The organism is Nocardioides perillae (assembly GCF_013409425.1).
In the GTDB taxonomy this organism is placed as follows: Bacteria; Actinomycetota; Actinomycetes; order Propionibacteriales; family Nocardioidaceae; genus Nocardioides; species Nocardioides perillae.
In genome coordinates, this window is the sequence record NZ_JACCAC010000001.1 from 340784 (window position 1) to 456126 (window position 115343).

A 115343-nucleotide genomic window follows, 5' to 3' on the forward strand; every position below is an offset into this window, starting at 1 on the left:
CTCGACCGGCTCCGCCGCCGCCCCGCGGCCCCCGACGAGCGGCACCCCCTGCGCCAGCAGGTGCAGGCCTACCCCTCCCTCCTCGACCAGGTGCTCGGCTCCGCGCTCGAGCCCGACTACGTCGCCGCCGCCCGCCGGCGCGACGAGCGGGCGCGCGAGGCCGCCACCGGTGCCCCCGCCGACGACGCGGCGACCGGCGGCGGTGCGGAGCGGCGTACGCCGGGGCGCGCGCGCCTCGCCTCCGTGCTGGTCCTCGCCGTCTTCGCCGTGCTGGTCGCCACCGCGGTGCGGGAGACCGCCGCCGACGCCCCGACCGATGCGCTCGTGCGCGAGACGCTCGTGCGCGAGGCGGGCGAGCGGCGCACGGAGCTCGCCGAGCTGCAGAGCCTCGTCGCCGAGACCCGCCGCGACAACGCCGAGCTCTCCTCGGAGCTGCGGCAGGCCCGTGCCCTGCGCAGCGAGGCGGTGGGCGACCTGCGGGCGCTGGCGGCCGCGGCGGGCTTCCAGGCGGTGTCGGGCGAGGGGCTGCGGTGGACCGTCCGCAACGAGCCCGACGAGCTGGGCGGCGACCTGGTCGCGGCCAACGAGCTGGCCTACCTCGTCAACGGGCTGTGGGAGGCCGGCGCCGAGGCGATCGCGGTCAACGGGCAGCGGCTGACCGCACGCAGCGCGATCACCCAGTCGGGGCGCGGCATCAACGTCAACGGCTCCCCGCTGACGGCGCCCTTCGTGGTGTCGGTCGTCGGCGACCCCCGCACGCTCGAGTCGCTCTTCGCCGAGACCCGGTCGGGCTACCTCTGGCTGCTCACCGTCGACACCCTCGGCTTCCCCGTCACCGTCGAGCGCGACGACGAGCTGCTGTTGCCCGCGGCCCGCGAGGGCCTGCTCGCCACCTGCGGCTCCTGCGACCCCGAGGAGCAGGTCGCCCCCGGTGGCCAGACCGACGACTGACGACCCGGCCCTGCGCGGGGCCGACGACACGACGACGAAGGACGAGGAGCACGCGTGCACGGAGTGGTGGAGGAGACCACGCGGCTGACGCCGTCGATGGTGCGGGTGGTGCTGGGCGGCGACGGGCTCGCCGACTTCCGGCCGGCCGACGGCACCGATGCCTACGTCAACCTGGCGTTCGCGCCGGAGGGCGCGCCGTACGGCCCGGTCTTCGACCCGCGCGCGGTGCGCGACGAGCACGGGGCGGCGTGGGCGCCGGCACGCCGGCGCTACAGCGTGCGGGCGTGGGACGAGGCGACCCGGCGACTCACGCTGGACTTCGTGGTGCACGGCGACACCGGCGTGGCCGGGCGGTGGGCGACCCACGCGCAGCCGGGTGACGTGCTGGTGCTGGAGGGCCCGAGCAGCGGCTACCGGCCCGACCCGGACGCCGAGTGGCACCTGATGGTCGGTGACGAGTCCGCGCTGCCCGCGATCGCGGCCTCGCTCGAGGCGGTGCCGGAGGGGCGGCCCGTCGTCGTGCGGCTCGTCTGCGACGACGCCGACCACGAGCTGCCGCTGACGACCCCCGGCGACCTCGACCTGGTGTGGCTGCACCGGGCCGGGGCCGACGACCCGACCTCGCTGCTCGCCGACTCGCTCGCCGCGCTCGAGGCGCCCGCCGGCACGGTGCACGCCTTCGTGCACGGCGAGGCCGACGAGGTGCGCGCGGCGCGCCGGCACCTGCTCGGCGAGCGTGGGCTCGAGCGCGCGCAGATGTCGTGCTCGCCCTACTGGCGCCGCACCCTCACCGACGAGGCGTGGCGCGCGCAGAAGAAGGCCTACGTCGCGCAGATGGAGTCCGACGTGCCCTGAGACGGGCCGGTGACCCCTCGCCGAGGGGTCAGGCGGGTGGCGGGAAGTCGCGCGCCAGGGCGACGACGCGGTCGTTGGCCTCGGCCTCCCCGATGCTCACGCGGGCGCCCTCGCCGGCGAAGGGGCGCACGACGACGCCGCGCTCGTCGGCCGCGGCAGCGAAGTCGAGCGTGCGCTCCCCGAGCTCGAACCACACGAAGTTGCCCTGTGCGTCGGGCACCCGCCACCCGGCCTCGCGCACCCCGGCCAGCACCCGGTCGCGCTCGGCGACCAGGGCGTCGACCCGCTCGAGCAGCTCCGCCTCGGCGGCCAGCGAGGCGATGGCCGCGGCCTGTGCGACGGTCGACACGCCGAAGGGCAGCGACACCGCCCGCAGCGCGCCGGCGACCGGCTCCGGCGCCACCGCGAAGCCGACCCGCAGCGCCGCGAGGCCGTAGGCCTTCGAGAAGGTGCGGGTGACCACGACGTTGTCGTGGCGGGCCTGGGTGGCGACGCCGTCGACGGGGTCGGGCGTGCGCACGAACTCGGCGTACGCCTCGTCGACGACGACCAGCACCCGCTGCGGCACCTGCGCCAGGAAGGCGTCGAGCTCGGCCTGGGTCACCGCCGGGCCCGTGGGGTTGTTGGGCGTGCAGACCAGGACGACCTTGGTGCGCTCGGTGACGGCCGCGGCCATCGCGTCGAGGTCGTGGCGACCGTCCGCGAGCACCGGCACCCTGACCGAGACGGCGCCGGCGGCGGCGATCGCGATCGGGTAGGCCTCGAAGGAGCGCCACGCGTGCACGACCTCGTCGCCCGGGTCGCAGAAGGCGGCGAGCAGCTGGTAGATCAGCGCCACCGACCCGGTGGCGACGCTGAGCCGCTCGACCGGCACGTCGAAGCGGTCGGCGAGCGCGGCGTACAGCGCGGTGCTGCCCATGTCGGGGTAGCGGTTGACCTGCCCCACCGCCGCGACCGCCGCCTCGAGCACGCCGGGGAGCGGGGGGTAGGGGTTCTCGTTGGACGACAGCTTGAAGGTCGTCATCCCCTCGCGCGCCGTCGGCGGTCGGCCGGGCACGTAGGCGGGGATCTGCAGGACGTTCGGGCGTGGCTGAGGGTGGGCCATGGGGCGCAACCTACCGCCGGCGCCACGGGCGCAGCGCCCAGGCGGCGAGCAGCCCGAGCAGCGCGCCGAGAGCGGCCCCGGCCACGTTGTCGACGAGGTCGGTGACGTCGCAGGCGCGGTCGAGCCGCGCCAGCACCAGCTGGGCGGCCTCGATGCCCACCGAGTACGCCGCCAGGGCGGCCACCACGACCGGCACCGTGACGACCACCGACCGGGCGTCGCGCCACCGCGCGAGGGCGAGCACGCCGAGGGCGCCGGACGGCACGAACAGCACGGCGTTGAGGGCGCGCTGCCCACCGGGGAACAGCCAGAAGCCCTCGGGCGCCGGGCCGCCGTAGTCCAGCGAGCAGGCGGTCTGCGCCTCCTCGGCCGGCACCCACCCCGGCGCGCCCTGCGCCGGCACGAGGGTCACCAGCGCGACCACGACGAGCGACCACAGCAGGCCCGCCCACGCCCACCCCGCCACCGGCCCGAGGCGCCGCGCGAGCCCCGCACCGGCGGGCGCGGCCAGCAGCCCGGCGAGCACCGCGCCGAGCAGCATCACGCCCACGCCGCCGAAGGGGACCACGGCGCCACGCTACGAGTGCCGCCCGCCGAGCCGTCCCCCGCCCCCGACCGATCAATTGCTGGGTTGTCGCCCGCTTACTGACTGGTAACCGGGCGACAACTCAGCAATTGACGAGCAGCGGCGCCCGACCCCAACGACGCGGGGGTCGCTCCTAGGGTGGGACCCATGAGGTTCCTGACCTGGCTGCTCACCCACGCGGCCGCGCTGGCGGTCGCGACGTGGCTGCTCGACGGCATCCGCATCGTCGGGCCGCGCTCGGGCACCGCCGAGCTGCAGGAGAAGCTGCTGCCGCTGCTGCTCGTCGCGCTGATCCTCGGCGTGGTGACGGCGGTGGTGAAGCCGGTCGTCACCTTCTTCTCGATCCCCTTCATCGTGCTCACCCTGGGGCTCTTCCTGCTCGTGGTGAACGCCGCGATGCTGCTGCTGACGGGGTGGATCGCGGAGCAGGCGGGCCTCGGCTTCCGCGTCGACGGCTTCCGGACGGCGGTGCTCGGCGCCGTGGTCATCACGCTGACGACCTGGGCCGTCGACGGGCTGGTGGGCCGCCGTGACTGACACCGCCGCCGCGGCCACCCCGGTCTCCCACCCGCTGCCCCCGGCGCCCGCCCCGCGCGCGCCGGGAACCTACCGCGTGGCCCTGGTCTGCCTGGGCAACATCTGCCGCTCGCCGATGGCCGACGTCGTGCTGCAGGAGCGCTTGGCCGACCTCGGCCTCGCGGAGCAGGTGCGGGTCCGCAGCGCCGGCACCGGCGGCTGGCACGTCGGTCGCCCGATGGACGACCGCGCGGCCGCGACGCTGCGCCACCACGGCTACGACCCCGACCGCCACCGCGCGCAACAGGCCGACGCCGCCTGGCTCGACGACGACCTCGTGCTGGCGATGGACGAGACCAACCTCGCCGACCTCCGGGAGCTCGCGGCCGGCCCCGGCGTGCCCGACCCCGCGCGGCTGCGCCTCTTCCGCGACTTCGACCCCGTCGAGCCCGGTGTCGCCGTCGCCGACCCGTACTACGGTGGGGACGACGGCTTCGGGGAGGTGCTGGCGGTGGTGGAGCGCACGTCCGCGGTGCTGGCCGCGGCCATCGGCCGGGCCCTCGGGTCGGCGCCGGAGCACCCGGGGCAGCCGTGACCCGCCAGCCGCTCGTGGCCCGGCACGTCGAGGAGCTCCTCAGTGCGGCCGTCGTCTCGACCGCCCCCGTGGCCGGCGGCGACGTCTGCACCGCCACCCGGCTGCGGCTCTCCGACGGCCGGGTCGCGCTGGCCAAGACCCACCCGCACGCCCCCGAGGGGTTCTTCGAGGCCGAGGCCCGCGGGCTGCGCTGGCTGGCCGAGGCGACCGACCAGGGTGGGGTGCCCGTGCCCGAGCTGCTCGCCGCCGACGCCTCGTGCGTCGTGCTGCGCTGGGTCGAGCCGGGCAAGCCGACGGCCGACGCGGCGCTCGCCTTCGGCGCGGCGCTGGCCGCCACCCACCTGTCGCTGCCCACGGCGGCCGGGGACCCGGCGTACGGCGCGGAGCAGGACGGCTTCGTCGGCCGGCTGCCGCTGCCCAACCGCACCGCCCCCAGCTGGGCGGAGTTCTGGGCCACGCGGCGCGTGCTGCCCTACCTCAAGCTCGCCCGCGACCGCGACGCCGTCACCGCCGACGAGGCCCGCGCGGTCGAGGGGGTGGTGGGCCGGCTCCCCGCGCTGCTGCCCGACGAGCCGCCCGCGCGCCTGCACGGCGACCTGTGGAACGGCAACGTGCTGTGGGGTCACGACGGGGTGAGCGTCGTCGACCCGGCGGCCTACGCCGGTCACCGCGAGGTCGACCTCGCGATGCTGCTGCTCTTCGGCTCGCCCCACCTCGACCGCGTGCTGGAGGGCTACGCCGCCGCGTCGGCCGAGCGCGGCCGGCCCCTCGACGACGCCTGGCGCGACCGCGCGGGCGTGCACCAGCTCTTCCCGCTGCTCGTCCACGCCTGCACCTTCGGCGGCGGCTACGGCGCGCGGGCGGCCGACGTCGCGCGCCGCCTCGCCTGAGGCCCGCGACCGATCTTCAGCGCCTGCTCAGGCGGGGGTGGGATCATGGGACGCGTGAGTGCCGAGACCCGACCCCGCGTCCTGGTCGTCGACGACGACAAGGCGGTGCGCGAGTCGCTGCGCCGCTCGCTGGAGTTCAACGGCTACACGGTGTCCCTGGCCAGCGACGGCGCGGAGGCGCTCGCGGGCATCGGGTCGGGGCCGGGCACCCCCGACCTCGTGGTGATGGACGTGATGATGCCGCGCCTCGACGGGCTCGAGGCCACCCGGGCGCTGCGCCAGGCCGGCCACGACGTGCCGATCCTCGTGCTGACCGCCCGCGACGCGGTGGGCGACCGGGTCGAGGGTCTCGACGCCGGCGCCGACGACTACCTCACCAAGCCCTTCGCTCTGCAGGAGCTGCTGGCGCGCATCCGGGCGCTGCTGCGCCGTGCGGTCCCCCACGACGACGCCGACGAGGTGCTGACCTTCGCCGACCTGTCGATGGACGTCGCCTCGCGCGAGGTGCGCCGCGGCGAGCGCGCGATCGAGCTGACCCGCACCGAGTTCACGTTGCTCGAGATGTTCCTGCGCCGACCGCGCCGGGTGCTCGAGCGGGCGTTCATCCTCGAGGAGGTCTGGGGCTACGACTTCCCCACCACGGCCAACTCCCTCGAGGTCTACGTCGGCTACCTCCGCCGCAAGACCGAGGCCGAGGGCGAGGCGCGGCTGATCCACACCGTGCGCGGCGTCGGCTACGTCCTGAAGGAGGCCTGAGTGCGCGCCGCGGCCGCTCCCCCCTGGTGGGACCCCCGCGGCTGGCGCCACGGCCGCTCGCTCGCGAGCCGCGTCACCCTGCTCACCACCTTCGCGGTCGGCCTCGCGGTCACCGTGGTCGCGCTCGCGGTCTACGTCACCGTGCGGGTGCAGATGCAGTCCACGCTCGACGAGTCGCTGCTCTCCCGCGCCGAGCAGGCCGCCGACAGCCTCGCGCTGTCGCGGCTCTCGGTGCCGTCCTGGGCGCTGGGCGCCGCCGACGTGCGCATCCTCTTCCTCACCTCCGACGGGTCGGCCCGCTCGGCCGACGAGCTGCCGGCCCTGCGCCTCGGCCGCCCGGAGCTCGAGGTGGCGGCCGGGCTCTCGGCCAGCTCGGTGCGCACCGTCGACTCCGGCAACGAGCGCTACCGCGTCGTGGCGGTGCCCTCGGTGCCCGGCGAGGCCCTGGTGATCGCGCAGTCGCTCGCGCCGCAGGAGCTCGTGCTCGCCAAGCTCGGCGTCGTGATGCTGCTGGTCGGCGCGGCGGGCGTGCTCGCCGCCGGCCTCGCCGGCTGGGCCGTGGCCCGCAACGGGCTGAGACCGGTGCGACGGCTCACCACCGCCGCCGAGGAGATCGCGCGCACCGAGCGGCTGGTGCCGCTGCGCGTCGAGGGCGAGGACGAGATCGCCCGGCTGGCCACCGCCTTCAACGAGATGCTCGTCGCCCTCGCCGCGTCGCGCGACCGGCAGCGTCAGCTCGTCGCCGACGCGGGCCACGAGCTGCGCACCCCGCTGACCAGCCTGCGCACCAACATCGACCTGCTGATGCAGGCCGACCGCGCCGACCGCGACGGCTCGGCGCTGCACCTGCCCCCGGAGGCCCGCGACGAGCTGCTCGAGGACGTGCGCGCGCAGGCCGAGGAGCTCACGACCCTGGTCGGCGACCTGGTCGAGCTCGCCCGCGAGGAGGCACCGCGGCAGCACATCGCACCCGTCGACCTCGCCGAGGTGGTCGACCGCGCCGTGGCCCGGGTGCGACGCCGCGCGACCGACAAGGCCTTCGACGTCGAGACCGCCTCGTGGTGGGTCGTCGGCGACGCCGCGTCGCTCGAGCGAGCCGTCACCAACCTCCTCGACAACGCCGCGAAGTGGGGCTCCGAGGGCGGTGTGGTCGACGTGCGCCTGCGCGACGGGCTGCTCGTCGTCGACGACGACGGCCCCGGCATCGCCGAGGCCGACCGGCCCCACGTCTTCGAGCGCTTCTGGCGCTCCCCCGAGGCCCGCGCGCTCCCCGGCTCCGGGCTCGGCCTCGCCATCGTCGGGCAGATCGTCGCCCGCCACGCCGGCACCGTCGAGGTCTCCGCCTCCCCGTCGGGCGGGGCTCGGCTGGCCGTCCAGCTGCCCGGCACCGCCGTCGCCCCCGCCGAGGCCGACGAGCCGGGCGGCCCGGCCCCGACGGCACCTGCCGCCGACCCGCGGGCCGACGGCGGCCGCGAGCCCGAGGGCGCGGAGGCCCCTCGGGGCCAGGACGTCGACGGGGCCGCGCAGCCCGCCGTACGCCGTCGGCTGGCCTCGGCGCGCCGGCAGGGCGCCGACCGCTCCTAGCGGTCGAGGCTCCGCGGGCCTAGGTTGCGGTCATGACGACCCTCGTGCTCGCACCGCTGGCCGCCGTGGTGCTGGCGGTGCTGGCCCTGCTCGTGCTCTACGCGGTCGTCCGGGTGGCCGTGCACCACGGCGTCCGCGACGCCGACCGCAGCCGGGAGCGGGACGCGCTCGGCCGCGACGACGGCGCCGCCCTGCGGGCCTCGATCGCGCGGGCGCAGCGCCGCGTGCCCGACGACCCGCTGGCCTGACCTCCCGGCCGCGTCGGCACCGCCCGGACGCGCCCGGGCGCGTCGTGACGGTGCCACCGGCAGCGTCGACCGGCTCAGCCGAGCACCCCGAGCAGCCGCTCGGCCTTCCAGCGCGTCTCGGCCCACTCGTCCTCGACGGTCGAGCGCACCGTGACCCCGCCACCCGTGCCCACCTCCCACGCGCCGTCGCCGGCCGTGACCAGGGAGCGGATGACGACGCCGAGGTCGGCGCGACCGTCGGCGGAGAGCCAGCCGAAGGCCCCGGCGTACACCCCGCGGGCGTCGGCCTCGACCGCCTCGACCACCTGCATCGTGCGCAGCTTGGGCGCGCCGGTCATGGAGCCGGCGGGGAAGAGCGCTCGCAGCGCCGCGACGGTCGAGACGTCGTCGCGCAGCCGGCCGCGGACCGTCGAGACCAGCTGGTGGACGGTCGCGTAGGACTCGCAGGCCATCAGCGCCGGCACCGTCACGCTGCCCGGCTCGCAGACGCCGGCGAGGTCGTGGCGCAGGAGGTCGACGACCATGAGGTTCTCGGCGCGGATCTTGGGGTCGGCCAGCAGGTGGGCACGCGCCGCCTCGTCCTCGGCCCGGCCCGCACCGCGCGGAGTGGTGCCCTTGATCGGCTTGGTCTCGAGCAGCCGCCCGCCCGCCCCGTCGGGGGTCACCAGGGCGTAGCGCTCCGGCGAGCTGCTCAGCAGCCAGACCCGCTGCCCCGCCCCGGGGTCGCCGACGTCGTGCTGCAGCAGACCGGCGTACGGCGCGGGGTTGGCCGCGCGCAGCCGCAGGTAGGCCTCGACCGGGGTGAGCGCCGACCGGGCCCGCAGCCGGTGGGTCAGGTTGACCTCGTAGGTGTTGCCCGCCCGCAGCTCCTCCTGCACCCGCGCGAACCGCTCCGCGTAGTCCGGAGGCGGGGTGCCGGCGGGGGTGCCGGTGGTTGGTGCGGCGGTGAGGCCGGGGGTGCGAGTTCCGCGCAATTGTGTTGAGACACGCCGGGAGCGGCCCGGATCCTCGGCGTGTCGCGGGCCGGATCCGCGCAATTGTGCCGGACTCGCCGGTGACGGGCGCGGCACCCCACCCACCGGAGGCGGGTCCGCGGCCGCCGGGTGCTCGACCATGCGCACGTGGGAGGGCCGCATCCACACCGCGTCGGGCACACGGCCGGGCGCGCCGGCGGGGACGACGGCGGCCGGGAGGTCGGGGCGGCAGGCGTAGCCGAGGTAGCCGAACCACGCGGCGTCGGCCGGGCCGGCGGCGAGCTCGGCCTCCAGCACGGCGAACGGGTCGTCGCCGACCACCTCCGCACGACCGCCCCCGTGGCGCACGACCTCGCGACGCGCCGCGTCGTAGGTCAGCGAGACGTCGTCGGGGTCGCACCACGCAACGACCGAGCGCCGCCCGGACCACGCGCGCGCACCACCGCCGTCGAGCCAGACGCAGCGGGGGTGCTCGGACGCCACCGAGCCGACGAACGCCTCGAGGTCGTCGGGCCGCAGGCTCACGGCGCCGCCTCCGCGTCCACCAGCCGCAACCCGTGCGCGACGATCGACGCGCCGTGCTCGCTGAGCACCGACTCGGGGTGGAACTGCACCCCCTCGAGCGGCAGCGTGCGGTGGCGCACGCCCATGACGGTGCCGTCCTCGGCGCGCGCGGTCACCTCGAGGCAGTCGGGCACCTCGACGGCGGCCAGCGAGTGGTAGCGCACCGCCGCGAAGCCCTGCGGCAGCCCGGTGAAGGCGCCGCGGCCGTCGTGCTCGACGCGGGCGACCTCGCCGTGGGCGGGCTCGACGCGCGCGACCCGACCGCCGTACGCCGTGACGAGGCCCTGCATCCCGAGGCACACGCCCAGCACGGGCACCGTGGCGGCGCGCAGCACCGCGGCGCCGACGGCGAAGTCGGCAGGGTCGTCGGGCCGTCCGGGCCCCGGCGAGAGCAGCACCCGCTCGTGCCGGAGCACGGCCGCGGCGTCGACCTCGTCGTGCTGCACCACGTGGGGCAGCACCCCCGTCACCGACGCGACGAGGTGCACGAGGTTCTGGGTGTAGGAGTCGTGGTGGTCCACGACCACGACGTCGCCGCTCACACCAGCAGCGCCCGGACCAGCTCGTGGATCAGGTCGTGGCCGCGCTCGGTGAGGATCGACTCGGCGTGGAACTGGATGCCGCGGTAGTGCGGGCCCGCCACCAGGTGCACGTCGCCGGTCGCCGGGTCGGTCTCGACGCTCACACCCGCGGGCAGCGCGTCGCCGTCGCCGACCCGGGCGACGAAGGTGTTGTAGAAGCCGACCCGCTCGGTGCGCCCGCCGATCGACACGGGCGACTGCGTGCCCTGGAAGACGATGTCCTTGTAGGCCAGCGGCAGCCCCAGCGTGCGGCACAGCGCCTGGTGCCCGAGGCACACCGCGAGGAAGGGCTGCTCGCGCTCCAGCAGCCGCGCGACCGCGGCGCGCAGCGTCGCCATCTTGGGGTCGTCGTCGTCGCGCGGGTCGCCCGGGCCGGGACCGACCACGACGAGGTCGGCGTCGTCCAGCGCGCCCGGGGCGTAGTCCTCGTGGCGCAGGACCTCGGTGCGCAGCCCGACCACGCCGAGCACGTGGCGCAGCATGTTGACGAAGTCGTCCTCGCCGTCGAGCACCACCGCGCGCTTGCCGACGAGCGCCGGGTCGGGCACGGCGTCGCCCTGGTCGGTGAGCCAGAAGGACGACAGGCGCCGGTTGCGCGCGTGGAGCGCGAGCAGCACGTCCTCGTCGGCGACGAGCTCGGCGAGGTCGACCGACGGCACCGGCGCGGGCGGCACGAGACCGAAGGCCGACAGGATGCCGCCCGCCTTCGCGTGGGTCTCGGCCACCTCGTAGGCCGGGTCGCTGTCGCGCACGAGCGTCGCGCCCGCCGTGACCTTGAGCCGGCCCTCCAGGTCGACATCAGCGGTGCGGATCACGATGGGGCTGTCGACCACCGGGCCGCCCTGCGCGTCGCGCCCGAGCACGGCCAGGGCTGCGCCGTAGTAGCCGCGTCCCTCGGTCTCGTGCTTCGCGATCAGCCGGCAGGCGTTCTCCACGGGCGAGCCGGTGACGGTCGCGGCGAACATCGTGTCGCGCAGCACCTCGCGGGGGTCACGGGTGGTGCGGCCCGCGAGGAGGTACTCGGTGTGCACGAGGCGGCTCATCGGCTTCAGGAACGGCCCGAGCACCTGCCCGCCCTCGGTGCAGATGTCGCACATCATCTTGAGCTCCTCGTCGACCACCATGAAGAGCTCGTAGACCTCCTTCTCGTCGTGCAGGAAGTCGAGCAGCCGCTGCTTGGTGTCGCCGCCCTCCGGGATGCGGAAGGTGCCGGAGATGGGGTTCATCCGCACGTCGCCGCCGTGGATCGACACGTGCCGCTCGGGGCTCGCGCCGACGAGGTAGCGGTCGCCGGTGAAGAACACGTAGGTCCAGTAGGCACCGCGCTCACGCTCGAGCAGCCGCTTCAGCACGGTCAGCGCCGCCGCGTGGCCCCAGCCGTCGAGCTGGGCGCGGTAGTGGCGGGCGACCACGAGGTTGGCGCCCTCCCCCTGCCCGATCTCGTCGTCGATGACGGTGCGCACGAGGTCGGCGTACGCCGCGTCGTCGGTGTCGAAGCCGCCGGTGTCGGCGAAGTCGACCGGCACCTCCTCGATCGCCGCGACGACCTCCGCCACGCTGAACTCCAGCTCGGTCTCGACGTCGACCACGACCAGCGGCGCGCCGTCGTCGTGGGCCTCGAAGCCGCGCTCGCGCACCTGGCGGAAGGGCACCGCCAGCAGCCGGTCGGCGAGGTGGCCGTCGGCCGGCGGGCCCTCCTCGAGCGGCACGTCGAGCAGCGACTCGACCACGCTGCGGCGGCCGCCCACGAGCCCGACGGTGTCCTTGTCGCCCGCGCGGGTCGAGCGGCGGATGACCGCCCACGCCTCGTGCCCCACCAGCGCCTCGAGGGCGGCCCGGGCGTCGCGGCCGCGCTCGGCGGCCTCGCTCCCGGCGGGGCGGGCGGGGGTCTCGGTCATGCCGGGAGCCTACGGGTGCGGGCGCGCCCTCAGCCCACGGTGGTCAGCAGCTGGGTGGCACGCGTGAGCACGACGTAGAGCGTGGCACGGCCGGTGGCCGACTCGTCCTCGATCTCCTGCGGGCGCACGACGACGATGCCGTCGAACTCCAGGCCCTTGGTGTCGAGGCCGGTCAGCACCACCACGCGGTCCTCGCCCGAGGGCGCCACGGCGGAGTCGACCGCCGCGCGGGCCGACGGGGCGTCGCCCGCGACCTCCGGCCACGAGGCCAGCCAGGCGTTGACCTCGGAGCGCCGCGCCACCGGCACGACGATGCCGACGGTGCCCGCGACCTGCGCCGCGACCTCGGCGACCGCCTCGCGGACCGCCGCCTCGAGGTCGGCGTCGCCGACGCCCTCGAGCACCACCGGCTCCACCCCGGTCGAGCGGACGGCGGTCGGGAGGTCGGCGTCGAGGCCGACCCGCTCGGCGTACGCCGCGGCGTGGGCGTAGATCTCGGAGGAGTTGCGGTAGTTGGTCGAGAGGTGGAAGGCGTGCACCACCTTGCCCTCGACCGCCTCGGCGCGGGCCGCCTCCGCCTCCGCGCGCACCGGCCACGACGACTGTGCGGGGTCACCGACGATCGTCCAGGTGGCGGTGCGGCCCCGGCGCCCGACCATGCGCCACTGCATCGGGGTGAGGTCCTGCGCCTCGTCGACCAGCACGTGGGCGAAAGGGTCGTCCTCGAGGCGGTGGGTGGGCGGGGCCCAGGCGCGGCCGGTGGGGGCGAACTCGCGGTCGGAGGCGGTGGTGAGCTCCTGCAGGTCGACGCCGCCCTCGGCCACCGACAGCGTGTCGTCGAGGTCGTGCGCCTCGTCGGTGCGCTGCGGCACGTCGCCGAGGAGGTAGCGCAGCTCGTCGACCAGCGGGACGTCCTCGATGGAGAGCGTGCGCTCGTCGACCTCGCCCGACCACGACTTGCCGAGCAGCCGCTGCTCCTCGGCGCTCAGCACGCCGTCGGCGACGCGGGCGAGCAGCTCGGGGTCGCGCAGCCAGCCGAAGACCTCGAGCGCGGTCAGCGGCGGCCACCACGCGGCGGCGAAGTCGACGAAGCGGCGGTCGGAGAGCAGGTCGTCGTCGAACTGCTCGCGGCCACGCTCGCGACCGCGCTCGCTGCGCACCTGGCGCCACAGCTGGTCGAGCAGCGCGCGCGGCGCGCGGGTCAGCTGCCGGTTGCGCCGGCCCTGGGAGACCAGCTGGCGCCGCACCCGGCCGAGCGTGCCGCGGTCGAGCACGAGCCGGTCGTCGCGCCAGAAGACGGAGAACTCGCGCGGGCTGCCCGGCGCCTGCTGGCGCGCGAGCCGGCGCAGCACCTCGGCCATCCGTGCGGAGCCCTTGACGTCGGCGACCGCGGGCTCGTCGTGGCGGGTGGTGCGCAACCCGTCGACGACCTCGCCGAGCGAGCGCAGCGCGACGGCGGTCTCGCCGAGCGAGGGCAGGACGCGCTCGATGTAGCGCATGAACACGCCGCTCGGCCCGACCACGAGCACGCCGCCGGACTCGTAGCGGCGGCGGTCGGAGTAGAGCAGGAAGGCGACGCGGTGCAGCGCCACGACCGTCTTGCCGGTGCCGGGACCGCCGGAGATCGCGACGACGCCCTTCGCGGGCGCGCGGATCGCGCGGTCCTGCTCGGCCTGGATGGTCGCCACGATCGAGTGCATCGTGCGGTCGCGGGCGCGCGAGAGCTGCGCCATGAGCGCGCCCTCGCCGACGATCGGGAGCTCGCGGCCCTCCGCCAGCTCGTCCTCGTGGGCCTGCGCGTCGAGAAGCTCGTCCTCGACCCCCACGACCCGTCGGCCGGTCGCGCGCAGCACGCGGCGGCGTACGACGCCCGTGGGCTCGGCGGCCGTCGCCTGGTAGAACACCGCGGCCGCGGGCGCCCGCCAGTCGATGAGCAGGGTGTCGCGCTGCTCGTCGCGCAGGCCGATGCGGCCGATGTAGCGCGGGGCGGGGTCGAGCGCGCTGCGCAGGTCGAGCCGACCGAAGACCAGGCCCTCGTGCGCGGCGTCGAGCTGGGCGATCCGCTTCGCGGCCTGGAAGACCATCGCGTCGCGCTCGACGAGGCCGCCCTCGTGGCCCAGGCGGCCGCGGTCGTGGCCCTCCTTCGCCAGCGCCTGCGCGGCCTGCGTCGAGGTGGCGAGCCGGGCGTAGACGGTGTCGACGAAGGCCTGCTCGGCGGCGACCTCGCGGGTCGCGACGTCGCCGCTCACGTCGGTCGTCACCTGGGGGTTCTGCTCGTCGGACACGCTGCTCCGCTCCGTGCTCGGCCCCCGGCCCGTGCGCCGGGAGGCAAGGTCACGACTTTACCGACCGCGACCGGGCAGCGAGCACCGATCCCGCGTCACGCTGGGCGCCGTCCCCCGCCCTGTCCCATCAATTGCTGGGTTGTCGCCCGTCTACTCACGGGTAACCGGGCGACAGCCCAGCAATTGCCGGCGACGGGGGGTCAGCGGTCGCGGGAGAGGAAGGCCGCCATCGCCTCACGGGCCTCCTCGGAGCCGAAGAGGCGGGCGGAGGTGGCCGCGACGTCGTCGGCCTGCGCCTCGAGGCGGGCGAGCAGGTCGCGCGCGAGGAGCGCCTTGGTCTCGCGGATGCCTTGCGGCGCACCGGTGGCGAGCGAGGCGACCAGCGCGGTGGCCTCCTCCTCGAGCCGCTCTCCGGGGACGGCGCGGGTGACGAGCCCCCAGCGCTCGGCCTGGGCAGCGTCGAAGACCTCGCCGCCCAGCGCGGCGAGCGCGGCGCCGCGGGAGGTCATGCGCGGGAGGACCGTGAGCGAGATGACCGCCGGCGCCAGGCCGAGCTTGACCTCGGTCAGCGCGAGGGTGGCGTCCTCCGCGGCGAGCACGACGTCGGCCGCCGCGACCAGCCCGATGCCGCCGGCGCGCACCGGACCGCCCAGCACCACCACGACCGCCTTCGTCGAGGACACGATGCGGCGCTGCAGGTCGACGATGGCGCGGGTGCCCTCCTCCATGCCGCCCTCGCGGGCCTCCGACATGTCGGCGCCCGAGCAGAAGACGCGACCGGAGGAGCGGAGCACGACGACGCGGACGGCCGGGTCGGCCTCCGCCCGCTCCAGCGCCTCGCGCAGCCCGGTGAGCAGGCGGCGCGAGAGGGCGTTGCGGTTGTGCGGCGAGTCGAGGGTGACGGTGGCGACGGTGCCGGGGAGCCCGTCGGGACCCCCCACCTCGTAGCGGACGAGCTCGGCCTCGGGTGCAGTGGAGTCGGTCACGCCGGGCATCCTGCCAGCCGTCGGCGCCCATCCGGAGCGGTGACCGCGACGAACCACGGACATGGCCTCACCCCTGCAGTCCCGCGCCCTCCACGCCCTGGTCGGCGTGCTCGCCACCGTGACCGGCATGGCCGCCGGGCACCTCGTGGCGGCCCTGCTCGACCCGTCGGCCTCCCCCGTGGTCGCGGTCGGATCGGAGGTCATCGACCGCACGCCGACGCCGGTGAAGACCTGGGCGATCGACCAGTTCGGCAACGCCGACAAGCCCATCCTCATCGGCAGCGTCATCGTGGTGACCCTGATCCTGGCCGCCGTCGCCGGCATCCTGGCCCGGCGGCGCCGCGCCGCGGGCACGGTCCTGCTCCTGGTGCTGGTCGGGGCCGCCGGAGCCGCCGCGATGCTGCGCCCCACCGCCACCGTCGTCGACCTGCTGCCCGCGCTGGCCACCGCCGCGGTCGGCGTCGGCGTCTTCTGGCTGCTGCTCGCGCGGATCCCCGCGCGTCGAGCGCCGGACGCCGCGGCCGACGCCGCACCCGCCGCCGACGCCTCGCCCGGCGCCCCGGTGACGAGCGACGCCGGCGCCACCCCCGCCGCGCGCCCCGACGTGATGGTGCCCGGCGGCGCCCGCCGGGCGGAGCGGCCGTCGGCGTCGCGCCGCGGCTTCCTCGTGCTGGCCGGTGCCACCACCGCCGCAGCCGCCGTGATGGCGGGAGCGGGCGAGCTCATCGGCCGGGCGGGTCGCGCGATCAGCGTCGCGCTGCCGCGCCCCGCCCAGCCGATCCCCGCACTGCCCACCGGCCTGGAGGAGCGCTTCGAGGGCATCAGCCCCTTCCAGACCCCGCGCGAGGACTTCTACCGCGTCGACATCAACCTGACCGTGCCGGTCGTCGACGAGTCGACGTGGCGGCTCACGGTCGACGGCGACGTCGAGGAGCCCTACACCCTCAGCTTCGACGAGCTGCTCGAGATGCCGCTGGTCGAGCGCGACATCACGATGACCTGCGTCAGCAACAACGTCGGCGGACCGTACGTCGGCTCCGCTCGGTGGCTGGGCGTCCCGATGCGGGAGATCCTCGCGCGTGCCCGACCCAGCGGCAGCGCCGACGCGGTGCTCTCCACCGCGGTCGACGGCTTCACCATCTCCACCCCGCTCGACGTGCTCACCGACCCGGGCCGCGACGCGCTGGTCGTCGTGGGCATGAACGGCGAGCCGCTGCCTCGCGAGCACGGCTTCCCGGTGCGGATGATCACGCCGGGCATCTACGGCTACGTCGGCGCCACGAAGTGGCTGGAGCGCCTGACGGTCACCCGCTTCGACGAGGTGGAGGCCTACTGGACCGAGCGCGGCTGGGACGTCGAGGCCCCGATCAAGATGTCGAGCCGCATCGACACCCCGCAGTCACTCTCGCGCATCCCCGCGGGCGAGACCGTCATCGGCGGTGTGGCCTGGGCGCAGCCGGTCGGCGTCGCGAAGGTCGAGATCGCCGTCGACGGCGGCGAGTGGCAGGAGTGCGAGCTCGGGCCGGCCGCCGAGACCGACGACAACCCGGGCGACTACTGGCGCCAGTGGTTCCACGTCACCCAGCTCGACGAGGGCCAGCACCGCTTCGTGGTGCGCTGCACCAACGACGACGGCCAGGTGCAGACCGACGTCAAGGCCGACGACTTCCCCAACGGCTCCTCGGGCCTGCACAACATCCTGGTGATCGCCGAGTAGTCCGGACGCCGACCGCCGCGCGCACGGAGCCGCCGTACCCCTCGGGTGCGGCGGCTCCGTCGCGTCCGGCGGTCTCGACACGCGCGCTGCGCCGGGTGACCCGGGCCACAGAAAAACCGGCACATCCACCAATCCAGGCGAACAGCAGACCCGAACTACCGACGTACGTTCCCCCACGACCGGAAGGTTGCACTGACATGAAGCGCACCACGCTCCGCAAGACCAGCGGTCTCGCCGCTGTCGCCCTCTCCCTCTCCATGGGTCTCGCGGCCTGCTCCAGCGAGGAGGAGCCCGCCGACACCGCGTCGGAGGACACCACCTCGGAGGAGACCCCCGCCGAGGAGCCCAGCGAGGACGCCGGCGAGATGGACCCGGCCGCGCAGGTCTTCGGCCCCGCGTGCAGCGCCGTCCCGCAGGACGGCGAGGGCTCGCTGACCGGCATGGTCGACGACCCGGTCGCCACCGCCGCCAGCAACAACCCGCTGCTCTCCACCCTGGTCACCGCGGTCCAGGCCGCCGACCTGGTCGAGACCCTCAACACCGCCCCGGCCCTGACGGTGTTCGCGCCCTACAACGACGCGTTCGCCGCCATCCCCGAGGCCGACCTCAACGCGCTGCTCGAGGACAAGGAGGCCCTGACCAACGTGCTCGGCCACCACGTCCTCGGTGAGCAGGTCGCCCCGGAGAACCTCTCGGGCGAGTTCGAGACCTTCGTGGGCACCACCCTCACCGTCAACGGTGAGGGCGAGGCCGCCACCATCGGCGACGAGGAGGCCGCGATCCTCTGCGGCAACATCCCCACCGCCAACGCGACGGTCTACGTCATCGACACCGTCCTGATGCCCTGATCGGGTTCTCTTCCCCCGATCTTCAGGTTCATCCGGGATAGTCATGTCCGTGGACCAGATCAGACCGGGCTCGGCCGGCGTCCCCTCCCCGGAGGGGACGCCGGTCGGCGGTCCGGCAGCCGACGCCCAGCGCCTCGCCGCGCTCCTGACCCGCAGCGGTCAGGGTGACGAGCGAGCCTTCGCCGAGCTGTACGACGCGGTGTCCGGCCGCGCCTACGGCCTGGCCGTGCGGGTCCTGCGCGACCCGAGCCAGGCCGAGGAGGTCGTGCAGGAGGCCCTGCTCGAGGTCTGGCGCACCGCCCCGCGCTACGACGCGGAGCGTGGCAGCGCCACCTCGTGGATCCTCACGATCGTGCACCGCCGCTCCGTCGACCGGGTCCGCTCGGCCGAGGCGAGCACGCGTCGCGACACCAGCTACCACCAGCAGAACCACGCGGTCGCGCACGACGCGACCGCGGAGGCCGCCCAGGCCTCGCTCGAGGCGCACCGGGTCCGCAAGGCCCTGACCGCCCTCACCCCGGTCCAGCGCGAGGCGCTCGAGCTGGCCTACTTCGGGGGCCTCACGCACACAGAAGTGGCGAGCACGCTCGGCCTCCCGGTCGGCACCGCCAAGACCCGCATCCGCGACGGACTGATCCGGTTGCGCGACACGATGGGAGTGGGCCAGTGACGAACCCTGCGCCTGCCGACGTCCACGCTCTCGTGGGCGCCTACGCGATCGACGCCCTCGACGGCGACGAGCGCACCGACTTCGAGGCCCACCTCGCCGCGTGCGGCGAGTGCCAGGCCGAGGTCGCCAGCCTGCGGGAGGCCGCCTCCGCGCTCCCGGCGACCACCGAGCTGCGTGCCCCCGCGCAGGTCCGGGCCCGCCTCCTCGCCTCCCTCGGCGCGCAGGACCCCGCTCCCGTGCGCACCGCCGCTCCTGCTGCAGGCGCCCGCGCTGCGGGCACGACCGTCGCGAGCACCCCTGCCGCGACGGCCCCGGTGGTCCAGCCCGTGGCGACCCACGAGGTGCCGCTGCCCGCCGCGACCGCCTTCGGCGACGACGTCGTGGTGCTGCCCAAGCGCAAGGTCCGCCTCGCCGCCCTCGCCGTCGCCGCCTCGATCGTCGCGGCCGCGGCCGTCGGCTCCACCATCGTCGACGAGCTGCAGCACGACGACCCGCCGCCCGCCGCCGCGCCGTCCCTGGCCGACCGCATCCTCGCCGCCGAGGACGCCGAGGAGGTCGCCATCACCTTCGACGACGGTGCCAAGGCCACGGTGGTCCGCTCCAGCGCGCTCGGCCGCGCGCTGATCGTCACCGAGAACATGCCGGCCCCGCCGCCCGACTCCGTCTACCAGCTGTGGTTCGAGGACAAGGAGGAGGGGATGGTCTCGGCCGGGGTCATGCCGACCGTCTCCGACCAGACCTTCCTGCTCCAGGGCCGCGCCCAGGACGCCAACGCGGTCGGCATCACCGTCGAGCCCGCCGGTGGCTCGGTGCTGCCGAGCACGCAGCAGACGGTCGCCCTGTTCGAGTTCGACCCGGCAGGGGCGTGAGCACCCCCCGGCCGGAGCGTGTCGCCGTCGTCGGGTCGGGCGTCGCGGGTCTCCTCGCGGCGCACGTCCTGGCGAAGCGCTGCCACGTCACGCTCTTCGAGGCCGACTCCCGGCTCGGCGGCCACGCGGACACCCACGTCGTCGACGGCATCGCGGTCGACACCGGCTTCATCGTCCACAACGAGCGGACCTACCCGCACCTGCTGCGGCTCTTCCGCGAGCTCGGGGTCGACACCCAGGACTCCGAGATGTCGATGTCGGTGCGCGACGACGTCCTCGGCCTGGAGTACGCCGGAGCCTTGGGTCCTGCTGGTCTGTTCCCCACCCGGGCAAACCTCATGCGCCGTGACTACCTGCGAATGCTGGTGGAGGTCCCGCGCTTCCACCGCATGGCCCGGCGCCTGCTCGAGACCGACGAGACCGGTGACGGCCTCGAGACGCTCGGCGCGTTCCTCGACCGCGGCCGCTTCACCCCCCTCTTCCGCACCCACTTCGTGGAGAGCCTCGTGGCCTGCGTGTGGTCGTGCGACCCCGCGCTGGCGCTGGACTACCCCGCGCGCTACCTCTTCACCTTCCTGCAGCACCACGGCATGCTCGCCGTCTTCGGCTCGCCGACGTGGCGCACGGTGACGGGCGGCTCCCACGAGTACGTCCACCGCGTCGCCGCCGGCCTCCACGACGTCCGCGTCGGCACCAAGGTGACCTCGCTGCTCGAGCGCCCCGACGGCGTCGAGGTCACCGACGGCAACGGCGAGGTCACGACCTTCGACGCGGTGGTCGTCGCCACCCACCCGCACCAGGCGCTGGCGATGCTCGCCGAGCCCACCGCGGTGCAGCGCGAGGTGCTCTCCGCGATCACCTACTCGCCCAACACCACGCAGCTGCACACCGACGAGTCGCTGCTGCCGAGCGCCCCGCGTGCCCGCGCATCGTGGAACTACCTGCGCCGCCCCGACGACGACCCGCTCGGCGCCGTGACCGTCACCTACGACCTCACCCGCCTCATGCGGCTACCGTCGCCCACCTCGGGCCCGCACGCCGGCAAGCGCTTCCTGGTCACCCTCGGCGGCACCGACCTCGTCGACCCGGCCACCGTGATCGACACGATGGAGTACGAGCACCCGCTCTACACCCCCGCGTCCGTCGCCGCCCAGCGCCGGCTGCCCGAGTGCGACTCCGACCGCGTCGTCTTCGCCGGCGCCTGGCACGGCTGGGGGTTCCACGAGGACGGCGCCCGCTCCGGCGTCGCGGCCGCCGCGCGCCTGGGCGTGACGTGGGACGACGCGGCTCCCGTCGGGGCTGGCCCTGCGGGCCACCTGCGCGAGGGCCCCCGAGAGCCGAACCACCCCTCTCCGCTCGTTCCTCGCTCCGAGGGGGGCCAGGCCCATCCACGGCTCCCGAGGACCCTCGCTCCGGCGTCCCTCCGGGCCGGGTCCGGCGGGCGTCGCACGGCCCTGCACACCCCGGCGCTCTACGACGCGTCGATCGTCCACGTGCGCCGGAGGCCTCTCCTGCGTCGTTTCGAGCAGCGCTCGACGGTGTGGCTGGTCGACCTCGACGCGCTGCCCGACCACGGGGTGCTGGGGCGCTTCGAGGCGCGCGACCACCTGGGCGACCCGGGCCGCTCCATCCGCGACAACGTCGCGCACTTCCTCTCGCTGCACGGCATCGCGCTGGACAGCGAGGAGCGCGGACGCGGGCGGGTGCGGATGGCCGCCAACGCGCGGGCGCTCGGCTTCTGCTTCAACCCGATCAGCGTGCACTGGTGCCACGCCGGCGACGGCGAGCTGCTGGCGGTCGTCGTGGAGGTGCACAACACCTACGGCGACCGCCACGCCTACCTCGTGCACCCCGACGAGCAGGGCCGGGCGCAGGTCGACAAGGCGATGTACGTCTCGCCGTTCCACGGCACCGACGGGCACTACGAGGTGGCGGTGCCGCTGCCGGGCGAGCGGCTCGACGTGGCCGTCACGCTCCACTCCGACGACGGTGCCGTCTTCAGCGCGAGGCTCTCGGGCGCGCGGGCGGCGCACTCCCCTCGCAGGGCGGCCCCCGCGGCCCTGCGCGGCTGGCTGCAGATCCACGCCCACGGCGTCGCCCTCTGGGCGCGGCGCCTGCCGGTGCGGCCGCGACCCGAGCACCCACGACAGGAGGGCGTCCGATGACGACCGACTCCCGCACCCCCGCCCCGCAGGCCGCGACGGGACTCGAGCCCGCGCCGGGCACCCGCCGACCCGCCGGGCTGCCCGCGGGCGACCCGCGCCCCGACCCGGCGACCTGGCAGGTGCTCGGCCCCGTGCCGCGCGGGCCGCGGGCAGCCGTGGCCGCCCGCATCGCGCGCCGCATCTTCCGCGCGGCCGTGAGCCGCCTGCACGTGACGGTCCACCTGCCCGGCGAGACCCTCGGCCGCGGCGGCCCGTCGATGGTCGTGCGCCGCCCCGACGAGTTCTTCGCCCGCCTCGGGAGCGACGGCCTCATCGGCTTCGGCGAGGCCTACATGACCGGCGCCTGGGAGTCCGAGGACGCCGGAGGCTTCCTCGCCGTGCTGGCCGCGCAGATGGGCGAGCTCGTGCCCGAGCCGCTGCAGCGGCTGCGCGCGGCCTACGTCCGGCGACCCCCGCGGCACCAGCAGAACACGCAGGACAACACGCGCGGCAACATCTCGCACCACTACGACCTGTCGAACGCGATGTTCGAGCTGTTCCTCGACCCGACGCTCACCTACTCCTCCGCGCTCTTCGACACCCGCGTGCTGCCCTCGCCGACCGACCACCGCGCCGGCGGCGTGCAGGTCGCGACCCCGCCGGGCCCGCAGCCGGTCGACGACGCGCTGCTCACCGAGGCCCAGGGACGCAAGATCGAGCGGCTGCTGGACGCCACCGGCGTGACCGCGGGCATCCGGGTGCTCGAGATCGGCACCGGCTGGGGCGAGCTGGCGATCCGCGCGGCGCGCCGGGGCGCGACCGTGCACTCCGTGACGCTCTCGACCGAGCAGCAGGCGCTGGCGCAGCAGCGCATCGCGGCCGCCGGGCTCGCCGACCGGGTCACCGTCGAGCTGTGCGACTACCGCAGCGTCACCGGCACCTACGACGCCGTGGTCTCGGTGGAGATGGTCGAGGCGGTGGGCTGGGAGTTCTGGCCGACCTACTTCGCGACCATCGACGCCCGCCTCGCGCCGGGCGGCCGCGCGGGGGTGCAGGCGATCCTCATGCCCCACGACCGGATGCTCGCCACCCGCCGCACCTGGACCTGGATCAACAAGTACATCTTCCCCGGCGGCTTCCTGCCGTCGGTCGAGGCGGTCGACGAGGCGGTGCGCGAGCACACCTCGCTGCGCCTGACCGGCCGCACCAGCTTCGGCAGCCACTACGCCGAGACGCTGCGCCAGTGGGACGTCCGCTTCCTCGCCCACGCCGACGACGTGCGAGGCCTCGGCTTCGACGACACCTTCCTGCGGATGTGGCACCTCTACCTCGAGTACTCCCGCGCCGGCTTCGCCTCGGGCTACCTCGACGTCGAGCAGATGATCTTCACCCGACCCGAGGAGACCCGGTGACCAGCACCGCCGACGCCCCCGCCGACGCGCCCGCCACGGGCACCCCCACGACGTACGGCGTGGCGCAGCGTCTCGCGGAGGCCCTGCGGCCGGTCGTGCGCGGGGAGATCCCGGTGCGGCTGCGCGCGTGGGACGGCTCCGAGGCCGGCCCGGTCGACGCCCCGCTGGTCGAGGTGCGCACCCCGCGGGTGCTGCGCCGGCTGCTGTGGGCGCCGGGCGAGCTGGGCGCGGCCCAGGCCTACGTCACCGGCGAGCTCGAGATCCACCACGACGTCGACGAGGCGCTGACCCACGTGTGGGCCGTGGCCGCCGAGCGCGGGCTGAAGGGCACGAAGCCGTCGCCGGGCGCCATGGTGCAGGCGGTGCGCGCGCTCGCGTCGCTGGGCGCGGTCGGGCCCAGGCCGGCCAACCCGGCGTCGCAGGCGCGGCTGCCTGGTCGGCTGCACTCCAAGCGCCGCGACTCCGAGGCGATCAGCTTCCACTACGACCTCTCCAACGAGTTCTACTCGCTGATCCTCGAGGACTGCATGGCCTACTCCTCGGGCTACTGGACGCGTCCCGACGACGCCGACTACACCGCCGAGGACGCCCAGCGCGACAAGCTCGACCTCGTGTGCCGCAAGGTCGGCCTCGACCAGCGGCCCGGCATGCGCTTCCTCGACGTCGGCTGCGGCTGGGGCTCGCTGTCGCTGCACGCCGCCGAGCACTACGGCGCGCAGGTCACCGGCGTGACGATCGCGGCCGAGCAGAAGAAGTTCGTCGACGCCCGCGTCGCCGAGCGCGGTCTCGGTGACCTGGTCGACATCCGCCTGCTCGACTACCGCGACGTGCCGGCGACCTTCGGCGAGGGCGCCTTCGACGCGATCGGCTCCATCGAGATGGGCGAGCACGTCGGCGAGGGCAACTACCCGACCTACGCCGCGGTACTGCGCGACAGCGTCCGTCCCGGTGGCCGGGTGCTGGTGCAGCAGATGTCGCGCTCCGGCAAGCACCCCGGCGGCGGCCCCTTCATCGAGCACTTCATCGCCCCCGACATGACGATGCGCCCGGTCGGGGAGACCGTCGCGTTCTTCGAGCGTGCGGGCCTCGAGGTGCGCGACGTGCACATGATGCGCGAGCACTACGTGCGCACGGTGGCGGCCTGGACGGAGCGCTTCGAGGCGCACCTGCCGCGGCTGACCGAGCTGGTCGGCGAGGAGGTCGTGCGCGTGTGGCGGCTCTACCTCGTCGGCGGCGCGATGGCCTTCCGCGACGGCCGGATGGGCGTCGACCAGCTGCTCATGGTCAAGCCCGGGGCGGCGCACACGCTGCCCTGGGAGCGGGAGTGGTGAGCGCGGTCGACATGACCTCGACCGGCCTCGGCGACCTGCTGGGCGCCTGGTGGCCGCTGGCGCTGACGGCGCTGCTCGTCGTCGCGGCCGCGATGACCGTCACCGCAGCGGCCGCCTGGCGCTCGTCGCGGGTCGCCGTCGTCGACGTCACCTGGGGCGTGGGCTTCGTGCTGGCCGCACTCGCGGGTGCGGTGGTCGGCGTGGCGGTCGACGGCAGCGACGGTGCGCGTCGCTGGCTGCTCGCCGCCGTCGTCGCGGTGTGGGGCCTGCGCCTGGCCTGGCACATCCGCGGCCGCGCGCAGGGTCACGGCGAGGACCCGCGCTACGCCGAGCTGATCGGCGTGCGCCCCGAGGAGGACAGGCGGGCCTGGTTCGTGCTCGGGGTGCGCAAGGTCTTCGTCGTGCAGGCCGTCGCGCTCTGGCTGATCTCGTGGCCGGTGCAGGTCGGTCAGGCGCTGCCGGTCGCCTCCTGGTGGCTGGTCGGCGTCGGCGTGGCCGTCACGGCGGTCGGCGTGGTCTTCGAGGCGGTCGGCGACGCCCAGCTCGCGGCGTACAAGCGGGTGCCGAAGGCCGAACGCCCGCCGGTGATGGACACCGGGCTGTGGCGGTACACGCGGCACCCGAACTACTTCGGCGACGCGTGCGTGTGGTGGGGGCTGTGGCTGGCCGGCGGCCTCGCGTCGGGCTGGGTGCCCGGCCTGGCGACGCTGGTCGCGCCCGTCGCGATGACCTGGTTCCTCGTCTTCGCCACCGGCGCGCGGCTGCTGGAGCGGACGATGGCGCAGCGGCCGGGCTACCCGGAGTACGCCGCGCGCACCTCGATGTTCGTCCCGCTGCCACCGAAGCGTCGCTGAGGCCGGGCGGGCGTCGTGGGTGCCGTCGGGGAGGATGGACGCGTGCTGCCCAGCCCGTCCGACACCGTCCCCTCCCCGCCCGAGCTGCCCGAGCTCGGCTCGGTCGACAACCTGCGCGACGTGGCCGGCTCCGGTGAGGGCTACCCCACCCGCGACGGCGGCCGCGTGCGCCGCGGGGTGTTCTACCGCGCCAACCTGCTGCGGCCCGACGACGACGACCTCGCGCTGCTGACCGGTCTCGGGTTGCGCGTCGTGCACGACCTGCGCCGCGCCGACGAGGTCGCAGCGCACCCCGACCGCGAGCTGCCCGGCGCCGAGTGGCGCCACGTCGACGTGCTCGGCGTGGCGGCCGACGACGCGCTCGGCTTCACCACGCCGGAGGAGTCGCGGCGGATGATGGAGGCCGTCTACCGCGACTTCGTGCACCGGCCCTCGGTGCGCGATGCGCTCGCGCGGGTGCTGCGCGACCTGGCGAGCGACCCGCTGCCGCAGCTCTTCCACTGCACCGCCGGCAAGGACCGCACGGGGTGGGTGGCGGTGCTGCTGCTCCACCTCGCCGGGGTCGAGGAGCCGACGATCCGGGCCGACTACCTGCTGTCGAACGAGCGCACCGCCGCCAGCCGGGCCCGCTACGAGCGGATGATCGTCGAGGGCCTCGGCGAGCAGATGCTGCCGGTGCTCGAGCCGGTGCTCGTGGTCACCGACGACTACCTCGACCTCGCGCTGGGCGAGGTCGCGGCGACGTACAGCGACCTCGACGGCTACCTCCGCGACGGCCTCGGCCTGCCCGACGACGTGCTCGACGCCCTGCGCGAGCGCCTCGTCGCCGCCTGACGGCCGGAGCCGCCCGGAAGGGTGGGGGTGGGACACGGGCCACGGGGCACCTCCGGAGGTGGCACCGCGCACCATGCTCAGCACCGACCTGCCGTCGACCTCCGGGTCGGGCCTCGCCGACCCGGTCGCGGACGCGTTCGCTGCCACGCCTCGCTGCGACTTCCTGCCGCCGGAGCAGCAGCGACGGGCCGGCGACGACCGCCCTCTCGACATCGGCCACGGCCAGACCTGCAGCCAGCCGCGCACGGTCGAGGTGATGCTCCGCCTGCTCGACGTGCACCCCGGCCACCAGGTGCTCGACGTCGGCAGCGGCTCGGGGTGGACCACCGCGCTGCTGGCGCACCTCGTCGGGCCCGACGGGCTCGTGCACGCCGTCGAGCGCGAGCCCGCGCTGGCCCAGCGCGCGGCCGCGGACGTCGCGGCACTCGGCCGGTGGTGGGTCTCGGTGACCACGGCGGTGCCGGGTGTGCTCGGCCTGCCCGACGAGGCGCCCTACGACCGGGTCCTGGTCTCCGCCGACGGCGGCCGCCTGCCCCACGAGCTCGTCGACCAGCTCGCGGACGACGGTGTGCTGGTCGCTCCCGTCGCCGGTGTGCTCACCCGCGTGCGGCGCCACGGCCGGGGGTTGCTGCGCAGCGAGCACGGGCACTACCGCTTCGTGGCCCTGCGCTGACTCAGCCCTCGCGGCGACCCAGCTGCTCGGCCGGCCCGGATCGCCCGGGCTCAGTGGTCGGCGCCGCCCGAGGTCTGGCGGCGCGTCGTGCCGCCGTGCCAGTCGAGCACGAGCATCGTGGCGTCGTCGTCGGGGTCACCCACGTGGTCACGGAAGGCGTGGGCCACCTCCTGCACCGCTGTGCGTGGGTGGAGGTCGGCGGCCTTGAGCAGCGCGGCGTCGAGGTCGAAGTCGTCGGCCGACCCCTCGTACATCCCGTCGGTCAGCAGCACCAACCGGTCGCCGGGCTGCAGCTCGACCTCGTGCGCCGCGAAACGGTGGGCGACCCCCGGCAGGTCGAGACCGAAGGGGAGGTCGGCGGGCAGCTCCACGGAGCGCACCTCGCCGCCGCGCATCAGCCGCATCGGGGGGTGGCCGGCGTTGACGACCCGGGCAGCGACCCGACCGTCGCGGGCGGTCCCGTGCTCGGGTGCGGAGGTGGAGTCGAGCGGGAGCTCGAGGAGGAGACCGGTGGCGTACTGCTCGGGTGAGGCGTGGCGGGCGAACGCCTCGTGCACCGCGTGGCCCTGGGCCGTCACGTCACCGCCGGCCCGCCGCGCCCCGCGCAGCGCGTTGACGGCGAGGGTCGCGAGCAGGGCGGCCTCCACGTCGTGGCCGACCGCGTCGGTCAACGTGACGGTCAGGCGGTCGTGGGAGGCGATGTAGTCGAAGGTGTCGCCGCCCGCCTTCGAGCTCGGCTCGAGCCACCCGGCGAGGGTGAAGGAGCCCCCCTCGCAGACCCACGCCTGCGGCAGGAGGCGGCGCTGCACCTCCATCGACAGGGCGAACGGCTCCGAGCGGCGCGCCTCCTCGTAGGCGTCGGTGTGCAGCTGGTTGGCGACGAGGAGGTAGCCGAGGGCGTGACCGACCCCTTCGAGGAGCGCCGCGATACGGCCACGGTCCTCGGTCAGGTCACCACCGTCGGGGAAGGTCACCTGCAGGACGCCGTGGGCGTCACCGCGCACGGTCACGGGCACCCACCAGTCACGCTCGTCGTCGACCAGGCGCTGCTCGAGCCAAGCCGTGCCGGCGGCGCTGCCCGTGATCGGGAGGCGGTCGCGTCCCGGCGCCGAGAGGAGCCGCCGGCCCGCCGCGTCCGCGATCCAGTAGCAGACCCCCTCGGCGTCGAGCCGGGCGCGCAGGTGGTCGGCCGCGGCCGTCACCGCCGAGGCAGGCGACACGTCCTCGGCGGCGACGAGCAGCTCGGCGAGGTCGAGCGAGGGGACGTCGTCAGTCACAGCACTCCGGCTCGGGGTCACGGACGGGCAGGGTCAGCCCTCTGTCGTCCTACCACCCCGCCGGGGGGCCTCAACCCTCCTTCCGGACGGGGCCGCGTGCCGGGCTCGCGTCGAGGGGTCGCGCGCTGCTCTGGTGTCGAGGGGTCACGCGCTGCGCACGTGTCGAGGGGTCGCGCGCTGGGCTGGCGGCGAAGGGTCACGCGCTGCTGATCCGTCGAGGGGTCAGGCGCTGGGCTCGTGTCGAGGGGTCACGCGCTGGGGCGCTCGGGTCGTCCGGGGAGGCCCGCAGAGGCCGTCTCGAGCCGGCTGGCAGAGCCTGGTCTGCGCCACTTCCCGTCCACAGGCGACCGTCGTGGATCCGTTGTCCACAGCGCAATCCGGACAGTCTCGAGGCGGGCGCCACTGTCGGTGGTCGGTGGTTGAGTAGGCGGCATGGCAGACCACCGCGACCACGCCCCGCAGCATCCGCTGCTGGTCGCGCTGGCCTGCCTCGACACCGACCTCGACCACGCCTCGGGTACGCCGACCTGGTCACTCACCGCGAGTGAGGCAGAGGCGGCGTTGGTCGAGCTCGCCAAGTGTCGTGCCCGCCTGACGGCGCTCGAGCTCACCACCGTCGCCGCTGCGGATCGGGCGGATGTCGGTGACGCCACGGGTGCGACGTCCACGGGGGCGCACTGGGCCAAGCTGGTCCATCAGACCCGCGCCAAGTCCGTCGCCACTGTCCGTCACGCTGCGGCGCTGGAGGCACGTCACGGCACCGTCCTGGCCGCGATGGCCGCCGGGGTGGTGCTGCCCGAGCAGGCCGAAGTGATCTGCAAGGCCGTCGACGCCCTGCCGGCCGATCGGGTCGGGGTGGAGGTGGTCGACGCTGCCCGCGCCCACCTGCTGGAGCTGGCCGCCATGTTCGATGCGGTCGAGCTGGGACGGCTCGGTGACCGGATCCTCGACGTCGTCGCCCCAGAGGTCGCCGAGGACGTGGAACGCGACCGCCTCGAACGCGAAGAAGCAGCAGCCCAGGCCGCGGCCAGCTTCACGATGACCCGCGACGGACACGGGAAGGCCCACGGGCGGTTCACCATCCCCGTCGCGGAAGCCGACATGCTCACGGCCGCTCTCGATGCGTTGACCGCACCCCGACACCACCACGCCACCCACGGTGCTGAGCCGGTGCCGGTCGACCAGCACGGCGACCGGGTCCCCCGACCGCTACGGCGCGGGCAGGCGTTCTGCGAGTACATCCGCACCCGCCACCACGCCGCCGCCACCGCCGCGACCCAGGCCGGTGGGGTCGACGCCACCGTCACCGTCACCCTCGACCTCGCGCAGCTCACCGCCACCGGCCCCGGCGCCGACGTACCGGCCACCTTGTCGACCGGGACCCGCATCACCGCCGCGAAAGCCAGGTTGTGGGCGTGCGGCGCCGGGATCGTCCCCGTCGTGCTCGGTGGCGCGTCGCAGCCCCTCGACGTCGGACGCACCCGGCGCTACTTCACCAAGACCCAACGCCTCGCCCTCGCCCGCCTCCAAGGCGGGTGCACCGCCGACGGGTGTGACTGGCCACCCTCGATGTGCCACGCCCACCACCGCACCCCCTGGCATGCCGGCGGCAAGACCGACCTCGACCAGGGCTACCTGCTGTGCCCCAGACACCACGCCCGCGCACACGACCCCGCCTACGAGACCACCTACCACCGCCACCGCGTCACGTTCGCCCGCACCCGACCCCTGCGGACCTGAGCCGAGGCGACGCAACCAGACCCACCAACGCCGACACCGCGTACCCGCGCACGGCTGTGCGAACGGTCCAATTCGGCACGGGCCGCCGACCCCCTAGACCACCAGCCCGCTGCCAGCGCGCGACCCCTCGGCGCATGCCCAACACGCGACCCCTCGACACGTGCCTAGCGCGCGACCCCTCGGCGCGTGGCCAGTGCGTGACCCCTCGACGGCAGCCCAGCGCGTGACCCCTCGTCGCGTGCCCAGCGCTCGACCCCTCGGCGCGAGCCCAGCGCGCGACCCCTCGACGGCAGCCCAGCGCGTGACCCCTCGTCGCGTGCCCAGCGCTCGACCCCTCGACACGAGCCCAACACGCGACCCCTCGACGCCAGCCCAACACGCGACCCCTCGACACGAGCCCAACACGCGACCCCTCGACGCCAGCCCAACACGCGACCCCTCGACGCCAGCCCAACACGCGACCCCTCGACGCCAGCCCCACACGCGACCCCTCGCTGCTCCACCCGTGAGGCGGCCGGCTCAGTAGGACTTGGGCAGCCCCAGGCTGTGCATCGAGACGAAGTTGAGGATCATCTCGCGGCTGACCGGGGCGATCCGGCCCACGCGGGTGGCGACGAGGAGGCCGGCGATGCCGTACTCCTGGCTCGCGCCGTTGCCGCCGTGGGTCTGCACCGCGCGGTCGACGGCGTCGCACGCGGCCTCGGCCGCGGCGTACTTCGCCATGTTGGCGGCCTCGCCCGCCGCCATCTCGTCACCTGCGTCGAAGAGCGCGGCGGCCTTCTGGTTCATCAGCCGGGCCAGCTCGATCTCGATGTGGCTCTGCGCGAGCGGGTGCGCGATGGCCTGGTGCGCGCCGATCGGCTGGCCGAAGACGGCGCGCTCCTTCGCGTACGCCGTGGCGCGGTCGAGCGCGTAGCGCGCGAGCCCGAGGGAGAAGGCCGCCGCCATGATCCGCTCCGGGTTGAGGCCGGCGAAGAGCTGCACGAGCCCGCCGTCCTCGTCGCCGACCAGGGCGTCGGCCGGGAGCCGGACGTCGTCGATGAAGACCTGGAACTGCTTCTCGGGCGAGACCAGCTCCATCGGGATCGGGTTGGCGGTGAACCCCTCGGCGTCGGTCGGCACGACGAAGAGCACCGGCTTCACCTTGCCGGTGCGGGCGTCCTCGGCGCGGGCGACGACGAGCACGTTCTGCGCCTCGTCGACGCCGGAGATCCAGACCTTCTGCCCGGTCAGCACCCAGCCGTCGCCGTCGCGGCGCGCGGTGGTGGTGATGTTGTGGGTGTTGGTGCCGGCGTCGGGCTCGGTGATGGCGAAGGCCATCGTGCCGGTGCCGTCGCAGATGCCGGGGAGCCAGCGCTGCTTCTGCTCCTCGGTGCCGTAGCGGCTGATGATCGTGCCGCAGATCGCCGGGCTGACGACCATGAGCAGCAGCGGGCAGCCCTGCGCGGCGAGCTCCTCGCAGACCGCCGCGACGTCGCCGATGCCGCCGCCACCGCCGCCGTACTCCTCGGGCACGTTGATGCCGAGGTAGCCGTTCTTCCCGATCTCCAGCCACAGGTCGGTCGTCTTCTCGCCGGCGCGTGCCTTGCCGGCGAAGTAGTCGCGGCCGTACTTCGCCGCCAGCTTCGCGACCTGGCGGCGCAGCTCCTGGCGCTCCTCGGGCTCGGTGAACGTGTTCATGCCTCTCCTCCTCCAGACGCCTCGACCACCGCGAGGACCTCGCCGGCGGCGACCTGCGCGCCGGGTGCTGCTGCGAGCTGGGCCACCGTGCCAGCGGCGGGGGCCGCGACGGTGTGCTGCATCTTCATCGCCTCGAGGACGAGCACGGGCTGCCCCGCCTCGACCGCGTGGCCGGCCTCCACCAGCACCTTGACCACCGTGCCGGGCATCGGCGCCAGCAGGCTGCCCGCCGACACCGCCGCCGCCGGGTCGGTGAACCGCGGCACCCGCCGCAGCGCGACGTGCCCGGTCGGCCCGTCGACGTCGACGGTCTCGTGGCCGGGCAGGCCGCGGACGGCGCAGGAGTACGCCGTGGCGACGCCGTCGCGCTCGACCACGACCTCGTCGGGGCTCGCGCGCCGGACCGTCACGCCCTCGGCGGCGTAGCCGTCGCGCCCACCCCACCACGACACGGGCTCGTGGCCCTCGAACTCGGTGCGCTGCGGCTGGCTCACCACGTTGCGCCACGCCACCGGCACGCCCTGCTGCACCGTGCGCGCAGCGCGGTGGGTCTCGGCCACGGCCAGCGCCGCGGCGAGGGTCGCGTCGGGATCCGCCGGGCGCGCCGCGGTGGTGTCGTGCTCGACGAGGAAGGCGGTGCTGAGGTCCTCGTCGAGGAAGCGCGGGTGCCGCAGCACGGCGACGAGCTGGTCGCGGTTGGTGCGCACGCCGTGGATGCGGGCGCGCTGCAGCACCCCGGCGAGCTGGCGCGCCGCCTGGCGCCGGCTCGGCGCGTGCACGACGACCTTCGCCAGCATCGCGTCGTAGTGCGTCGACACCTCGTTGCCCGCCGCGAAGCCGGCGTCGACCCGCACACCGGGCTCGGCCGGGACGTCGAAGGCGGTGAGGACGCCGGACTGGGGCTGGTGGTCGGCCGCCGGGTCCTCGGCGTAGAGACGGACCTCGATCGCGTGGCCGCTCGGGGCCACCGGGTCCCGAGACGGTCGCCGCGCGACCTCCCCGTCGACCGGCGCACCGCCCCCCTCCGCTGCCCGCAGCTGGAGCTCGACGAGGTCGAGCCCGGTGACGGCCTCGGTCACGGGGTGCTCGACCTGCAGCCGGGTGTTGACCTCGAGGAAGAAGAACCGCTCGGTGGCGGGGTCGTAGAGGAACTCGACCGTGCCGGCGCCGCGGTAGTCCAGGGCCTCGGCGGCCGCGCGCGCGGCGTCGTGCAGCGCTGCCCTCACGGCGTCGGACAGCCCGGGGGCGGGCGCCTCCTCGACGACCTTCTGGTGGCGGCGCTGCACCGAGCAGTCGCGGTCGCCCACGACGGTGGTGCCCATCAGCTGCACCTCGACGTGGCGCCCGCGCTCGACGTACGGCTCGACGAAGACGGTGCCGTCGCCGAAGGCCGACGCCGCCTCGGCCTCGGCGCCCGCGACCTCCCCGGCGAGGTCGCCCAGACGGCGCACGACGCGCATGCCGCGCCCACCGCCGCCCGCGGAGGCCTTCACCAGCAGCGGGAGGTCGGCCTCGGTCGGCTGCTCCGGCGCGGTGAGCACCGGCACGCCCGCGGCGGCCATCAGCTCCTTGGCGCGGACCTTGGAGCCCATCGCCTCGATCGACTCCGGCGACGGCCCGACCCAGACCAGCCCGGCCTCGAGCACGGCGCGGGCGAAGGCGGCGTTCTCCGAGAGGAAGCCGTAGCCGGGGTGGACCGCGTCGGCCCCCGTGCGCCGGGCGGCGTCGAGCAGCAGGTCGACCCGCAGGTAGGTCTCGGCCGGGGTGACCCCGGGCAGCCGCACGGCCCGGTCGGCCTCGGCGACGTAGGGCAGGTCGGCGTCGGCGTCGGAGTGCACGGCGACGGTGTCGATGCCGAGACGCCGGCACGTGCGGAAGACGCGGCTCGCGATCTCGGCTCGATTGGCGACCAGCAGGCGGGTGATCGTGGGCATCTCGACGTCCCTCACATCCGGAAGACGCCGTAGCCGCCGGCGCCCTCCCACGGTCGGTTCTCGATCACGGACAGGCAGATGCCGAGCACGGTGCGGGTGTCGCGCGGGTCGAGCACCCCGTCGTCGTAGAGCATCCCGGAGAGGAAGTGCGGCAGGCTCTGCTCCTCCACCGACGCCTCGACGAAGGCACGCACCTGGGCGTCGGCGTCCTCGTCGAAGGGCTGGCCGCGCGCCTCCGCCGCCGCCCGGGAGACCAGCGACATCACGCCGGCGAGCTGCGCGGGTCCCATCACCGCCGACTTCGCGCTCGGCCAGGTGAAGAGGAAGCGCGGGTCGTAGGCGCGACCGTTCATGCCGTAGTTGCCGGCCCCGTAGGAGGCGCCCATGATCACCGTCAGGTGCGGCACGGTCGAGTTGGAGATCGCGTTGATCATCATCGCGCCGTGCTTGATGATGCCGCCCTGCTCGTAGTCCTTGCCGACCATGTAGCCGGTGGTGTTGTGCAGGAAGAGCAGCGGCGTCGAGGTCTGGTTGGCCAGCTGCACGAACTGCGCGGCCTTCTGCGCCTCCTCGCTGAAGAGCACCCCCTGCGCGTTGGCGAGGATGCCCACCGGGCGCCCGTGGATGCGCGCCCAGCCGGTGACCAGCGAGGTGCCGTAGAGCGGCTTGAACTCGTCAAAGGCCACGGCATTGGTCGCGCTGACCCCGTCGCACACCCGCCGGACCACCTCACGCGGGTCGAAGGGCTCCTTGAGGTCGGCCGGCACGAGGTCGAGCAGCTCGTCGGGGTCGGCGTCCGGCTCGGCGTACGCCGGGGGCGCGGCCGTGCGCTGCCGGCCCAGCCGGGCGACGATGCGGCGCCCGATGCGGATCGCGTCGCGCTCGTCCTCGGCGAGGTAGTCGGCGAGGCCGGAGACCCGGGCGTGCATCTCGGCACCGCCGAGCGACTCGTCGTCGGACTCCTCCCCGGTCGCCATCTTGACCAGGGGCGGACCGCCCAGGAAGACCTTGGCCTGCTCCTTGACCATGACGGTGTAGTCGCTCATGCCGGGCACGTAGGCCCCGCCCGCGGTCGAGTTGCCGAAGACCAGCGCGACGGTCGGGCGGCGGTCGGCGGACGACCGCGTGAGGTCGCGGAAGAGCTTGCCGCCCGGGATGAAGATCTCCTTCTGCGTCGGCAGGTCGGCGCCGCCGGACTCGACGAGGGAGACCGTGGGCAGCCCGTTCTCCTCGGCGACCTGGGCGGCGCGGAAGATCTTCTTGACCGTCCACGGGTTCGAGGCGCCGCCCTTGACCGACGGGTCGTTGGCGGTGATGACGCACTCCACGCCCTCGACGACGCCGATGCCGGTCACGACGCTCGCCCCGACGGTGAAGTCGGAGCCCCACCCGGCGAGCGGGCTGAGCTCGAGGAAGGCCGAGCCCTCGTCGACGAGCAGCTCGATGCGCTCGCGCGGCAGCAGCTTGCCGCGCGCGTGGTGGCGCGCGACGTACTTCTCCCCGCCGCCGGCGACCGCCTTCGCGTGCTCGGCGTCGAGCGCCGCGAGCTTCTCGAGCATCGCCTCGCGATTGGTGGTGGGCGCGCTCATGCGGTGTAGCCGAGCAGCTTGGCGGCGAGGTCGGTGAGGACCTCGGTGGCACCGCCGCCGATGGGCAGCAGCCGGGCGTCGCGGTAGTGCATCTCGACCTCCGTGCCGTGCATGTAGCCGACGCCGCCGTGCAGCTGCACCGCCTGGTCGCACACGGCCGTGGCCGTCTCGACCGCGGTCTGCTTGGCCAGGCACGCCTCGGCGACGACCGTCTCGCCGGCGACGTGGCGACGCGCGACCTCGTGGGTGTAGGCCCGCGCGACCTCGACCTGCCGGTGCATCTCGACGAGCTGGTGTCGCACGACCTGCCGGCTCACCAGCGGCTTGCCGAAGGTCTCGCGGCGCCGGCAGTGCTCCACCGTGAGCGCGAGCGAGCGGGCCGCGATGCCGTAGGCGTGGACCGCGAGCGCGATGCGCTCGACGACGAACTGCTCGGCGATGTACCAGAAGCCGGCGTCCTGCTCGCCGACGAGGTTGCCGACCGGCACCCGCACGTCGACGTAGGAGAGCTCGGCGGTGTCGGAGCAGTGCCAGCCCATCTTCTCGAGCTTCCGGTCGACCGAGAAGCCGGGCGCGTCGGTGTCGACCACGAGCAGGCTGACGCCGCCGGCGCCGGGGCCCCCGGTGCGCACCGCGGTGGTGACGAAGTCGGCGCGGGTGCCGGAGGTGATGAACGTCTTCGACCCGTTGACCACGAAGTGGTCGCCGTCGCGCACCGCGGTCGTGCGCAGCGCGCCGACGTCGGAGCCCCCGCCGGGCTCGGTGACCGCGAGCGACCCGACGAGCTCGCCGGCCAGCGTCGGGCGGACGTAGCGGTCCACGAGCTCGGGCGAGCCCTGTGCGGAGATGTGCGGCAGGGCGATCCCGTGGGTGAAGAGGGCGGAGAGCAGGCCGCTCGAGGCGCCCTCGGCGAGCATCCCCTCCTGCAGCGCGACCGTGTCGAGCAGGTCGCCGCCCTCACCACCCTGCTCCTCGGGGAAGCCGAGGCCGAGCAGGCCCTGCTTCGCCGCGGCGCGGTGCAGCTCGCGCGGCACCTCGCGGGCCGCCTCCCACTCCTGCAGGTGCGGCGCGACCTCGCGCCGCGTGAACTCCGCCCCGAGCGCGGTGAGCGCTCGACGGTCCTCGGGTGTGCTCACAGCAGTCCCTCCTCGATGTGGACCGTCCGCGAGCGCACCCACTCGCCGAGGGCCTTGGCCTGCGGGTCGAAGCGGGTCGACGCGGCCACGCCGTCGCCGAGCAGCCCGCGGACCAGCACGTTGACGCCGCCGAGGTTCGGCAGCACGAAGACCTCGACGTCGAGGTCGGCCGCCTCGGGCACGAGCTCGCGCACCTTCCGCGGCGTGATCAGCTTCTGCAGCCACCGCGACCGCGCGGCGTGCTGCTCGGGCGGTGCGCCGTCGTGCGCCACCCACAGCCCGAGGTTGGCGTCGCCGCCCTTGTCGCCGGAGCGGGCGTGGACGAAGGTGCCGAGCGGCAGCCGGCGGGTGAGGGTGTCCTGCGGGGCGGGGTAGGGCGAGGGGCGGCGGCCCGCCTCGCCCGCGCCGTCGTCCTCCTCGGGCGGGGCCAGCACGGTGGGGTCGGCGACGACCTCGCGGCGGCCGTCGGCGTGCACCACGGTGTGCTCCACGAGGGAGCGCTCGACGTAGGCCGGGCGGTAGACGCCGTACGGCGTGGGCGCGGCAGGCGGGCCGGTCAGGGTGAAGCCGGGGTAGGACGCGAGCGCGAGCTCGACGACGGCCGCCGTGAACGGCTTGCCGACCGGGCCGGGCTCGGGGTCCTTCACGCTGCAGCGCAGCAGCACCGAGGCGGCCTCCTCGGTCTCCGCGTCGAGCGCGGGCTGGGTGACCTGGCTCCAGTGCACCTCGGCGGGCCGGCGGCCGCCGGCGTCGAGCGCCGCGTCGAGCTGCGCGCGCACCCAGGCCGCCTTGGCCTCGACGTCGAGACCGGTGAGCACCAGCTCGGCGGTGTTCCGCCAGCCGCCCAGCTCGTTGACGCACACCTTGAGACGCCCCGGCGGCGCGGAGCCGCGCACGCCGCTGAGGCGGACCCGGTCCTCCCCGGCCTGCTCCAGCTCGACGGTGTCGAGGTGGGTGGTGACGTCGGGACCGAGGTAGCGGGCGGACTGGACCTCGTAGAGCAGCTGCGCGGTGACGGTGTCGACCGTGACGGCGCCGCCGGTGCCGGGGTGCTTGGTGATCGTCGCGGAGCCGTCGGCCGCGAGCTCGGCCAGCGGGAAGCCGAGCGGGCGGCTCCAGGGCTCGGGGTCGGCCGCACGGAGGGCCAGCGCGCCGGAGAAGTTGCCGCCGGTGGCCTGTGTGCCGCACTCGAGCACGTGCCCGACCACGACCGCGCCGGCGAGGGCGTCGTGGTGCGCGGGGTCGAGGGTCCAGCCGAAGTGGGCCACCGCGGGGCCCACGACCAGGCTGGCGTCGGTGACGCGGCCCGTGACGACGACGTCCGCGCCACCGCGCAGCGCGGCCGCGATGCCTGCGCCGCCCAGGTAGGCGTTGACGGTCAGAGCGCCCTCGGCGCCGGCCTCCGCGGCGCGGGACCGCAGGTCGTCGCCCTCGACGTGGGCGACCGCCGCGTCGAGGCCGAGGCCGCGGGCGACCTCGCGGATCCGCTCGGCCAGCCCTGCGGGGTTGAGGCCGCCGGCGTTGGCGACGAGCCGGGTGCCGCGCTCCAGCGCGAGGCCGAGGCACTCCTCGGCCTGCCGCACGAAGGTCCGGGCGTAGCCGGCGCCGGGGTCCTTCAGCGTGTCCTTGCCGAGGATGAGCATCGTCAGCTCGGCCAGGTAGTCGCCGGTGAGCACGTCGAGCGGGCCGCCCTCGAGCATCTCGCGCATCGCCGACAGGCGGTCGCCGTAGAAGCCCGAGCAGTTGCCGATCCGGAGGACGTCCGCAGCGGGCTCCGCGGCGGGCTCCGCGGCGGGCTCCGCGGCGGGCTCGGCGGACGTGCCGCTCACCGCTGCGCCCGTCCGCCGCCGGGAGGGCCGGCGAAGGCCTGGGCGATGCCCAGCCACTGCTCGGCGTCGTCGCCGACGGCCACCAGGTCGGTGTCGGCACGGTGCCGGCGCTGGGTCGCCAGCAGCGCGAAGTCCCACGCCGAGCCGCTGACCCGCTGCGCGGCGTCGTCGGGGCCGTAGGTCAGCACCTCGCCACCGGGGAGGGTCAGCTCGACCCGCGGCTCCTCGGCAGGCGGCTCCATCCCGTGGGTGGCGTAGGCGAACCCGCGGGTGCGCACGCCGAGGTGGACGACGTGGCGCACCCGGTCGTGCGGGTCCGGCTCAGCGCCGAGGCCGGCGGCGGCGAGGCCCTCGGCGACGTCGAGGCCGTGGGCCCAGGTCTCCATGTAGCGGGCCGTGGCCATCGACGCGGCGCTCATGGGCGGGCCGAACCACGGCAGCTTCGTGCCGGCGGGCAGCGTGGTCAGCACCTCGACGAGCGTCTCTCGCCCGTGCCGCCAGCGCTCGAGCAGCTCCGCACCAGGCGCGCGCGCCCCCTCGGCCGCGGCGTCGTCGACGAAGCCGTCGGGCGCCGCGACCGCGGCGGCGACCAGCTGGTCCCACCCGGCGCGGTCGGTCGCGGCCAGCACGGCTGCCTCGTCGGTCCAGGCGAGGTGGGCGACCTGGTGCGCGACGTCCCAGCCCTCCGCGGGCGTCGGCGTGCGCCACTGCTCGTCGCTCAGTGGTGCGAGCAGCGCGTCGACCGCGGCCTGCTCGGCGGCCAGGTCGGCGAGGACCTGCTCGAGGACGGTTCCGCTCACGGCTGCTCCTGCGGGTCGGTGCTGCGCGGGTCGGTGCTGCGCGGCTCGGCGAGCAGGCGCTCCTCGAGGACCAGCGCCCACTGGTCGAGGATCCCGGCGCGGCGCCGGGAGTCGTCGGTGATGGTGTCGGCGAGGCCGAGGCCGCGCACCAGGTCGAGGGTGGCCTGCACGAGCTCGCGCGCGCCCGGCCGCGACTCGTCGACGCCGAGCATCTCCACGCTCACGCGGTGGGCGTCGCGGCCGACCCGCTGCTCGAGCGGCCCGACCGCGGCCAGCAGCGCTTCGTCGGTGCGGGCGGCCACCCACAGCTCGAGCGCGGCGGTGAAGACCGGGCTCGTGAAGTGGTCGGCGAGCACCTGCAGCACCGCCCGGGTGCGGTGCGGACCGGCCGGCAGGGCGTGGGCGGCCGCGGCCAGCTCGGCGCCGCGCACCTCGGTCAGGTGCTCGACCGCCGCGACCACGAGGTCGTTCTTGGTCGGGAAGTGGTGCAGCTGCGCACCCCGGCTCACCCCCGCCCGTTGCGAGACCAGGGTGGTCGTCGTGCCGGCGAAGCCGTGCTCGACCAGGCAGTCGACCGTCGCCTCGAGCAGGCGCGCGCGCATCGCGCGGCTCCGCTCGCCCTGCGGCACCCGGGCGGCGGCACCGGGCGGCGTCGCCGTGGCCGGGGTGGGTGAGGTGGGCACGGCGCCATCCTCACGGCGTACCGAACAAACAGTCAAGCCTGACTTTTTCTGCAGCTGCCCCCGAGCTGCGTCATGCGGTCGGTGCGCAGTCGCGTCGCGGTCGCATGACGCAGCAGCGGGAGGGACGCACCCCCGGGCTCTCCCGCACGGTGGGGGCGGCGGTGGCCCGTCAGAGGCGGAGGTCCACCCAGACCAGGCGGTGGTCGGAGTTCGGGAAGGGGAAGGTGCCCGTCAGCCGGGAGGGCGGGTCGGCGAGCTCGGGCCAGAAGACGCCCGACCCGGTGACGCGCAGCGACCGCGACGGGAGCACGTAGTCCACGCGCAGGTTGCCGGGGCCGCCGTCGGCGAAGTCGGCGGTGTCGTACGCCGGGTCCGCGCGGTGGGCGTCGTTCGCCCCGCCCTGCACCCGGGCGGCCTCCACGGCGCCGCGGGAGGTCGGCTGCGGGTCCTGGACCTTCGGGGAGCGCAGCAGCTGGTCGATCGCGGCGTCGACCGAGTCGCCGTCGAGCGGGTCGGCGTTCTGGTCGCCGGCCACGACGAAGCGGGCGCCGGGCGCCAGGCCGCCGCGGCGGCCCTGGTCGTCGTGGACGTAGGCGGAGCGCTGCCCGCCGCGCACGTAGTCGGCCCAGAAGCGGATCTCGTCGTGGTTGCGCAAGCCGTTGCGGTCCTCGGGGCCGTCGAAGGTCGGCGGTGTCGGGTGCGAGGCGAGCAGGTGGACCGTGCGGCCGCCGACGACGACCGGCACGTCCCAGTGCGACTTCGACGACAGGCGCACGTCGGCGAGCTCGGCCGGGGTGAACCAGTCGGCGGGCGCCGGGGTGGCCGGGTCGTCCGGCAGCAGCGCGCCGGGCATGTCCGCCCAGCGGAAGCGCTGGAAGGTCCGGACGCCCTCGAGGTCGATGGGGTAGCGGCTCAGGACGACCATGCCGTACTGCCCGGGGAACAGCCCGAAGCCGAAGGCGTCGTCGCCCCCGCCGACCCGCCCGTCGTTGTTCAGGTCGTGCCCGCTCGGCACCCCGGTGTTGCTCGGCGCCACGAAGGCGTAGGGGTAGTCGATCGGCGAAGCGCCGCCCTGCCCCACCTCGAGGTAGTGGTCGCGGAACAGGTCGACGGCCTCGCCGCCGGCGACGAAGTCGAACTCGTTGAGCAGCAGCACGTCGGGACGGGTGCGCTGGACGATCTCGGCCACGGCCTGCGCCTGCACGTCGTCGGGCGTCGACAGGTCCTCGACCAGCTCGCCCTCGGCACCGCGGTTGAGGGAGGCGTTGAACGTGGCGACCCGCAGGTCGACCGGCGCGCCGCGCTGGCCCGGGGCGCGGTCGCGGTCGGGCGCGGCCGCGGCGGGGGACACGGCGAGGCCGCCTGCTGCGAGCGTGGCGGCGGCGAGCCCGGCCAGGGCGGCGAGGACGGGACGGGGGAGGGCGCGCAGGCCCCGAGAGCTGGACGTCATGTGCGCCACCCTGCCGCACGTGGGTGACCGCAGGGCCGACGGCGGGTGACGAGACGGTCCGACCCCGCGAGGTGGCACCGCCAGGACGCGCGCGGGCGCGTCGTGACGGTGCCACCTCCTGCGGCCGCCGACCCGCCGTCTCAGTCGAGCCGGGCTGCCAGCGGCAGGCGGGAGCGGGCGGTGAGCCACACCAGCGCCGCGACGAGGAGCGGCAGCGCGACGACGAGCAGCCCGATCAGCGTCCACGGCACGTCGAGCACGTGGCGCGCCGCGACCCCGTCCCCGGCGAACCCCCGCGTCAGCGGGAACGACACCGCCACCCCGGGCACGAAGCCGACGGCGGCCCCGAGCGCCGCGCCGGTCCCCCCGACCACCAGGGCGTACGCCGCGGCGACGCCACGTCGACGGCGCGGGCTCGCGCCCACGGCGGCCAAGGTGGCCAGGTCGGGCCGCGCGTCGGCCAGCGCGAGGAAGGTCGCGGTCAGCGTGCCGCCGAGCATCAGCACCGCGCCGAGCCCGAAGAGCACGAGCTGCACGACGACCGTCTCGTCGGGTGCGACGTAGCCCCGCTCGACGTAGAGGTAGCCGTCGCGGCCGGTCACGGCGACCGCCTGGTCGAGCTCCTCGGCCGCACGGGCCGAGATCTCCGCCCCCGACACGAGCACCGCCCGCGGCGCCACCTCGAGCCCGACCGCCCGCGCTGCCGCGGGCGACAGCACCCCGGCCACGGGCGGGTAGGTGCCGCCGCCCGCCGGCAGCGCCGCCGCCTCGACGCGCTCGGCGACCCGCTGCCCGAGGGGCTCGCCCGTGTCGAGGTCGTAGCGCTCCACCCCCAGCTCGACGCCGGCGGAGAGGTCGCCCTCGCTCAGCAGCACCGCGCCCCCTGCGGCCAGCGCCGCGTCGGCCTCGGCGCGGGTCGCCGCCCCGGCGTCCACCAGCACGGCGAGCGCGTCGGGCACCTCCGCGGCCACCAGCCAGTCGGTGCCGAGCGAGCTGTTCCACCCGTTCGGGAAGAGGGTCGACGAGCCGCCCGCGCGGTCGCCCGGCGGCACCACCTCGACGGAGGCGTAGGTGCCTGCCTCCTCGTCGTCGGCCACCGGGCCGCGGACCACCGCGACCTCGGCACCCGGCAGGACGGCCGTCGCCGCCGCGGCCCAGCCCTCGGCGTCGACCTCGCTGCCCGAGACCAGGCCCCAGCCCATCGGCAGCTGCGCCTCGTAGCCCTGCTCGTTGCCCGCCTCGTCGCTGCTGGTGGCGATGCCCAGCGCGACCACCCCGGCCACGGTCGCGGCCACGGCGGCGACCGCGGGCGCGGTGCGGGTGCGGTGACGGGCGGCGTCGCGCACGGCGTAGCGCAGCGACAGCGGCGCGCGGCGCCCGACCCGGGCCACCCCGGCCACCACGAGCGGCACCAGCAGGACCGTGCCGGCCACGGTGAGGATGGCCGAGCCCGCGATGAGCGTCTCGCCGCCCGAGGCGCGCCCCGCGCCGTACGCCGCCAGCGCGACGCCGACGGCGACGAGCCCGAGCCCGAGCACCGGGGAGCGGCGCGACGGCCGGCGGTCGCCTCGCCGCCCGGCGAGCACCGCCACCACGTCCTGCCGCGAGGCGACGACGGCGGGGACGACCGCGGCGAGGAAGGCGCTCAGCAGGCCGAAGCCCGCGATGACCGGCAGGTGCGACCACGGCACGTCGAACGGCCCGAATCGACTGTCGGAGAACAGCTGGAGCAGCGGCAGCACGCCCCACCCGGCCGCGAGGCCGACGACGGTGCCGAGCGCGGCCGCGAGACCGCCGAGCACGAGGCCGGAGGCGAGCACGATCCGGCGGCCCTGGCGCGGCGTGCCGCCCGCGGCGGCCACGAGCGCCAGCGTGCGCGACTGCCGACGTGCGGAGACCGCGAAGGCGGGGCCGGCGAGCAGCACGACCTCCATCAGGGCCATGGTGACCACCAGGACGGCGGCGGCGACCAGGCCCTCGTCGGGGCCGGAGCCCGCCATCAGCTCCGCCACCTCCGGCGGCAACGGGGGCGGGTCCTCGAGGACCACCCGGGAGACCGCGGTGGCACCGATCGCGTTCAGTGCGCGCACCTGCTCCCACGACACCCCGTCGGGCCCGGTCTCGGCGATCCAGGTGGTGGCGACGCGGTCGGTCGCCCCGTCGCCGACGCCGACCGGTCCCGCCACCAGCGGGTAGCCGGTCTGCTCCGTCGACTCCACCGTGCCGACGACCGCCCGGCTCGGTCCGTCGCGCAGGCGCAGCGTGTCGAGCAGGCCCGGCCCGCTCTCCGCGAGGGCGGCGTTGACCACGACCTCGCCCGGGCCCTCGGGCAACCGGCCCGAGGTCAGCTCCACCAGGCCGGCCGCGAGGGGGTCGGTGAGGTCGACCTCCAGCAGCTCGGCGTCGTCGAAGCCGGCGTCGGTGGCCACGCTGACCACCGCGCCCCGGCGCACCTCGAGCAGCCGGGTGCGCTCCCCCAGCACCGCGCGCACGTCGGCGGCGGTCGGCGGCGCGGCCGCGGTGTCGACGGGGCCGCCGGTCAGCTCGGCCTCGCTCGCGGCGAACTCGTTGGGGTCGGGCGCCTGCAGCAGCGGCCCGCCGCCGACGGCGGTCACCAGCGCGTCGCCCGCGCCGGTGCGGCGCTCGAGCGCCTCGGTCCCGGTGATGTCCTGCGTGGCCCGCGCGACGTCGGCCGCGGTCACCGCGGCCACGGGCAGCGCGATCATCGCGAGGGCGATGGCCGTCCGGGCCTTCGCGCGGCGGGCGTCGCGCCACGCGACGCGGAGCGCGGGCCGCCAGCCCGCCCGACCGGAGCGGCCGGGCCGGGCGGAGCGGGCGGAGCGGCCGGAGCGGGCGGGCCGGGCGGTTCGGGCGGGCCGGGCGGTTCGGGCGGAGCCGGCGGAGCGGGCGGGATCGCCCGGGCGGCCGCTCACCGGCTCGGCTCGGCGGGCTCGAGCAGCAGGTGCTCGACCGGGTCGGAACCGGTCTCGTCGACCACGACGCCGTCGCGCAGGAAGACCACCCGGTCGGCCCAGGCCGCGTGGCGGGCCTCGTGGGTCACCAGCACGCCGGCGGCGCCCGCGTCGCAGCGGGCCCGCAGCAGCTGCAGGATCTCCTCGCCGGTGTCGGTGTCGAGGGCCCCGGTCGGCTCGTCGGCGAGCACGAGGCGCCGCTCGCCCACGACCGCGCGGGCGATCGCCACCCGCTGCTGCTGGCCACCCGACATCTCGTCGGGGAAGCGGTCGGCGAGGTCGAGGATCCCGACCTCCTCCAGCGCCGCCATGGCCGCCCGGCGCGCGGCGCGGCTGCGCTCACCGTCGAGCTCGCGCGGGAGGGCGACGTTCTCGGCGGCGGTCAGCGCCGGGATGAGGTTGAAGCCCTGGAAGACGTAGCCGACGGACGTGCGCCGCATCCGGGCGCGGCCGTCCTGGCCCAGGGCCGCGAGGTCCTCGCCCTCCACCAGCACGCGACCGGAGGTGGGGGTGTCGAGGCCGCCGGCGAGGGTCAGCAGGGTCGACTTGCCCGACCCGCTGGGGCCCATCACGGCCACCAGCTCCCCGGCGTGGGCGCGGAAGGAGACCCCGCGCAGGGCCTGCACCTGCGTCGCCCCCTCGCCGTGCACCCGGCTCACCTGGTCCAGGTGCAGCACCGGCGCGCTCACCGGCGCACCCCCTCGTCCTCGGTCGCGCCGGTCGCGCCGGCCGCGCCGCTCGCGGTGGCGGTGGCGGCCGGGGCCGTGCCGCCGGGGACGCCCGGGCCCGACTCGCGGGCCGCGCGGCGCAGCCGCGCCTCGCAGTGGTCGAGCCAGCGCACCTCGGCCTCGGCGGCGAAGACCAGCGAGTCGAGCACGAGCCCCCAGGCCAGCTCGGTGCGGTCGCCCCCGCCGGCGGCGGCCTGGCGCTTCAGCCGGGTGTAGTCCTGCAATGCGGCCATGGTGGCCCCGCGCTGGCGCTGGATGACGGTGCCGACGTCGACGCCGGGCACGGTCACCGCGAGCGCCAGCTTGATCGCCAGCTCGTCGCGCGGCGGCTGGGTGCGTGCCACGGGCGTGGTGAACCAGGCGGCGACCTCCTCGCGGCCCGCGTCGGTCACGGCGTACACGACGTGTCCCTCGTCGTCGGTGCCCTCGCCGGCCACGAGGCCGTCGCGCTCGAGGCGCGCCAGCGTCGTGTAGACCTGCCCGACGTTGAGCGGCCAGGTGGACCCGGTGCGGGTCTCGAACTCGGCGCGGAGCTGGTAGCCGTACATCGGCCCCTGCTCGAGCAGCGCGAGCATCGCTTGCTTGACGGACACGGCCGTCCCCCGTTCGTGCGGTGCTCCACCGACCCCCGTGGCCGGTGGATACCGGGTATGCATACCACGTATGCAGTGCGACGGGCGAGTAGTCGCCCCCCCTACCGCAGCAATTGCTCGGTTATCGCCCGGTTACCGGCCGGTAAGGGGGCCACAGCTCAGCAATTGCCCGGCTGGCAGGATGCGCGGATGGCCGACCGCACCCCGCAGACCACGCTCATCACCGGCGCCAGCTCCGGCCTCGGCGCCGAGATGGCGCGCCAGCTCGCGGCGAAGGGCCACGACCTCGCGCTCGTCGCCCGCCGCACCGACCGGCTCGAGGCCCTGCGCGACGAGGTCGCGACCGCCCACCCCGACCGCCGGGTCGAGCTCCGGCAGCTCGACGTCACCGACGAGGCCGCCGTCGCCCGGGTCGTCCCCGAGCTCGACGAGGCGCTCGGCGGCCTCGACCGCGTCGTCGTCAACGCCGGGCTCGGCAAGGGCGCCCCGATCGGCACCGGCCGGGGGGAGGCCAACCGCGAGACGATCACCGCCAACGTGCTCGGCGCCCTGGCCACCGCGGAGGCGGCCCTGGAGCTCTTCCGGGCCCGGGGCCGCGGCCACCTCGTGGTCGTCAGCTCGATGTCCGCCGTGCGGGGCCTGCCGAAGGCCATGACGGCGTACGCCGCGTCCAAGGCCGCCGTCGCCTCGCTCGCCGAGGGCCTGCGCCACGAGCTCCTCGGCACCGGCATCGACGTCACCACGCTCTACCCCGGCTACATCGCCTCGGAGATGAACGACCAGCCGCCCGGCCAGCAGCCGCCGATGATGGTCTCGACCGAGAAGGGCGTGCGCGCGATGGTGGCCGCGATCGAGGCACGCAAGGCGGAGGCCTACGTCCCGGCGCTTCCCTGGGCCCTGCTGCGCCCGGTCATGGAGCACGCCCCGCTGCCCCTCTTCCGCCGCCTGGTCTGAGCCGGGCGCACCCCAGGCTCAGCGGTAGGTGAGCGGCCCGCCCTCGAGGTGGACGTGCTCGTTGAAGGAGACCAGGGTCGTGCCGCGCCGCCCGACCACGAGCGTGGTCACCGCGCTGTTGACGACGACCGTGTTGAGCCGGTTCCACGCCCGCGCCCGCACGCCGGCGTCCTCGCCGAGGTCGAGCAGCGCCGAGGCGCAGGCCGCGACGACGCCACCCGAGGTCACCACGACCGCGTCGCGTCCCTCGGCCCGCCCGACGACCGCACGCAGCGCCGCCTCGGTGCGCGCCAGGAACGCCGCGTAGGTCTCGGCGTAGTCGGCGGTGCCCGTGCCGGTGGCCCAGGCCATCGTCGAGCGCTCGAACCACGCCTGGAAGGCCGCCCGGTCCTCCCCCGCCGCGGCCGCGTCGGGGTCGTCGCCGTGGTGCGCGAGCACGCCGAGGTGGTCGAACTCGTCCCACCCCGCGTCGACGTGCACCTCGACGGCCCCCGGCGACCAGCCCGCGCCGTCGACGACGCCGTCGAGGGTCTCGCGGTGGCGCCGCAGCCCGCCCCGCGCGAGCAGCAGCCGCTCGGGGTCGAGGCGCGACGCCAGCGCGCGGCCCAGCAGCCGCGACTGCTCCCAGCCGGTCGGCGACAGCACGTCGTAGTCGTCGCTGCCCCACGACGCCTGCCCGTGGCGCACCAGCAGCACCCTGCCCATCCGGACCTCCTGTGCCGGGCCGACCACGAGGGACGTCGGCCTCCTCCGGCATCCTCGCGTGCCAGACTCGGGCGCGTGCCCGCACCCCACGCCGTACGCCGTCTGCTGGCGGTCGGCGCCCTCCTCGCCCTCGGCGCGACGAGCGCGTGCAGCGGCGACGAGCCCGCCGCGGACGGGCCGGAGTCGAGCGCCGCACCCACCCTCGCGCAGGCGGACCTGGCGCGCGGCCTGGCCGACCTCTACGCCGGCGCGGGCACCGGACGGGCCGGCACCGCCGCCGCGGAGCAGGCCGCGCGCGAGGCGACGTGCTTCGGCGAGGTGCTCGCCCGGGCGGTGCCCGCGAGCACGCTGGGCGAGGCCGGGCTCGTGGTCGACGGCGCGGTCGTGGAGCAGGCGCCCGTGCTGCCCGAGCAGCTGGCGCGGCAGTGGTTCGCCGCCCAGCAGGCGTGCGCCGACTTCGTGGCGGTCTCGACCCGGGCCCAGGTGGCGGCGACGAAGGGCCGCCTCGACCGCGAGGCCTACGCCGGCTGCCTGCGCGGCACGCTCGACGCCGCGACCATCGAGGAGGCCGTCGTCGCCACCCTCACCGCCCGGTGGGACGACCCGGCGGTGGCCGCCCTCGGCGACGCGCAGGCCACCTGCGCCCGGGGCGCGCTCCCGCCCGAGTGACGGGTCCGCGAGGGCCTCAGGCCGAGACCGCGGCGACGACGCGCGCGCGGTCGACCGGGTCGCACCACGCCTGCCACGACCGCGCGAGGCGGCGGGCGGCGAAGAGGAGCAGCGGCACGGCGAAGACGACCGGCAGCCACCACGCGCCGAGGCGGCCCAGGGTGCCGAAGAGCAGCCCGGTGACGGTGGTCGCGAGCGCCAGGCGCGCGGAGTAGCCCACCATCACGACCGGCGGCGCCGGGGTCGCGCGGGCGCTGCGGAGGTCGACCGCGAAGGGTCGCAGGCGCGACCACTGCATCGACGAGGCGACCACCTGCACCGTCACGACCACCCAGGTGCACAGCAGCGCGCTCAGCTCGGCCGCCGTCGGGGTGCCCGCCCGCAGGGAGGCGAGCAGGAGCGTGACCGCAGCGGCGCCGAGGAGCCACTCGCCGAGCACCCACGCCCGCGACGCGAACTGCACCCGCGGCGAGACGGGCAGGCTCTCGCGCCACAGCGCGCCGCGCCCGTCGAGGCACCAGACGTTGACGCCGAAGAGCAGCGCCCCACCGGAGGCGACCAGCCCCGGCAGCACGGTGAGCACCTCCCAGCGCAGGCCACCGGCCAGCGCGATCAGCCCCGGGGCGATCGCCAGCACAGCCGTGCCGCGCCGCATCGGCACCGCGCGCCACACCGACGCCCGGTCGAGGCGGAGCACGGCCGCGAGGTCGGAGCGGGGGGACGGGCGCACCGTGCGCCGGCCGGTCTCGGCCCGCGACTCGTCGTGCGGCACCCGCCGGGCCGCGGCCCGCGCCGGCCACGCACCGGCCACGACCGCCAGCGCGAGGAGCAGCACCTCGACCGCGAGCGTGACCGCGACGCGCAGCCCCGGCCCGGGATCGACGGAGGCCGCGGCCAGCACCAGCGGCAGGGTCGGCACCCGGTCGAGGAGGTCGTCGAGGCGACCGCCGACCTGCAGCGCGACCGCGCCTGCCGCGAGCAAGCCGACCGCGACCCGCGTGACCGCCACGCCCCGCGGGCCGCGCCGCAGCGCCTCGACGCCCCACGCGACCGCTTGGGCCAGCGCCGTGGCGGTCGCGATCCACAGCAGCAGGACGACCTGGGCGAGGGGCAACCACGTCGGCCCGAGGGCGTAGGCGGTCGCCCCGAGCAGCACCCACGCCTGCACCAGCCACGCGGTGTTGAGGGGCGCCATCAGCAGGGCGCCGAGGTGGTCGGTCACGGGGCTCACCGGGTGCGGCGCTGCCTGGTCGCGGGGCACCAGCTCGCGACCGCCCCCCGACGCGACCGCCGCGAGCAGCGCCAGCAGCAGGAAGCCCGCCCAGGCCGTGGGCAGCAGCAGCAGCACCGAGAAGGCGCGCTCGGAGGTCCGCGCACCCGGGGCGTAGGCCGGCAGCGTCGCCGCCAGCACCGTCAGGGCCGTGGTGGCGGCGACCACGGGGTAGGCGCGGCGCCGCGGCACGGCGCCCGCCCGGAAGCGCACCAGGTACCCGACGTCGGCCGTGGCCCGGCGCGCCTCGGCGAGGGCAGCCGCGAGGCGGGCGCGGCCGCCCGCGGTGCGTCCGGCCGAGGCCCCGGCCGCAGCGTCGTCAGTCGAGGAGAGCGCGGTAGGCACGGGCGCCCTCCTCCCCCACCAGCTCGGCGCTGCCGAGCTCGGCGACCCGGTTGCCACCGCGCAGCACGAGCGCGTGGTCGCAGGCCTCGATCGCGAGCTCGCGCAGGTGCGTCGAGACGAGGACGGCCGCACCCCGCGCGCAGGCGTCGGCCACGACCTCCAGCGTGGCCTCCACACCGAGCGGGTCGACGCCGTCGAACGGCTCGTCGAGGAGCAGCAGCTCGGGACGGTGGAAGGCGGCGAGCACGACCGAGAGGCGCCGGCCCATGCCGTGGGAGAAGCCGGCCGTGACCCGGTGGGCGACGTCGCCCAGCTCGAAGCGCTCGAGCGCGGCGCGGGCGTCGTCCTCCCAGTCGGTCAGGCGGCGCAGCCGGGCGGCGAGCTGCAGGTGCTCCCACGGCGTCGCGCGCGGCACGAGGCCGCCGACGTCGGGGCAGTAGCCGCTGCGGCGGCGCACCTCGAGCGAGTGCGTGCGCAGGTCGAGCCCGAGCACCTCGACGTGGCCCGCCGTCGGCGGCACCACCCCGGCCAGCACGCGCATCGTGGTGGACTTGCCGGCGCCGTTGCGGCCGAGCAGCGCGGTGGCGCGCCCGAGGTCGGCGCGCACGTCGACGCCGCTGACGGCGGCGACCTCGCCGAAGCGCACCACGAGGCCACGCACGTCGACGGCCGGCGCCCGGCCCCGGAGTTCGCTCACCGGCCCATCCTCCCCGAGACCGCTGCGCCGCGGCAGCGCTTCGGGTCGACCACCGCCCGACCGGCGGAGGGGGTGGTCTGGACCGGGTGGGTGGGTGAGGTGACCCCGTCACGCCTCGTCGTTCCGACCAGCAGGAGCGGGGCACTCGGCCCCGCCCGTCTCGGAAAGGGTCCACACGATGAAGCGCTTCGCTGCCGTCCTCACCCTGGCCTTCGCGGCCACCCTCCTCAGCGCGGCTCCGTCGCAGGCCGCGAGCCTGTGCCTGAGCTACGACATCTCGGTCAACGGCCAGGGCCAGGCGCAGAGCATCTGCCTGCCGGGCTGACCCGCCGGCGGCACCAGCACGCACGACGCCCCCGCCCGGGAGACCGGTCGGGGGCGTCGCTGCGTGCGGGTGCCTGTGGTGCGTGCGCTCAGGCGGGGAAGGTCCCGCCCGTCGCCGCGAGGTCGCGCAGCCAGTCGGTCGGGCGGAACCGGTCGCCGTACTGCTCGGCCAGCTCGTCGGCACGGGCGACGAACGCGGCCAGGCCGACCTCGCCGTCCCTGCCCTCGTAGCCGAGCATGAACTGCGCCGCGCCGCCGGTGTTCGGCGGGAAGCCGATGCCCATGATCGAGCCGATGTTGGCCGCGGCCGCGGACTCGATCACGCCCTCCTCGAAGCACTTGGCGGTCTCGAGCGCCTCCGAGAAGAGCAGCCGCTCCTTCACGTCGGCGAAGGGGATCTGCTCGGCCGCGACCGGGAACTCCTCGGCCAGGCCCTGCCAGAGGCCCTGGCGACGACCGTCGGCGTAGTCGTAGAAGCCGGCGCCCTTGAGGCGCGACGGGCGCTCGAGCTCGAGCATCCGCTGGACGACGGCGGTGCCCGGGTGCTCGACGTACGGCGTGCCGTCGCGCTCGGCGGCGTCCTTGGTCGCCTTGCCGATCTTGGCCATGAGCTCCATGTTGAGCTCGTCGGTGAGCTGCAGCGGGCCGACGGGGTAGCCGTCCTGCGTCGCGGCGCGCTCGATCGACATCGGGGCGACGCCCTCGGCGAGCATCGCGAGGCCCTCGTTGACGAAGAAGCCGATGACGCGCGAGGTGTAGAAGCCGCGGCTGTCGTTGACGACGATCGGGGTCTTCCTGATCTGCTGCACGACGTCGTAGGCCTTGGCGAGCGCGGCGTCGGTGGTCGCCTCGCCGCGGATGATCTCGACCAGCGGCATCTTGTCGACAGGGCTGAAGAAGTGCAGGCCGATGAAGTCGGCCGGGCGGTCGACGCCCTGGGCGAGCTCGGTGATCGGCAGCGTCGAGGTGTTGGAGCACAGCAGGGCGTCGGCGTCCACGTGCTTCGCGGCCTCCGCGAAGACCTGGTGCTTCAGCGCCGGGTCCTCGAAGACGGCCTCGATCACCAGGTCGCAGCCGGCGAGGTCGGCGTAGTCGTCGGTCGCGGTGATGCGCCCGAGCAGCTCGGCCTTCTTCTCCTCGGTCGAGCGGCCCTTCGCGATCGCCTTGTCGAGCAGCCCCTCGGAGTAGGCCTTGCCCTTGGCGGCCGCCTCGGCGGACACGTCCTTGAGCACCACCTGCATGCCGGCGCGGGCGCACGAGTAGGCGATGCCCGCGCCCATCATCCCGGCGCCGAGGACGGCGACCTTCTGCGCGACGTACTTCTCATGCCCGCCCGGGCGCAGCGACCCGGCGCTGATCGCCTGCAGGTCGAAGAAGAACGCCTGGATCATGTCCTTGGAGTTCTGCTCGGTGATCAGCTTGGTGAGGTAGCGCGACTCGATGCGCGAGGCGGTGTCGAAGTCGACCTGCGCGCCCTCGACGGCCGCCGACATGATCGCGCGCTGCGCGGGGTAGTCGGCGCCCTTGAGCTGCTTGCGCAGCAGCGCCGGGAAGGCGGGGAGGAACTGCGCCAGCTTGGGGCTGCTGGGGGTGCCGCCGGGCATCTTGTAGCCCGGGCGGTCCCACGCGTTCAGCGCGGCCTCGGGGTCGTCCTGGTGCGCCAGCACCCAGGCGCGGGCGGCGGGCACCAGCTCGTCGAGCGAGCCGACCAGCTCGTCGACGAGGCCCTTCTCCTGCGCCTGCGCCGGCTTGAAGCGTGGGCCCTGGAGCAGCACGTCCATCAGCGCGGGCTGCAGACCGAGCATGCGGGTCACGCGGGTGACGCCGCCGCCGCCCGGCAGCAGGCCCAGGGAGGCCTCCGGCAGGCCGATCTCGACCTTCGGGCTGTCGAGCGCGACGCGGTGGTTGCAGGCGAGCGCGATCTCGAGGCCGCCGCCCAACGCGGCACCGTTGATCGCGGCCGCGACGGGGCGGGGGAAGAGCTCGAGGCGCCGCAGCGCCTGCTTCACGCCCTCGGCCATGGTGAAGACGCTCTCGGCGTCGGCCTTGGTGGCCTGCACCATGCCCTTGAGGTCGCCGCCCGCGAAGAAGGTCTTCTTGGCGCTGGCCACGACGACGCCGACGACGTCGTCCTGCTCGGCGTACAACCGCTCGACGGCCGCGGCCATCGAGTCGAGGTAGAGCTGGTTCATCGTGTTGGCGCTCGCCGTGGGGTCGTCGAGCGTGAGGGTCACGATGCCCTCGGCGTCGCGGTCGTAGCGGACGGCGGTCTGGGTCTGCGTCTGGGTCATGGGGTCCTCTTCGTGCACGGGGCGCGCGGCGTGGTGCGCGCGCCGGTCAAGGGCGTACGGCGGGTGGGGGCGGTGGGCGTGCGGCTCACAGGGTCTCGACACGCGGGTCACGGCTCTGCGGACTCAGCCGTGCCGCTCGCTCGACCACCGACGGCTGGTCGTCGCGCGGGCGCGCTCAGACCAGCTCGACGATCGTGGCGATGCCCATGCCGCCGCCGACGCAGAGCGTGGCGAGGCCGCGGCGCAGGTCGCGTCGCTCGAGCTCGTCGACGAGGGTGCCCAGGATCATCGCGCCGGTCGCGCCGAGCGGGTGGCCCATCGCGATCGCGCCGCCGTTGACGTTGGTGACCTCGTGGCTGATGCCCATGTCGCGCATGAAGCGCAGCGCGACGGCGGCGAACGCCTCGTTGATCTCCCACAGGTCGATGTCGTCCGCGGTGAGGCCGGCCTTGGCCAGCGCCTTGCGCGCTGCCGGGGCGGGGCCGGTGAGCATGATGACCGGGTCGGCGCCCGACACGGCGGTCTGCACGATGCGGGCGCGGGGGGTCAGGCCGAGGTCGGTGCCGACCTGCTCGTTGCCGATCAGCACCAGCGCGGAGCCGTCGACGATGCCCGAGGAGTTGCCGGCGTGGTGGACGTGGTCGATGCGCTCGACCCAGTGGTACTTCTCCAGCGCCACGTCGTCGAAGCCCGCCTGCGCGCCGATGTCGGCGAAGCTCGGCTTGAGGCCGGCCAGGCCCTCGGGCGAGGTGTCGGGGCGGATGGTCTCGTCGTGGTCGAGCACGGTGAGGCCGTTGAGGTCCTTGACCGGGACGACCGCGTCGGCGAAGTAGCCGTTGGCCCACGCCTTGGCGGCGCGGTGGTGCGACTCGGCGGCGAAGGCGTCGACGTCGGTGCGGCTGAAGCCCTCGATGGTGGCGATCAGGTCGGCGCCGATGCCCTGGGGCACGAAGCCGGTGGCGAAGGCCGTCGCGGGGTCCTGCGCCCAGGCGCCGCCGTCGGAGCCCATCGGCACGCGGCTCATCGACTCCACGCCGCCGGCGAGGATCAGGTCCTCGAAGCCGGACGCGACGCGGCCCGCGGCCTGGTTGACGGCCTCGAGGCCCGAGGCGCAGAAGCGGTTGAGCTGCACGCCGGCCACCGTGTCGGGCAGGCCGGCCTTGAGCGCCGCGGTCTTCGCGATGTCGCCGCCCTGGTCGCCGATGGGCGAGACCACGCCGAGCACCACGTCGTCGACGCGGGCCGGGTCGAGGCCGGGGTTGCGCTGCTGGACGGCGTCGAGCAGCCCGACGACGAGGTCGACGGGCTTGACCTCGTGGAGGCTGCCGTTCTTCTTGCCCTTGCCGCGCGGCGTCCGGAGGTGGTCGTAGACGAATGCTTCTGCCATGAGGTGTCCCTAGCTCGCGTCGGGTGGGTGGTGTCCGTGCCGGTGGTGTCCGTGCCGGTGCCGGTCCGCTGCCGGCCGGGCGCGCGGGGGCGCGGGCGGGTGGAGGACCGTGCGACGATTGTGACACTCTTGCTGTCACAGTCGTCAAGGGCACCCCCGGTGTGGTGCCGCACACACCCGCGCGTCCCTGCGGCGCGCCCGAGCCCGCGGAAGGGAGCGACGTGGCCCAGGCACCCGGCCCCGACGAGGACCTGATGACCCTCGACGAGCTCACCACCCGGGTCGGCACGACCGTGCGCACGCTGCGCTTCTGGACCTCGAAGGGTCTGGTGCCCCCGCCGATCCGCCACGGCCGCTCGGGCTACTACACCGCCGACCACGTCGCCCGCCTCGAGCTCGTGCAGGAGCTGCAGGCCCACGGCTTCACCCTCGCCGCGATCGAGGGGCACCTCGCGCAGCTGCCGCCCGACGCGACGCCCGAGGACATCGCGCTGCACCGCACGCTGCTGGCGCCGTGGATGCCGGAGTCGCCGGTCGAGATGACCCGCGCCGAGCTCGAGCGCCGCGCGTCGCGCCCGCTCGACGACGACGACCTCGGCACGCTCGTCGCGCTCGGCATCGTGCACCCCGGGCCCGACGGCCTGGCGGGCGGGCAGCTGCGCGTGGCCGTCTCGCAGCTCGGCGTCGGCCTGGGGCTGCTCGAGCTGGGCTTCCCGCGCGAGGCGGCGCTCGCCGCCGGCGAGGTCTACGCCGCGCACGGGCGTGCCATCGCCGAGGAGCTGTACGCCCTCTTCCGCGACCGGGTCTGGCCCCGCTACCGCGGCGACGCCGACGCCGCCGACCGGCTGCGCGAGGTGGTCGAGCGCCTCAAGCCGCTCTCCGTCGCGAGCCTGGTCAACGCCTACGAGTCCGCGATGGAGGAGAAGCGGCGCGAGGCGGTCGACCGCCGCGCCGCCACCCGCTGAGGGGTCACCCGCTGCGCACCCGCCGAGGGGTCACGCGCTGCGCACCCGCCGAGGGGTCACGCGCTGCGCTCGGGTGGCATGCGCCGACCGGTCGCGGGTCACCGTGGAGGGAGGACCGCGAACCCAGGAGGCGACCATGGCGAAGCAGCAGAAGGACCCGGGCCCCAGCGTCAAGGACGACGAGCTCTACGAGAAGCTCCGCGACGAGGGCAACAGCAAGGAGAAGTCGGCGCGCATCGCCAACGCCGCCGCGAACTCCTCGCGCTCCGAGGTCGGCAAGAAGGGCGGCAAGGCGCAGAGCTACGAGGACCAGACGGTCGACGAGCTGCGCCAGCGCGCCCGCGAGCTCGACATCGAGGGGCGCTCGACGATGAACAAGGACGAGCTGGTCGAGGCCCTGCGCGACCACTGAGCCGCGCGGCCCCGGCCGTGTCGGAGTCCCCGGTCGACCGGTGACTCCTGCACTTGTGGCCCGAGAACTCGGGGCACAAGTGCAGGACCTGGGCCACAAGAGGGCCGGCGCGCGCCCTAGGGCGGGTCAGCGGCGCCCGGAGAACGACGCGGCGCTGTGGCCGCCCGAGCCGCCGGAGCCGCCCGACGTACGCCGCGGCGCACCGCCGCGCCCGCCGCGCGCGGCCTGACCACCGGCGGGCGCCGACTGCTTCGGCCCGGACTGCTTCGCGCCGCCCGAGCGCGCCTGGCCGCGACCCTGACCGGAGCCGCCCTGGCCCGATCCGGAGCCCGAGCCGGAGCCACCGCGGCGACGACGTCGACCGCCGCCCCCGCCGGCACCGCCGGGACCGCCGGAGCCACCCGAGCGCGCCGGCGCCGACGTCGGCACCTCGAGCTCGAGGCCGCCCTCGACGCGGACCCGCTCGCCGGGGGCGAGGGAGACCAGCACCGGGTGGGCCGGGCCGTCGACGCGCGTCGTGGTCGGCTTGATCCCCGCAGCGCGGGTCAGGGCACGGACGTCGCGCACCTGGTCGTCGGTCATGAGGGTGACGACGGTGCCGTCGTTGCCCGCGCGGGCGGTCCGGCCCGAGCGGTGCAGGTAGGCCTTGTGCTCGACCGGCGGGTCGGCGTGCACCACGAGCGCGACGTCGTCGACGTGGATGCCGCGCGCCGCGATGTCGGTGGCGACCAGCGTCGTGGCGCGACCGGAGTGGAAGGCCTCGAGGTTGCGGGTGCGCGCGCCCTGGCTGAGGTTGCCGTGGAGGTCGACCGACGGCACCCCGTTCTTGTTGAGCTGGCGGGCGAGCGCCTTGGCGCCGTGCTTGGTGCGGGTGAAGACGACCGTGCGGCCGGGGGCCGAGGTGAGGTCGACGAGCACAGGCAGCCGCTGCTCGCGCTGCACGTGGAGCACGTGGTGGGCCATCGTCGACACCGGCGACTGCGCCGAGTCGGCCTCGTGGCGGCGCGGGTCGGTGAGGAACCGCTTGACCAGCACGTCGACGCCGTTGTCGAGGGTCGCGGAGAAGAGCATCCGCTGGCCCTGCCGCGGCGTGCGGTCCATGATCCGGCGCACGCCGGGCAGGAAGCCGAGGTCGGCCATGTGGTCGGCCTCGTCGAGCACGGTGATCTCGATGCGGCCGAGGTCGCAGTGACCCTGGCCGATGAGGTCCTCGAGCCGGCCGGGGCAGGCGAGCACGATGTCGGTGCCGCGGCGCAGCCCCTGCACCTGCGGGCCCTGGCCGACGCCGCCGAAGACGGTCATCACGCTGAGGCCGGCGGCCTTCGCCAGCGGGTCGAGGGACTCCTTGATCTGGCCGACGAGCTCGCGCGTCGGGGCCATGACCAGGGCGCGGGGGGCCTTCGGCGAGGGCGTGCGACCGCTGGCCTGCAGGCGCGCGACGAGCGGGAGGAGGAAGGCGAAGGTCTTGCCCGAGCCGGTGCGGCCGCGCCCGAGCACGTCGCGGCCGGCGAGGGAGTCGGGCAGCGTCGCCGTCTGGATGGGGGTGGGGTCGGAGATGCCGCGCTCGGCGAGGAGGGCGACGAGGGACGAGGGGACGCCGAGGTCGGCGAAGGTGGGCACGGAGGGGCTGCTCTCTGCTGGAGGTGACCCGCCACTGCGCCGCTCCCCCGGTCGGAGGAGGGCGTCGCGCGGAACCCCACGAGGTGGAGCTGCAACGCGCGGACAGCACGCGGCAGGACCGGGCGAGCTGTGCAGGCACGACCCTAGCCGTCACCGGCCCCGGTCGGTGAATCGGCGCGCACCCCACGGCGTACGCCGGGTCCCGCGGCCGCCCGAGCGTCATGCGCTCCGCACGCGATCGCGTCGCTCCCGCATGACGCAGCGCGCGTCGCCGGCGGCGGGCCACCACGGGTCAGCCCCGAGCGTCATGCGCTCCGCACGCCATCGCGTCGCTCCCGCATGACGCAGCGCGCGGCGCCGGCCTCAGGCCTGGACCGCCACCCCGCGCTCGAGCAGGCCGTCGACGTCGGCGACGCCCCAGGCGCGCAGGGCGTCACGGGTGTGCGCGCCGGCCTGGGGGGCCGGCGGCAGGCCGAGGGAGGGCTCGGTGCGCGAGAAGCGCGGCGCGGGGGCGGGCTGCACGAGCCCCTCGTGCTCGACGAAGACCCCACGCGCGGCCATGTGGGGGTGCGACGGCGCCTCGGAGAGCCGCACGACCCCGGCGACGCAGGCGTCGGTGCCCTCGAAGACCTCGACCCACTCGGCGCGGGTGCGCTGGCGGAAGCGGTCGGCCACCAGCGTGCGCAGCGCAGGCCAGGTGGAGGGGTCCCAGCGGTCGGGGGCCTCCTCGGCGATGCCGAGCAGCTCGACGAAGCGGTCGTAGAACTGCGGCTCGAGCGCCCCGACGCTCATGTGCTCGCCGTCGGCGGTCTCGTAGATGTCGTAGAACGGCGCACCGCCGTCGAGCAGGTTGGCGGCGCGCTCCTCGCGGTGCCCGCCGCCGGCGAGGAAGGCCGAGGTCATCGCGTTGAGGTGGGCGGTGCCGTCGACGATCGCGGCGTCGACGACCTGGCCCTCGCCGCTCGTGCGCGCCTCGAGGAGGGCGGCGAGGATCCCGGTGACGAGGTACATCGACCCACCGCCGAAATCGCCCACCAGGTTGGCGGGGAAGTGCGGGCGGGTCTTGTCCTGGCCCAGCCCGTGCAGGGTGCCGGTGATGGCGACGTAGTTCATGTCGTGCCCGGCGACCTGCGCGAACGGCCCGGTCTGGCCCCAGCCGGTCATCCGGCCGTAGACCAGCCGCGGGTTGCGCGCATGGCACTGCTCCGGTCCGAGGCCGAGCCGCTCGGCGACGCCGGGTCGCATCCCCTCGACCAGCACGTCGGCGCCCTCGACGAGGTCGAGCACGACGCCGACCGCCTCGGGCTGCTTGAGGTCGAGCGCCACGCTGGGGCGTCCGCGGTTGAGCAGGTCGTGGGCACCGCCCGCCAGCATGCCGCCGCCGGGCCGCTCCACGCGGACCACGTCGGCACCGAGGTCGGCCAGCGTCATGCACGCGTGCGGCCCGGGGCCGATCCCGGCGATCTCGACGACCCTGAGGCCGCGCAGCGGTCCGGTGCCCTGTCCCAGCTCGATGCTCATGGGCCGCATCATGACACCACCACTGTCACGGTCGCGCGCTGTGACCCGGGACACGGCCCACCCACGCCTGTTGCAACGAGTTGCACGCCCGTTGCACACTCGACGGCATGGCCCTCGAGCACGCCCTCCTCGTCGCGCTGACCGAGCGCCCCGGCACCGGCCTCGAGCTCACCCGCCGCTTCGACCGCTCGATCGGGCTCTTCTGGCAGGCCACCCACCAGCAGGTCTACCGGACGCTGGGCCGCATGGAGCGCGACGGCTGGGTCCAGGTCGAGACCGCCGGCCGCCCGGGGTCCCAGCGCGGCCGTGGCGAGAAGCGCTACGTCGTGGCCCCCGCCGGCGCCGACGCGCTGCGCTCTTGGCTGGCCGAGCCGCAGCCCACCGAGCAGTTCCGCAGCGCGCTGACGGTGCGGCTGCGCGGGGCGTCGTACGGCGATCGCGCGGCCGTCCTCGACGACGTGCGCACCCACCTGACCGAGCACGCCGGTCGCCTGGCCGGCTACGAGGCGATGTGCGCGCGCGACTACCCCGACCCGGCGGCGCTCAGCGGAGCCGCGCTCGACCAGTACCTCGTGCTGCGCGGCGGCATCGGCCTCGAGCGGTTCTGGGTGGACTGGCTGACGGAGTGCCTCGCCGCCCACGACGCCGCACCCGACGCCGCACGCGACCCCGCCGCCCCTGACGCCGCTGCCCCCGACCCGACCGAGAGGACCCCCCGATGAGCACCAGCCCCTTCCCGCACCTGCTCGCCCCGCTGACGGTCGGCGACCTCACCCTGCGCAACCGCACGGTGATGGGCTCCATGCACACCGGGCTCGAGGACGCGGTGCGCGACCTGCCGAAGCTCGCCGCCTACTACGCCGAGCGCGCGCGGGGCGGGGCCGGGCTCATCGTCACGGGCGGCTACTCCCCCACCAAGCGCGGCTGGCTGAAGCCGCTCGCCGGGGAGATGAGCACGCGGTTGCACGCCGCGCGCCACCGCCAGGTGACCGACGCGGTGCACGCCGAGGGCGGCGCGATCGCGCTGCAGGTGCTGCACGCCGGGCGCTACGCCTACCACCCCTTCAGCCGCGGCGCGTCGGCGCGCAAGAGCCCCATCACCCCCTTCCGGCCGAAGGCGATGTCGAGCAGGGAGGTCGACGCGACCGCCACCGCCTTCGCCCGCAGCGTCGCGCTCGCGCGGAAGGCCGGCTACGACGCGGTGGAGGTGATGGGCTCGGAGGGCTACCTCCTCAACCAGTTCCTCGCCGCCCGCACCAACGACCGCACCGACGCCTGGGGCGGCACCGCGGAGAAGCGTATGCGCCTCGCGGTCGAGGTCGTGCGCCGCTCCCGCGAGCTGGTCGGCGACGGCTTCCCGATCGTCTTCCGCACCTCGCTGCTCGACCTGGTCGAGGACGGCCAGACCTGGGAGGAGACCGTCGAGCTCGCCCAGCGGCTCGAGGCCGCCGGCGTCAGCGTGCTCAACACCGGGATCGGCTGGCACGAGGCCCGGGTGCCCACGATCATCACCCAGGTGCCCCGGGCGGCCTGGGTCGAGCACACCGCCCGCCTCCGCGCGGCCGTGTCGGTGCCGGTGTGCGCCTCGAACCGGATCAGCACGCCCGACGAGGCCGAGCGCATCCTCGCCGACGGCTCGGCCGACCTGGTCTCCATGGCGCGCCCCTGGCTGGCCGACCCCGCGATCGTCACCAAGGCGGCCGCCGGCCGCGCCGACGAGATCAACACCTGCATCGCCTGCAACCAGGCCTGCCTCGACCACACCTTCTCCGGCCGCAAAGCCTCCTGCCTGGTCAACCCGCGCGCCTGCCGCGAGACCGAGCTCGTCCTCGCACCCACCCGGCGTCGTCGGCGCGTCGCCGTGGTCGGCGCCGGCCCGGCCGGGCTCTCGGCCGCCGTCACCGCCGCCGAGCGCGGCCACGAGGTGACGCTGCTCGAGGCCGCACCCGAGATCGGCGGGCAGTTCCGCCTGGCCATGGCCGTGCCCGGCAAGGAGGACTTCGCGGAGACGCTGCGCTACTACACCCGCCGCCTCGAGGTGCTCGGCGTCGACGTGCGGACCTCGACGCGGGCCGAGGCGGGCGACCTCGCGGCGTACGACGACGTGGTGGTCGCCACCGGCGTCGTCCCGCGCACCGTCGACTTCGACGGCGCCGACCACCCCAAGGTCGTGTCCTACGCCGACGTGCTGAGCGGGCGGGTCGTCCCCGGGCGGCGCGTGGCCGTGGTCGGGGCCGGCGGCATCGGCGTCGACGTCAGCGTCTGGCTGACGCACCTGCCCGGCGAGACGCTCGAGGACTGGAAGGCGCACTGGGGCGTCGGCGACCCGTCGCTGCACCGCGGCGGCCTGACCGAGCCCAAGCCCCGCACGCCCGCGCGCGAGGTGACGCTGGTGCAGCGCAAGACCACGCCCATCGGCAAGGGGCTCGGCAAGACCTCGGGCTGGGCGCACCGGGCGGTGCTGAAGCAGTCGGGGGTCGTGCAGGTGAGCGGCGCGACCTACGTGCGCGTCGACGACGAGGGGCTGCACCTGCTCGTCGACGGAGAGCCGCGCGTCGTGGCCTGCGACCACGTCGTCGTCTGCGCGGGCCAGGAGTCGGTGCGCGACCTGCACGACGCCCTCGCGGCCGCCGGTGGCGACACCCGCCTGCACCTCGTCGGCGGCGCCGACGTCGCCGCGGAGCTCGACGCCGAGCGCGCGATCCGCCAGGGCACCGAGGTGGCCGCGGCGATCTGACCCCGTCGCCGGCTCGGCACGTAGCGTGAGGGGCGTGCTGCGCGACCACACCGACGCCGAGGCCAGGGCGGCGCTGCCGCTGAAGTGGGGAGCCGTGCCCGAGGGCACGATCCCCGCCTGGGTGGCCGAGATGGACTGGCACACCGCGCCCGCCGTCACCGACGCGGTCACCGCGGCGCTGCAGCGGGGCGTCACCGGCTACGCGCCGTTCGACGACGCCGGCGTCGGCGCGGCGTACGCCGGGTTCGCGCGGCGGCAGTGGGGCTGGGAGGTGCCCCCCGAGGCGAGCGTGCCCGTGCCCGCGGTGGTGCCCGGACTGCGGCTGGTGCTGGAGTCGCTGTGCCCGCCGGGGCCGGTGGTGGTGCCGCTGCCGTGCTACCCGCCCTTCCGCGACGTCGTCGCGCTCGCCGGTCGCGAGGCCGTCCACGTCGAGACCGACCCCGACGACCCCGAGGCGGCGCTCGACCTCGCCGCGGTCGAGCGGGCCTTCGCCGCCGGCGCGCGCACCCTGCTGCTCTGCTCGCCGCACAACCCGCTCGGCCGGGTCGCGCGTCGCGCGGAGCTCGAGGCGCTGCGCGACCTCGCCGCGCACCACGGCGCCCGCGTCGTGGCCGACGAGGTGCACGCGCCGTTGACGCTGCCCGACGGGCCCGCGTTCACGCCCTACCTCGCCGTCGACCCGCGCGGCATCGCCGTCACCAGCACGACCAAGTCGTTCAACGCCCCCGGCCTGCCCTGCGCCCAGGTCGTCGCCCTCGACCCGGAGGACCGCGCGGTGCTGCAGGCGCTGCCGCTCGTGCAGACCCACGGCTGGTCGCCGCTGGGCGCCGTCGCCTCGGTCGCGGCGTGGCGCCACGGCGACGCGTGGCTCGCCGCCGTGCGCGACCGCGTCGCGGCCAACCGCGACCTGCTCGGCACGCTGCTCGCGGCACACCTGCCGCTCGCGCGCACCCGGCGGCTCGAGGCGACCTACCTGGCGTGGCTCGACCTCCGGGCGTACGCCGCGCCCGACGGCCGCGGGCCCGACCCCGTCGCGCGGGCCGAGGCGGGCGGGGTCCGGCTCGGGCCGGGCGAGGACTACCACCCCGGGCTGCCGGGCCACGCCCGCCTGAACCTCGCGACCTCGCCGGACCGGCTGACCGAGGTCGTGCGCCGGCTGGGCGTGGCCCTGGCCCCCGCCTGAGCGAGCGGGGGCGCTAGGGCGCGAGGACCGTGAGCGCCCCCGGCACCACCTCGACGACGAGCGGCTCCGCGTCGAGCCCCGGCAGGACGCCGAGGCCCTCGCCGTCGCCGCCGACCGGCACGCCGCCGCGCGCCTCGGCGCGCAGCTCGACGCGGCGGGCCCGGCGCACGTGGACGGCGTCGAGGTGCACGTGCGACCCGTCGTACACCTTGGGCAGGCTGCGGATGAGTGCGCGCTTGGAGGCCGCCTCGATGACGACGACGTCGAGCAGGCCGTCGTCGAGCACGGCGTCGGGGGCGATGTGCATGCCCTTGCCGTAGAAGCCCGAGCCCGCCACGACCACCGTCGCCGCGTCGTGCTCCACCTCGACCCCGTCGACGTCGAGGCGGTAGCGGCCCGGCCGGAAGGTCGAGAGGGCGCGGACGGCGGCGTAGGGGTACTGCACAGCGGAGGGGAGGCGGTGCGCCCGGTCGACGAGGTCGGAGGCGAGCGCGTCGACGCCGGCGTAGACCGAGCCGGCCACGCGCCGCTCCTCCTGCCCGGGCCAGGTCGCGGCCACCAGGTCGACCGTGCGGGCGCGCCCCGCGAGGAGCACCTGCGCCTGGGCCGCCGGGTCGTCGGGCAGGCCGAGCGCGCGCGCGAAGTCGTTGCCGCGCCCGGCGGGCAGCAGGCCGAGGGTGCCGCCCTGCCGCGAGACCGGGCCGACCAGCGACGACAGCATGCCGTCGCCGCCGACCGAGACGACGACGTCGCCGCGCTGCACCGCGCGGGTCACGAGGTCGTGCACCGCCCGTGACCCGGGCGAGTAGGTCACCTCGACCTGCGCGCCCGCGTCGCGCAGCAGGCGCGCGACCGGGACGACCGCACCGGGGGCCGCGCCGCCGCCCGAGGCGGGGTTGACCAGCAACGTGAAGGACCGCGTCACGGGACGAGCACCCCCGGGTTCAGGACGCCGGTGGGGTCGGCCGCGGCCTTCAGCGCGCGCAGCAGCTCGACCCCGACGGGGCCGACCTCGCGGGCCAGCCACGGCTTGTGGTCGGTGCCGACGGCGTGGTGGTGGGTGATGGTCGCCCCCTGGTCGAGCATCGCGTCGGAGGCCGCGGACTTGGCGGCGAGCCACCGCTCGAGGGGCGCGTCGCCCGCCGGCGCGGCGACGGTGAAGTAGAGCGAGCACCCGGTCTCGTAGACGTGGCTGACGTGGCACAGCACGATCGCCTGCTCGCCGAGGCTCGCGACGAGGGCGGCGCGCACCGCGGCGTACAGCGCAGGCACCCGCGACCAGAAGGTCGCCGTCTCCATCGTCTCCACGAGCACACCGGCGTCGAGCATCGAGTCGCGCAGGTACGGCGCGTCGAACCGACCGTGGGTCCAGGCCTCCCCGGGGTCGGTGCCGAGGCGCCGGCCACCCAGGGCGGTGAGCACCTCGGTGACCTCGTCGCGGCGGCGCGCGACGGCGGCGGGGGTGCCCTCGTAGCCGGTGATCATCAGGCAGCCACCGCCGGGCGCCCCGTCCCCGTCCGCTCCCTCGGACCCGTCGGCCCCGATCGCGTCGGGCCGCGCGAGGTTGAGCACGGTCTCGTGCTCGTCGGAGAGCCGCAGCACGGTGGGCAGCTGGCCGGCCTGGGCGAGCGTGCGCATGGCCGTCTGCCCTGCCTCGAAGGAGGGCCAGTGCCAGCCCTCGTAGGCCTTCTCCTCCGGCACGGGGCGCACGCGCACGGTGACGGCGGTGACGACGCCGAGCGCGCCCTCGGAGCCGAGCAGCAGCTGGCGCAGGTCGGGGCCGGCGGCGTTGGCCGGCGAGGAGCCCAGGTCGAGGCGTCCCCGCGGGGTGGCCGCGGTGAGCCCGACGACCATGGCGTCGAAGCGGCCGTAGCCCGCGCTGGACTGCCCGCTCGAGCGGGTGGCGGCGAAGCCGCCGATCGAGGCGAACTCGAACGACTGCGGGAAGTGGCCGAGCGTGAAACCCTCCGCCGCGAGCAGCGCCTCGGCCTCGGGACCACGCAGACCCGGCTCGAGGGTGGCGGTGCGCGAGACCGGGTCGAGGGCCACGAGCCGCTTCATCCGCACCAGGTCGAGGCTGACGACGCCGGCGAGGCCGTCGCGCCGGGCGACGAGGCCGCCGGTCACCGACGTGCCGCCGCCGAAGGGCACCAGCGCGACGCGGTGCTCCACCGCCCAGTCGAGGACCGCCTGCACCTCGTCGTGGTCGCCGGGGCGCACCACGGCGTCGGGGGCGTCGGACAGGTCGCCGGCGCGGGCGCGCAGCAGGTCGGGCGTCGACTTGCCGCGGGTGCGCAGGCGCCGGGTCGCGTCGTCGCAGAGCACGTGGGCCTCGCCGACGACGGCCCGCAGGTCGTCGAGCAGGCCCGGGTCGAGGCGGGGGGCGGGGGGCCGCGGGTCGGCCACCGCGGGCGTCTCGTGGTGGCCGAAGGCGAGCTCCACCAGGCCGGCGGTCGCCTCGGGCAACGCGGTGGCACGGGCCGGGTCGCCCCAGCGCTGGGGGTGCATCTCGGGCACGGTGGGGCGCTCCGGCGCCGCAGCGGGGCCTGCTCCGGTGGTCGTCATGTGTTACAGTGTGACACATGACGTCACTCCGTCACAACACCCAGGACGCCTACCTCGATGCAGCGCGCGCCTGCATCCTCGACGTCGGCTGGCGTCGTACGACGCTCACCGAGGTGGCGCGCCGGGCCGGGGTCTCGCGCATGACGATCTACCGCACGTGGCGCGACATGGCCGCGCTCCTCGCCGACCTGATGACGCGGGAGTGGGGCGCGCTGGTCGACCGCGTCGGCACCCGGCTCGCCGACACCGACCTCGACGAGGTCGAGCAGCTCGCCGAGGCGGTCTCCGCGACCGTCGAGGCGCTGCGCGCCAACGAGCTGTTCATCCGCATCGTGGAGCTCGACCCCGAGCTGCTGCTGCCCTACCTGCTGCACCGCCGCGGCCGGAGCCAGGACCTGGTGCTCGCGCTCGTCGAGGACCAGGTGCGCCGCGGCCAGGAGGCCGGCACCGTGCGCACCGGCGCGCCGGCCGCGATCGCCCGCGGTCTCGTGCTGGCGGCCCACGGCTTCGCCTTCTCCTCGCACACGATGGTCGACGACGAGGTCTCGGAGGCCGACGTCGACGCCGAGCTGCGCGAGCTGGTGCGCCGGGCGGTGCGGGCGTGACCGGGGCGGGTGCGACCGGGGCGGGCGCCACCCGCATCGGGGCCGGCGTCGCGGACCTCCCCGACGAGGTCGACCTGGTCGTCGTCGGGCTCGGCGTGACCGGCGCCGGCGTCGCCCTCGACGCCGCGACCCGCGGCCTGCGCGTGCTCGCCGTCGACGCCCACGACCTCGCCTTCGGCACCTCGCGGTGGTCCTCGAAGCTCGTGCACGGCGGGTTGCGCTACCTCGCGCACGGCCAGGTCGGCGTCGCCCACGAGTCGGCCGTCGAGCGCGGCGTGCTCATGGAGGTCACCGCACCCCACCTGACCCGGGCGATGCCGATGGTCATACCGCTGTCCTCCGGCGTCACCGGCGCCCAGGGCGGCGTCGCGCGGGCCGGCCTGTGGGCCGGCGACCTGCTGCGGCGCGCCGCCGGCACCGACCGCGAGACGCTGCCGCGCCCGCGGCGCATCAGCACCGAGGAGACGCTGCGGCTCGCCCCGGGCCTGCGCCGCGCCGGGCTCCGCGGCGGCCTGCTGTCGTGGGACGGCCAGCTCGAGGACGACGCCCGCCTCGTGGTCACCCTCGCGCGCACCGCCGCCGCGCGCGGCGCCCTGGTGCGCACGCGGGCGCGGGTCGAGCGGGCACGCGGCGACGGCGTGGTGCTGCGCGACGGGCTGACCGGGGCGACCCACCACGTGCGCGCGGCCGCGGTCGTCAACGCCACGGGTGTGTGGGCCGGCGACGTCGACGACGAGGTGCGGCTGCGCCCGAGCCGCGGCACCCACCTGGTGCTGCGCGCCGACACCCTGCCCGGCCTCACCGCCACCGTCACCGCCCCGGTGCCGGGCGAGACCAACCGCTTCGTCATGGTCATCCCCCAGCCCGACGGCACGCTCTACGTCGGTCTCACCGACGAGCCCGTCGAGGGGCCGGTGCCCGACGTGCCGGAGCCGACCGAGCCCGAGGTCGGCTTCCTCCTCGACGTGGTCGCCGCGGCCTTCGAGCGGCCGCTGCGGCGCAACGACGTCGTCGGCGCCTTCGCCGGGCTGCGGCCGCTGCTCGACGTGGCACCCGCGCCCGGCACGGGCGAGGACGGCGGCGGGCCCGGCCGCACCGCCGACCTCTCGCGTCGCCACGCCGTGCTCACCTCGGCCTCGGGCGTCGTGACGGTCGTGGGCGGCAAGCTCACGACCTACCGCCGGATGGCCGAGGACGCCGTCGACGCCGCGCTCGTCGCCTCGCCCGGGCTCGCCGGGCGGGCCGGGCCGTGCGTCACGCGGTCGACCCCGCTGCTCGGCGCGGCCGACCGCACCACCCTGGCCTCGCTGGAGCAGCCGCGGCGCCTCGTCCGCCGCTACGGCACCGACGCGGCGCTCGTCCTCGACACGGCGCGGCAGGTGACCGGGTTCGGCGACGAGGAGCTGCTCGCCCCGGCCGCACCGGGCGTCCCGGTGTGCCTGGCCGAGCTCGTCTTCGGGGTGACCCACGAGGGCGCCGTCGACGTCGACGACCTGCTGGACCGGCGTACGCGCGTGGGGCTGGTGCCCGCCGACCGCGCGCTCGCCGAGCCCCTCGCCCGCCGCGCCCTCGCCCTCGCCTCCCCCTCGCGGTAGGCCCCCGGCCTGCCGGAGCCTGCCGGAGCCCGTGTCGGAGTCACCGGTCGACCGGGGACTCCTGCACTTGTGCCCCGAGAACTCGGCCCACAAGTGCAGGACCTGGGCCACAAGTCCGTCGAAAGGCGTGCCGAAGACCGATGAATCCGGGCGTCGACACCGGTCCCCACCCACGACAGACTGGCGCGAACAGGGGAGCCGACGGGTGGAGAGCACGATGACCGAGGTGCGGGAGGCCCCGACGGGGCCGACGACAGGGCCGACGACAGGGCAGACGACGGGGCCGACGGGCCTCGCGGCGAAGCAGGCCGAGCTGGCCGACTTCCCGTCGCTGACGCAGCGCTACCAGCGCGAGCTGCTCGCGCACTGCTACCGGATGAGCGGCTCGGTCCACGAGGCCGAGGACCTGGTGCAGGAGACGCTGCTGCGCGCGTGGCGGGCGTCGGCGGACTTCGAGGGCCGCTCGTCGGTGCGCACCTGGCTCTACCGCATCGCCACCAACGTCTGCCTGACCAACCTGGAGGGTCGGCCGCGCCGGCCGCTGCCGACCGGCCTCGGCACCGCCGACTCGCTCGCCGGCGACGCGCTCGAGGCCGACCCCGAGGTGCCCTGGCTCGAGCCGGTGCCCGACGCCGCCGTCGTGGTGGCCGAGCGCGACACGATCCGACTCGCCTTCATCGCCGCGCTCCAGCACCTGCCGGCGCGCCAGCGCGCGGTGCTCGTCCTGCGCGACGTGCTGCGCTGGTCGGCGGCCGAGACGGCCGAGGCGCTCGACACCACCACCGCGGCGGTCAACTCCGCGCTGCAGCGTGCCCACGCGCAGATGGCGAGCCGGGCGCTGACCGCCGACACCGTCCAGGACGAGCTCACCGCCGAGCAGCGGGTGCTGCTCGACCGCTACGTCGAGGCGTTCTGGCGCAAGGACGTCGACGAGGTCGTGCGGCTGCTCACCGCCGACGCGGTGTGGGAGATGCCGCCCTTCACCGGGTGGTACCGCGGCGCGGAGAACATCGCCCGCCTCATCGACACGCAGTGCCCGGGCGGCGCGCACGACATGCCGATGGTCGCGACCTGGGCCAACGGGCAGCCCGCCTTCGGTCTCTACATGCGCGGGCCGGAGGGCGACTTCGTGCCCTTCCAGCTGCAGGTGCTCGAGCTCGACGGCGACCGCGTCGCGCACGTCGGCGCGTTCTTCGGCGAGCGGCTCTTCGCGACCTTCGGGCTGCCCGACCGGCTGCCCGCCGACGTGCGCCCCGACGCGGGCGCCGCTCGCTCGGGGCCCGGCGGCTCCGGCCACGACGTCTCGGCCTAGGGCCGTGCCCCCCTCCCCGACCGGCGTCCCCGACCCGGTCGAGCTGCTCGAGCGCGCCCTCTGCTGGGTCGGCCCGGTGCTCGGCAGCGTCACCGACGACCTGCTCGGTGCCCCCACCCCCTGCGGCCGGTGGCGGCTGCGCGACCTGCTCGCCCACCTCGACGACGCGCTCACGGCGTTCACGGAGGCCGCGGCCGGCGAGGTGCGCATCGACGGCGCCGCACCGACTCCCGACGCCCGCGCCGGTGCCGCCGACCTCGTCACCCACCTGCGGGCCCGGGCGAGCCGACTGCTCGGGGCGTGGATGGCCACGTCGCCGGTCGGGGTGCCCGTGCGGCTCGCCGACCGCGGCCTCGACGCCGACCTGCTGGTGCGCGTCGCCGCGCTCGAGGTGGGGGTGCACGGCTGGGACGTCGCGCGCACGGTCGGCGGGCCCGCGCTGCCGACCGGCCTGGCGTCCGCCCTGCTCCCGGCCGCGCGGCTGCTCGTGCCGGAGGCCGGGCGGGCGGGGCGCTTCGCCGCGCCCGTGACGGTCGACCCGGGCGCTCCCGCCGACGTCGCGCTCCTGGCGTGGCTCGGTCGCGAGCCGTCCGCGCAGGCCGCACGGTCCCGCGGCCCCGGCTGACCGGCTGACCGGCGCCTCCCGGCCGCCTAGAGCCAGTGCAGCGAGCGGCCGTGCGGGTGGGTCCAGGCCACGGCGCAACCGTCGAGGCCGAGCACGAAGGTCGCCAGGTCGGCGGGCACCGCGGGGCCGGTCGCGGTGACCTCGGGCAGCACCTGCGGGCCCTCGTTGCTGATCCAGTGGCACGCGCCCCGTGTGACCAGCTCGCGGGCGGTGGCCACGAAGTCGGGCCGCTCCTCGGGGCGCACGTAGGCGAGCACCGCGCTGTGCACGACCACCACCTCGCCGTGCCGCGCGGCGGTCTCCACCAGCGCCGGCAGGTCGTCGAGCAGGTCGCCGCGCACGAGCACGGGCGGGTCGTGGCGGGCGACCGCGACGGCGGCCCGCAGGCGCTCCCGTCGTGCCTCGTCCTCGGGCCACACCAGCTGCTCGAGCCACGCGACGGCGTCGTCGTCGCACACGTCGAGCGGGTGCAGGTCGAGTCCCCCGCGCCAGGCGACCTCCACCGGACGCCTCGGCAGCGGCACCGGCCCGCTGGTGGCGCACGCCAGCACCGGGGGCGGGGGCCAGCCGCCACCGGGCGCGGGGTGGAGGCTGCCCCCGACGCTCCCGCTCCACCGGTAGGCGACGCGGTCGGGGTAGAGCGTCAGCCCCGCGCTCGCGCCGACCTCCACCAGCGCCAGCGGCCGGTCGGTGGTCGCGGCGACCTGCGCCAGCAGCGGCACCGTCGTCGCGAGGCGCCCCACCTCGTTGGTCTGCGTCGAGCGCGCCAGCACGGTCGCGCGCAGCGTCCCGTCGTCGTCGAGCAGCGCCGCACGCAGCGCGTCGTACGGACCCGGGGCCGGGACGCCGTGCCACCGCGCGGCGGCGAAGACCAGGTTGGGCTGCCGCTTGAGCGTCGGCAGCGCGTCTAGCCAGGCGAGCACGTCGCGGTCGCCGGCGACCTGCGTCGCCCAGTCGGCGAAGCACGGCGAGTCGGCGGCGGCGTGCCGCGCGAAGTCGAGGTACTCCTCCGCCACGCTCGCGTAGAGGAGCATCAGGCCCTCGGCAGGGCAGTACGCCGCACCCGCGGCCCGCCGCCGCCGGGTCGCCGGCGCTCGAGCCAGGCCGCCGCGAGCACCCCACCGACCGCGCCGAAGAGGTGCCCCTGCCACGACACCCCCGGCTGCCCCGGCAGCACCCCCCACAGCGCGCCGCCGTAGAGCACCAGCACCACGAGCCCCAGCGCGATCTGGCCGGGCCGGCGCGAGACCAGGCCGCGCACGAGCAGGTAGGCCAGCCAGCCGAAGACCAGCACGGAGGCGCCGAGGTGGATCCCTCCGGCCGGCGCCACCAGCCACACCCCGAGCCCGCCGACCAGCCAGACCACGGCGGTCACCGCGGCCCAGCGGGCCAGCCCCGAGAGCAGCACGAGGAAGCCGAGCACCAGCAGCGGCACCGTGTTGCCGACCAGGTGGCCCCAGCCGCCGTGCAGCAGCGGCGCGACCACCACCCCACCCAGGCCGTCCTCGCTGCGCGGGCGCACGCCCTCCAGGTCGAGGCGGCCGCCGAAGGCGACCTGGTCGACCAGCTCGAGCAGCCACAGCAGCGCGACGAAGCCGCCGGCGACCAACGCCGCGGTGCCCGCGCGCGATCCCCCGCCCGTCCTGCCTGCCGCGCTCCCGCCCCACGGGGAGCGGGAGGAGCTCAGTCGCCCCGCCACTTGCGCTCGAAGGGCAGGCGCCACGCACGCGGGGCGATGAGCTGGTGGATCTGGTTGGGCCCCCACGAGCCGACGGCGTAGGGCCGCACGGGCGGCGGGTTGTCGAGCAGCGGCTGCGAGACCTCCCAGAGCCGCTCGACGCCCTGGCTGGTGGTGAAGAGGGTGTGGTTGCCCTTGACCGCCTCGAGGATCAGCCGCTCGTAGGCCTCCAGGAGCGAGCCCGCCCAGTCGGTGTCGTCGACGGAGAACTGCATCGACAGCTTCTCCAGCCGGAAGCCCGGGCCGGGACGCTTGCCGTAGAACGACAGCGACATCCGCGACTTGTCGGCGAGGTCGAAGGTGAGGTGGTCGGGCCCGTGCTGCCCGATGCCCGAGCCGGCCGGGAACATCGACTTCGGCGGCTCCTTGAAGGCCACCGAGATGATCCGCTGGCCCTGGCCGAGCTTCTTGCCGGTGCGCAGGTAGAACGGCACGCCCGCCCAGCGCCAGTTGTCGACGAAGCACTTGAGCGCGATGAAGGTCTCGGTCTCCGACTCCGGGGAGACGCCCGGCTCGTCGAGGTAGCCGGCGTACTGCCCGCGCACGACGTCGCGCGGCTCGATCGGCAGCATCGAGCGGAAGACCTTGTTCTTCTCCTCCGTGATCGACAGCGGGTCGAGCGCGGTGGGCGCCTCCATCGCGGTGAAGGCGAGGATCTGGAAGAGGTGGGTCACGACCATGTCGCGGTAGGCGCCGGTCGCCTCGTAGAACTGCGCGCGCTGCTCGAGGCCGAGCTGCTCGGGCACGTCGATCTGGATGTGGTCGATCATGTTGCGGTGCCAGATCGGCTCGAAGAGGCCGTTGGCGAAGCGGAAGGCGAGGATGTTGAGCGCCGCCTCCTTGCCGAGGAAGTGGTCGATGCGGAAGACCTGGTCCTCGTCGAAGACCTCGTGCACGGCCGCGTTGAGCCGCTTCGCCGACTCGAGGTCGGTGCCGAAGGGCTTCTCCATGATGATGCGCGCGCGCTCGACCAGGTCGGCCTCGCGCAGCGTCTCGAGCACGGCCAGCGCGGCCTTGGGCGGCACGGAGAGGTAGTGCAGCCGCTGCTGCGGCTCGGTGCACTCCGCCTCGGCCTCGTCGACCGCGCGGCGCAGCGACTCCGGCGTGCCGCCGGGCGCCCACCACAGCCGCTTCGAGAAGTCGTCCCACTGCTCGTCGGTGACGTCGTCGCCGAACTCGTCGAGCGCCTCCTTGACGAAGTCGACGAAGGAGTCGCGCGTGTGCTCGTCGAGCGAGGTGCCCACGATCTGCACGTGCGGCAGCAGGCCGGAGCGCAGCAGGTGCAGCAGCCCGGGCAGCAGCTTGCGTCGCGAGAGGTCGCCGGTCGCGCCGAAGAGCACCACCGTGGTGGGCGGACCGGGCGTGCCCTCGGGGCGGCGCTCGGGGTAGTTCATCACCATGCGATCACCATGCCCCCAGCCTCCCACGCGCGCACGGGCGGGCCGACCGCCGGCGGGTGTGCGTCCGGCGTACGGGCGGGTAACGGTCGCGACGGGCCGGCCCTCACCGACGCCGGCCGGCCTCAGCCCGCCGGGAGCGAGACGTAGGTGGTCTCGAGGTACTCCTCGATGCCCTCGAAGCCGCCCTCGCGGCCGAAGCCGCTGGCCTTGACGCCGCCGAAGGGCGCGGCGGGGTTGGAGAGCAGGCCGGTGTTGATGCCGACCATGCCGTGGTCCAGGCGCTCGGCCAGCCGCAGCGCCCGCGCCAGGTCGCGGGTGTAGGCGTAGGACGCCAGGCCGTAGTCGGTGTCGTTGGCCAGCCGCACGGCCTCGTCCTCGTCGGTGAACGTCGTCACCGGCGCCACGGGGCCGAAGATCTCCTCGGCGGCCAGCCGCGCCGAGGCCGGTACGTCGACCAGCACGGTCGGCGGGTAGAAGTGGCCCGGGCCGTCGATGCGGGTGGCGCCGGCCAGCACGCGGGCGCCGCCGGCGACGGCGTCCTCCACGAGCTCGCCCACCGAGCGGACGGCGTCGTCGTCGATGAGCGGGCCCACCTGCACGCCGTCGTCCTGGCCGCGACCGACGACCAGCGACGACATCCGCTCCGCGAGGCGGGCGGCGAAGTCGTCGGCCACCGCGGCGTGGACGAGGAAGCGGTTGGCCGACGTGCAGGCCTCGCCCATGTTGCGCATCTTGGCCACCATCGCGCCCTCGACGGCGGCGTCGAGGTCGGCGTCGTCGAAGACGAGGAAGGGCGCGTTGCCGCCGAGCTCCATCGAGACCCGCTGCAGCCGGTCGGCCGACTGGCGCACGAGGATCCGGCCGACCTCGGTCGACCCGGTGAAGCTGACCTTGCGCAGCCGCGCGTCGGCCTGCAGCGCCTCGCTCACGGCGGGGGCCTCGGAGGTGGTGACGACGTTGAGGACGCCGTCGGGCAGCCCGGCCTCCTGCATGATCCGCGCGAGCGCCAGCGAGGTCAACGGGGTCTGCTCGGCGGGCTTGAGCACCATCGTGCAGCCCGCCGCGACGGCCGGGCCGATCTTGCGGGTGCCCATCGCGAGCGGGAAGTTCCACGGCGTCACCAGCAGCACCGGGCCGACCGGCTTCTTGATCGTCACCAGCCGGGAGCCGCCGGCGGGCGCGGGCATCCAGCGCCCCGCGATGCGCACGGCCTCCTCGGCGAACCAGCGGAAGAACTCCGCGCCGTAGGCGACCTCGCCCTTCGCCTCGGCGACCGGCTTGCCCATCTCGAGGCTCATCAGCAGCGCCAGCTCGTCGGTGCGGGCGACGATCGCCTCGAACGCACGGCGCAGGACCTCGCTGCGCTCGCGGGGGGCCGTGCGGCCCCACTCCTCCTGCGCCGCCACCGCGGCGTCGAGGGCGGCGCGGGCGTCCTCGACGGTCGCGTCGGCGACCTGCGCGAGCTCGCTGCCGTCGGCGGGGTCGGTCACGGCGAAGGTGCGCCCGCCCGCCGCGTCACGCCACGCGCCACCGACGAAGAGCTGGGGGGTGAACAGGGCGCCGGTGCCGCGGAGTGCGTCGCTCATGGGCTCATGCTGGCACGCTGCCCAGGAGCGGTGGTCGAGACCACCGCCCCCCGCGCGGACCGGCTGCGGGGAAGCCGGGACAACCCGCGGGCGAGGTGGCACACTCGGGAGTGCCGGGCCCCTCGCTGACCCCATGCTGCGAGGGGCTCGGTCTCGTCTCCGGGCCTCTTCTCCGGGCCTCTTCTGCGACCTCGGCCCGGGTGACCCGGCCTCAGCCCTTGTGGCGCGGCTTGCGGTCGGGCCTGCCGCTGCTGGACCCGCCCCCCGAGCCGGGGCCGCGGTCGAGCTGCAGCTCGATGAGCTTGCCCGAGATGCGGGTGGAGCGCAGCGCGTCCCACGCCCCCGCCGGCAGCTCCTTCGGCAGCTCGACGAGGGAGAAGTCGGGGCGGATCGAGATGTTGCCGAAGTCCGAGCGCGACAGCCCGCCCTCGTTGGCGATCGCCCCCACGATCTGGCGCGGCTCGACCTTGTGGCGCTTGCCGACCGCGATCTTGTACGTCGCGAAGTCGCCCTCGCGACCGCGCGGGCGCCGCTCGCGCTCGCCGCGGCCGGGTCGCTCGCCCCGCCCGGGTCGGTCGCCCCGGTCGGCGCGGTCGCCCCCGCTGTCCATGCGCACCGGCTTGGGCTCCGCGGCCGGGTCGATGAGCATCGGCTCGTCGCCTTGCAGCACCGTGGCCAGCGCCGCGGCCACGTCGACCTCCGCCACGTCGTGGTGGCGCACGTAGTGGGCGACCACGTCGCGGAAGAAGTCGACCTTCTCGGTGTCGGCGAGCGCGGCGGTGATCGCGTCGTCGAAGCGCGCGAGCCGGGTGGAGTTGACGTCCTCGGCGCTCGGCAGCTGCATCTGCTGCAGCGTCGCCTTGGTGCCCTTCTCGATCGCCTTGAGCAGGCCCCGCTCGCGGGGGGTGACGAAGGAGATCGCGTCGCCGGTGCGGCCCGCCCGGCCCGTGCGGCCGATGCGGTGGACGTAGGACTCGTGGTCGGTCGGGATGTCGAAGTTGACGACGTGGCTGATGCGCTCGACGTCGAGGCCGCGGGCGGCGACGTCGGTGGCGACGAGGATGTCGAGCGAGCCGTCCTTGAGCTGGTTGACGGTGCGCTCGCGCTGCTGCTGGGCGATGTCGCCGTTGATCGCGGCCGCGGAGTAGCCCCGGGCGCGCAGCCGCTCGGCGAGCACCTCGGTGGCCTGCTTGGTGCGGACGAAGACGATCATCCCCTCGAAGTTCTCCACCTCGAGGATGCGCGTGAGCGCGTCGACCTTCTGGGGGTAGGACACCAGCAGGTAGCGCTGGGTGATGGAGGCGTTGGTCTGGGTCTTCGTCTTGACCGAGATCTCGACCGGGTCGTCGAGGTACTTCTTCGAGATGCGGCGGATCTGGGGCGGCATCGTGGCCGAGAAGAGCGCGACGTCCTTGGTCGCCGGCGTCTCGGCGAGGATCGTCTCGACGTCGTCGGCGAAGCCCATCTTGAGCATCTCGTCGGCCTCGTCGAGCACCAGGAAGCGCAGCTGCGAGAGGTCGAGCGTGCCCTTCTCCAGGTGGTCCATGATCCGGCCCGGGGTGCCCACGACCACGTGCACGCCGCGGCGCAGCGCGGAGAGCTGCACGCCGTAGCCCTGGCCGCCGTAGACGGGCAGGACGTGCACGCCGGCGGTGCGGGCGGCGTACCGCTCGAACGCCTCGCAGACCTGCAGCGCGAGCTCGCGGGTGGGCGCCAGCACCAGCGCCTGCGGCGCCTTCTGCGAGAGGTCGAGGCGGCTGAGGATCGGCAGCGCGAAGGCGGCGGTCTTGCCGGTGCCGGTCTGGGCGAGGCCGACGACGTCGCGGCCCTCGAGGAGCGGCGGGATGGTGGCGGCCTGGATCGGGGAGGGCGTCTCGTAGCCGACGTCGCGCAGCGCCGCCAGCACCTCGTCGCTCAGTCCGAGGTCGGCGAAGGTCGTGCTGTCGGTCGGCGTGTCGGTCGGTGCATCACTCACCGGTCAAGGGTAGGGGGCCGCGCGCCGCACGGCGATTCGTGGCGGCCCGCAGCGCCCGGTGGAGGGCGGACGCGCGTGGTGGGCCCGAGAGACCCGCCGGGTGGAGGAGCGGAGCACCTCACCCGTTCCGGTTGTCGGGGCGGGGGAGCGGGGCTACCGTAGGTGAACAGGAAGTGAACGAGAGGTGACCGACGATGGACTCCACGATGACCAGCCGACCCGTCGCGACCGGCCTGGTCGCGCACTGGGTGCCGGTGACCGACGCGCGCGGGCGCACCCGGCTCGAGATGCACTGGGGCGCCCCGCACGCCCCCGCGCCGGTCGGCGCGCACCAGCACGCCGCCTGAGCGAGGTCCGGCACCACCTGCCGACCTGACCGCCGCGCACCAGCCACCGACGGCGCCGCCCCACCCCAGGGCGGCGCCGTCGTCGCGTCCCCGGTCCAGACCACCGGCGCGGGCGCGGGAGCGGCCCGGAACAACCCGGCGCGCAGTTTTGGTTTACGTCTCAACTACCACCCACTACAGTGGTGATTGAACCTTCAACGACTACCCTCCAGGAGCCACCCGCCATGGGCATCTTCAACCGCAGCGAGTCCCGCACCGCCACCTCGACCGCCCCCGCCCCCGCCACCGCAGCCCCCGCGGGCGCCTTCGACGCCGGCACCACCGCGCTCGCCGACGTCTCGGGGCAGTACACGATCGACGCCAGCCACTCCCACGTCGGCTTCTCGGCCCGCCACGCGATGGTCACCACCGTCCGCGGCGCGTTCAAGGACTTCGAGGGCACCGCGACGGTCGACACCGCGAACCCGGCGGCCTCCTCGGTGCAGCTGACCATCCAGGTCGCCAGCGTCGACACCGGCAGCGCCGACCGCGACGGGCACCTCGCCTCGGCCGATTTCTTCGACGCCGCGACCTACCCGACCATCACCTTCCGCTCCACCGACGTGCAGCGCGACGGCTCGGAGTGGACGGTCACCGGCGACCTGACCATCAAGGACGTCACCAAGCCCGTCACCGTCGTCTTCGAGGAGACCGGCTCGGCGACCGACCCCTTCGGCAACACCCGCGTCGGCTTCGAGGGCGAGGTCGTCGTCAACCGCAAGGACTGGGGCCTCACCTGGAACGCCGCGCTCGAGACCGGCGGCGTCCTGGTGTCGGAGAAGGTCAAGCTCGGCTTCGACGTCTCCGCCATCCGCTCCGCCTGAGGTCTCCGAACACCTCGCAGCACCACCGACCGGGCCGGCTCTGGTCCGCCCGCCTCGCCGCCCCGGGGCCGCCGCGCACGTCGCGGCGGCCCCGTCGTGCGTAGGCGGTCCTGCCGGTCCGGGCCGACGGCGGGAAACCGGGAGACACCGACCCCGGCCGGGTGGTCCCCTGGGGCCGTGACCAGCGCGACGGCCGCGAGCGCGGCGTACTCCGTGCCCCTGCCCGACGGGCTCACCCAGCGCACGCTGCGCTTCGAGGACGCCCGGGCCGTGACCGACCTGATCGCGGCGCAGGAGGTCGCGGACGTCGGGGAGCAGGTCGTCGAGCTCGCCGACGTCGAGGCGGACTGGTCGCGCCCCAGCCACGACCTCGCCGCCAGCGCCGTGGGCGTCCTGGACGGCGAGCGGCTGGTGGGCTACGCCGAGGTGACCGGCGGCGACCGCGGCGACGCGTGCGTGCACCCCGACGAGCTCGGCCGCGGCATCGGCACCTGGCTCGCCGGGTGGCTGCAGGACCGCGCCCGTCGGCTGGGCGCCACCGAGATCGGGATGCCGGTGCCGCAGGGCTCGCCGGGCGACCGGCTGCTGACCGCGCTCGGGTGGCGCGTGCGCTGGACCTCCTGGGTGCTCCAGCTGCCGCCCGGCCGGGAGGTCGCGGCCCCGACCCTGCCCGCGGGCCACGCCGTCCGCGAGGCGCGCCCCGACGACCACCGCGCGGCGCACGAGGTGGTCGAGGACGCCTTCCTCGAGTGGTCACGCCGCGACCGGCAGGACTTCGCGGACTGGTCCGCGACGACCGTGGGCCGGCCGGGCTTCGAGCCCTGGTGCCTGCGCGTGGTCACCGACGCCGCCGGCGTCGTGGTCGGCGCGGTCCACGTCGTGCTGTCCGGTGAGGGCGCCGAGCGCACGGGCTTCGTCGACAAGCTCGCCGTGCGCGCCGACCGGCGGGGTCTCGGCTTCGGGCAGGCGCTGCTCGCCGACGCCTTCGCCGCCGCCCGCGCCCACGGCGCCACCCGCTCCGAGCTGTCGACCGACTCGCGCACCGGCGCGCTCGGGCTCTACCAGCGGGTCGGGATGGAGGTCACCCCCACCTGGCTCAACCGCGGCGTCGCGCTCTGAGCGGGGGCGCCGCGCCGTCCGGTCAATTGCTGGGTTGTGGCCCATTTACCGACAAGTAACCGGGCCACAACCGAGCAATTGACGGGGACCACGCCCGCACCCCGGCCCGGCCCCGCGCGCCTCAGCCGACGACGGTGGTGACGACGGCCGTGACCGACGGGCGCGGCGGGGCGGAGGAGAAGCCGAACCGCGCGGGCGGGTCGAGGGGCGCCAGCGCGCCGAGGTCGACGCCGTCGAAGCTCCCCCACGCCGCGACGACCGCCCGGGTGTCGGTCGCGCCGTAGAACTCCTCGCGCCCTCCGCCCGCCGAGCCGCGCGTGCGCACGCCGCGCAGCACGCGGCGCGCGACCGGGTCGGTGACGGCGCACCACGCCGGGGCGGTGGCGACCGGCGCAGGCACGAGCCGCAGCAGCCACCCGAGCGGCAGCCGGCGGCCGACCTCGAGGTCGATGGTCAGCGACGGCGAGCGCACCGCCCACCGTGCGCCGCGGCGTACGCCGTGGGGGCCGGCCGGCGACACCGCGAACGGCTCGACCCGCACCTCGTCGAAGGTGTAGGTGCCGGCGATGAAGTGGGCGACCTCCTGTCGGGGGGCGAGCAGCACCCGGTGCCCGTCGGCCCGCTCGACCATCGCGTCGGCGAAGGGACCGAGCGGGGTGTCGTGCCACCGGCCGAGCACGACGCGCACGCCCGAGGTCGAACCGACCCCGGCAATGTGCCCGGCGAAGCGGCGCGGTCCCTCGGGCGGGCTCACCGCAGCCGCGCCCCCGAGATCGCGCGCGCGATGACGAGCCGCTGGATCTCGGAGGTGCCCTCGAAGATCGTGTAGATGCGGGCGTCGCGCGCCATCCGCTCGACGGGGTAGTCGCGGGTGAAGCCGTTGCCGCCGAGGATCTGCATCGCCTTGCCGGTGACCTCGATCGCGGTCTCGCCGGCGACCAGCTTGGACATGGACCCCTCGGCGGCCTCGAAGCGCTTGCCCTGCGCCGCCATCCACGCCGCGCGCCACACCAGCAGCCGCGCCGCGTCGATCGAGGTGCGCATGTCGGCGAGCATGAAGGCGATTGCCTGGTTCTCGACGATCGGGCGGCCGAACTGCTCGCGCTGGCGGGCGTAGTCCAGCGCGTACTCGTAGGCCGCGCGCGCGATGCCGATCGCCTGCGCGCCGACCGCGGGGCGGGTGCGCTCGAAGGTCGCCATCGACGGCTGCGTGCGGTCGCCGGAGCCCTCGCGGGCGCGTGCGAGCCGCTCGTCGAGCCGCTCCTTGCCGCCGAGCAGGCAGCGCCCCGGCAGGCGCACGCCGTCGAGCACCACCTCGGCGGTGTGGGAGGCGCGGATGCCGTGCTTGGCGAACTTCTGGCCCTGGCTGAGCCCCGGCGTGCCCGGCGGCACCACGAAGCTGGCCTGGCCGCGCGCCTTGAGCTCCGGGTCGACGACCGCCGTGACGACGTGGATGTCGGCCATGCCGCCGTTGGTCGCCCAGGTCTTGGTGCCGTCGAGCACCCACTCGTCGCGCGCCTCGTCGTACGCCGCGCGCGTGCGCATCGCGGACACGTCGCTGCCGGCGTCGGGCTCGGAGGAGCAGAAGGCGGCCGTGCGCAGGTCGCCCGGGGTGCCGAACATCGCAGGGACCCACTCGCCGACCTGCTCGTCGGTGCCGTTGGCGCGCACGGAGGCGGCGGCCAGGGTGGTGCCGACGATGGCCAGGCCGATGCCGGCGTCGCCCCAGAAGAGCTCCTCCATCGTGACCGGGATGCCGAGGCCGGTCTCGTCGAAGGACTGCGTGGCGAAGAAGTCGAGGGAGTAGAGGCCGATCTTGGCGGCCTCCTCCAGCACGGGCCACGGGAAGTCCTCGCGCTCGTCCCACTCCGCCGCGGCGGGGCGCACGACGTCGCGGGCGAAGGTGCGCACCCACTGCTGCAGCTCGAGGTGGTCGGGGCCGAGGTCGAACGATGGCGTCGTCACGAGCGGAACCTACTGGTCGGTCACCCACCCGCGGGAGGGGTCCGGCGCCGTGCCGGGACGCCTAGCGTGGGCGCATGGTCGACACCCACTCCCCGACGTTCCGGCTGCGCGCGACCGTGGTCGGCACACCCGACCCGCGCGGCCTCGCGGAGTTCTGGGGTGAGCTGCTCGAGTGGGAGGTCCGCGAGTCGGAGCCCGACTGGGTGCGCATCGGGCCTCCGGACAGCGAGGACCCCGGGCTCTCCTTCCAGCTCGAGACCGACCACGTGCCGCCGGTGTGGCCCGCCGGGCCTGGCCAGCAGCAGATGCAGCTGCACCTCGACGTGCTCGTCGACGACCTGGAGGCCGCGGTCGGCCGCGCGCAGGCGCTGGGTGCCCGGGTGGCCGAGCACCAGCCCGAGCCCGACGTCCTGCGGGTGCTGCTCGACCCCGACGGCCACCCCTTCTGCCTGTTCCTGCCGGGGGCCTGAGGCGCGCGACCTCCCGGTCGTCGAGCAGGCGGGTCAGCGGGCGAGCGCGGCCTCGATGTCGGCGGCGATCTTCTCGGGCTTGGTCGTCGAGCCGTAGCGCTTGAGCACGGTGCCGTCGCGACCGACGAGGAACTTGGTGAAGTTCCACTTCACCTTGCTCCCGAGCAGGCCGGACTTCTCGCTGCGCAGCCACTGGTAGAGCGGGTGGGCGCCGGGTCCGTTGACCTCGACCTTCTCGAAAATCGGGAAGGACACGCCGTAGTTGCGCTGGCAGAACTCCCCCTGCTCCGCCCCGGTGCCCGGCGCCTGGTGGCCGAACTGGTCGCACGGGAAGCCCAGCACGACCAGGCCCTGGTCGCGGTAGTCCTGGTAGACCTTCTCGAGCCCCTCGAGCTGGGGCGTGAAGCCGCACTGCGAGGCGGTGTTGACGACCAGCACGACCTTCCCGGCGTACTCCGAGAGCGGCTTCTCCTCCCCGGTCGGGGTGGCGGCGGTGAAGTCGGTCAGCGTGGGCACGGTGGTCCTCCCGGGTCGGGCGCGTCGTCGGCGGTGCAGGTCGGGCCGGGCGAGGTACGCCGGCGCGAGCGGTGGTGGTTCGGCGCCGGAGTCCACCTGGATGGGGGAACCGGCGGGGTGCGGTCGAGACCACCCTCACACCTTCGGGCAAAGCCCGGACGCGGTGGTCCGTGCCGGGCGAGGATGGCCGCGTCCGGGCGAGGGTCCGGGACACCAGGGCCCTGGGGCCGGACAGGAGGGTGACGTGCCGACGACCGCACCGCTGCCCGCCCTGCCCGCGGAGGCCGCCGCCCGCCGCCGGCGCGACACCGTGCTCGCGAGCGTCGGCATCGGCCTGGCCGCGGTCGCCGTCGTCGCGCTCGGCGTCGCCACCGTGGTGCAGGGCCGGTTGCCCGTGCCCGTGCCCTTCGCGGCTCCCGAGTCGCCCTCGAGCGTGCAGCCGGGCGGCGAGGGCCAGGGCGAGGTCGTGACCGAGCCGCCCGCCCCCACCGTCGCCGAGCCGGTCGGGCAGCCCGGCCGCCAAGGTGGCGTGCCGGGCGGCGCCGTCGCGGTCCCGGCCGTCAGCGGCGCCGGCGTCGAGGCCCCCGCGGCCCCTGCGCCCGCTGTCGACCCGCCGGGCGGCTCCCCGAGCAGCCCCCCGCCGAGCAGTCCTCCCCCGAGCAGTCCTCCCCCGAGCAGCCCGCCTCCCGGCGGGACGCCCGACCCGCCGCCCCCGGCGCAGCCGGAGGGCCCGGCGTCCGCGGCCGTCGACCCCGTCGTCACGACGCTCACCCGCACCGTCGACGGTGCCACCGGCGGCGCGACGCAGCCGGTCACCGGCCCGGTCGGCGCCACCACCGACGGCGTCACCGACCTGCTCGACACCGTCCTGACGCTCCCCGCCCAGCGCGGCTGACCGCGTACCCCCGCCGACCCCTCGGCGTCACCCGCAGGTCGCCGCAAGTCGGTGGAAGGTTGTCGGTGCCACCTGTCAGGGTGAGACCCGTGACGACACGACCCGCAGTGCGCGCCGAGGGGCTGGTCAAGACCTACGGCGACGTGCGAGCCCTCGACGGGCTCGACCTGACCGTCCCGGAGGGTGCCGTGCTCGGCGTCCTCGGGCCCAACGGCGCCGGCAAGACGACGGCCGTCAAGGTGCTGACCACCCTCGTGCGACCCGACTCCGGCACGGCCGAGGTCGCCGGCGTCGACGTGCTGGCCGACCCCGCGGGCGTGCGCCGCTCGATCGGCGTCTCGGGGCAGTACGCCGCGGTCGACGAGTACCTCACCGGCTTCGAGAACCTCGACATGGTGGGCCGGCTCTACCACCTCGGCAAGCGGGCCTCGCGCGAGCGCGCCCGCGAGCTGCTGCGCGAGTTCCGCCTCGAGGACGCCGCGGACCGACCGGCGAAGACCTACTCCGGCGGCATGCGCCGACGCCTCGACCTCGCGGGCGCCCTGGTGGCCCGCCCGCCCGTGCTCTTCCTCGACGAGCCGACGACGGGTCTCGACCCGCGCTCGCGCACCGACATGTGGGAGGTCATCAAGGGCCTGGTGGCGGGCGGCACGTCGCTGCTGCTCACCACGCAGTACCTCGAGGAGGCCGACCTCCTCGCCGACAACATCGTGGTCATCGACCACGGCCGGGTGATCGCCGAGGGCACCGCCGACCAGCTCAAGGCGCAGGTGGGAGGCGAGCGGCTCGAGATCACGGTGCACGAGGCCGACCGGCTCGACCGTGCCGCCGAGGTGCTCACGCCCATGGCCGTCGGCCCCGTGGTGCGCGAGGAGCAGCGCCGCGGCCTGCTCGTGCCGGTCACCGGCGGGGCGGCCCGGCTCGCCGAGGCGCTGCGCGCCCTCGACGCCGAGCAGATCACCGTCGACGACGTCGGGCTGCGCCGCCCCACGCTCGACGACGTCTTCCTGACCCTGACCGGTGGCACCGCCGACGCCGGCACCGAGACCACGGAGGTGGGCCGGTGAGCGCCCTCAGCCCGGTGACCGACGGCCTCGTCGTCGCCAAGCGCAACCTGATCAAGATCAAGCGGGTCCCCGACCTGCTGGTCTTCACCACGCTCAGCCCGATCATGTTCGTGCTGCTCTTCGCCTACGTCTTCGGCGGCGCGATCGACCGGAGCGGCGGCGGCAGCGCCTACCGCGAGTTCCTCATCGCCGGCATCTTCGCCCAGACGGTCGTCTTCGGCGCGACCATCACCGGTGCGGGCCTCGCCGAGGACGTGCAGAAGGGCATCGTCGACCGGTTCCGCACCCTGCCGATGTCACCGTCGGCCGTGCTCTTCGGCCGCACGCTCTCCGACGTCGTCAACAACGTCATCGTGCTCGTGGTCATGTCGCTGACCGGCCTGCTCGTCGGCTGGCGCATCCGCGAGGGCGTCGTGGACGCCGCGGTCGGCTTCCTGCTGCTGCTCGTCTTCGCCTACGCCATCAGCTGGATCATGGCGTGGATCGGGTTGCTGGTGCCGACACCCGAGGTCGTCAACAACGCCTCGTTCATCATCATCTTCCCGCTGACCTTCATCGCGAACACGTTCGTGCCGCTCTCCACGCTGCCGGGCCCGCTGCGCACCTTCGCCGAGTGGAACCCGATCTCCGCAGTCACCCAGGCCGCCCGTGAGCGGTTCGGCAACACCGCGGGCGTCGACGAGCGCGAGCTGACGTCGTGGGCCCTGCAGAACCCCGAGGTCTACACGCTGATCTGGTCCGCGATCGTGCTGGCGGTCTTCGTGCCGTTGGCCAACGCCCAGTTCCGCCGCTCGACCAGCCGCTGACCGGCGTCGGCCCACCACACGTCTCGGGGATCCACGTGTCCGCACACCACCACCGTCACCGCACCCGCCACCGCACCCGCACCGCAGCAGCCGTCCTGCTCCTCACCACGGGCCTGGCCGCCTGCACCGGAGGCGGCGGAGGGGACGAGGCCGACCGGGCCGCTGCCCGCGCCGCCGCCGAGCAGGCGGTCCGCGGCCTCGCCGCGCGCGACCTGGCCGAGGTCCCGCTCGCGGACGGGGCCGACCCCGCCACGGCCACGGCCGCGCTGGTCGAGGTGGTCGACGGCATGGGCGACCTCGAGCCCGCGGTGACCCTGGACGAGGTCGAGCACCTCGCGGGCGGACAGGGCGGAGAGAGCGGAGGGAGCGGTGAGGGCAGCGAGGGCGCACCCCGCGCCACCGCGACGCTCCGCTGGTCGTGGCCGCTGCCGAGCGGGGCGTGGACCTACACCAGCCGGCTGGCCCTCACCGGCACCGGCACCGGCGACTGGGCCGCGGCGTGGTCCCCCGACGTGGTCGAGCCCTCGCTGCGCCCGGGCGAGGAGCTCGAGCTCGTGGAGCTCGCCCCGGCGCGAGGCGACGTCCTGGGCCGCGGCGGTGCCGCGCTCGTCACCGAGCGACCGGTCGTGCGCGTCGGCGTCGACAAGACCCAGGTCGGCCGCGCCGGCCTCGACCGGGCGGCGCGCACGGTGGCACAGGCCGTCGACGTCGACCCCGCGGCGTACGTCGAGCAGGTGCGGGCGGCGGGCCCCCGGGCGTTCGTCGAGGCGATCGTGCTGCGCCAGGAGGACACGACCCCGCGACTCGTGCGACGCCTGCGGGCGACGCCGGGCGCGGTGACGATCGGCACGACGCGACCCCTGGCGCCCAGCCGCGACTTCGCCGCGGCGCTCCTCGGCCGCGTCGGCGAGGCCACCGCCGAGGTCGTCGAGGAGTCCGGCGGCCGCGTGCAGCCCGGTGACCTGGTCGGCCTGTCCGGGCTCGCGGGGCGCTACGACGAGCAGCTCGCCGGCACGCCCGGCGTGCAGGTGCGCGCCGTGGTGGTCGGAGACGACGGCGCGACGGGCGAGCCCCGGGTGCTCCACGAGGCCGACCCCGTCGACGGCGAACCGCTGCGCACGACCCTCGACCTCGAGCTGCAGACCCGCGCCGAGCAGCTGCTCGCCGACGTCGGGCCGCCGAGTGCCCTGGTGGCGCTGCGCCCCTCGAGCGGCGAGGTGCTGGTGCTCGCCGACGGCCCGGGGTCGGCCGGGCTGCCCACCGCCTCCTTCGGCCAGTACGCCCCCGGCTCCACCGCCAAGGTCGTCACCGCGCTCGCGCTGCTGCGCGCCGGCCTCGGGCCCGACGACACGGTGACCTGCGCGCCGCAGGAGGTCGTGGACGGCCGTGCCTTCTCCAACTACGACGACTACCCCGCCGCCGACCTCGGCCGGATCACGCTGCGGCGGGCGATCGCCAGCTCGTGCAACACCGCCCTCATCGCGGAGCGGCGCCGGGTCGAGCCGTCACGGCTGACCGAGGCCGCCGCCGCGCTCGGCCTGGGCGTCGACCACGACCTCGGCTTCCCGGCCTACTTCGGGCAGGTGCCCCCGCCTGCGTCGCGCACCGGCGCGGCCGCGGCCCTGATCGGCCAGGGCCAGGTGCTGGCCTCCCCGCTGGCGATGGCCGCCGTGGTCGCCTCGGTGCAGGCGGGCCGCGCCGTGCTGCCGCAGCTGCTGCCCGACCAGCGGGTCGACCAGGTGGCACCGACGACGCCGCTGACCGAGCGCGAGGCCGCGCAGCTGCGCGACCTGCTGCGCGCCGTGGTGACCTCGGGCAGCGGGTCGGCCCTGGCCGACGCGCCGGGGCCACCGGTGCTCGCCAAGACCGGCACGGCGGAGCACGGCGAGCCCGACGCCGCCGGCGAGCTGGCCACGCACGCCTGGATGGTCGCGGCCCAGGGCGACCTGGCGGTGGCCGCCTTCGTCGAGGACGGGGCGTCGGGATCCCGCACGGCCGGTCCGCTGCTGGAGGCCCTGCTGCGAGCGGCTCGCGACCTGCGGTGACACCTCCTCGGGCTGGGCGCCGTGGGGGCAGCCTCAGCGGGCGTCCTCGCGCAGCGACGCGCCGCGGGCGCCGCGCACGGTGAGGAGCGCGCTGACGACGGCCACCGCGCCGAGCGCCGCCAGCGCGAGCGCCGCACTCGCCAGCAGCCGCCCGCCGTCGACGTCGGCCACGAGCGCGGGGGTGCTGAGGTCCTCGCCGAAGCCGAGCGTCACGGTCCGTGTGACCACCCACTGCGCGAGCGTGCCGGCGCCGAGACCGGCGAGCGCCGCACTGCCGAGCACCACGCCGGTCTCGCGCACGACCGCGGAGACGACCGTGGCGCGCCGCACCCCCACCACCCGCAGCGCCGCCGCGTCACGACGACGCGCGGGCAGCTGCACCGCGGTGCTGACCACGAGCCCGGCCGTCGCCATCAGCAGCACGAGCGCGGCGACGACCAGGTAGAGCCGCAGCGCCAGGGCGTACGCCGAGCGGTCCAGCGCCGCGCGCGTGCCGGCCAGCGTCGCGGTCTCGACGAGCCCCTGGCCGGCGAGGGACTCCCGCACCGCCGCCGGGGCGTCGGCGGCGACGAGCACGGTGGTGGTGAAGGCCTCGTCGTAGAACGGCCGGTCGTTGGCCAGCACGGTGGCGTCGACGAGCACCCCGGCCGGGCCGGTGAAAGGCGTGCTCGCGGCGGTGCCGCGCGGCTCGACGACCAGGTCGCCCGAGCTGAGCCGCAGCACCGTGCGGCCCTCCTCGTCGGTCTCCAGCCCGGAGACCGCGTCGGCGCCCACGAGCACCGGGGCGGCCAGCGGCACCCCGCCGGAGGTGAGCCGCACGACGGCTTCGTCGTCCCCGCTGTCGACCGCGAGGGTGAGCTCCCCGTCGGCGGCGGTGAGGTCGGTGAGGGCGCCGGCCGCGGCGTACTCCGGCGTGGGGGCCCACCCGGCCTCGTCGAGCGCGCCGGGCACGGGCTCGCCGTCGACGGTGAGGTCGCGCAGCACGACGCTGCCGCTGAGCCGCACCTGCAGGCCGGCGGCGCGCCCGACGGTGAGGCCCTCGAGCCGGCAGCCGGCCTCGCACCCGCCCAGGTCGGTGGTGCGCGTCGTCGCGCGGCCGGCCGGGTAGGGGCCGAGGTAGGTGCGGGCGGGCTCGCCGTCGGGGGTGCGCAGCCGCAGCTCGACGACCAGCGGCTCGGCGGCGCCCCGCGACGGGCGCGGTTCGACGGTCAGGCCGACCTCGCGGCCGACCAGCCGCGGCACCTCCCCCTGCGGCCCGATGAGCCCGGCGACGTCGGCTGCGTCGCGACCGGGGGTCCAGGTGTCGGGCCAGGCACCCACCCGCGCGAGGCGCGTCGTGTCGACGACGCTCAGCCGCTGCCGGCCGAGGGCGCCGCTGCTGGCCGCCATCAGCCAGCGGCCGTCGGGGTCGAGGTCGTGGGTGAGCTCGACGGTCGCGGCGAGCGGCAGGTCGGAGCGCCAGACCGAGGCCGCCGGCGCCGCCGTCGCGGCCACGCTGCCGCGCCAGCCCGCCGCGGCGTCGTGCACGCCGACCGAGAAGACGCCGACGGCGACCGCGGCGGTGAGCGGGAGGACGACGAGCGTGCCCTCGCGGCGGCGCGACAGGGCGCGTGCGGCGACGAAGCCGGCGAGCGAGCGGCTGCGGGCGCGGTGGCGGGTCCACCAGCCGGCCACCCGACCGGTGAGGCGCACGGCGGCCAGGCCCGCGACGACCGCGAGCAGGACCGGCAGCACCAGGTCGGTCGCGTCGGGCCGGTCACCCTGCGCGCCGCCGAGCTCGGTGGCGAGCACCGCGAGGGCCGCGGCCCACACCAGCAGCTCGAGGACCAGCCCGGTGCGGGTGCGCCCCGTCGGCCGGCGGGCGCCCGCGAGCTGCGCGGCGAGCCCGGTGCGCAGCACGAGCCCGACCGCGACGACCGCCACCCCGACCGCCGCGAGCACGACGAGCGCGGCCGCGACCAGGCTGAGGCCCGGCAGTCGCACCGGCAGCCCCGGCACCAGCCACGCCCGCGCGAGCACCCACGCCAGGGCGTAGCCGCCGGCCACGCCGAGGGGCACCGCGGCGAGCAGCACCACCAGCGGCTCGGCCAGGCCGAGCGCCCACAACCGCCGGCCCGTGAGACCGCGCAGCGAGGCCAAGGCGAGCTCCGGCACCCGCAGCTCACCGGCCGCGAGCAGCAGGCGCAGCAGCAGGGCGAGCGCGACCAGCACGAGGGAGAGCACCGCGGGTGCGACCGACGACCGGGCGGTGGCCTGCTCGGCCTCGACCTCGGCGGCCACGGCGCGCAGGTCGTTGAGCGACACCCCGGTCAGGCGGCCGCCCGGCGCGTCCGCCTCGACCTCGGCCAGGCGCTCCGCGGCGGCGACGGCCGGGGCGAGGTCGGCGGTCGTCCACGTCGGGTCGACGGCCAAGGGTGCATCGAGGCGCAGCGACCACGTGCCGGCAGGCAACCGGTCGAAGACCACGGCGTCCACGACCAGCGGTGCGGGACGGTAGGGCTGCTCCCCGCTGCCGGAGTCCTCGCCCTGCGCCGGCGTGCTGACGAAGCGCAGCGCGTCGAACCAGTAGTCGTCGGCCGCCGGCGCACGGTAGCTGCCGACCACCTCGAGCAGGAGGCTCCGCCCGCCGGCGTCGACCGCGACGATCGAGCCGAGGTCGACGCCGCTGCGCTCGAGGTCGCCCTCGAGCAGCAGCACCTCGTCGGCCCCGCTCGGACAGCGACCGGTGACGGCCAGCCGCGCGCAGGCCCCCTCCTTGGCGAGCAGCTGGACCTCGCCGCCGAGGCCCGGCAACCGCGTCGACTCGCGCTGCACCCGCAGCGGGGAGAAGGGCCCGGGGTCGAGTGCCGCGACCGCGCCGCGGGCGGACGCCTCCGCGCCGGCGGGGTCGGCCCCGGGCTCGAAGACCCAGGTCAGCCCGGTCAGCGTGGCGGGGGCGTCGTCGAGGCGGGTGACGAGGTAGCTGCTGGTGACCGCGACCGAGAAGACCGGCCCGAGCACGGCGCTGCCCACCGCGAGCAGGGTCAGCAGCACCGAGCCGGCCGACAGCAGCGCCCGCGCGCGCACGCCGCGCAGCACCGTCGCCAGGCCCGTCGAGCCGGTGCGTCCGCTCACCCCTGCACCTCCTCGCGCAGCACCGCGGGGGCCGTGTGCCGCTCCCCCACGCGCCGCGCCCCGGCACCGACGAGCACGCACACCGCCACCGCGCCGAGCAGCGCGAGCGCCAGGGCCCCGGGGTCGGCCGCGGGGTCGAAGGCGACGGCGGTGCGGGGCACGCGCACGAGCGGCAGGTGCGGCAGCAGCAGTGCCACCGCCGCCAGGCAGCCGACCGCGCCGGCGACCGCCACCGCGACCGCCTGGCCGAGGACGTCGAGGCGACCCGCGGCCCGCAGGGTCGGGCGCGGCACGCCGAGCAGCCGCAGCGCCGCCACCTCCTGGCGGCGGGCGGCACGGCGGCCGCGCGCGGGAGCGGCCACGGCGACGACGGCGACGACCGCGGCCAGCACGGCCACCACGGCGTACGCCCGTGCCTGGGCGGCGCCGGTCGCGTCGCGCACCTGCGCCGCCACGTCGTCGAGGGTGCGCACGGACCCGCCGCCCTCGGCGGCCAGCGCGCGCAGCACCGGCGCCGGGGTGTCGGCGCGGGCGAGCACCAGGACGCGGCTGTCGGCCACCCCCGGCGGCGAGGCCGCGACGGCCGAGGCGAGGTCGGCGAGCACGCCCTCGCCCTCCACCAGGGGCAGCGCCGGCAGCGTGGCCACCACCCGTGCCGGGCGCCGGTCGCCGCCGGGCCCGCTGACGGTGCCGACCTCGCCCTCCGCGCGGCCTGGCGCCCGTCCCACCGACGGGTCGGAGGTCGCCCCCGGTGACGCACCCGGCGCCGCGAGCACCGGCAGCACGCTGCCCGCGGCGGCGGGCACGAGCGCGACGTCGTCGCCCAGCAGACCCGTGGTGCCGATCCCGCCGGCCCAGGTGACGACCCGGCGCTCGCCGTCGGGCGCGAGCGCTGCCTGCGGGTCGAGCGGGTCCCACCCGGCGGCGAGCAGGTCGGTGCCACCGACGCGCAGCGCCCGCACGCTCACCCGGGGCGCCGGACGCCCGGGGGCGGGACCGAGCAGCAGCCGCGTCGCGACGCACCCCCGGGCGCAGCCGGGCAGCGCCGCCGCGCCGCCGCGCACGGTGCCGTCGGGGGCGACGTCGAGGCGCAGCACGGCGGTCTCGGTGTAGTCGGCGTCGGCGACGTAGTCGACGCTCAGCAGCAGCGACCCAGGCTCGGCCCCCCGGGAGACCGCGTCGACCTCGAGGCGGTCCCCCTCCACCAGCACGGCGCGGCGCCCGGCCGGCAGCCGACGCGCGAGCCCGGCGACCCGCGCAGCACCGGTGGGGTCGAGGTGCTCGCCGCTGACCCGGGCCAGCCGGCGGGCGTCGACGAAGGCACGGCGCTCCGCTCCCTCGCCGCCGTCGACGACGGCGGCCGCGGCCAGCCAGTCGCCGGCGGGGTCGAGGTCGCGCGTGGTGCGCAGCGCGGCGGCCGCGCTGCCGTCGTACTCGACGACGAGCGGTGCGCCCGCCCGCAGTCGTGCGGTCTCCTCGGCCCACCCGTCCACAGCGCCTGCGCCGGTGAGCGCGAGCCCGGCGACGACGGCGGCCGCGACCAGCAGGCGCACGGCCGCGGCGCTGTCGGCGGCGCGCCCGAGCCGCCGCACGGCGAGGAAGGCAGCGGTGCCGCGCCGCGCGGTCAGCGGGACCGCCGCGCGGGCGGCCAGCCGGAGCCCGAGCACAGCCGCCTCGCCGACCGCGAGGCCGACGAGCGCGGGCGCCGCGAGGGTCACCAGGTCGGCGTCGACGGCGCCGTCCCCGACCACGCGGCTGCGGTACGCCGCCACGACGGCCGCGACCACGACCAGCACGCGGGCGAAGAGCGTGCCGGCGCCCGCGGCGCGGGTGCGGCGCGCGGTGCCGACCTGGTCGGCGAGCGGTTCGCACACCACGCCCGCGGTGCCGACGAGGACCCCGACCAGTCCCACGACGACCACCGCCAGGCAGGCGACCACCGTGCCGGGCGTGGGCACAAACGCGGCGGCCCGGTCGAGCCAGGCCGCGGCCGAGGCGCGGGCGAGGAGCAGGCCGAGGGGCACGCCTGCGGCGGTGCCGAGCAGGAGTGCGGCGAGCGGCTCGCCGGCGAGCCGGCCGACCACCTGCGGCACGTCGGCGCCGCGCAGCCGGGCCAGCGCCACCTCGTCGCGACGTGCGACGGCGAGCTCGCGGCCGACGGACGGCACGGCGACGAGGCCGAGCACCAGCAGCGGCACGACGAGGGTCGGCGAGGTGCCGGCGGCCTGCGCGAAGCCGGTCACCCCGACGGTGCCGGCGACCACAACGAGCGTGAGCGCGAGCAGGGCGAGGAGCAGGGCGCGACGCCGGAGGGCGCCGCGCAGCGCGCGGCTCATCCGACGAGCGGGCGGGCCGGCACGAGCCGGCCCTCGTCGAGCGCGTGGTGGTCGTCGCAGGCCGCGACCACGGCCGGGTCGTGGGTGGCGACCACCACGACGGCGCCGCGGTCGGCCTCGGCGCGCAGCTCGGCGAGCACCAGGCCGCGGTTGCCCTCGTCGAGCTCGCTCGTGGGCTCGTCGGCGAGCAGCACGTCGGCGCCGACCACGAGGCCGCGTGCGAGGGCGACGCGCTGCATCTGGCCGCCGGAGAGCTCCTCGACCTGCCGGTCGCCGAGGTCGGCGACGTGGAAGCGGGCGAGCGCGGCCTCCGCCCGCTCGTCGGCCTCTGCGGCGCGCACCCCGCGGGCGCGCAGCGCGACCGAGACGTTCTCGCGGGCCGACAGCACCGGCACGAGGCCGTAGACCTGCAGGACGAAGGCGACCTCGGGGCGCGGGTCGCCGCTGCCCCGCCAGGTGGGCGAGCCCGCGAGGGTCGCGGTGCCCTCGCTGGGGGCGAGCAGGCCGCCGGCGACGGAGAGGAGCGTGGTCTTGCCCGACCCGCTCGGTCCCGAGAGCGCGGTGAGGCGGCCTGGGGGGAAGGTGACGTCGACGCGGTCGAGCAGCAGCCGCCGCTCGGGTCCGACCGCGAGGGAGACGTCGCGCACCTCGAGCGGGCCCACGGGCGGGCGCGCGGGCGGGCTCACGGCGCCGCTCGCGGGCCGGCTCACGAGTGGTCCTCCGGGCGGCTCACCACGAGGCGGCGCTCCTCGGGCTCGATGCGCACCAGCGTGCCGGCGGGCCACTCCGCGGCGAGGTGGCTGGGCAGGTGGAGGACGCCCTCGGCGCCCACCACGGCGTACTCCGAGCCGTCGCGCCCCTCCGCGCCGACCCGGCCGCCCTTCATCGTCACGGTGCGGGGGAAGGTCGCGGCGACCTCCGGCTGGTGGGTCACCACGACGACGGTCGTGCCGAGGTCGTCTCCGAGGCGGTGCAGCAGCGTGAGCACGTGGTCGCGGTCCTCGTGGCTGAGCTGGCTGGTGGGCTCGTCGGCGAGCAGCAGCTGCGGCCCGGTCGACGCCGCGCAGGCCAGGGCGAGGCGCTGGCGCTGACCGCCCGACATCGTCGCGACCACCTGGTCGAGCTGCTGCGCGAGGCCGACCATGCGCAGCAGCTCCTCCTCGGGCAGCACCTCCCGGCGCTCGCGGGCCGACAGCGCCAGCCGGGCGAAACCGAGGTTCTGCCGGGCGGTGGCGTAGGTGAGCAGGTTGCGCGAGGCGCCCTGCAGCATCGTCGAGACGCGGCGCGCGCGGAGCCGGGCGAGGTAGCGCTCGCCCATCCGCGACACCTCCTCGTCACCGAGGAAGATGCGGCCGGCGCTGGGTCGCTGGATGCCGCCGAGCAGCGCGAGCAGGGTCGACTTGCCCGAGCCCGACGGGCCGAGGAAGGCCACCCGCTCGCCCGCGTCGATCTCGAGGTCGACGCCCTGCAGCGCGACGACGTCGTGGCCCTCGAAGGTGCGGTAGAGGTGCACGACGCCCTCGCAGCGCACACCGAGCCCGCCGGGCGCGCCGGGCGCACCGGGTGCACCGGGTGCACCGGGGTCGCCGTCACCGGCGCGGCCACCGGACGGCGCGACGTACCCCAGGCTCACCGGCTCCCCCTCCCGCTCCCGCGCACGCACGGGACGCGTGTGCCGTGCAACGAGTCATCCGACCGTCGCGCCCGCCCGGCCCGCAAGGCCGGCGCGCCGATCGTGTCCGGGTCGTGACCGTGGCGCCGAGCTCCGCGCGGTGGTGCTGGACCTGGCTGTGCAACCGGCCGGTGACCGTCCTGGGCAGCACGACCGTACGGAACAGGACGCCCCGGCCACCCGCTCAGCGCGGCGCAGCGGTGACGCGGTAGCGCACGAACGCCGGCACGAGGAGCGCGGCGGCGACGGTGCCGACGACCACCAGCACCCCACCGCCGGCGGCCGCGACGGCGGTGCCGACCGCGGCGGCGGTGGCGCCGTGCGCGACGTCGGCCACCCGCGGGCCGCCGGCGACGACCACGATGAAGACGCCCTGCAGCCGGCCGCGGACCGCGTCGGAGGCGGCCGCCTGCAGCATCGTGGTGCGGAAGGCGGCCGAGACCATGTCGGCCGCGCCGCCGACGACCAGGGCGGCGACGGCCAGCCACAGCCACACGCCGGCCCGCCCGTCGGCCAGCCCGACCGCGACCCCGAAGCCGGTGATCGCGACGCCCCACACCACGATCGCGAGCACGACGGCGAGGCCGTGCCGCTCGACCCGCGACACCCACCCGGAGAAGACGCCGCCCAGCACCGCGCCTGCCGGGATCGCCGCGAAGAGCAGCGCGAAGGCCAGCCCGCCGCCGGCCGGGCCGCCGAAGTCGACGTCGGCGATCTCGGGGAAGAGCGCGCGCGGCATGCCGAAGACCATCGCGACCACGTCGACGACGAACGACATCAGCAGCACCGGGTGCCCGCGCAGGTAGGCGAACCCCTCCACCACCGACCGCAGGCCCGGCGGCGTCACCACGCCCTCGACGGGCAGCGGCGGCAGCCGCACCACGGCGCCGAGGGTGGCGAGCAGCGTGATGCTGTCGACCAGGTAGAGCCAGGAGAAGCCGAGCACCGGCAGCAGCGCCCCGCCCACGAGCGGTCCGGCGATCGCGCCGGCCTGCATGACGGTCATGTTGAGCGAGTTGGCGGCCGGCAGCAGGTCGGCGGGCAGCAGCCGCGGCAGCACGGCGCTGCGCGTCGGCTGGTTGACCGCGAAGAAGGCCTGCTGCACCGAGAAGAGCCCGAGCAGCAGCCACACGCTCCCGACGTCGAGCGCGGCCTGCGCCCAGAAGGCGACCGCGGTCGCGATCAGGCCCACGGTGGTGACGACCAGGATGGTGCGACGGTCGAACGCGTCGGCGAGCGCGCCGCCCCACAGGCCGAAGACGACGAGCGGGACCAGCCCGAAGACGCCGGTGAGACCGACGTACGCCGAGGAGCCGGTCATCGCGTAGATCTGCGCCGGCACCACCACGACCGTCAGCTGCGCACCCACGACGGTGACGATGTTGGCCTGCCAGAGCCGACGGAAGTGTGCGTCCTGCAGCGGTCGGGTGTCGGCCAGCAGGCCCCGGATCTGCACCGCAGGAGGCTACGGCGGCCGCGGGCGGCTACGGTCGGAGGGTGCGCCTCCTCGCCACGCTGCTCGCCCTCGTCTCGGCCGCGCTGCTGCCGCTGGCGCTGACGGCCGCCTGGGCGGAGCGCACGGTCACCGACACGACGGCGTACGTCGACGCGGTCGGCCCGCTGGCCGACGACCCCGCCGTGCGCGATGCCGTCGCCACCCGCCTGACGGGCGTCGCGGAGGAGCAGGTCGCGGCCTCGCTGGGCCCGGTCGTGGGCAGCGCGGCCGCTGACGTGACGAGCCGCGCCAGCCGCGCGGTGGTGGGCAGCGACGCCTTCGCGCGGGCGTGGCGCGACGCCAACGCCGAGCTGCACGCCCAGCTCACCACGGCCCTGGAGGGCGAGCGCAGCGACGAGCTGGTCCTGCGCCTCGACCCGCTGGTCGACGAGGTGCTCGCGACCCTCGCCCGCGACCTGCGGCTGCCCGCGCCGCCCGAGGTCGACGCGCCCCTGCCGCTGCGCGTGGCCTCTGCGCAGGACGCGGACCGGGCCCGGGAGGCCTACCGCCTCGTCGACGCCGCGTCCCCGGCCCTGCCGGTCGTGTGGGCCGCCGTGCTGGTGCTCGCCCTGCTGCCGCGTGGGCGGCGGGCGACGCTGGTCACCGCCGCCGCGGCGTCGGTGGTGACGTGCCTGCTGCTGTGGCTGGCGGTCAGAGCCGGTGGCACGGTCGCGGCAGAGGAGGTGGGGTCGCGCTCGTTCGTCCTCGGTGAGCAGGTGGCGCGCCTGGTCTACGACGAGGTCACCTCGGGCCTGCGGGCCTGGGCGGTCGTGGCCTCCGTCGTCGCGGCCGTCGTGCTGGTCCTCGCCGCGCTGGCACCCCGCCGCCGTCGCAGGAGCGCGCGTGGGTAGCCGGCGCGCCGCGGCGCTCACCCTGGCCGCGTGCCTCCTCGTGGGCTGCAGCGGCGGGACCGACCCGGGCCCCGCCGACGACCGGGCCTCGGCGGGCGACGCCTCCGGCGCCGCGGCCGGGAGCACCCCGGGCCCCGCGGACACGTCGACAGCGCCCGACGGACCGCCCCTGACCGCCGACCTGCGGCAGTCGTCGCGCGACGCGGCGGCCGGGCAGGTGCAGGTGTGGCTGGGCAACGGGACGGGGGCGCCGCTGACCCCCACGCGGCTCACCTACCGCGACGGCCGGCTGACCCGCGAGGTCCTCGCCGAGCGGCTGCGCGAGGTGCCGGCCGGCCGTGAGCTCGGCTTCCCGGTGCCGCTGCCGCCGGCCGCCTGCCCGGTCGACGGCGACGCCGCGGGCGTGCTGGAGGTCGTCTGGGAGGGCGGCCGCGAGGAGGTGCCGGTGACCGACGACAACGGCACGGTCGCGGCGTACGCCACGTCGGCGTGCCAGGCGCGGCGCGTCGCACGGGTGGCGCGCCTCGCCTTCCTCGACGAGGTGCCGACCACCGGCCAGGGCACCGCCGCGACCGCGCGGCTGCTGCTGCAGGTCGAGCCGACCGGACGCGTCCCCGGCGCCACGCTGACCCTCGAGACGGTCAACGGCACCCCCGTGCTCGCGCCCGCGGGCGGTCTGCCCTTCTGGGCCCCTCGGCTGCCCGTGGGCGGGTTGGAGCGGACCCGCGTCATCCAGCTGCCCGTCGCGCCCGCGCGGTGCGACTCCCACGCCTTCCTCGAGGCCGGCGGCGCGACCGCCTTCCGCCTCGACGTGCGCCTCGACGAGCCGGGCCGCGAGCCGCTCTTCGCCGAGCTCGTGGTGCGGATGCCTCCCGCCGGCGCCCGCGCGGCCCTCGACTTCGCGCTCGAGGCCTGCGGCCTCACCGGCTGAGCGGGCGGCCGCCCCTCACGGTCGCGGGTCGGTCCTGGTCCACGGCTTGCTGTCGCGACGGTGGCCGGTGGCGGCCAGGCACCGGCGGCACACCGAGGTGACCCGGTCGGCGTCGCGACCCGTGGCCGGTTGCACGTCGGCCCACTCGACGTGGGAGAAGCGGGCGAGCCCTGCGCGCTTGGTGGGCACGCCGCACAGCGTCTGGTTGGTGCCGCGCAGCCACGCGTGCACCTCGCCGGCAGGCGCGCGCACGCCGTCGGGGTCCACCCACGAGTCCGTCGCCGCCACCGCCGCCCTCACCACCCGCCGTACCCGCCCGGCTCGGGCTCACGCCCGCTCGCCCGCCAGCACCAGCGCACCGCGCTCGTCGTCGCGGAGCAGCCGCGGGGCCAGCCCCGCCCGGGCGTACGCCGCGCCCGCCCCGTCGACCTGCCCCTCGCCCACCTCGACCAGCAGCGTCCCGCCGGGCCGCAGCCAGCGGGGCGCAGCGGAGGCCACCCGGCGCAGCAGGTCGAGGCCGTCGGCGCCGCCGTCCAGCGCCGCCGCGGGCTCGTGCTCGCGGGCCTCGGGCGGCAGCAGGGCGAGGGCCGCCGTCGGCACGTAGGGCACGTGCGCGGTCAGCACGTCGACGGCACCGGCCAGCTCCGGCGGCACCACGGCGTCGAGGTCGCCGCACGCCACCACCGCCGACGCCCCGCCGGGCGCCGCGTCGAGGTTGGCGCGCGCGCAGGCCACGGCCCGCGGGTCCAGGTCGCCCGCGACCACCCGTACCCCCGGCACCCGGTGCGCGACCACCGCGGCCACGGGCCCGGCGCCGCAGCACAGGTCCACGAGCACCGGGGCGTCGGGCCCCGGGGCGTCGGGCCCCGGGGCGGCGGGCCCCGGGGCGGCGGGCCCCGGGCGACCGTCGGCGCGGGCCGCGGTGAGCAGCCGCGCCGCCTCCTCGACCAGCAGCAGGGTGCGCTGGCGCGGCACGAAGACGCCGGGGTCGACCCGCAGCCGCACGCCCCCGAGGAGCACCGAGCCCACGACGTGCTCCAGCGGCTCGCCGGCCACGCGCCGGGCGACGAGGGCCTCCAGCGCGGCGCCGGCCCGCCCGCTGCCGCGCAGCTCGGCGGCCTCCTCCTCGGCGAAGACGCACCCCGCCGCGCGCAGCCGCGCCACCAGCGGGTCCGCCTCGCTCACCGCCCCAGCCTCGCACCCGCCCCACCCCGGCCCTTGCCGTCGGCCGGTATGCAGGAGCCATGGCCGACCAGCCCACGACCCCCGAGCCGACCGAGCCGACGGCCGACCTCGCCGACGACCTGCCGCCGCACGTGCTCGTGCTCTTCGGCGCGACGGGCGACCTGGCGAAGCGCAAGCTCTTCCCGGCGTTCTACCGGCTCGCGGCCTCCGGCCTCTTCCCCCGCGAGTTCGCGGTGATCGGCAGCGGGCGCCACTCCCCGGGCACCGACGAGGAGTTCCGCGCGCAGGTGCGCGAGGTGCTGGCGGACGCGCTCGGCGACGAGGCGGACGCTGACGCGCTCGACGACCTGGTCGGCCGGGTCTCCTTCCAGACCGCCAGCGCCGACGACGGCGCCGACCTCGCCGCCGCCGTCCGCGAGGCCGAGGAGCGGCTCGGCGACGGCGCGCGCCGCCTGCTCTACCTCTCCGTCCCGCCGGGCGCGATGGACGGGATGATCCGGATGCTCGGCCGCGAGGGCCTCACCGACCGCGCGCGGCTGGTGGTGGAGAAGCCCTTCGGTCTCGACCTGGCCAGCGCCCGTGACCTCGACGCGACGCTCGACGAGGTGATCGGGGAGGACCAGGTCTTCCGCATCGACCACTTCCTCGGCAAGGAGGCGGTGCAGAACATCCTGGCGCTGCGCTTCGCCAACGGCCTCTTCGAGCCGGCCTGGGACCGCCACTCCGTCGCCCAGGTGCAGATCGACGTGCCGGAGGAGCTCGGCCTCGAGGGCCGCGGGTCGTTCTACGAGTCGACCGGCGCACTGCGCGACATGGTCTCCACCCACCTCTCCCAGCTGCTGGGCTTCGTGGCGCTCGAGGACCCGGGCGCCTTCGACGCGGGTGCCCTGCGCGACGCCAAGGCCGCCGTCTTCCGCGACCTGCGCCCGCTCGACCCGAGCCGGGCCGTGCTCGGCCAGTTCGAGGGCTACCGCGACGACGAGGACGTCGCCGACGACTCCGACGTCGAGACCTTCGTCGCCCTCGAGATGCACGTCGACAACGAGCGGTGGCGGGGCGTCCCCTTCTGGCTGCGCACGGGCAAGGCGATGGCGCAGACCCGGCGCACGGTCACGCTGCGCTTCCGCGAGCCCGACTCGCACGTCTTCCACGGCTACCCCTGCCCCAACGAGCTGGTCCTCGAGCTGACCGACGACCCGCGGGTCCAGGTCGACGTCCGCGCCAAGCACCCCGGCCCCGCGATGTCGCTGACCCACGGTGCCCTGCGCCTCGACCTCGGCGAGGTCGACCACACGGGCCACGAGGGCGAGGACGAGGCGCACCACGCCCGCCCCCTCGAGGCCTACGAGCGGCTGCTGCTCGACGTGGTGCGCGGCGACCAGACGCTCTTCACCCGCGCCGACGAGGTCGAGCGGCTGTGGGAGGTGGTGCAGCCGTTGCTCGACGAGCGGCCCGAGGTGCACCCCTACCCGGTCGGCTCCTGGGGCCCCGAGGCCGCCGCCGACCTCCCCGCCGGCGGCTGGCGGCTGCGGTGAGCGCACGAGCGGCGGCCCGCCCGTGGTGAACCGGCCCGGCAACCAGCCGGGCGACGCCCCCGCGTGGGGGCAGGTGCCGATCGCCGACCACGGCCTCGTGGGCGACCTGCGCACCTGCGCGCTGGTCGGCGCCGAGGGATCCGTCGACTGGTTCTGCGCTCCCCGCTTCGACTCGCCCAGCGTCTTCGCGGCGGTCCTGGGCGGCGAGGACGCCGGAGCGTGGACGCTGCGTCCGCTCGACGAGGAGACGACGACCCACCAGTTCTACCTGCCCGACACCAACATCCTGGTGACGCGCTTCCACACCGAGGCGGGCGTGACCGAGGTCCACGACTTCATGCCGGTGCTGCGGGCCCACGACCCCGACCACCACCAGCGGCTCGTGCGCCGCGTGGTCTCCGTGCGCGGCACCTCCCGCCTGGCGATGCGCATGGCCGCCCGCCCGCAGTACGCCACCGAGCGCCCCGACCTGCAGCGCACCGACCGTGGCGTGCGGCTCTCCGACGGCGAGGTCGACCTCGCGCTCAGCTCCACGGTCGACCTCGAGCTCGACGGCGCCGACGTCACGGCCGAGGTCGAGCTCGGTCCGGGCGAGTCCGCGCTCTTCGTGCTCGAGGTGCTCGAGCCCGGGGAGGAGATGCGCGGCTGCGGCCAGGGCGACACCCAGGAGCTCTTCGCGGCGACGGCCCGCTTCTGGCGCACCTGGCTCAGCCAGTCGACGTACGCCGGTCGGTGGCGCGAGATGGTCGACCGCGCCGCCCTGACCCTCAAGCTCCTGTGCCACGAGCCGAGCGGCGCCGTGGTCGCCGCACCCACCACGAGCCTGCCGGAGTCGGTGGGCGGCGGACGCAACTGGGACTACCGCTACGTGTGGATCCGCGACGCGGGGTTCACGCTCTACGCGCTGCTGCGGCTCGGCTTCACCGACGAGGCCGCCGCCTTCACCCGCTGGCTCTCCGAGCGCCTCGGCGAGGGCGGCACCCACCGCGCAGAGCACGGTGAGGACCTCGGGCCGCTGCGCGTGCTCTACACCATCGACGGCGAGGTGCCCGAGACCGAGCGCACCCTCGACCACCTGTGCGGTCATCGCGGCTCGCAGCCGGTGCGCGTCGGCAACGCGGCGGTGGAGCAGCTGCAGCTCGACATCTACGGCGAGGTCATCGACGCGGTCTACCTCTTCGACAAGCACGGCCCCGGCATCTCCCACGACGCGTGGGCCGACCTCACGCGGGTCGTGGAGTGGCTCGCCGAGAACTGGCAGCGCCCCGACCACGGCATGTGGGAGATCCGCGAGGAGCCGCGCGAGCACCTCACCTCCCGGCTGATGTCGTGGGTGGCGCTCGAGCGGATGATCCGCGTGGCCCGACGCCGCGGGCTGCCCGGCGACCTGTCGGCCTGGTCACGGGTGCGCGACGACGTCTACGCCGACATCACCGAGCGCGGCTGGGACGACGCGCAGCAGACCTACGTGCAGCACCCTGGCAGCGAGGTGCTCGACGCCGGCCTGCTGCTGATGCCGATGGTGAAGTTCTGCTCCCCCGCCGACCCGCGCTTCCTCGCCACGCTCGAGCGGGTCGAGCAGCGGCTGGTCTCCGACAGCCTGGTCTTCCGCTACGACCTCGACGAGACCACCGACGGCCTGAGCGGCGACGAGGGCACCTTCTCGATGTGCTCCTTCTGGTACGTCGAGGCGCTCACCCGCGTCGGCCGGCTCGACGACGCGCGCCTGGCGCTGGAGAAGATGTTCACCTACGCCAACCACCTCGGGCTCTACGCCGAGCAGGTCGGGCTCTCGGGCGACCAGCTCGGCAACTTCCCGCAGGCCTTCACCCACCTCTCCCTCATCAGCGCCGCTCTCAACCTCGACCGCGCACTGGGGTAGGAGCCGGTCTTGCGTGGCGGGGCACGGCGCCGAGTTCGGCGCAATTGTGCGGCGGACGACGGTTACTGGCCGGTTCCACAGTCGAGTCCAGCACAATTGCGCCCACCTGCACCCCGGACCCAACCGTGACAGCAGTGCTGTCATGATGAGCGCCCCGACCCCCGCACCACCCAGGAGGCAGCCGTGGCCAGCACCACCACCCGCGCGACGAAGGTCGTCGACCGCCCGATCGAGCAGGTCTGGGCGGCACTGGTCGACCACGAGGGCATGGCGAGCTGGGGTCCCGGCCTGCAGGTCACGCTCACCACCCCCGGCCGCGAGGAGCGCAACGGCGTCGGCGCGGTGCGCCGCATCGCCGCGCCCGGGCCGGCGCCCGCGATCGTGGAGGAGGTCACCGAGTGCACGCCCTACGCCCTGGGCTACCGCGCGCTCTCCGGCGTGCCGTTCAAGGACTACTCCGGCCGCGTGACGCTGCGCGACGTCGGCGGTCGCACCGAGGTCACCTGGGCGCTGACCGCCCGCACCCGCGTCGCGCCGGAGAAGCTGGTGCTCGCCGGCACCACCCGTGCCCTGCTCGCCGCCTTCACCCGCTCGCTGCGCCGGTCCTGAGCCCCCGCTCCGCGCGGCCTGCCAGACTCGAGCCGTGCTCGACCCCCTCACCTGGACCCTCGCCGGGCTCTCCCTGCTGATCGCCGCCCTCGCGACGGCGTACGTCGTGCGCGACCGGCTCACCGACCGGTGGCTGCTGGCCCCGGCCGCGCTGCTCGAGGTCGGGCTGCTCGCGCAGCTGGTGGTCGGGGTGGTGCTGCTCGTGACCGACGGCGGCGACGTGTCGGCCGCGACCTTCGTGGGCTACCTCGTCGGCCTGCTGCTGATCGTGCCTGCGTCGGCGTTCTGGGCGCTCGGCGAGCCCAGCCGCGCCGGCACCGCGGTGTGGATCGTCTCCGGGCTGGTCGTGCCCTTCCTGCTGCTGCGCCTCGACGTCATCTGGTCCGCCGGTGCCTGAGCCCCACCCCGAGGCCCCCGGCGCCGCCGAGCCGCGCGCGACCTCGAGCGGCTGGGGACGCGTGCTGGTCGCGGTCTACGCCGTCTTCGCGCTCGCCGCGACCGGTCGCTCGTCGGTGCAGGTGGCGACGGCCTTCGACGAGGCACCGGTCCCCTACTCGCTCACCGTCCTCGCCGCCGCGGTGTACGTCGTGGCGACGGCCGCCCTCGCCTCCACCCGCCCGCTCGCCCGCCGGGTGGCGTGGGTCGCGCTCGGCGTCGAGCTCGCGGGCGTGCTCGTGGTGGGGGTGCTGAGCGTGGTGGAAGGTTCGTGGTTCCCCGACGACACGGTGTGGTCGCGCTTCGGCGCGGGCTACGGCTGGCTGCCGCTCGTGCTGCCCGTGGCGGGCCTCGCGTGGCTGCGGCACACCCGCCCCCGGGGCGGCGCCGCGACCCCGCAGGAGGGCGCCCGCGCCCACCCGCGCGGGTGACATCGGGCCCTCCGGCGGCCGGGTACACACGAGGCATGGCCACCAACAAGCTGCACTACACGACCCCCGGGATGTCGGAGGCCGACGCCCAGCGCGTCATCGAGATCCTCCAGGCCCGGCTCCACGCCGCGAACGACCTGCACCTCACGCTGAAGCACGTGCACTGGAACGTCGTCGGCCCCCACTTCATCTCCGTGCACGAGATGATCGACCCCCAGGTCGAGGCGGTGCGCGGCTTCGCCGACGAGATCGCCGAGCGCATCGCCACCCTGGGCGGCTCGCCGCAGGGCACGCCCGGCCGCCTGGTCGAGGCCCGCACCTGGGACGACTACAGCATCGGCCGTGCCACCACCCAGGAGCACCTCGGCGCCGTCGACGTGCTCTACCAGGGCGTCATCACCTCCTGGCGCGAGAACATCGAGGAGCTCGACGAGCTCGACCTGGTCACCCAGGACATGCTGATCGCCCAGACCGACAAGCTGGAGCTCTTCCACTGGTTCGTGCGGGCGCACCTCGAGGACAAGGGCGGCAACCTCGCGACCGCGGGCGCCACCTCCGAGCAGGAGGCCGCGGCCGCGGCCGCGACCACCGAGCACGGCGAGGCGACCAGCACCCTCTGACGCGTGCCGGCCCGGGCCGACCGGCCCGGGCCCACCGGCGCGGACCCAGCCGGACCCCGCCAGACGCAGACGGCCCCTCCGACCACCTGGTCGGAGGGGCCGTCGTCGCTGGTCAGCCCTGCACCGTCGGGTAGTCGGTGTATCCCTCCGCGCCGCCGCCGTAGAAGGTGGCCGGGTCCGGCTCGTTCAGCGCGGCGCCGGTGCGCCACCGCTCGACCAGGTCGGGGTTGGCCAGGAACGGCCGGCCGACGGCCACGAGGTCGGCGAGGTCCTCCACCAGCACCTGCTCGACGTCGTCGAGGGTGGTCACCTCGACGAAGCCGGAGTTGAGCACGACCGGGCCACCGAAGCGCTTGCGCAGGTCACGCACCAGGTCGGCCCTCGGGTCGGCGAGCACCGAGAGGTAGGCCAGGCCCAGGTCGGCGATGCCCTCGACCAGCGCCTCGTAGGTCGCGCGGGTCTCGGCCTCGTCGTCCTCGAGCACCCCCTGGATGCCGTGGGCGGGGCTGATGCGGATGCCCACGCGGTCGGCGCCGATCGCCTCGGCCACCGCGCGGGTCACCTCGACGACGAGGCGGGCGCGGTTCTCGGGCGACCCGCCGTAGGGGTCGGTGCGGGTGTTGCTCGACTGACCGAGGAACTGGTGCAGCAGGTAGCCGTTGGCGGCGTGCACCTCGACCCCGTCGAGCCCCGCCTCGACCGCGTTGCGGGCGGCCGTCACGAACTCCTCGACGATGCCGGGGAGCTCGTCGGTGCCGAGTGCGCGAGGCTCGGCGTGGGGCTGCGAGCCGGTGGCGGTGACGATCTCACCGGGCGCGGGGATCGGGCTCGGGGCCACGGTCTCGAGGCCGCCCTTGTTGTCGGGGTGGGCGATGCGGCCGACGTGCATCAGCTGCGCGACGATGCGCCCGCCCTCGGCGTGCACGGCGTCGGCGACGAGGCGCCAGCCGGCGACCTGCTCGGGGCTGTGCAGGCCCGGCGTGCCGAGGTAGCCCTGGCCGACCGCGCTGGGCTGCGTGCCCTCGCTGACGATCAGCCCGGCGCCGGCGCGCTGGGCGTAGTAGGTCGCGTTGAGCTCGGTCGGCACGCCGCCCTCACCCGCCCGGTTGCGGGTCAGCGGGGCCATCACGAAACGCTGCGGCAGGTCCCATCGGCCCACCCGGACCGGCTCGAAGGCCTTGAGCTCGCTGCGGTCCTGGGTCGCGTCGGTCTTCTCGGTCATCGCGTCCACCTCTCGTGCGTCGGGATCCGGTGTCGAGGAGGCCCAACCCCTGGGGGTGAGTCGCTCTTCCCGACCACCGGCGTGTCGGCGCTGTGGCGCGCCTCACGCGCGTCACCCGGCGCAGTGGGTCCGGTCTGCCACGATGGCGTCATGACACGCCTGGGAGGGGCGGCGCTGAAGGCGCTGGTGCTGGAGATCGTCGGCTGGGTGCTGGTCGTGGCCGGGGTGGCGGCGCTGGCGCTGCCCGGCCCCGGGCTGCTGCTGCTCTTCGGCGGCCTCGTCGTGCTCTCGCAGCGCTACACGTGGGCCGAGCGCCGGGTCGAGCCGGTGAAGCGGCAGGCGCTCAAGGCGGCCTCCGACGGCGTGCAGACCTGGCCCCGCATCGCCGCCTCGCTGCTGGGCGTGGTCTGGCTGGTCGGGCTCGGCGTCTTCTGGGGCCTGCGACCCCCGGCGCCCGACTGGTGGCCGCTGCGCGAGTCGTTCTGGCTGATCGGCGGCTGGGGCGCGGGCGCGACCCTCATCGCCTCGGCGCTCTTCGCGCTCGGCCTCCTGGTCTTCAGCTACCGCCGCTTCCGCACGCACCCCTACGACCCGGGTCGCGTGCCGGCCGACGGCGTCGACCCGGCCCCGGAGCGCAGCAGCCGCTGACGGTCCCCGCGGCCGGCGCGTGGGTCAGCGGCGCCGCAGGCTCAGCGGCGACCGCGCGAGCGGCCGGCGAGCGACTCCGCGACGCCGATCAGCGCGACCGCGGCGATGATCGCGACCACGGCGCCGAGCACGTTGAGCTCGAAGACGTCACCCGTGCCGAGCGCGCTGGCCACCGTGCCGCCGATCACCGAGCCGGCAAGGCCGAGCAGCAGGGTCCACAGCAGGCCCAGGCGCTGCCGGCCCGGCTTGATGAGGCGCGCGAGCGCACCGACGACGAGGCCGAAGACGACGAATCCGATCATGGTCACGACGCTACTCCTGCTGCCGGCACCCGCAGGGGCGCGCGGTGACCCGGCGTGACGCCGACCACGCCCGGTCGTTGCAGGAGGCATGCGATCCCGCCTCGCGCCTGCCCTCGCGCTGCTCGCCCCGGTCGTGCTGCTGCTCCCCCTCGTCGCCGCGCCGACGGCCGTCGGCGACCCGCTCCTGCCCCCTCCGACACCGGCCGCTGCGACCGGTGGCGGCGCCACCGGCTCCCAGGGGTCGCTCATCGACGTCACCGCGACCCGCCGGCGTCCGCCGCTGCGGGTGCAGGTGCTGAGCAACCGCGCCGACCTGGTGAGCGCCGGCGACGTGCTGGTCGCCGTGGCGCTGCCGCCAGGCACCCCGGCGCACCGCGTGCGCGTCACCGCCGGACGTCGCGACGTGACCCGCGCCTTCGCGGTGCGCCGCGACGGGCGCTTCGTCGGCCTGGTCACCGGCCTGCGGCTGGGCCGCACGACGTTGCGCGCGACCGCGCCGGGCGTGCGTCCCGGCGAGGCGGTCGTCACCAACCACCGCAACGGCGGGCCGGTCTTCTCGGGCCCTCAGACCCGGCACTACCGCTGCCAGGAGACGGCTCGCGACGCGCTGTGCAACGAGCCTGCGCGCTACTCCTTCCTCTACCGCAGCACCGACCCGCTCGTGACCGACCTGCAGCCCTACGACCCGGCCGACCCCCCGAGCGACGTGGCCACGACGACCACCGACCAGGGCGTCGAGGTCCCCTTCGTGGTGCGCCGCGAGGACGGCTTCCAGGACCGCGACCGCTACACGATCCTCACCCTCTTCCGGCCCGGGCGTCGGTGGACCGCCTGGGCGCCGCAGCGCCAGTGGAACCGCAAGCTGCTCGTCACCCACGGCGGCGGCTGCGGCGCGTCGTACTCGCCGGGCAACCCGCCGCTGCAGGACTACTCCGGCACGCTCGAGTCGGTGCCGGGGGTCGAGCCGAGCTACGTCACCGCGCTCGGGCGCGGCTTCGCCGTGCTGTCGACCGCGCTCGACAACACCGGGCACAACTGCAACGTCGCGATGCAGGCCGAGTCGCTGATGATGGCGAAGGAGCGCCTCGTCGAGCGCTACGGCGAGCTGCGCTACACGATCGGCACGGGCTGCTCGGGCGGCTCGATCGCCCAGCACACCGTCGCCAACGCCTACCCCGGCATCTACCAGGGGCTGATCACGACGTGCTCCTACCCCGACACGCTCACGGCCGGGGCGCAGTTCGCCGACTACCACCTGCTGCGGCGCTACTTCGAGGACCCGTCGCGGTGGGCGCCGGGCGTGGTGTGGTCGCCGACCCAGATGGCGGCGGTCGAGGGGCACCTGACCCACGTCAACGCGGTCGTCGCCGACGAGGGCCTCTTCAAGGCGGCGCTCGACCCCGAGCACGACTGCGGCGGCACGCTCGCGCCGGTCGCGGGGGACCCGTCGACGCGCTACGACTCCGAGGTCAACCCCGGCGGGGTGCGCTGCTCGGTGCTCGACATCATGCTCAACCTCCTCGGGCCGCGCCCGGCGTCGGCGTGGGGGCCGCAGGAGGAGGCGGTCGGCCGCGGCTTCGCCGGGGTGCCCTTCGCCAACGACGGCGTCGTCTTCGGGCTCGAGGCGGCCGAGCAGGGGCTGATCACCACCGAGCAGCTCGTCGACCTCAACGAGCAGGTCGGTGGCCTCGACGTCGACCGGGTGCCGACGCCGGGGCGCACCCAGGGCGACCCGGCCTCGATCGTGCGGGCCTACCGCACCGGCCTCGTCAACCTGGCGAACCACCTCGACGAGGTCGCGATCCTCAACCACGGCGGCCCCGACCCGGGCATCGCCCACGACTACGCCCACGCCTTCTGGACCGAGGACCGGTTGCAGGCCGACCAGGGCCACACCGACAACCGGGTGATGTGGTTCGGGCCCACGCCGCTGATCGGCGACCCCCGCTGGGCCGGGGAGGCGCTGCTGGCGGTCGACCGGTGGCTCACCGCGGTGGAGGCCGACCGGTCCTCCCGCCCGCTCGCGGCCAAGGTCGTGGCGGGCCGGCCCGCCGACGTGACCGACCGCTGCCTCGGCGTGGCGGGGCTGGCCCAGGTGCCCGGTCCCGACGGGGAGCCGCTGTGCCGCTCGTCGTCGACCGACCTGCTGACCACCCGCCTGTCGACCCCGCGCGAGGTGGCGGGCGGTCCGCGGGCCAACGAGGTGCTCGCCTGCCGGCTCGTCCCGCTCGAGGCGTCGCTCCTCGACGGCCTGCCGCTGCCGCCGACCGAGGCGCAGCTCGACCGGCTGCGGTCCGCGCTGCCGCGCGGTGTGTGCGACTGGTCGGCGCCGGGTCGCGGCGAGCAGCCCGCGCGCACCTGGCTGCGCTACGACGCGGTCGGCGGGGGCGCGGCGTACGGCGGTCGCGAGCTGCCGCCTGCTCCTCCCCGGTCGGGCGGTGGCTGGGCGAGCCCCGCCTTCGCCCCCCTCCTGCGTCAGTAGCCGAGGGGTCGCCGACCCGACGAGGGGTCATCGGCGAGGGGTCGCCGACCCGACGAGGGGTCATCGGCGAGGGGTCACCGACCCGACGAGGGGCCACGCGCTGGCCAACGCGCGACCCCTCGGCGCCACCCCCACGCGCGACCCCTCGGCGCCACCCCCACGCGCGACCCCTCGGCGCCACCCCAACGCGCGACCCCTCGGCACGAGCCCCACGCGCGACCCCTCGGCCGTAGGCTCCGGCAGGTGAGCACGACGGACCCCACCCCTGCCCCCGCTGCGAGGGTGGCGGAGCACGTCGGGCGGGTCGCGCTGGGCCTCGCGCTGGTCGGCGCGGGCATCGGACACCTGACGACCCTGCGCGAGGAGTTCCGCGCGCAGGTGCCGTCGTGGGTGCCGCTCGAGGAGGACCTCGTGGTGGTCGGCTCGGGCGTCGTCGAGGTCGCCCTGGGCACGGCGTACGTCGTGCTGCCGCGGCACCGCCGGCTCCTCGGCGGGCTGCTCGCGGCGTTCTTCGTCGCGATCTTCCCGGGCAACGTCGCGCAGTGGGTCGAGGGTGTCGACGCCTTCGGCCTCGACACCGACGCGAAGCGGCTGGCGCGCCTGCCCTTCCAGCCGCTGCTCGTGCTCTGGGCGCTCTGGGGCGGCGGCTGGCTCCGGCGTCGGGGAGCCTGACGTGGCCGCCGGGGGTGAGCCGCAGGACCTCTCCGCCGTCGCCTGGCCGCTGCGCACCCCGCGGCTGCTGATCCGGCCGGCGCGTGCCGACGACGTCGCCGCGACCTACGCCTACCGCCGGCTGCCCGAGGTGCACCACTGGATCACCTACGCCGGCGAGGACCCCGACGACTACGCCGCGCGCTGGGTCCCGCCTGGCCGCCTCACCCGCACCCTCGTGGTCGAGCTGGCGGGCACGGACCACGGCAGCGCCGGCAGCGGCGGCAGCGACAGCAGCGACGGCCGGGGCACCACGGTGGTCGGCGACCTGATGGTCTCGGTCGACGACGCGTGGGGCCAGAGCGAGGTGGCCGAGCGCGCCGCGGGCACGGTGGCGGAGCTCGGTTGGGCCTTCGACCCCGCGCACACCGGCCGGGGCCTGGCCACCGAGGCGGTCGGCGAGCTGGTGCGCGCCTGCTTCGAGGACCTGGGGCTGCGCCGGGTGGTCGCGAGCTGCTTCGCCGCCAACACCGCCTCGTGGCGACTGATGGAGCGGCTCGGCATGCGGCGCGAGGTCGCGACCGTGCGCGACTCGCTGCACCGCAGCGGGGAGTGGCTCGACGGCGTCGGCTACGCCCTCCTGGCCGAGGAGTGGCGGGCCAGGAGGGCGTGACCGCCCGGGTGACCGGTCAGCGGCCGGCCAGCGGGGCGCGGAACGGGTCGGGCTCGATGCGCGCGTCGCGTCGGGCGTAGCCGCGCTGCTGCGCCGCGATCTCGTCGCCCGAGGCCACCGAGCGCTGCAGCGTGGTGGTCGTCAGCGCGCTGCTGCTGCCGGTGAGCGCCGTGCCGACGAGCGGGAGGTAGCCGGAGGCGTGGCCGGGCCGGTTGGGGTGGTAGCTCTCGCTGACGGGGTTGGACAGCCCGTTGAGCCACGCCACGTCGTCGCAGACGGCGTGGCCGGTGAACCGCGCGGTCGGGTCGGCGAAGGTGAAGCCGCGCGCGGTGGCCTCCTGCCGGGTCACGCTGTTGAGCAGGTCGGCGGTCTGGTTGAGGCGCGTCTGCTCGGCGGGGGAGAACCACGTGCCGGCGTTGCAGTCCTCGCCCATGAAGACGCGGGGGTAGCCCACGACGACGACCTTCGCGTAGGGCGCGCGGGTGCGGACCTGGGCGTAGAGGTTGCGCAGCGAGCCGGGCAGCGTGCTGCGGACGTAGGCCTGCGCCTGGTCGATCGCCCGGTCGCAGTCGCCCGCCCACCACGGCGTGGCGCACTCGGTGAGCACGTCGGCGAAGCCGGCGTCGTTGCCGCCGACCGAGACCGTGACGTAGGAGGTGGTGGCCGAGAGCGCGGAGAGCTGCGTGGCGGCGACGTCGGGCACGCGGGCGCCCGAGCACGCGCGGAAGTTGAGCGACCAGCCGCGCTGGGCCGCGAGCAGGCTGGGGTAGGCGTAGGTGGAGCGCTGGCACGACGTGCCGTCGGCGACGTAGCTGCGGGTGCCCGTGCCGGAGGCGTAGGAGTCGCCGAGCGCGACGTAGGACGGCGTCGCCGCGGCCGCGGGGGCGGCCGTGGGGTCGGCGGCGACGACGGCGCCGCCTGCGGCGGCGAGAGCGACGAGGGTGGTCAGCACACCGACGAGGCGGCGTGCGGGGGTGCGAGTGGTCATGTGCGATCTCCCGAGACAGGTGCCACACCGTTGTGGCCCGCGTCACGGTAGGGGTGGGCGCCGACACCCGCCAGACCCCCCAGCGGGGTGGGCCTCGCGACGCGCGCGGGTGGCCCTGGTCGTGCGACAGTGCGGCATGACCAGCCTGAGCCGGACGCGTGTGCTCGCCCTCGTGCAGGCGGGCGGTGCGGGCAGCCGGATGGACGTCCTGACCCGCGAGCGCGCCAAGCCGACCCTGCCCTTCGCCGGCGTCTACCAGCTCGTCGACTTCCCGCTGTCCAACCTCGCGCACAGCGGGGTCACCGACGTGTGGGTGTCGGTCTCCTTCCAGGGCTCGTCGATGGAGGAGCAGGTCGCCAACGGTCGGCCGTGGGAGCTCGACCGCACCCGCGGCGGGCTGCGGCTGCTGATGCCGCAGGAGGGCACCGGCGGCCTCGACGAGGAGGGCTTCGCGCGCGGCAACGCCGACGAGCTCTACCGCCGGCGCAGGCAGGTCGCGGCCGCCGGGGCCGACGTGCTGCTGGTGATGAGCGCCGACCACGTCTACCGCTACGACTTCCGCGACCTCGTCGAGGCCCACCTCGACTCCGGCGCCGAGTGCACGGTCCTGACGACCGAGCGCCCCCTCGACCAGGCCGGCGACCACGCGACGGTCGAGACCGACGAGGGCGGCGGGACCGGCCGCATCACCCGCGTCGAGGCCAAGCCAGAGGAGCCGCGCACCACCTGGGTCGCCGCCGAGGTCGTGGCCTACGACCCCGCGGCGCTGGTCGAGGTCGTCGAGGAGCTGCACCGCGAGCTCGGCGCCGACGCCGACGCGGGCGACTCCGGCCTCGGCGACTTCGCCGAGCACCTGCTGCCGCGCTTCGCCGAGCGCGGCCGGGCCCGCGCGCTGCCCCTGCCCGGCTTCTGGCGCGACCTCGGTCGACCGTCGCGCTACCTCGCCGCCCACCGCGAGGTGCTCGACGGCGACCTCGGGGTGCTCGACCAGCCGGGGTGGCCCGTGCTCACCCAGCAGCCGCAGCGCGGAGCCGCCCGGCTGCGCGCCGGGGCCGAGGTGGTCGACTCCATGGTCGGGCCGGGAGCCGAGGTCGCCGGGCGGGTGGTGCGCAGCGTCCTCGGGCCCGGCGTACGCGTCGCCGCGGGCGCCGAGGTCCACGACAGCGTCCTCTTCACGGGCGTGGTCGTCGAGGCCGGCGCCCGGGTCCACGGCAGCGTGGTCGACCGCGGCACGTCGATCGGTCGCGACGCCGTCGTCGGCTCCCCCGACGCCGACCTCGAGGTCGACGAGGGCGTCACGCTCCTGGGCCGCGACTGCCGGGTCGGCGCGGGTGCGCACGTCCCGGCCGGCGCCCGGCTCGAGCCCGGCTCGAGCGCCTGAGCCCGGTCGCCCCCCGGGGGAGGCGCCGGCGCCCACCGAGCGCCTAGGGTCGGCCGCGAGCCGTCCGCAGACCGTCCGCAGCAGCAGAAGGAGACACCGTGACCTCCCACGACGCCGACCTCCAGGCAGCCGTCGACGCGACCTCGGTCGTCCACGACACCGGTGAGCAGGAGGACCTGGTCGAGGCCCTGCGCGAGGCGCTCGCCGAGCGCGACGTCGAGACCTCGGACGAGGAGTGGCTGCGCCGCACGGTCGAGGGCATCAAGGCCGACCGCAACTACGTCATCGACTCCGAGCCCTCCGACTTCGTGCCGCGGCGCGACCGCGAGGGCAGCTGACCCTCCTGCGCGTGCGCCCGGTCAGCGCACGACGTCGTAGACCAGCTTGAGCACACCGTTGGCGTAGGTCTCGCTCTCGACGACGCGCAGCTTCTCCAGGTCCTTGTCGGCCTCGCTCCACATCCGCTTCCCGGCGCCGAGCAGGATCGGGAAGACGAGCAGGTGGTAGCGGTCGACCAGGCCCGCGTCGGCGAGAGCGGCGCCGAGCGTCGCGCTGCCGTGCACGAGCAGCGGCCCGCCGTCGGTCTCCTTCAGCCGGGCGACGTCGTCGACCGAGCGCAGGACGGTCGCCGGCCAGCGCTCGTCGTCGTGCTCGAGCGTGGTCGAGACGACCCACCGCGGCAGCGCGTTGTAGCGCTCGAACTCCGCCGGTGACGACGACCTGGCGCACGGGTGGGCTCCTCAGCGGTGGGTGCGGTGGCTGCAGCGTCCGGCTGCACGGTGGGTGACGGTACGACGGGTCCGACCGTCGGCGGTCGGCGGACTCATCGCTGCGGGCCCACCCGGCGTCCCGGCACCCCCAGGGGTGAGGAGGTCCGGTGCGGGTACCGGCCGCGCATGCTGACCTCCGCAGCCCTCAAGGGCGCCGCTGCCGGCGCCGTGGGCGTCACCGTCATGACCCTGGGCGAGAAGCTCGAGCAGCGCCTGACCGGACGCCCGACTCCTACGTGCCCGGCCGCACCTTCCTCGCCCTCACCCGCCACCGCCAGCCCGACGGCGCGCAGCCGTTCCTGGCCAACCAGACGATCCACTGGAGCCAGGGGTTGATGCTCGGCGCGCTGCGCGGCCTGTGGTCGGAGGTGGGCATGCGCGGGCCGGTGTGGACCGGCGTGCACACCGTCGTGCGGCTCGCGCTCGACCAGACGCTGGAGAACACCTCCCGCGTGGGGGCACCGCCCGCGTCCTGGCCGCGCCAGGAGCTCACCGTCGACCTGCTGCACAAGGGCGTCTACTCCGCCGTCACCGGCTTCCTCTGTGACCGGGTCGTGCGGGAGCAGCCGCGCCCGCTGCCCGGCGCCGTCAGCCACTGACCGCCGGCCTCCGCGGCGCGCGGGCCTCAGCGCCGGGTGGTGGCGCCGACGATGGCCGCCGCGGCGTCGCCGACCGGCGCGTCCCCGCCGAGCACGCCGGCGAGGTTCGTCAGCCGCAGCACCAGACGGGTCTGCTCGCCCGCGCCGGCCAGGCGCAGTGCGCCGCCCGCGCGCCGCAGGTCGCGGAACGCGGCGGTGAGGGCACCGAGCGCCGTCGAGTCCACGAAGCCGACGCCGGACACGTCCACCACCACCCGGTGCCCGGTCGCGGCCGAGCGCGCGCAGGCCTCGTCCAGCGCGCGGCGCAGCGGTCCGGCGACCGCGAGGTCGAGCGCGCCGTGCAGGCTCAGCACGGTCACGTCGCCCCCAGGCGTCGCGAGCACGGTGCAGCTGCCGAGGGCAGCGGGGGCGGCGAGAGCGGCGGCGACGGACGGGGCGTCGGCGGTGTCGGCGGTCATGGGGCCTCGGGGGTTCGGGGTCCGGGAGGGACGAGCGGGGGGTGCCTCCATGGTGGGACCTTGGTCCCGCCCGGACCGGGACCTCCGGCTGATCTTGAGGAAGCGCCCAGGGTGCGGTCCAGACCGCGTGCCCTGCCTACCCTGGCGCGGTGACCCCGCCCGCACCCGGCGCCGAGCTGAGCGCCGACGAGCTCCGCGCGGTGCAGGCGGGCGCGCTCGCGAAGGTCGACCGCTGGTGCCGCGAGCACGGGGTGCCCTACTACCTCGCCTACGGCACCCTCCTCGGCGCGGTGCGCCACGGCGGCCCGATCCCGTGGGACGACGACGTCGACGTGATGCTGCCGCGCGCGGCGTACGACCGGCTCGTCCGCGAGCTCGCGGCCGACGGCCCGCCCTGGCTGAGCGTGTCGACCTCGCCGCAGCGTCCGGAGTGGCCGCTGCCCTACGCGAAGGTGTGCGACGACCGCACCACGCTGGTCGAGGCCCTCGCCGACCCGGTCGCGATGGGCGTCAACGTCGACGTCTTCCCGTTGGACGCGGTGCCGGCGGGGCGCGCGCGGCGCCGCACCCAGGCGGCGGCACTGCGCTTCCTGCGCTGGGCGGTCGAGCTGCACTACGTCGACGGCGTGCGGGCCCGCGGCTGGCACGGTCCGGTGGCGCTGCGCGTGGCGCGCCCCCTGCTCCGGCTGCTGCCGGTGCGGGTGCTGGTCGGGGCGACGACGTGGGTGGCCGCCCACCCGGGCCGGCCGTCGGGCCGTCTCGGCGTCCGGGTCGGGTCCTTCGACTGGTCGGTCCCGGCCGCGGCCCTCGGCGAGCCGGTCGAGGTGGACTTCGCCGGGCTGCGGTGCCTCGCCCCGGCCGACGCCGACGCGGTCCTCACGACGCTGTACGGCGACTACCGCACGCCGCCGCCCGCGCACCAGCAGGTGAGCCACCACGCCTTCACCGCACGCTGGCGCTGACCGGACCCACCTCCGGACCGGCGCCGGGGCCCGGGCCCGGACGGTGCGCTCCCCCACCCGTGCGGGCGGTGCCCGGCCACCAGGCGTGGCTAGCGTCGCAGCACCGACGAGCGACGGAGTGGCACATCGGGACCAGCATCAGCAGGCGCGGTCTGCTCAGCACCGCAGCGGCCGTGACGGCCGGCGGGTGGCTCAGCGGCTGCGCCGGCCTGACCGGGGGCGGCAGCGGTGGCGGGGGCGGTGGCCGTCCCGGCACGCTGTCGGTCATCACCTGGGCCTCCGACGCCGAGGCGGCGGTCTTCCGCGACCTCGCCGACCGGTTCGGCTCCGAGAACGACGTCACCGTCGACCTGCAGGTCATCCCCTTCGAGGAGGTGCAGACGACGGTCGACGCGCAGCTGCAGGCGGGCGACCCGCCCGACGTCTTCCGGGTCACCTACACCGACCTCGGGCGCTACAGCACGACCGGGCAGCTGCTCGACGTCACGCCCTACGTCGACGACGCCGCGGCCTTCATCCCGGCCTTCTGGCAGGCCGTGCAGACCGACGGCACGCCCTACGGCGTGCCGCACCACACCGACACCACCGCGATCGTCTACCGGCCCGACCTCCTGCAGCCGGCCGGCATCACCGTGCCCACCTCCCTGGACGAGGCGTGGAGCTGGGAGGAGTTCGCCGAGGTCTCCGACGCGCTCAAGGCCTCGCTGCCGCAGGGGGTCTTCCCGTTCGTCTACGACTGGCAGCAGTTCGGCGCCTACCGCTGGCTGACCTGGCTCTTCGAGGCCGGCGGCCGGCTGCTCGACGACGACCTGGCCACCGCCGTCGTGCAGAGCCCGGAAGGCCTGAAGGCGCTGGAGTTCACGCAGCGGTTCTTCACCGAGCAGTGGGTGCCGCGCAACACCTCGGTGAAGTCCACGACCTACCCCGACGCCGCCTTCATCGGCGAGCGCACCGCGATGGCCTTCGTCGGCGACTTCCTGCTGCCGGGCATCGAGGCCGAGGTCGACTTCGACTACCAGGCGACGTTCCAGCCGCGCGACGTGCGCGCGTCGAGCGACCTGGGCGGCAACGCGCTGGTCGCGACCGCGGAGAGCGCCAACGCCGAGCTGGCTGGGGAGTTCCTGCGCTTCATGGTCACCGAGGACGCGATGACGGAGTGGTGCGCGCGCACCACCGAGCTGCCGACGCTGCAGTCGCTGGTCGGCCAGGACCTCGGCTACGAGGTGCGACCCGACCTGATGCCGGTCTTCGTCGAGCAGGCCACCACGCTGACCGAGGAGGACGTCGCCCAGGTGACGGTGCCGGCCTTCTCGCAGGTCAACACCGTGCTGCTCGACCAGCTCGAGCTGGCCTTCCTCGGCGACCAGTCGGCCGAGGACACCCTGGCCGCGATCGCCGAG

104 protein-coding genes (2 of these 104 running past the window's edge) are annotated in these 115343 nt (G+C 75.7%); 56 read left to right on the forward strand and 48 right to left on the reverse strand.

Features of this window, described 5'->3' with window-relative positions:
* Positions 1-951 carry the 3' portion of a DUF881 domain-containing protein gene (locus BJ989_RS01625; protein ID WP_179516726.1) on the forward strand. Its footprint begins 60 nt before the window's first position, so only the last 951 of its 1011 coding nucleotides appear in the window; the start codon falls outside the window, past its left edge; the stop codon is at positions 949-951.
* Between the two features lie 54 nt (positions 952-1005).
* A complete protein-coding gene (locus BJ989_RS18520) occupies positions 1006-1806 on the forward strand; it encodes an SIP domain-containing protein (RefSeq protein WP_179516727.1) in 801 nt (266 codons plus the stop codon).
* Between the two features lie 28 nt (positions 1807-1834).
* Here BJ989_RS18520 and hisC read toward each other — a convergent pair whose 3' ends face one another.
* The gene (hisC, locus tag BJ989_RS01635) at positions 1835-2911 is read right to left on the reverse strand and encodes a histidinol-phosphate transaminase (protein ID WP_179516728.1); all 1077 of its coding nucleotides are present in this window, start codon (positions 2909-2911) and stop codon (positions 1835-1837) included.
* Positions 2912-2921: 10 nt separating this feature from the next.
* Complete coding sequence (locus BJ989_RS01640; protein WP_179516729.1) at positions 2922-3479, reverse strand: VanZ family protein; 558 nt, start codon at positions 3477-3479, stop codon at positions 2922-2924.
* Between the two features lie 165 nt (positions 3480-3644).
* On the opposite strand from BJ989_RS01640, the gene BJ989_RS01645 reads away from it, so the two are divergent.
* The 6 genes from BJ989_RS01645 to BJ989_RS01670 are packed head-to-tail and all read left to right on the forward strand — an operon-like array spanning position 3645 to position 8086.
* Complete coding sequence (locus BJ989_RS01645) at positions 3645-4034, forward strand: phage holin family protein (RefSeq protein ID WP_179516730.1); 390 nt, start codon at positions 3645-3647, stop codon at positions 4032-4034.
* A complete protein-coding gene (locus BJ989_RS01650; protein ID WP_343048996.1) occupies positions 4027-4608 on the forward strand; it encodes a low molecular weight protein-tyrosine-phosphatase in 582 nt (193 codons plus the stop codon). The genes BJ989_RS01645 and BJ989_RS01650 overlap by 8 nt, the downstream gene beginning before the upstream one ends.
* Positions 4605-5498: a fructosamine kinase family protein gene (locus tag BJ989_RS01655; protein WP_179516731.1), complete on the forward strand. Its 894-nt coding sequence runs from the start codon at positions 4605-4607 to the stop codon at positions 5496-5498. The genes BJ989_RS01650 and BJ989_RS01655 overlap by 4 nt, the downstream gene beginning before the upstream one ends.
* A gap of 54 nt (positions 5499-5552) precedes the next feature.
* The gene (locus BJ989_RS01660) at positions 5553-6254 is read left to right on the forward strand and encodes a response regulator transcription factor (RefSeq protein ID WP_343048997.1); all 702 of its coding nucleotides are present in this window, start codon (positions 5553-5555) and stop codon (positions 6252-6254) included.
* Positions 6255-7838 carry an ATP-binding protein gene (locus tag BJ989_RS01665; protein WP_179516733.1) on the forward strand — a complete coding sequence of 528 codons (1584 nt, stop codon included), beginning with the start codon at positions 6255-6257 and terminating at the stop codon, positions 7836-7838.
* Positions 7839-7870: 32 nt separating this feature from the next.
* Positions 7871-8086: a hypothetical protein gene (locus BJ989_RS01670; RefSeq protein ID WP_179516734.1), complete on the forward strand. Its 216-nt coding sequence runs from the start codon at positions 7871-7873 to the stop codon at positions 8084-8086.
* Positions 8087-8160: 74 nt separating this feature from the next.
* On the opposite strand, the gene BJ989_RS01675 is transcribed toward BJ989_RS01670, so the two are convergent.
* From BJ989_RS01675 to BJ989_RS01695, 5 genes are all read right to left on the reverse strand, one after another.
* Positions 8161-9585: an anthranilate synthase component I family protein gene (locus BJ989_RS01675; protein ID WP_343048998.1), complete on the reverse strand. Its 1425-nt coding sequence runs from the start codon at positions 9583-9585 to the stop codon at positions 8161-8163.
* The gene (locus BJ989_RS01680) at positions 9582-10166 is read right to left on the reverse strand and encodes a glutamine amidotransferase-related protein (RefSeq protein WP_179516735.1); all 585 of its coding nucleotides are present in this window, start codon (positions 10164-10166) and stop codon (positions 9582-9584) included. The genes BJ989_RS01675 and BJ989_RS01680 overlap by 4 nt, the downstream gene beginning before the upstream one ends.
* A complete protein-coding gene (locus tag BJ989_RS01685; RefSeq protein WP_179516736.1) occupies positions 10163-12103 on the reverse strand; it encodes an anthranilate synthase family protein in 1941 nt (646 codons plus the stop codon). The genes BJ989_RS01680 and BJ989_RS01685 overlap by 4 nt, the downstream gene beginning before the upstream one ends.
* Positions 12104-12132: 29 nt before the next feature.
* Positions 12133-14388 (reverse strand): HelD family protein, encoded by a 2256-nt coding sequence (locus BJ989_RS01690; protein WP_425489979.1) that lies wholly within the window; start codon positions 14386-14388, stop codon positions 12133-12135.
* 200 nt (positions 14389-14588) lie between these two features.
* Complete coding sequence (locus BJ989_RS01695) at positions 14589-15374, reverse strand: enoyl-CoA hydratase-related protein (protein ID WP_343048999.1); 786 nt, start codon at positions 15372-15374, stop codon at positions 14589-14591.
* A gap of 61 nt (positions 15375-15435) precedes the next feature.
* Here BJ989_RS01695 and BJ989_RS01700 point away from each other — a divergent pair, with 61 nt between their 5' ends.
* The 10 genes from BJ989_RS01700 (at position 15436) to BJ989_RS01745 (ending at position 26726) form a co-directional block, all read left to right on the forward strand.
* Entirely contained in the window at positions 15436-17091 is a 1656-nt protein-coding gene (locus BJ989_RS01700; protein ID WP_179516738.1) for a molybdopterin-dependent oxidoreductase, read from the forward strand.
* A gap of 197 nt (positions 17092-17288) precedes the next feature.
* Positions 17289-17939: a fasciclin domain-containing protein gene (locus BJ989_RS01705; RefSeq protein WP_179516739.1), complete on the forward strand. Its 651-nt coding sequence runs from the start codon at positions 17289-17291 to the stop codon at positions 17937-17939.
* Between the two features lie 49 nt (positions 17940-17988).
* Positions 17989-18609, forward strand: coding sequence for an ECF RNA polymerase sigma factor SigK (gene sigK, locus BJ989_RS01710; protein WP_343049000.1), 621 nt, complete (start codon positions 17989-17991; stop codon positions 18607-18609).
* Complete coding sequence (locus BJ989_RS01715) at positions 18606-19478, forward strand: anti-sigma factor (protein ID WP_179516741.1); 873 nt, start codon at positions 18606-18608, stop codon at positions 19476-19478. Before sigK ends, BJ989_RS01715 begins: the two co-directional genes overlap by 4 nt.
* A complete protein-coding gene (locus BJ989_RS18525; protein WP_343049001.1) occupies positions 19475-21643 on the forward strand; it encodes an FAD-dependent oxidoreductase in 2169 nt (722 codons plus the stop codon). Before BJ989_RS01715 ends, BJ989_RS18525 begins: the two co-directional genes overlap by 4 nt.
* The gene (locus tag BJ989_RS01725) at positions 21640-23034 is read left to right on the forward strand and encodes an SAM-dependent methyltransferase (protein WP_179516742.1); all 1395 of its coding nucleotides are present in this window, start codon (positions 21640-21642) and stop codon (positions 23032-23034) included. Before BJ989_RS18525 ends, BJ989_RS01725 begins: the two co-directional genes overlap by 4 nt.
* Positions 23031-24365, forward strand: a complete 1335-nt coding sequence (locus BJ989_RS01730) for a class I SAM-dependent methyltransferase (RefSeq protein WP_179516743.1) — start codon at positions 23031-23033, stop codon at positions 24363-24365. Before BJ989_RS01725 ends, BJ989_RS01730 begins: the two co-directional genes overlap by 4 nt.
* Positions 24362-25219 (forward strand): DUF1295 domain-containing protein, encoded by an 858-nt coding sequence (locus BJ989_RS01735; RefSeq protein WP_343049002.1) that lies wholly within the window; start codon positions 24362-24364, stop codon positions 25217-25219. The genes BJ989_RS01730 and BJ989_RS01735 overlap by 4 nt, the downstream gene beginning before the upstream one ends.
* A gap of 42 nt (positions 25220-25261) precedes the next feature.
* A complete protein-coding gene (locus BJ989_RS01740) occupies positions 25262-26053 on the forward strand; it encodes a tyrosine-protein phosphatase (RefSeq protein WP_179516744.1) in 792 nt (263 codons plus the stop codon).
* A gap of 73 nt (positions 26054-26126) precedes the next feature.
* Positions 26127-26726 carry a protein-L-isoaspartate O-methyltransferase family protein gene (locus BJ989_RS01745; RefSeq protein WP_179516745.1) on the forward strand — a complete coding sequence of 200 codons (600 nt, stop codon included), beginning with the start codon at positions 26127-26129 and terminating at the stop codon, positions 26724-26726.
* 50 nt (positions 26727-26776) lie between these two features.
* On the opposite strand, the gene BJ989_RS18530 is transcribed toward BJ989_RS01745, so the two are convergent.
* Complete coding sequence (locus BJ989_RS18530; protein ID WP_179516746.1) at positions 26777-28003, reverse strand: SpoIIE family protein phosphatase; 1227 nt, start codon at positions 28001-28003, stop codon at positions 26777-26779.
* Between the two features lie 432 nt (positions 28004-28435).
* Here BJ989_RS18530 and BJ989_RS01755 point away from each other — a divergent pair, with 432 nt between their 5' ends.
* Complete coding sequence (locus BJ989_RS01755; RefSeq protein WP_179516747.1) at positions 28436-29743, forward strand: HNH endonuclease signature motif containing protein; 1308 nt, start codon at positions 28436-28438, stop codon at positions 29741-29743.
* Between the two features lie 519 nt (positions 29744-30262).
* On the opposite strand, the gene BJ989_RS01760 is transcribed toward BJ989_RS01755, so the two are convergent.
* The 11 genes from BJ989_RS01760 to BJ989_RS01810 form a co-directional block, all read right to left on the reverse strand.
* Positions 30263-31423, reverse strand: coding sequence for an acyl-CoA dehydrogenase family protein (locus BJ989_RS01760; protein WP_179516748.1), 1161 nt, complete (start codon positions 31421-31423; stop codon positions 30263-30265).
* Positions 31420-33357 (reverse strand): ATP-binding protein, encoded by a 1938-nt coding sequence (locus BJ989_RS01765; RefSeq protein WP_179516749.1) that lies wholly within the window; start codon positions 33355-33357, stop codon positions 31420-31422. The genes BJ989_RS01760 and BJ989_RS01765 overlap by 4 nt, the downstream gene beginning before the upstream one ends.
* 11 nt (positions 33358-33368) lie before the next feature.
* Entirely contained in the window at positions 33369-34946 is a 1578-nt protein-coding gene (locus BJ989_RS01770; RefSeq protein WP_179516750.1) for an acyl-CoA carboxylase subunit beta, read from the reverse strand.
* Entirely contained in the window at positions 34943-36082 is a 1140-nt protein-coding gene (locus BJ989_RS18535; RefSeq protein ID WP_179516751.1) for an acyl-CoA dehydrogenase family protein, read from the reverse strand. Before BJ989_RS18535 ends, BJ989_RS01770 begins: the two co-directional genes overlap by 4 nt.
* Positions 36079-37911, reverse strand: coding sequence for an acyclic terpene utilization AtuA family protein (locus BJ989_RS18540; protein ID WP_343049003.1), 1833 nt, complete (start codon positions 37909-37911; stop codon positions 36079-36081). The genes BJ989_RS18535 and BJ989_RS18540 overlap by 4 nt, the downstream gene beginning before the upstream one ends.
* Complete coding sequence (locus BJ989_RS01785; RefSeq protein ID WP_179516752.1) at positions 37908-38711, reverse strand: TIGR03084 family metal-binding protein; 804 nt, start codon at positions 38709-38711, stop codon at positions 37908-37910. Before BJ989_RS01785 ends, BJ989_RS18540 begins: the two co-directional genes overlap by 4 nt.
* The gene (locus tag BJ989_RS01790; protein ID WP_343049004.1) at positions 38708-39394 is read right to left on the reverse strand and encodes a TetR/AcrR family transcriptional regulator; all 687 of its coding nucleotides are present in this window, start codon (positions 39392-39394) and stop codon (positions 38708-38710) included. The genes BJ989_RS01785 and BJ989_RS01790 overlap by 4 nt, the downstream gene beginning before the upstream one ends.
* Positions 39395-39563: 169 nt before the next feature.
* Positions 39564-40844, reverse strand: coding sequence for an endonuclease/exonuclease/phosphatase family protein (locus BJ989_RS01795; RefSeq protein WP_179516753.1), 1281 nt, complete (start codon positions 40842-40844; stop codon positions 39564-39566).
* Positions 40845-40984: 140 nt separating this feature from the next.
* Positions 40985-43570, reverse strand: a complete 2586-nt coding sequence (locus tag BJ989_RS01800) for an FtsX-like permease family protein (protein WP_218848667.1) — start codon at positions 43568-43570, stop codon at positions 40985-40987.
* Positions 43571-43773: 203 nt separating this feature from the next.
* Positions 43774-44505, reverse strand: coding sequence for an ATP-binding cassette domain-containing protein (locus BJ989_RS01805; RefSeq protein WP_179516755.1), 732 nt, complete (start codon positions 44503-44505; stop codon positions 43774-43776).
* A complete protein-coding gene (locus BJ989_RS01810; protein ID WP_179516756.1) occupies positions 44502-45137 on the reverse strand; it encodes a helix-turn-helix transcriptional regulator in 636 nt (211 codons plus the stop codon). Before BJ989_RS01810 ends, BJ989_RS01805 begins: the two co-directional genes overlap by 4 nt.
* Before the next feature lie 189 nt (positions 45138-45326).
* Between BJ989_RS01810 and BJ989_RS01815 the strand changes: the two genes are divergently transcribed.
* Positions 45327-46091: an SDR family oxidoreductase gene (locus BJ989_RS01815; protein WP_179516757.1), complete on the forward strand. Its 765-nt coding sequence runs from the start codon at positions 45327-45329 to the stop codon at positions 46089-46091.
* A gap of 18 nt (positions 46092-46109) precedes the next feature.
* Here the strand turns inward: BJ989_RS01815 and BJ989_RS01820 are convergent, their stop codons facing one another.
* Positions 46110-46796, reverse strand: a complete 687-nt coding sequence (locus tag BJ989_RS01820) for a histidine phosphatase family protein (protein ID WP_179516758.1) — start codon at positions 46794-46796, stop codon at positions 46110-46112.
* Positions 46797-46871: 75 nt separating this feature from the next.
* Between BJ989_RS01820 and BJ989_RS01825 the strand changes: the two genes are divergently transcribed.
* Positions 46872-47465 (forward strand): hypothetical protein, encoded by a 594-nt coding sequence (locus tag BJ989_RS01825; protein ID WP_179516759.1) that lies wholly within the window; start codon positions 46872-46874, stop codon positions 47463-47465.
* 16 nt (positions 47466-47481) lie between these two features.
* Here BJ989_RS01825 and BJ989_RS01830 read toward each other — a convergent pair whose 3' ends face one another.
* Positions 47482-49080 (reverse strand): hypothetical protein, encoded by a 1599-nt coding sequence (locus tag BJ989_RS01830; RefSeq protein ID WP_179516760.1) that lies wholly within the window; start codon positions 49078-49080, stop codon positions 47482-47484.
* Positions 49055-49777, reverse strand: a complete 723-nt coding sequence (locus BJ989_RS01835) for an ATP-binding cassette domain-containing protein (RefSeq protein WP_179516761.1) — start codon at positions 49775-49777, stop codon at positions 49055-49057. The genes BJ989_RS01830 and BJ989_RS01835 overlap by 26 nt, the downstream gene beginning before the upstream one ends.
* A gap of 178 nt (positions 49778-49955) precedes the next feature.
* Between BJ989_RS01835 and BJ989_RS01840 the strand changes: the two genes are divergently transcribed.
* A complete protein-coding gene (locus tag BJ989_RS01840; protein ID WP_179516762.1) occupies positions 49956-50102 on the forward strand; it encodes a hypothetical protein in 147 nt (48 codons plus the stop codon).
* A gap of 88 nt (positions 50103-50190) precedes the next feature.
* Here the strand turns inward: BJ989_RS01840 and BJ989_RS01845 are convergent, their stop codons facing one another.
* On the reverse strand, positions 50191-52392 hold the full coding sequence (locus BJ989_RS01845) for a 3-hydroxyacyl-CoA dehydrogenase NAD-binding domain-containing protein (RefSeq protein WP_179516763.1): 2202 nt from the start codon (positions 52390-52392) through the stop codon (positions 50191-50193).
* Positions 52393-52567: 175 nt separating this feature from the next.
* Positions 52568-53779, reverse strand: coding sequence for an acetyl-CoA C-acetyltransferase (locus BJ989_RS01850; protein WP_179516764.1), 1212 nt, complete (start codon positions 53777-53779; stop codon positions 52568-52570).
* A gap of 221 nt (positions 53780-54000) precedes the next feature.
* Here BJ989_RS01850 and BJ989_RS01855 point away from each other — a divergent pair, with 221 nt between their 5' ends.
* On the forward strand, positions 54001-54744 hold the full coding sequence (locus BJ989_RS01855; RefSeq protein ID WP_343049005.1) for a MerR family transcriptional regulator: 744 nt from the start codon (positions 54001-54003) through the stop codon (positions 54742-54744).
* Between the two features lie 136 nt (positions 54745-54880).
* Positions 54881-55156 carry a DUF7218 family protein gene (locus BJ989_RS01860; protein WP_179516765.1) on the forward strand — a complete coding sequence of 92 codons (276 nt, stop codon included), beginning with the start codon at positions 54881-54883 and terminating at the stop codon, positions 55154-55156.
* Positions 55157-55282: 126 nt separating this feature from the next.
* On the opposite strand, the gene BJ989_RS01865 is transcribed toward BJ989_RS01860, so the two are convergent.
* A complete protein-coding gene (locus BJ989_RS01865; RefSeq protein WP_179516766.1) occupies positions 55283-56776 on the reverse strand; it encodes a DEAD/DEAH box helicase in 1494 nt (497 codons plus the stop codon).
* 363 nt (positions 56777-57139) lie between these two features.
* Positions 57140-58297 carry a CaiB/BaiF CoA transferase family protein gene (locus BJ989_RS01870; RefSeq protein WP_179516767.1) on the reverse strand — a complete coding sequence of 386 codons (1158 nt, stop codon included), beginning with the start codon at positions 58295-58297 and terminating at the stop codon, positions 57140-57142.
* A 107-nt stretch (positions 58298-58404) separates the two neighbouring features.
* On the opposite strand from BJ989_RS01870, the gene BJ989_RS01875 reads away from it, so the two are divergent.
* Genes BJ989_RS01875 through BJ989_RS01885 form a run of 3 tightly spaced genes read left to right on the forward strand, consistent with a single transcriptional unit; the run spans position 58405 to position 62217 of the window.
* Complete coding sequence (locus BJ989_RS01875; RefSeq protein ID WP_179516768.1) at positions 58405-59019, forward strand: PadR family transcriptional regulator; 615 nt, start codon at positions 58405-58407, stop codon at positions 59017-59019.
* Entirely contained in the window at positions 59016-61034 is a 2019-nt protein-coding gene (locus tag BJ989_RS01880; RefSeq protein ID WP_179516769.1) for an FAD-dependent oxidoreductase, read from the forward strand. Before BJ989_RS01875 ends, BJ989_RS01880 begins: the two co-directional genes overlap by 4 nt.
* Before the next feature lie 34 nt (positions 61035-61068).
* Entirely contained in the window at positions 61069-62217 is a 1149-nt protein-coding gene (locus tag BJ989_RS01885) for an aminotransferase class I/II-fold pyridoxal phosphate-dependent enzyme (RefSeq protein WP_179516770.1), read from the forward strand.
* 13 nt (positions 62218-62230) lie between these two features.
* Here BJ989_RS01885 and BJ989_RS01890 read toward each other — a convergent pair whose 3' ends face one another.
* Together BJ989_RS01890 and BJ989_RS01895 are read right to left on the reverse strand one after the other, a co-directional pair.
* Entirely contained in the window at positions 62231-63142 is a 912-nt protein-coding gene (locus BJ989_RS01890; protein ID WP_343049006.1) for a diacylglycerol/lipid kinase family protein, read from the reverse strand.
* On the reverse strand, positions 63139-64782 hold the full coding sequence (locus BJ989_RS01895) for an FAD-binding oxidoreductase (protein ID WP_246283379.1): 1644 nt from the start codon (positions 64780-64782) through the stop codon (positions 63139-63141). The genes BJ989_RS01890 and BJ989_RS01895 overlap by 4 nt, the downstream gene beginning before the upstream one ends.
* Before the next feature lie 17 nt (positions 64783-64799).
* Here BJ989_RS01895 and BJ989_RS01900 point away from each other — a divergent pair, with 17 nt between their 5' ends.
* The 4 genes from BJ989_RS01900 to BJ989_RS01915 all read left to right on the forward strand — a co-directional run bounded on the left by BJ989_RS01900 (position 64800) and on the right by BJ989_RS01915 (position 68919).
* Positions 64800-65387, forward strand: coding sequence for a TetR/AcrR family transcriptional regulator (locus BJ989_RS01900; protein WP_179516771.1), 588 nt, complete (start codon positions 64800-64802; stop codon positions 65385-65387).
* Entirely contained in the window at positions 65384-66982 is a 1599-nt protein-coding gene (locus BJ989_RS01905; RefSeq protein WP_179516772.1) for an FAD-dependent oxidoreductase, read from the forward strand. Before BJ989_RS01900 ends, BJ989_RS01905 begins: the two co-directional genes overlap by 4 nt.
* A gap of 205 nt (positions 66983-67187) precedes the next feature.
* Positions 67188-68294, forward strand: coding sequence for a sigma-70 family RNA polymerase sigma factor (locus BJ989_RS01910; protein ID WP_343049007.1), 1107 nt, complete (start codon positions 67188-67190; stop codon positions 68292-68294).
* A 4-nt stretch (positions 68295-68298) separates the two neighbouring features.
* On the forward strand, positions 68299-68919 hold the full coding sequence (locus BJ989_RS01915; RefSeq protein ID WP_179516773.1) for a TIGR03086 family metal-binding protein: 621 nt from the start codon (positions 68299-68301) through the stop codon (positions 68917-68919).
* Between the two features lie 26 nt (positions 68920-68945).
* Here the strand turns inward: BJ989_RS01915 and BJ989_RS01920 are convergent, their stop codons facing one another.
* The 5 genes from BJ989_RS01920 to BJ989_RS01940 all read right to left on the reverse strand — a co-directional run bounded on the left by BJ989_RS01920 (position 68946) and on the right by BJ989_RS01940 (position 75618).
* Positions 68946-69953: a DUF2332 domain-containing protein gene (locus BJ989_RS01920; protein WP_179516774.1), complete on the reverse strand. Its 1008-nt coding sequence runs from the start codon at positions 69951-69953 to the stop codon at positions 68946-68948.
* Entirely contained in the window at positions 69953-70528 is a 576-nt protein-coding gene (locus tag BJ989_RS01925) for a rhomboid family intramembrane serine protease (RefSeq protein ID WP_246283380.1), read from the reverse strand. The genes BJ989_RS01920 and BJ989_RS01925 overlap by 1 nt, the downstream gene beginning before the upstream one ends.
* A 74-nt stretch (positions 70529-70602) precedes the next feature.
* Complete coding sequence (zwf, locus tag BJ989_RS01930) at positions 70603-72057, reverse strand: glucose-6-phosphate dehydrogenase (RefSeq protein ID WP_246283381.1); 1455 nt, start codon at positions 72055-72057, stop codon at positions 70603-70605.
* 122 nt (positions 72058-72179) lie between these two features.
* A complete protein-coding gene (locus tag BJ989_RS01935; protein ID WP_179516776.1) occupies positions 72180-73643 on the reverse strand; it encodes an NAD-dependent succinate-semialdehyde dehydrogenase in 1464 nt (487 codons plus the stop codon).
* A 211-nt stretch (positions 73644-73854) separates the two neighbouring features.
* Complete coding sequence (locus tag BJ989_RS01940; protein ID WP_179516777.1) at positions 73855-75618, reverse strand: DEAD/DEAH box helicase; 1764 nt, start codon at positions 75616-75618, stop codon at positions 73855-73857.
* Between the two features lie 194 nt (positions 75619-75812).
* Between BJ989_RS01940 and BJ989_RS01945 the strand changes: the two genes are divergently transcribed.
* The 3 genes from BJ989_RS01945 to BJ989_RS01955 all read left to right on the forward strand — a co-directional run bounded on the left by BJ989_RS01945 (position 75813) and on the right by BJ989_RS01955 (position 77947).
* Positions 75813-75965 carry a hypothetical protein gene (locus BJ989_RS01945; protein WP_179516778.1) on the forward strand — a complete coding sequence of 51 codons (153 nt, stop codon included), beginning with the start codon at positions 75813-75815 and terminating at the stop codon, positions 75963-75965.
* A 224-nt stretch (positions 75966-76189) separates the two neighbouring features.
* A complete protein-coding gene (locus BJ989_RS01950) occupies positions 76190-76828 on the forward strand; it encodes a YceI family protein (RefSeq protein ID WP_179516779.1) in 639 nt (212 codons plus the stop codon).
* A 177-nt stretch (positions 76829-77005) separates the two neighbouring features.
* The gene (locus BJ989_RS01955) at positions 77006-77947 is read left to right on the forward strand and encodes a GNAT family N-acetyltransferase (RefSeq protein ID WP_343049008.1); all 942 of its coding nucleotides are present in this window, start codon (positions 77006-77008) and stop codon (positions 77945-77947) included.
* 121 nt (positions 77948-78068) lie between these two features.
* Here the strand turns inward: BJ989_RS01955 and BJ989_RS01960 are convergent, their stop codons facing one another.
* Positions 78069-78701: an MBL fold metallo-hydrolase gene (locus tag BJ989_RS01960; protein WP_179516780.1), complete on the reverse strand. Its 633-nt coding sequence runs from the start codon at positions 78699-78701 to the stop codon at positions 78069-78071.
* Entirely contained in the window at positions 78698-79912 is a 1215-nt protein-coding gene (locus BJ989_RS01965; RefSeq protein WP_179516781.1) for an acyl-CoA dehydrogenase family protein, read from the reverse strand. The genes BJ989_RS01960 and BJ989_RS01965 overlap by 4 nt, the downstream gene beginning before the upstream one ends.
* A gap of 74 nt (positions 79913-79986) precedes the next feature.
* Here BJ989_RS01965 and BJ989_RS01970 point away from each other — a divergent pair, with 74 nt between their 5' ends.
* On the forward strand, positions 79987-80382 hold the full coding sequence (locus tag BJ989_RS01970; protein WP_179516782.1) for a VOC family protein: 396 nt from the start codon (positions 79987-79989) through the stop codon (positions 80380-80382).
* 33 nt (positions 80383-80415) lie between these two features.
* Here the strand turns inward: BJ989_RS01970 and BJ989_RS01975 are convergent, their stop codons facing one another.
* Positions 80416-80898, reverse strand: a complete 483-nt coding sequence (locus tag BJ989_RS01975; RefSeq protein WP_179516783.1) for a redoxin domain-containing protein — start codon at positions 80896-80898, stop codon at positions 80416-80418.
* A gap of 244 nt (positions 80899-81142) precedes the next feature.
* On the opposite strand from BJ989_RS01975, the gene BJ989_RS01980 reads away from it, so the two are divergent.
* From BJ989_RS01980 to BJ989_RS01995, 4 genes are all read left to right on the forward strand, one after another.
* Positions 81143-81793, forward strand: a complete 651-nt coding sequence (locus tag BJ989_RS01980) for a hypothetical protein (RefSeq protein ID WP_179516784.1) — start codon at positions 81143-81145, stop codon at positions 81791-81793.
* An 89-nt stretch (positions 81794-81882) separates the two neighbouring features.
* Positions 81883-82860, forward strand: coding sequence for an ATP-binding cassette domain-containing protein (locus BJ989_RS01985; RefSeq protein WP_179516785.1), 978 nt, complete (start codon positions 81883-81885; stop codon positions 82858-82860).
* A complete protein-coding gene (locus BJ989_RS01990; protein ID WP_179516786.1) occupies positions 82857-83666 on the forward strand; it encodes an ABC transporter permease in 810 nt (269 codons plus the stop codon). Before BJ989_RS01985 ends, BJ989_RS01990 begins: the two co-directional genes overlap by 4 nt.
* A gap of 35 nt (positions 83667-83701) precedes the next feature.
* Complete coding sequence (locus BJ989_RS01995) at positions 83702-85711, forward strand: penicillin-binding transpeptidase domain-containing protein (protein WP_179516787.1); 2010 nt, start codon at positions 83702-83704, stop codon at positions 85709-85711.
* Positions 85712-85744: 33 nt separating this feature from the next.
* Here the strand turns inward: BJ989_RS01995 and BJ989_RS02000 are convergent, their stop codons facing one another.
* The 5 genes from BJ989_RS02000 to BJ989_RS02020 all read right to left on the reverse strand — a co-directional run bounded on the left by BJ989_RS02000 (position 85745) and on the right by BJ989_RS02020 (position 94289).
* Complete coding sequence (locus BJ989_RS02000; protein ID WP_179516788.1) at positions 85745-88825, reverse strand: FtsX-like permease family protein; 3081 nt, start codon at positions 88823-88825, stop codon at positions 85745-85747.
* A complete protein-coding gene (locus BJ989_RS02005) occupies positions 88822-91161 on the reverse strand; it encodes an FtsX-like permease family protein (protein ID WP_179516789.1) in 2340 nt (779 codons plus the stop codon). Before BJ989_RS02005 ends, BJ989_RS02000 begins: the two co-directional genes overlap by 4 nt.
* A complete protein-coding gene (locus tag BJ989_RS02010) occupies positions 91158-91871 on the reverse strand; it encodes an ATP-binding cassette domain-containing protein (RefSeq protein ID WP_218848671.1) in 714 nt (237 codons plus the stop codon). The genes BJ989_RS02005 and BJ989_RS02010 overlap by 4 nt, the downstream gene beginning before the upstream one ends.
* Positions 91868-92794, reverse strand: a complete 927-nt coding sequence (locus BJ989_RS02015; RefSeq protein WP_343049009.1) for an ABC transporter ATP-binding protein — start codon at positions 92792-92794, stop codon at positions 91868-91870. The genes BJ989_RS02010 and BJ989_RS02015 overlap by 4 nt, the downstream gene beginning before the upstream one ends.
* A 223-nt stretch (positions 92795-93017) precedes the next feature.
* Complete coding sequence (locus BJ989_RS02020; RefSeq protein WP_343049010.1) at positions 93018-94289, reverse strand: MFS transporter; 1272 nt, start codon at positions 94287-94289, stop codon at positions 93018-93020.
* A 41-nt stretch (positions 94290-94330) separates the two neighbouring features.
* Here BJ989_RS02020 and BJ989_RS02025 point away from each other — a divergent pair, with 41 nt between their 5' ends.
* Positions 94331-95179 (forward strand): hypothetical protein, encoded by an 849-nt coding sequence (locus BJ989_RS02025; protein WP_179516790.1) that lies wholly within the window; start codon positions 94331-94333, stop codon positions 95177-95179.
* The gene (locus BJ989_RS02030; RefSeq protein WP_179516791.1) at positions 95172-96110 is read left to right on the forward strand and encodes a hypothetical protein; all 939 of its coding nucleotides are present in this window, start codon (positions 95172-95174) and stop codon (positions 96108-96110) included. The genes BJ989_RS02025 and BJ989_RS02030 overlap by 8 nt, the downstream gene beginning before the upstream one ends.
* A gap of 15 nt (positions 96111-96125) precedes the next feature.
* On the opposite strand, the gene BJ989_RS02035 is transcribed toward BJ989_RS02030, so the two are convergent.
* Complete coding sequence (locus BJ989_RS02035; RefSeq protein WP_218848672.1) at positions 96126-96398, reverse strand: hypothetical protein; 273 nt, start codon at positions 96396-96398, stop codon at positions 96126-96128.
* 39 nt (positions 96399-96437) lie between these two features.
* A complete protein-coding gene (locus BJ989_RS18545) occupies positions 96438-97295 on the reverse strand; it encodes a methyltransferase (protein WP_179516793.1) in 858 nt (285 codons plus the stop codon).
* Between the two features lie 59 nt (positions 97296-97354).
* Here BJ989_RS18545 and zwf (BJ989_RS02045) point away from each other — a divergent pair, with 59 nt between their 5' ends.
* The 6 genes from zwf (BJ989_RS02045) to BJ989_RS02070 all read left to right on the forward strand — a co-directional run bounded on the left by zwf (BJ989_RS02045) (position 97355) and on the right by BJ989_RS02070 (position 102807).
* A complete protein-coding gene (zwf, locus tag BJ989_RS02045; protein ID WP_179516794.1) occupies positions 97355-98830 on the forward strand; it encodes a glucose-6-phosphate dehydrogenase in 1476 nt (491 codons plus the stop codon).
* A gap of 22 nt (positions 98831-98852) precedes the next feature.
* Positions 98853-100712 (forward strand): glycoside hydrolase family 15 protein, encoded by a 1860-nt coding sequence (locus tag BJ989_RS18550; protein ID WP_179516795.1) that lies wholly within the window; start codon positions 98853-98855, stop codon positions 100710-100712.
* A 183-nt stretch (positions 100713-100895) separates the two neighbouring features.
* Positions 100896-101321 (forward strand): SRPBCC family protein, encoded by a 426-nt coding sequence (locus tag BJ989_RS02055; protein WP_179516796.1) that lies wholly within the window; start codon positions 100896-100898, stop codon positions 101319-101321.
* Between the two features lie 34 nt (positions 101322-101355).
* The gene (locus BJ989_RS02060) at positions 101356-101718 is read left to right on the forward strand and encodes a hypothetical protein (RefSeq protein WP_179516797.1); all 363 of its coding nucleotides are present in this window, start codon (positions 101356-101358) and stop codon (positions 101716-101718) included.
* Positions 101711-102187: a hypothetical protein gene (locus tag BJ989_RS02065; RefSeq protein ID WP_179516798.1), complete on the forward strand. Its 477-nt coding sequence runs from the start codon at positions 101711-101713 to the stop codon at positions 102185-102187. Before BJ989_RS02060 ends, BJ989_RS02065 begins: the two co-directional genes overlap by 8 nt.
* A gap of 35 nt (positions 102188-102222) precedes the next feature.
* Positions 102223-102807 (forward strand): Dps family protein, encoded by a 585-nt coding sequence (locus BJ989_RS02070; protein WP_179516799.1) that lies wholly within the window; start codon positions 102223-102225, stop codon positions 102805-102807.
* A 112-nt stretch (positions 102808-102919) separates the two neighbouring features.
* On the opposite strand, the gene BJ989_RS02075 is transcribed toward BJ989_RS02070, so the two are convergent.
* Positions 102920-104029: an alkene reductase gene (locus BJ989_RS02075; RefSeq protein WP_179516800.1), complete on the reverse strand. Its 1110-nt coding sequence runs from the start codon at positions 104027-104029 to the stop codon at positions 102920-102922.
* A 150-nt stretch (positions 104030-104179) separates the two neighbouring features.
* Here BJ989_RS02075 and BJ989_RS02080 point away from each other — a divergent pair, with 150 nt between their 5' ends.
* Positions 104180-104677, forward strand: coding sequence for a PGPGW domain-containing protein (locus BJ989_RS02080; RefSeq protein WP_179516801.1), 498 nt, complete (start codon positions 104180-104182; stop codon positions 104675-104677).
* Between the two features lie 41 nt (positions 104678-104718).
* Here BJ989_RS02080 and BJ989_RS02085 read toward each other — a convergent pair whose 3' ends face one another.
* Positions 104719-104979 carry a hypothetical protein gene (locus tag BJ989_RS02085; protein ID WP_179519294.1) on the reverse strand — a complete coding sequence of 87 codons (261 nt, stop codon included), beginning with the start codon at positions 104977-104979 and terminating at the stop codon, positions 104719-104721.
* Between the two features lie 88 nt (positions 104980-105067).
* On the opposite strand from BJ989_RS02085, the gene BJ989_RS02090 reads away from it, so the two are divergent.
* The 3 genes from BJ989_RS02090 (at position 105068) to BJ989_RS02100 (ending at position 108785) form a co-directional block, all read left to right on the forward strand.
* On the forward strand, positions 105068-107461 hold the full coding sequence (locus BJ989_RS02090; RefSeq protein WP_179516802.1) for a DUF6351 family protein: 2394 nt from the start codon (positions 105068-105070) through the stop codon (positions 107459-107461).
* Positions 107462-107704: 243 nt separating this feature from the next.
* Positions 107705-108133, forward strand: a complete 429-nt coding sequence (locus tag BJ989_RS02095) for a DoxX family protein (protein ID WP_179516803.1) — start codon at positions 107705-107707, stop codon at positions 108131-108133.
* Between the two features lies 1 nt (position 108134).
* Positions 108135-108785, forward strand: coding sequence for a GNAT family N-acetyltransferase (locus BJ989_RS02100; protein ID WP_343049011.1), 651 nt, complete (start codon positions 108135-108137; stop codon positions 108783-108785).
* 16 nt (positions 108786-108801) lie between these two features.
* On the opposite strand, the gene BJ989_RS02105 is transcribed toward BJ989_RS02100, so the two are convergent.
* Positions 108802-109773: an SGNH/GDSL hydrolase family protein gene (locus tag BJ989_RS02105; protein WP_179516804.1), complete on the reverse strand. Its 972-nt coding sequence runs from the start codon at positions 109771-109773 to the stop codon at positions 108802-108804.
* Positions 109774-109909: 136 nt separating this feature from the next.
* Between BJ989_RS02105 and BJ989_RS02110 the strand changes: the two genes are divergently transcribed.
* Together BJ989_RS02110 and BJ989_RS02115 are read left to right on the forward strand one after the other, a co-directional pair.
* A complete protein-coding gene (locus BJ989_RS02110; RefSeq protein ID WP_179516805.1) occupies positions 109910-111154 on the forward strand; it encodes a glucose-1-phosphate adenylyltransferase family protein in 1245 nt (414 codons plus the stop codon).
* 98 nt (positions 111155-111252) lie between these two features.
* The gene (locus tag BJ989_RS02115) at positions 111253-111492 is read left to right on the forward strand and encodes a hypothetical protein (RefSeq protein ID WP_179516806.1); all 240 of its coding nucleotides are present in this window, start codon (positions 111253-111255) and stop codon (positions 111490-111492) included.
* A gap of 21 nt (positions 111493-111513) precedes the next feature.
* Here the strand turns inward: BJ989_RS02115 and BJ989_RS02120 are convergent, their stop codons facing one another.
* Positions 111514-111837, reverse strand: a complete 324-nt coding sequence (locus BJ989_RS02120) for a dihydrofolate reductase family protein (RefSeq protein ID WP_179519296.1) — start codon at positions 111835-111837, stop codon at positions 111514-111516.
* A 323-nt stretch (positions 111838-112160) separates the two neighbouring features.
* On the opposite strand from BJ989_RS02120, the gene BJ989_RS02125 reads away from it, so the two are divergent.
* Positions 112161-112523: a hypothetical protein gene (locus BJ989_RS02125; RefSeq protein WP_218848674.1), complete on the forward strand. Its 363-nt coding sequence runs from the start codon at positions 112161-112163 to the stop codon at positions 112521-112523.
* 26 nt (positions 112524-112549) lie between these two features.
* Here BJ989_RS02125 and BJ989_RS02130 read toward each other — a convergent pair whose 3' ends face one another.
* Positions 112550-112981, reverse strand: coding sequence for an STAS domain-containing protein (locus BJ989_RS02130; RefSeq protein ID WP_179516807.1), 432 nt, complete (start codon positions 112979-112981; stop codon positions 112550-112552).
* 149 nt (positions 112982-113130) lie between these two features.
* Here BJ989_RS02130 and BJ989_RS02135 point away from each other — a divergent pair, with 149 nt between their 5' ends.
* Together BJ989_RS02135 and BJ989_RS02140 are read left to right on the forward strand one after the other, a co-directional pair.
* The gene (locus tag BJ989_RS02135) at positions 113131-113943 is read left to right on the forward strand and encodes a LicD family protein (RefSeq protein ID WP_179516808.1); all 813 of its coding nucleotides are present in this window, start codon (positions 113131-113133) and stop codon (positions 113941-113943) included.
* 173 nt (positions 113944-114116) lie between these two features.
* A protein-coding gene (locus BJ989_RS02140) for an extracellular solute-binding protein (protein WP_179516809.1) crosses the window boundary here: on the forward strand, positions 114117-115343 show its 5' portion. 27 nt of this gene lie beyond the right edge of the window; only the first 1227 of its 1254 coding nucleotides appear in the window; its start codon is at positions 114117-114119; its stop codon lies off the right edge, out of view.

What these genes read in the sequence shown, in the direction of transcription:
- BJ989_RS01850 (WP_179516764.1), bottom strand. Translation starts at nt 53,779, where the DNA reads ATGGCAGAAGCATTCGTCTACGACCACCTCCGGACGCCGCGCGGCAAG.
- BJ989_RS02130 (WP_179516807.1), bottom strand. Translation starts at nt 112,981, where the DNA reads ATGACCGCCGACACCGCCGACGCCCCGTCCGTCGCCGCCGCTCTCGCC.
- BJ989_RS02080 (WP_179516801.1), top strand. Translation starts at nt 104,180, where the DNA reads ATGACACGCCTGGGAGGGGCGGCGCTGAAGGCGCTGGTGCTGGAGATC.
- BJ989_RS01795 (WP_179516753.1), bottom strand. Translation starts at nt 40,844, where the DNA reads ATGACGTCCAGCTCTCGGGGCCTGCGCGCCCTCCCCCGTCCCGTCCTC.
- BJ989_RS01840 (WP_179516762.1), top strand. Translation starts at nt 49,956, where the DNA reads ATGAAGCGCTTCGCTGCCGTCCTCACCCTGGCCTTCGCGGCCACCCTC.
- BJ989_RS01770 (WP_179516750.1), bottom strand. Translation starts at nt 34,946, where the DNA reads ATGAGCGCGCCCACCACCAATCGCGAGGCGATGCTCGAGAAGCTCGCG.
- BJ989_RS02110 (WP_179516805.1), top strand. Translation starts at nt 109,910, where the DNA reads ATGACCAGCCTGAGCCGGACGCGTGTGCTCGCCCTCGTGCAGGCGGGC.
- BJ989_RS01765 (WP_179516749.1), bottom strand. Translation starts at nt 33,357, where the DNA reads ATGCCCACGATCACCCGCCTGCTGGTCGCCAATCGAGCCGAGATCGCG.
- BJ989_RS01870 (WP_179516767.1), bottom strand. Translation starts at nt 58,297, where the DNA reads ATGAGCATCGAGCTGGGACAGGGCACCGGACCGCTGCGCGGCCTCAGG.
- BJ989_RS01935 (WP_179516776.1), bottom strand. Translation starts at nt 73,643, where the DNA reads ATGAGCGACGCACTCCGCGGCACCGGCGCCCTGTTCACCCCCCAGCTC.
- zwf (WP_179516794.1), top strand. Translation starts at nt 97,355, where the DNA reads ATGGCCGACCAGCCCACGACCCCCGAGCCGACCGAGCCGACGGCCGAC.
- BJ989_RS01725 (WP_179516742.1), top strand. Translation starts at nt 21,640, where the DNA reads ATGACGACCGACTCCCGCACCCCCGCCCCGCAGGCCGCGACGGGACTC.
- BJ989_RS01645 (WP_179516730.1), top strand. Translation starts at nt 3,645, where the DNA reads ATGAGGTTCCTGACCTGGCTGCTCACCCACGCGGCCGCGCTGGCGGTC.
- BJ989_RS01670 (WP_179516734.1), top strand. Translation starts at nt 7,871, where the DNA reads ATGACGACCCTCGTGCTCGCACCGCTGGCCGCCGTGGTGCTGGCGGTG.
- BJ989_RS01895 (WP_246283379.1), bottom strand. Translation starts at nt 64,782, where the DNA reads ATGACGACCACCGGAGCAGGCCCCGCTGCGGCGCCGGAGCGCCCCACC.
- BJ989_RS02090 (WP_179516802.1), top strand. Translation starts at nt 105,068, where the DNA reads ATGCGATCCCGCCTCGCGCCTGCCCTCGCGCTGCTCGCCCCGGTCGTG.
- hisC (WP_179516728.1), bottom strand. Translation starts at nt 2,911, where the DNA reads ATGGCCCACCCTCAGCCACGCCCGAACGTCCTGCAGATCCCCGCCTAC.
- BJ989_RS02070 (WP_179516799.1), top strand. Translation starts at nt 102,223, where the DNA reads ATGGCCACCAACAAGCTGCACTACACGACCCCCGGGATGTCGGAGGCC.
- BJ989_RS01845 (WP_179516763.1), bottom strand. Translation starts at nt 52,392, where the DNA reads ATGACCCAGACGCAGACCCAGACCGCCGTCCGCTACGACCGCGACGCC.
- BJ989_RS01800 (WP_218848667.1), bottom strand. Translation starts at nt 43,570, where the DNA reads ATGATCGCGCTGCCCGTGGCCGCGGTGACCGCGGCCGACGTCGCGCGG.
- BJ989_RS01900 (WP_179516771.1), top strand. Translation starts at nt 64,800, where the DNA reads ATGACGTCACTCCGTCACAACACCCAGGACGCCTACCTCGATGCAGCG.
- BJ989_RS01970 (WP_179516782.1), top strand. Translation starts at nt 79,987, where the DNA reads ATGGTCGACACCCACTCCCCGACGTTCCGGCTGCGCGCGACCGTGGTC.
- BJ989_RS01945 (WP_179516778.1), top strand. Translation starts at nt 75,813, where the DNA reads ATGGACTCCACGATGACCAGCCGACCCGTCGCGACCGGCCTGGTCGCG.
- BJ989_RS02075 (WP_179516800.1), bottom strand. Translation starts at nt 104,029, where the DNA reads ATGACCGAGAAGACCGACGCGACCCAGGACCGCAGCGAGCTCAAGGCC.
- BJ989_RS01860 (WP_179516765.1), top strand. Translation starts at nt 54,881, where the DNA reads ATGGCGAAGCAGCAGAAGGACCCGGGCCCCAGCGTCAAGGACGACGAG.
- BJ989_RS02005 (WP_179516789.1), bottom strand. Translation starts at nt 91,161, where the DNA reads ATGAGCCGCGCGCTGCGCGGCGCCCTCCGGCGTCGCGCCCTGCTCCTC.
- BJ989_RS01755 (WP_179516747.1), top strand. Translation starts at nt 28,436, where the DNA reads ATGGCAGACCACCGCGACCACGCCCCGCAGCATCCGCTGCTGGTCGCG.
- BJ989_RS01820 (WP_179516758.1), bottom strand. Translation starts at nt 46,796, where the DNA reads ATGGGCAGGGTGCTGCTGGTGCGCCACGGGCAGGCGTCGTGGGGCAGC.
- BJ989_RS01875 (WP_179516768.1), top strand. Translation starts at nt 58,405, where the DNA reads ATGGCCCTCGAGCACGCCCTCCTCGTCGCGCTGACCGAGCGCCCCGGC.
- BJ989_RS01950 (WP_179516779.1), top strand. Translation starts at nt 76,190, where the DNA reads ATGGGCATCTTCAACCGCAGCGAGTCCCGCACCGCCACCTCGACCGCC.
- BJ989_RS02085 (WP_179519294.1), bottom strand. Translation starts at nt 104,979, where the DNA reads ATGATCGGATTCGTCGTCTTCGGCCTCGTCGTCGGTGCGCTCGCGCGC.
- BJ989_RS01815 (WP_179516757.1), top strand. Translation starts at nt 45,327, where the DNA reads ATGGCCGACCGCACCCCGCAGACCACGCTCATCACCGGCGCCAGCTCC.
- zwf (WP_246283381.1), bottom strand. Translation starts at nt 72,057, where the DNA reads ATGGTGATGAACTACCCCGAGCGCCGCCCCGAGGGCACGCCCGGTCCG.
- BJ989_RS02105 (WP_179516804.1), bottom strand. Translation starts at nt 109,773, where the DNA reads ATGACCACTCGCACCCCCGCACGCCGCCTCGTCGGTGTGCTGACCACC.
- BJ989_RS01705 (WP_179516739.1), top strand. Translation starts at nt 17,289, where the DNA reads ATGAAGCGCACCACGCTCCGCAAGACCAGCGGTCTCGCCGCTGTCGCC.
- BJ989_RS01685 (WP_179516736.1), bottom strand. Translation starts at nt 12,103, where the DNA reads ATGACCGAGACCCCCGCCCGCCCCGCCGGGAGCGAGGCCGCCGAGCGC.
- BJ989_RS01880 (WP_179516769.1), top strand. Translation starts at nt 59,016, where the DNA reads ATGAGCACCAGCCCCTTCCCGCACCTGCTCGCCCCGCTGACGGTCGGC.
- BJ989_RS01920 (WP_179516774.1), bottom strand. Translation starts at nt 69,953, where the DNA reads ATGCTCCTCTACGCGAGCGTGGCGGAGGAGTACCTCGACTTCGCGCGG.
- BJ989_RS01700 (WP_179516738.1), top strand. Translation starts at nt 15,436, where the DNA reads ATGGCCTCACCCCTGCAGTCCCGCGCCCTCCACGCCCTGGTCGGCGTG.
- BJ989_RS01745 (WP_179516745.1), top strand. Translation starts at nt 26,127, where the DNA reads ATGCTCAGCACCGACCTGCCGTCGACCTCCGGGTCGGGCCTCGCCGAC.
- BJ989_RS01760 (WP_179516748.1), bottom strand. Translation starts at nt 31,423, where the DNA reads ATGAACACGTTCACCGAGCCCGAGGAGCGCCAGGAGCTGCGCCGCCAG.